Source organism: Flavobacterium collinsii, assembly GCF_902804485.1.
Classification (GTDB): Bacteria; Bacteroidota; Bacteroidia; order Flavobacteriales; family Flavobacteriaceae; genus Flavobacterium; species Flavobacterium collinsii.
In genome coordinates this window covers 1-115,343 of record NZ_CADCST010000077.1, presented here as the reverse complement: position 1 = coordinate 115,343, position 115,343 = coordinate 1, and the positions used below count along the sequence as shown (strand labels likewise).

Annotated in this window: 99 protein-coding genes and 2 pseudogenes (1 of these 101 running past the window's edge); 43 read left to right on the top strand and 58 right to left on the bottom strand. The window is 36.3% G+C overall.

Translation table 11 applies throughout. From position 1 onward, the window contains the following. The 7 genes and pseudogenes from FLA105534_RS09265 to FLA105534_RS23795 all read left to right on the top strand — a co-directional run. A protein-coding gene (locus FLA105534_RS09265) for a DUF6428 family protein (RefSeq protein ID WP_173965839.1) crosses the window boundary here: on the top strand, positions 1 to 49 show its 3' end. It extends 425 nt beyond the left edge of the window; only the last 49 of its 474 coding nucleotides appear in the window; its start codon lies beyond the left edge, outside the window; the stop codon is at positions 47 to 49. 46 nt (positions 50 to 95) lie between these two features. Continuing rightward, on the top strand, positions 96 to 710 hold the full coding sequence (locus FLA105534_RS09260) for an arsenate-mycothiol transferase ArsC (RefSeq protein ID WP_173965838.1): 615 nt from the start codon (positions 96 to 98) through the stop codon (positions 708 to 710). Between the two features lie 2 nt (positions 711 to 712). Next, positions 713 to 1,789 (top strand): ACR3 family arsenite efflux transporter, encoded by a 1,077-nt coding sequence (gene arsB / locus FLA105534_RS09255; protein WP_173965837.1) that lies wholly within the window; start codon positions 713 to 715, stop codon positions 1,787 to 1,789. 12 nt (positions 1,790 to 1,801) lie between these two features. Continuing rightward, the gene (locus tag FLA105534_RS09250; protein WP_173965905.1) at positions 1,802 to 2,545 is read left to right on the top strand and encodes a metallophosphoesterase family protein; all 744 of its coding nucleotides are present in this window, start codon (positions 1,802 to 1,804) and stop codon (positions 2,543 to 2,545) included. Between the two features lie 102 nt (positions 2,546 to 2,647). Further along, positions 2,648 to 3,115, top strand: a pseudogene (locus FLA105534_RS09245) (arsenic resistance protein); the annotation flags it as partial. Between the two features lie 80 nt (positions 3,116 to 3,195). Further along, positions 3,196 to 3,438: pseudogene (locus FLA105534_RS23800) on the top strand (MerC domain-containing protein); the annotation flags it as partial. Between the two features lie 96 nt (positions 3,439 to 3,534). After that, on the top strand, positions 3,535 to 3,756 hold the full coding sequence (locus tag FLA105534_RS23795) for a GDCCVxC domain-containing (seleno)protein (protein ID WP_246253207.1): 222 nt from the start codon (positions 3,535 to 3,537) through the stop codon (positions 3,754 to 3,756). Positions 3,757 to 4,463: 707 nt separating this feature from the next. Here the strand turns inward: FLA105534_RS23795 and FLA105534_RS09235 are convergent. From FLA105534_RS09235 to FLA105534_RS09225, 3 genes are read right to left on the bottom strand one after another with little or no spacing between them, the layout of a single operon-like run. After that, on the bottom strand, positions 4,464 to 5,696 hold the full coding sequence (locus FLA105534_RS09235) for a hypothetical protein (protein WP_173965835.1): 1,233 nt from the start codon (positions 5,694 to 5,696) through the stop codon (positions 4,464 to 4,466). Continuing rightward, positions 5,693 to 6,133, bottom strand: coding sequence for a Rieske (2Fe-2S) protein (locus FLA105534_RS09230; protein WP_173965834.1), 441 nt, complete (start codon positions 6,131 to 6,133; stop codon positions 5,693 to 5,695). The genes FLA105534_RS09235 and FLA105534_RS09230 overlap by 4 nt, the downstream gene beginning before the upstream one ends. A gap of 2 nt (positions 6,134 to 6,135) precedes the next feature. Continuing rightward, positions 6,136 to 7,341 carry a di-heme oxidoredictase family protein gene (locus FLA105534_RS09225; protein WP_173965833.1) on the bottom strand — a complete coding sequence of 402 codons (1,206 nt, stop codon included), beginning with the start codon at positions 7,339 to 7,341 and terminating at the stop codon, positions 6,136 to 6,138. 534 nt (positions 7,342 to 7,875) lie between these two features. Here FLA105534_RS09225 and FLA105534_RS09220 point away from each other — a divergent pair. The 3 genes from FLA105534_RS09220 (at position 7,876) to FLA105534_RS09210 (ending at position 10,336) form a co-directional block, all read left to right on the top strand. Beyond that, positions 7,876 to 8,055, top strand: a complete 180-nt coding sequence (locus FLA105534_RS09220; protein ID WP_173965832.1) for a hypothetical protein — start codon at positions 7,876 to 7,878, stop codon at positions 8,053 to 8,055. A gap of 765 nt (positions 8,056 to 8,820) precedes the next feature. Continuing rightward, positions 8,821 to 9,486, top strand: coding sequence for a response regulator transcription factor (locus tag FLA105534_RS09215; RefSeq protein WP_217427696.1), 666 nt, complete (start codon positions 8,821 to 8,823; stop codon positions 9,484 to 9,486). Between the two features lie 169 nt (positions 9,487 to 9,655). Beyond that, on the top strand, positions 9,656 to 10,336 hold the full coding sequence (locus tag FLA105534_RS09210) for a DUF1345 domain-containing protein (protein WP_173965830.1): 681 nt from the start codon (positions 9,656 to 9,658) through the stop codon (positions 10,334 to 10,336). Positions 10,337 to 10,638: 302 nt separating this feature from the next. Here the strand turns inward: FLA105534_RS09210 and FLA105534_RS09205 are convergent, their stop codons facing one another. The 10 genes from FLA105534_RS09205 to FLA105534_RS24020 form a co-directional block, all read right to left on the bottom strand. Next, positions 10,639 to 11,457 (bottom strand): methyltransferase family protein, encoded by an 819-nt coding sequence (locus FLA105534_RS09205; protein WP_173965829.1) that lies wholly within the window; start codon positions 11,455 to 11,457, stop codon positions 10,639 to 10,641. Between the two features lie 380 nt (positions 11,458 to 11,837). Next, on the bottom strand, positions 11,838 to 13,796 hold the full coding sequence (locus FLA105534_RS09200) for an LTA synthase family protein (protein WP_173965828.1): 1,959 nt from the start codon (positions 13,794 to 13,796) through the stop codon (positions 11,838 to 11,840). A 458-nt stretch (positions 13,797 to 14,254) separates the two neighbouring features. After that, positions 14,255 to 14,989: a ZIP family metal transporter gene (locus FLA105534_RS09195; RefSeq protein ID WP_173965827.1), complete on the bottom strand. Its 735-nt coding sequence runs from the start codon at positions 14,987 to 14,989 to the stop codon at positions 14,255 to 14,257. A gap of 451 nt (positions 14,990 to 15,440) precedes the next feature. Beyond that, the gene (locus FLA105534_RS09190) at positions 15,441 to 16,622 is read right to left on the bottom strand and encodes an efflux RND transporter periplasmic adaptor subunit (RefSeq protein ID WP_246253204.1); all 1,182 of its coding nucleotides are present in this window, start codon (positions 16,620 to 16,622) and stop codon (positions 15,441 to 15,443) included. Between the two features lie 23 nt (positions 16,623 to 16,645). Continuing rightward, entirely contained in the window at positions 16,646 to 21,007 is a 4,362-nt protein-coding gene (locus FLA105534_RS09185; protein ID WP_173965826.1) for a CusA/CzcA family heavy metal efflux RND transporter, read from the bottom strand. Between the two features lie 87 nt (positions 21,008 to 21,094). Continuing rightward, the gene (locus FLA105534_RS24025; protein WP_394368048.1) at positions 21,095 to 21,415 is read right to left on the bottom strand and encodes a DUF6660 family protein; all 321 of its coding nucleotides are present in this window, start codon (positions 21,413 to 21,415) and stop codon (positions 21,095 to 21,097) included. Between the two features lie 383 nt (positions 21,416 to 21,798). After that, on the bottom strand, positions 21,799 to 23,799 hold the full coding sequence (locus FLA105534_RS09180; protein ID WP_173965825.1) for a heavy metal translocating P-type ATPase: 2,001 nt from the start codon (positions 23,797 to 23,799) through the stop codon (positions 21,799 to 21,801). Between the two features lie 50 nt (positions 23,800 to 23,849). Next, on the bottom strand, positions 23,850 to 24,737 hold the full coding sequence (locus tag FLA105534_RS09175; protein ID WP_173965824.1) for a bestrophin family protein: 888 nt from the start codon (positions 24,735 to 24,737) through the stop codon (positions 23,850 to 23,852). A 106-nt stretch (positions 24,738 to 24,843) separates the two neighbouring features. Further along, on the bottom strand, positions 24,844 to 25,302 hold the full coding sequence (locus tag FLA105534_RS09170) for an MgtC/SapB family protein (RefSeq protein ID WP_173965823.1): 459 nt from the start codon (positions 25,300 to 25,302) through the stop codon (positions 24,844 to 24,846). Between the two features lie 805 nt (positions 25,303 to 26,107). Continuing rightward, complete coding sequence (locus tag FLA105534_RS24020) at positions 26,108 to 26,449, bottom strand: DUF6660 family protein (RefSeq protein WP_394368047.1); 342 nt, start codon at positions 26,447 to 26,449, stop codon at positions 26,108 to 26,110. Between the two features lie 563 nt (positions 26,450 to 27,012). Between FLA105534_RS24020 and FLA105534_RS09165 the strand changes: the two genes are divergently transcribed. The 6 genes from FLA105534_RS09165 (at position 27,013) to FLA105534_RS09145 (ending at position 31,702) form a co-directional block, all read left to right on the top strand. After that, positions 27,013 to 27,333 carry a hypothetical protein gene (locus FLA105534_RS09165; RefSeq protein WP_173965822.1) on the top strand — a complete coding sequence of 107 codons (321 nt, stop codon included), beginning with the start codon at positions 27,013 to 27,015 and terminating at the stop codon, positions 27,331 to 27,333. A 153-nt stretch (positions 27,334 to 27,486) separates the two neighbouring features. Continuing rightward, complete coding sequence (locus FLA105534_RS09160) at positions 27,487 to 27,828, top strand: DUF3347 domain-containing protein (RefSeq protein WP_246253203.1); 342 nt, start codon at positions 27,487 to 27,489, stop codon at positions 27,826 to 27,828. Then, positions 27,816 to 27,977, top strand: a complete 162-nt coding sequence (locus FLA105534_RS23790; protein ID WP_246253209.1) for a hypothetical protein — start codon at positions 27,816 to 27,818, stop codon at positions 27,975 to 27,977. Before FLA105534_RS09160 ends, FLA105534_RS23790 begins: the two co-directional genes overlap by 13 nt. An 11-nt stretch (positions 27,978 to 27,988) precedes the next feature. After that, positions 27,989 to 28,606: a heavy metal-binding domain-containing protein gene (locus FLA105534_RS09155; protein WP_173965821.1), complete on the top strand. Its 618-nt coding sequence runs from the start codon at positions 27,989 to 27,991 to the stop codon at positions 28,604 to 28,606. Between the two features lie 1,201 nt (positions 28,607 to 29,807). Next, positions 29,808 to 31,325 carry a DoxX family protein gene (locus FLA105534_RS09150; protein WP_173965820.1) on the top strand — a complete coding sequence of 506 codons (1,518 nt, stop codon included), beginning with the start codon at positions 29,808 to 29,810 and terminating at the stop codon, positions 31,323 to 31,325. Between the two features lie 89 nt (positions 31,326 to 31,414). Further along, positions 31,415 to 31,702 carry a DUF6520 family protein gene (locus FLA105534_RS09145; RefSeq protein ID WP_173965819.1) on the top strand — a complete coding sequence of 96 codons (288 nt, stop codon included), beginning with the start codon at positions 31,415 to 31,417 and terminating at the stop codon, positions 31,700 to 31,702. A gap of 70 nt (positions 31,703 to 31,772) precedes the next feature. Here FLA105534_RS09145 and FLA105534_RS09140 read toward each other — a convergent pair whose 3' ends face one another. Genes FLA105534_RS09140 through FLA105534_RS09130 form a run of 3 tightly spaced genes read right to left on the bottom strand, consistent with a single transcriptional unit; the run spans position 31,773 to position 38,887 of the window. Then, a complete protein-coding gene (locus FLA105534_RS09140) occupies positions 31,773 to 34,415 on the bottom strand; it encodes a S9 family peptidase (protein ID WP_173965818.1) in 2,643 nt (880 codons plus the stop codon). 11 nt (positions 34,416 to 34,426) lie between these two features. Then, positions 34,427 to 35,848 (bottom strand): RagB/SusD family nutrient uptake outer membrane protein, encoded by a 1,422-nt coding sequence (locus FLA105534_RS09135; RefSeq protein ID WP_173965816.1) that lies wholly within the window; start codon positions 35,846 to 35,848, stop codon positions 34,427 to 34,429. A gap of 15 nt (positions 35,849 to 35,863) precedes the next feature. Continuing rightward, the gene (locus FLA105534_RS09130; RefSeq protein WP_173965814.1) at positions 35,864 to 38,887 is read right to left on the bottom strand and encodes a SusC/RagA family TonB-linked outer membrane protein; all 3,024 of its coding nucleotides are present in this window, start codon (positions 38,885 to 38,887) and stop codon (positions 35,864 to 35,866) included. A 600-nt stretch (positions 38,888 to 39,487) separates the two neighbouring features. On the opposite strand from FLA105534_RS09130, the gene FLA105534_RS09125 reads away from it, so the two are divergent. Further along, entirely contained in the window at positions 39,488 to 39,742 is a 255-nt protein-coding gene (locus tag FLA105534_RS09125) for a helix-turn-helix domain-containing protein (protein ID WP_173965812.1), read from the top strand. Positions 39,743 to 39,800: 58 nt separating this feature from the next. Then, positions 39,801 to 40,082, top strand: a complete 282-nt coding sequence (locus FLA105534_RS09120; RefSeq protein ID WP_217427695.1) for a hypothetical protein — start codon at positions 39,801 to 39,803, stop codon at positions 40,080 to 40,082. A gap of 289 nt (positions 40,083 to 40,371) precedes the next feature. Here the strand turns inward: FLA105534_RS09120 and FLA105534_RS09115 are convergent, their stop codons facing one another. Next, on the bottom strand, positions 40,372 to 40,548 hold the full coding sequence (locus FLA105534_RS09115; RefSeq protein WP_173965808.1) for a histone H1: 177 nt from the start codon (positions 40,546 to 40,548) through the stop codon (positions 40,372 to 40,374). 134 nt (positions 40,549 to 40,682) lie between these two features. Continuing rightward, positions 40,683 to 42,350 carry a tetratricopeptide repeat protein gene (locus FLA105534_RS09110; RefSeq protein WP_173965806.1) on the bottom strand — a complete coding sequence of 556 codons (1,668 nt, stop codon included), beginning with the start codon at positions 42,348 to 42,350 and terminating at the stop codon, positions 40,683 to 40,685. Between the two features lie 378 nt (positions 42,351 to 42,728). On the opposite strand from FLA105534_RS09110, the gene FLA105534_RS09105 reads away from it, so the two are divergent. The 8 genes from FLA105534_RS09105 to FLA105534_RS09070 all read left to right on the top strand — a co-directional run bounded on the left by FLA105534_RS09105 (position 42,729) and on the right by FLA105534_RS09070 (position 55,595). Then, positions 42,729 to 43,409: a hypothetical protein gene (locus tag FLA105534_RS09105; protein WP_173965804.1), complete on the top strand. Its 681-nt coding sequence runs from the start codon at positions 42,729 to 42,731 to the stop codon at positions 43,407 to 43,409. A gap of 316 nt (positions 43,410 to 43,725) precedes the next feature. Then, on the top strand, positions 43,726 to 44,571 hold the full coding sequence (locus FLA105534_RS09100; protein ID WP_173965803.1) for a helix-turn-helix domain-containing protein: 846 nt from the start codon (positions 43,726 to 43,728) through the stop codon (positions 44,569 to 44,571). Between the two features lie 167 nt (positions 44,572 to 44,738). Beyond that, positions 44,739 to 45,581, top strand: a complete 843-nt coding sequence (locus tag FLA105534_RS09095) for an RteC domain-containing protein (protein WP_173965801.1) — start codon at positions 44,739 to 44,741, stop codon at positions 45,579 to 45,581. A gap of 236 nt (positions 45,582 to 45,817) precedes the next feature. Continuing rightward, a complete protein-coding gene (locus tag FLA105534_RS09090; protein WP_173965799.1) occupies positions 45,818 to 46,126 on the top strand; it encodes a helix-turn-helix domain-containing protein in 309 nt (102 codons plus the stop codon). Between the two features lie 84 nt (positions 46,127 to 46,210). Further along, positions 46,211 to 47,659 carry a DUF3945 domain-containing protein gene (locus FLA105534_RS09085; RefSeq protein WP_173965798.1) on the top strand — a complete coding sequence of 483 codons (1,449 nt, stop codon included), beginning with the start codon at positions 46,211 to 46,213 and terminating at the stop codon, positions 47,657 to 47,659. Positions 47,660 to 47,665: 6 nt separating this feature from the next. Further along, positions 47,666 to 49,753, top strand: a complete 2,088-nt coding sequence (locus FLA105534_RS09080; RefSeq protein WP_173965796.1) for a type IA DNA topoisomerase — start codon at positions 47,666 to 47,668, stop codon at positions 49,751 to 49,753. Between the two features lie 30 nt (positions 49,754 to 49,783). Next, entirely contained in the window at positions 49,784 to 50,221 is a 438-nt protein-coding gene (locus tag FLA105534_RS09075; RefSeq protein ID WP_173965794.1) for a DUF1896 domain-containing protein, read from the top strand. After that, entirely contained in the window at positions 50,208 to 55,595 is a 5,388-nt protein-coding gene (locus FLA105534_RS09070; RefSeq protein WP_173965793.1) for an N-6 DNA methylase, read from the top strand. Before FLA105534_RS09075 ends, FLA105534_RS09070 begins: the two co-directional genes overlap by 14 nt. A 61-nt stretch (positions 55,596 to 55,656) precedes the next feature. On the opposite strand, the gene FLA105534_RS09065 is transcribed toward FLA105534_RS09070, so the two are convergent. The 6 genes from FLA105534_RS09065 to mobA form a co-directional block, all read right to left on the bottom strand. Beyond that, a complete protein-coding gene (locus tag FLA105534_RS09065; RefSeq protein WP_173965791.1) occupies positions 55,657 to 57,336 on the bottom strand; it encodes an ATP-binding protein in 1,680 nt (559 codons plus the stop codon). Positions 57,337 to 57,338: 2 nt separating this feature from the next. After that, on the bottom strand, positions 57,339 to 58,550 hold the full coding sequence (locus FLA105534_RS09060; protein WP_173965790.1) for a DUF4297 family anti-phage-associated protein: 1,212 nt from the start codon (positions 58,548 to 58,550) through the stop codon (positions 57,339 to 57,341). A 635-nt stretch (positions 58,551 to 59,185) separates the two neighbouring features. Next, complete coding sequence (mobC, locus tag FLA105534_RS09055) at positions 59,186 to 61,204, bottom strand: conjugal transfer protein MobC (protein ID WP_173965789.1); 2,019 nt, start codon at positions 61,202 to 61,204, stop codon at positions 59,186 to 59,188. 113 nt (positions 61,205 to 61,317) lie between these two features. Then, positions 61,318 to 61,875, bottom strand: a complete 558-nt coding sequence (locus tag FLA105534_RS09050) for a hypothetical protein (protein WP_173965787.1) — start codon at positions 61,873 to 61,875, stop codon at positions 61,318 to 61,320. A gap of 121 nt (positions 61,876 to 61,996) precedes the next feature. Continuing rightward, positions 61,997 to 63,283, bottom strand: a complete 1,287-nt coding sequence (gene mobB / locus FLA105534_RS09045; RefSeq protein WP_173965786.1) for a conjugal transfer protein MobB — start codon at positions 63,281 to 63,283, stop codon at positions 61,997 to 61,999. A 7-nt stretch (positions 63,284 to 63,290) separates the two neighbouring features. Beyond that, on the bottom strand, positions 63,291 to 63,722 hold the full coding sequence (mobA, locus tag FLA105534_RS09040; protein WP_173965903.1) for a conjugal transfer protein MobA: 432 nt from the start codon (positions 63,720 to 63,722) through the stop codon (positions 63,291 to 63,293). A gap of 674 nt (positions 63,723 to 64,396) precedes the next feature. Between mobA and FLA105534_RS09035 the strand changes: the two genes are divergently transcribed. Genes FLA105534_RS09035 through FLA105534_RS09025 form a run of 3 tightly spaced genes read left to right on the top strand, consistent with a single transcriptional unit; the run spans position 64,397 to position 66,217 of the window. Then, positions 64,397 to 65,164, top strand: coding sequence for a ParA family protein (locus FLA105534_RS09035; RefSeq protein ID WP_173965784.1), 768 nt, complete (start codon positions 64,397 to 64,399; stop codon positions 65,162 to 65,164). Between the two features lie 10 nt (positions 65,165 to 65,174). Beyond that, positions 65,175 to 65,579: a DUF3408 domain-containing protein gene (locus FLA105534_RS09030; RefSeq protein WP_173965782.1), complete on the top strand. Its 405-nt coding sequence runs from the start codon at positions 65,175 to 65,177 to the stop codon at positions 65,577 to 65,579. Positions 65,580 to 65,581: 2 nt separating this feature from the next. Beyond that, a complete protein-coding gene (locus FLA105534_RS09025) occupies positions 65,582 to 66,217 on the top strand; it encodes a conjugal transfer protein TraD (RefSeq protein ID WP_173965781.1) in 636 nt (211 codons plus the stop codon). A gap of 1 nt (position 66,218) precedes the next feature. Here FLA105534_RS09025 and FLA105534_RS09020 read toward each other — a convergent pair whose 3' ends face one another. From FLA105534_RS09020 to FLA105534_RS09005, 4 genes are read right to left on the bottom strand one after another with little or no spacing between them, the layout of a single operon-like run. Next, a complete protein-coding gene (locus tag FLA105534_RS09020) occupies positions 66,219 to 67,295 on the bottom strand; it encodes an AlbA family DNA-binding domain-containing protein (RefSeq protein WP_173965779.1) in 1,077 nt (358 codons plus the stop codon). A 2-nt stretch (positions 67,296 to 67,297) separates the two neighbouring features. Next, complete coding sequence (locus tag FLA105534_RS09015; protein WP_173965777.1) at positions 67,298 to 69,850, bottom strand: sacsin N-terminal ATP-binding-like domain-containing protein; 2,553 nt, start codon at positions 69,848 to 69,850, stop codon at positions 67,298 to 67,300. A 9-nt stretch (positions 69,851 to 69,859) separates the two neighbouring features. Further along, a complete protein-coding gene (locus FLA105534_RS09010) occupies positions 69,860 to 70,900 on the bottom strand; it encodes a nucleoid-associated protein (RefSeq protein WP_173965776.1) in 1,041 nt (346 codons plus the stop codon). After that, positions 70,897 to 73,584: a hypothetical protein gene (locus FLA105534_RS09005; RefSeq protein ID WP_173965774.1), complete on the bottom strand. Its 2,688-nt coding sequence runs from the start codon at positions 73,582 to 73,584 to the stop codon at positions 70,897 to 70,899. Before FLA105534_RS09005 ends, FLA105534_RS09010 begins: the two co-directional genes overlap by 4 nt. Before the next feature lie 230 nt (positions 73,585 to 73,814). On the opposite strand from FLA105534_RS09005, the gene FLA105534_RS09000 reads away from it, so the two are divergent. Genes FLA105534_RS09000 through FLA105534_RS08945 form a run of 12 tightly spaced genes read left to right on the top strand, consistent with a single transcriptional unit; the run spans position 73,815 to position 83,287 of the window. After that, positions 73,815 to 74,120, top strand: a complete 306-nt coding sequence (locus tag FLA105534_RS09000; protein ID WP_173965772.1) for a DUF4134 domain-containing protein — start codon at positions 73,815 to 73,817, stop codon at positions 74,118 to 74,120. After that, positions 74,120 to 74,461 (top strand): DUF4133 domain-containing protein, encoded by a 342-nt coding sequence (locus FLA105534_RS08995; protein ID WP_427401551.1) that lies wholly within the window; start codon positions 74,120 to 74,122, stop codon positions 74,459 to 74,461. The genes FLA105534_RS09000 and FLA105534_RS08995 overlap by 1 nt, the downstream gene beginning before the upstream one ends. Continuing rightward, the gene (locus tag FLA105534_RS08990) at positions 74,458 to 76,962 is read left to right on the top strand and encodes a TraG family conjugative transposon ATPase (RefSeq protein WP_173965768.1); all 2,505 of its coding nucleotides are present in this window, start codon (positions 74,458 to 74,460) and stop codon (positions 76,960 to 76,962) included. The genes FLA105534_RS08995 and FLA105534_RS08990 overlap by 4 nt, the downstream gene beginning before the upstream one ends. Before the next feature lie 26 nt (positions 76,963 to 76,988). Further along, positions 76,989 to 77,621 carry a DUF4141 domain-containing protein gene (locus FLA105534_RS08985; protein WP_173965767.1) on the top strand — a complete coding sequence of 211 codons (633 nt, stop codon included), beginning with the start codon at positions 76,989 to 76,991 and terminating at the stop codon, positions 77,619 to 77,621. Between the two features lie 3 nt (positions 77,622 to 77,624). Continuing rightward, entirely contained in the window at positions 77,625 to 78,620 is a 996-nt protein-coding gene (gene traJ / locus FLA105534_RS08980; protein WP_173965765.1) for a conjugative transposon protein TraJ, read from the top strand. Positions 78,621 to 78,638: 18 nt separating this feature from the next. Then, positions 78,639 to 79,262 carry a conjugative transposon protein TraK gene (gene traK, locus FLA105534_RS08975; RefSeq protein WP_173965763.1) on the top strand — a complete coding sequence of 208 codons (624 nt, stop codon included), beginning with the start codon at positions 78,639 to 78,641 and terminating at the stop codon, positions 79,260 to 79,262. A gap of 12 nt (positions 79,263 to 79,274) precedes the next feature. Beyond that, entirely contained in the window at positions 79,275 to 79,703 is a 429-nt protein-coding gene (locus FLA105534_RS08970; RefSeq protein WP_173965759.1) for a hypothetical protein, read from the top strand. An 18-nt stretch (positions 79,704 to 79,721) separates the two neighbouring features. Then, positions 79,722 to 80,009 (top strand): nitrogen regulatory IIA protein, encoded by a 288-nt coding sequence (locus tag FLA105534_RS08965; protein ID WP_173965757.1) that lies wholly within the window; start codon positions 79,722 to 79,724, stop codon positions 80,007 to 80,009. Then, positions 79,996 to 81,330, top strand: coding sequence for a conjugative transposon protein TraM (gene traM / locus FLA105534_RS08960; RefSeq protein WP_173965756.1), 1,335 nt, complete (start codon positions 79,996 to 79,998; stop codon positions 81,328 to 81,330). Before FLA105534_RS08965 ends, traM begins: the two co-directional genes overlap by 14 nt. Before the next feature lie 23 nt (positions 81,331 to 81,353). Continuing rightward, a complete protein-coding gene (gene traN, locus FLA105534_RS08955; RefSeq protein WP_173965754.1) occupies positions 81,354 to 82,247 on the top strand; it encodes a conjugative transposon protein TraN in 894 nt (297 codons plus the stop codon). 27 nt (positions 82,248 to 82,274) lie between these two features. Then, on the top strand, positions 82,275 to 82,835 hold the full coding sequence (locus tag FLA105534_RS08950; protein ID WP_173965752.1) for a conjugal transfer protein TraO: 561 nt from the start codon (positions 82,275 to 82,277) through the stop codon (positions 82,833 to 82,835). Positions 82,836 to 82,846: 11 nt separating this feature from the next. Beyond that, a complete protein-coding gene (locus FLA105534_RS08945) occupies positions 82,847 to 83,287 on the top strand; it encodes a DUF3872 domain-containing protein (RefSeq protein WP_173965751.1) in 441 nt (146 codons plus the stop codon). A gap of 208 nt (positions 83,288 to 83,495) precedes the next feature. Here FLA105534_RS08945 and FLA105534_RS23785 read toward each other — a convergent pair whose 3' ends face one another. The 29 genes from FLA105534_RS23785 to FLA105534_RS08805 form a co-directional block, all read right to left on the bottom strand. Further along, a complete protein-coding gene (locus FLA105534_RS23785) occupies positions 83,496 to 83,702 on the bottom strand; it encodes a GDCCVxC domain-containing (seleno)protein (protein WP_246253202.1) in 207 nt (68 codons plus the stop codon). A 1-nt stretch (position 83,703) separates the two neighbouring features. After that, positions 83,704 to 84,303: a mercuric transport protein MerTP gene (gene merTP, locus FLA105534_RS08940; protein WP_173965749.1), complete on the bottom strand. Its 600-nt coding sequence runs from the start codon at positions 84,301 to 84,303 to the stop codon at positions 83,704 to 83,706. Continuing rightward, positions 84,300 to 84,674, bottom strand: coding sequence for an ArsR/SmtB family transcription factor (locus tag FLA105534_RS08935; protein ID WP_173965747.1), 375 nt, complete (start codon positions 84,672 to 84,674; stop codon positions 84,300 to 84,302). Before FLA105534_RS08935 ends, merTP begins: the two co-directional genes overlap by 4 nt. Before the next feature lie 296 nt (positions 84,675 to 84,970). Then, a complete protein-coding gene (locus FLA105534_RS08930) occupies positions 84,971 to 85,777 on the bottom strand; it encodes a PRTRC system ThiF family protein (protein WP_173965746.1) in 807 nt (268 codons plus the stop codon). Continuing rightward, complete coding sequence (locus FLA105534_RS08925) at positions 85,777 to 86,502, bottom strand: PRTRC system protein B (protein ID WP_173965744.1); 726 nt, start codon at positions 86,500 to 86,502, stop codon at positions 85,777 to 85,779. The genes FLA105534_RS08930 and FLA105534_RS08925 overlap by 1 nt, the downstream gene beginning before the upstream one ends. Beyond that, complete coding sequence (locus FLA105534_RS08920; RefSeq protein ID WP_173965742.1) at positions 86,499 to 87,674, bottom strand: hypothetical protein; 1,176 nt, start codon at positions 87,672 to 87,674, stop codon at positions 86,499 to 86,501. The genes FLA105534_RS08925 and FLA105534_RS08920 overlap by 4 nt, the downstream gene beginning before the upstream one ends. Positions 87,675 to 87,690: 16 nt before the next feature. After that, positions 87,691 to 87,909, bottom strand: coding sequence for a PRTRC system protein C (locus FLA105534_RS08915; protein WP_089478534.1), 219 nt, complete (start codon positions 87,907 to 87,909; stop codon positions 87,691 to 87,693). Between the two features lie 25 nt (positions 87,910 to 87,934). After that, positions 87,935 to 88,534 (bottom strand): PRTRC system protein E, encoded by a 600-nt coding sequence (locus FLA105534_RS08910; RefSeq protein WP_173965740.1) that lies wholly within the window; start codon positions 88,532 to 88,534, stop codon positions 87,935 to 87,937. A gap of 12 nt (positions 88,535 to 88,546) precedes the next feature. Beyond that, entirely contained in the window at positions 88,547 to 88,741 is a 195-nt protein-coding gene (locus tag FLA105534_RS08905) for a hypothetical protein (protein WP_173965739.1), read from the bottom strand. Positions 88,742 to 88,753: 12 nt separating this feature from the next. Continuing rightward, complete coding sequence (locus FLA105534_RS08900) at positions 88,754 to 88,951, bottom strand: DNA-binding protein (protein WP_173965737.1); 198 nt, start codon at positions 88,949 to 88,951, stop codon at positions 88,754 to 88,756. Between the two features lie 54 nt (positions 88,952 to 89,005). Next, positions 89,006 to 90,079, bottom strand: a complete 1,074-nt coding sequence (locus tag FLA105534_RS08895) for a DUF932 domain-containing protein (protein ID WP_173965735.1) — start codon at positions 90,077 to 90,079, stop codon at positions 89,006 to 89,008. Positions 90,080 to 90,114: 35 nt separating this feature from the next. Next, entirely contained in the window at positions 90,115 to 90,492 is a 378-nt protein-coding gene (locus FLA105534_RS08890; RefSeq protein WP_173965733.1) for a single-stranded DNA-binding protein, read from the bottom strand. A 1,269-nt stretch (positions 90,493 to 91,761) separates the two neighbouring features. After that, a complete protein-coding gene (locus FLA105534_RS08885) occupies positions 91,762 to 94,272 on the bottom strand; it encodes a multicopper oxidase domain-containing protein (protein WP_246253201.1) in 2,511 nt (836 codons plus the stop codon). Between the two features lie 27 nt (positions 94,273 to 94,299). Continuing rightward, a complete protein-coding gene (locus FLA105534_RS08880; protein WP_246253200.1) occupies positions 94,300 to 94,788 on the bottom strand; it encodes a DUF305 domain-containing protein in 489 nt (162 codons plus the stop codon). Between the two features lie 150 nt (positions 94,789 to 94,938). Then, the gene (locus FLA105534_RS08875) at positions 94,939 to 95,811 is read right to left on the bottom strand and encodes a DUF2911 domain-containing protein (RefSeq protein ID WP_173965730.1); all 873 of its coding nucleotides are present in this window, start codon (positions 95,809 to 95,811) and stop codon (positions 94,939 to 94,941) included. A gap of 12 nt (positions 95,812 to 95,823) precedes the next feature. Further along, positions 95,824 to 97,068 carry a hypothetical protein gene (locus FLA105534_RS08870; protein WP_173965728.1) on the bottom strand — a complete coding sequence of 415 codons (1,245 nt, stop codon included), beginning with the start codon at positions 97,066 to 97,068 and terminating at the stop codon, positions 95,824 to 95,826. 26 nt (positions 97,069 to 97,094) lie between these two features. Next, entirely contained in the window at positions 97,095 to 99,620 is a 2,526-nt protein-coding gene (locus tag FLA105534_RS08865) for a heavy metal translocating P-type ATPase (RefSeq protein ID WP_173965726.1), read from the bottom strand. A 176-nt stretch (positions 99,621 to 99,796) separates the two neighbouring features. Further along, positions 99,797 to 100,336: a DUF3347 domain-containing protein gene (locus tag FLA105534_RS08860; RefSeq protein WP_173965724.1), complete on the bottom strand. Its 540-nt coding sequence runs from the start codon at positions 100,334 to 100,336 to the stop codon at positions 99,797 to 99,799. Between the two features lie 21 nt (positions 100,337 to 100,357). Further along, positions 100,358 to 101,572, bottom strand: coding sequence for an efflux RND transporter periplasmic adaptor subunit (locus FLA105534_RS08855; protein ID WP_173965722.1), 1,215 nt, complete (start codon positions 101,570 to 101,572; stop codon positions 100,358 to 100,360). Positions 101,573 to 101,575: 3 nt separating this feature from the next. Next, positions 101,576 to 102,916 carry an efflux RND transporter periplasmic adaptor subunit gene (locus FLA105534_RS08850; protein WP_173965721.1) on the bottom strand — a complete coding sequence of 447 codons (1,341 nt, stop codon included), beginning with the start codon at positions 102,914 to 102,916 and terminating at the stop codon, positions 101,576 to 101,578. Continuing rightward, a complete protein-coding gene (locus FLA105534_RS08845) occupies positions 102,894 to 104,144 on the bottom strand; it encodes a TolC family protein (protein ID WP_246253199.1) in 1,251 nt (416 codons plus the stop codon). Before FLA105534_RS08845 ends, FLA105534_RS08850 begins: the two co-directional genes overlap by 23 nt. Beyond that, positions 104,128 to 106,062, bottom strand: a complete 1,935-nt coding sequence (locus tag FLA105534_RS23930) for an efflux RND transporter permease subunit (RefSeq protein WP_173965720.1) — start codon at positions 106,060 to 106,062, stop codon at positions 104,128 to 104,130. Before FLA105534_RS23930 ends, FLA105534_RS08845 begins: the two co-directional genes overlap by 17 nt. Next, complete coding sequence (locus tag FLA105534_RS23925) at positions 106,049 to 107,359, bottom strand: efflux RND transporter permease subunit (RefSeq protein WP_173965718.1); 1,311 nt, start codon at positions 107,357 to 107,359, stop codon at positions 106,049 to 106,051. The genes FLA105534_RS23930 and FLA105534_RS23925 overlap by 14 nt, the downstream gene beginning before the upstream one ends. A gap of 4 nt (positions 107,360 to 107,363) precedes the next feature. Then, the gene (locus tag FLA105534_RS08830) at positions 107,364 to 107,834 is read right to left on the bottom strand and encodes a heme-binding domain-containing protein (protein WP_173965717.1); all 471 of its coding nucleotides are present in this window, start codon (positions 107,832 to 107,834) and stop codon (positions 107,364 to 107,366) included. A gap of 1 nt (position 107,835) precedes the next feature. Continuing rightward, on the bottom strand, positions 107,836 to 108,348 hold the full coding sequence (locus FLA105534_RS08825) for a DUF3347 domain-containing protein (protein ID WP_173965715.1): 513 nt from the start codon (positions 108,346 to 108,348) through the stop codon (positions 107,836 to 107,838). Positions 108,349 to 108,593: 245 nt separating this feature from the next. Continuing rightward, positions 108,594 to 109,286: a DUF3347 domain-containing protein gene (locus tag FLA105534_RS08820; protein ID WP_173965713.1), complete on the bottom strand. Its 693-nt coding sequence runs from the start codon at positions 109,284 to 109,286 to the stop codon at positions 108,594 to 108,596. Positions 109,287 to 109,421: 135 nt separating this feature from the next. Continuing rightward, positions 109,422 to 110,384 (bottom strand): YncE family protein, encoded by a 963-nt coding sequence (locus tag FLA105534_RS08815; protein ID WP_246253198.1) that lies wholly within the window; start codon positions 110,382 to 110,384, stop codon positions 109,422 to 109,424. Positions 110,385 to 110,505: 121 nt separating this feature from the next. Further along, a complete protein-coding gene (locus tag FLA105534_RS08810) occupies positions 110,506 to 111,360 on the bottom strand; it encodes a DUF3347 domain-containing protein (protein WP_173965711.1) in 855 nt (284 codons plus the stop codon). Positions 111,361 to 111,512: 152 nt separating this feature from the next. Next, complete coding sequence (locus tag FLA105534_RS08805) at positions 111,513 to 111,884, bottom strand: hypothetical protein (RefSeq protein ID WP_173965709.1); 372 nt, start codon at positions 111,882 to 111,884, stop codon at positions 111,513 to 111,515. A 1,205-nt stretch (positions 111,885 to 113,089) separates the two neighbouring features. Between FLA105534_RS08805 and FLA105534_RS08800 the strand changes: the two genes are divergently transcribed. Both FLA105534_RS08800 and FLA105534_RS08795 read left to right on the top strand, forming a co-directional pair. Further along, positions 113,090 to 113,254: a hypothetical protein gene (locus FLA105534_RS08800; protein WP_217427694.1), complete on the top strand. Its 165-nt coding sequence runs from the start codon at positions 113,090 to 113,092 to the stop codon at positions 113,252 to 113,254. A 62-nt stretch (positions 113,255 to 113,316) separates the two neighbouring features. After that, entirely contained in the window at positions 113,317 to 114,915 is a 1,599-nt protein-coding gene (locus FLA105534_RS08795) for a recombinase family protein (RefSeq protein ID WP_173965707.1), read from the top strand. On the opposite strand, the gene FLA105534_RS08790 is transcribed toward FLA105534_RS08795, so the two are convergent. Continuing rightward, complete coding sequence (locus FLA105534_RS08790) at positions 114,899 to 115,153, bottom strand: GIY-YIG nuclease family protein (RefSeq protein ID WP_173965706.1); 255 nt, start codon at positions 115,151 to 115,153, stop codon at positions 114,899 to 114,901. The two genes, FLA105534_RS08795 and FLA105534_RS08790, sit on opposite strands and share 17 nt — an antisense overlap. Positions 115,154 to 115,343: the final 190 nt, after the last annotated feature.

The following is a 115,343-nucleotide window of genomic DNA, read 5'->3' as shown; positions in this document are numbered from 1 at the left end:
AAGTGCTGACAGTACAAATTCATGCACACCTGGTGCAGGCTGCTGTTAATTTTTAAACTATAACCTAAATATTTATTTTCAATATCAAAAAAACTATGTTATTTACTGAAATAAAAAACACGATTAATTCATTTGATTTTAATCAAATCTCCACAGAACGCAAAACTATCCTGCAGCCATTAGTGGATTACATCCAAAACAAAGCAGATAATAAACAACAGATCAGACTTAATTTAATCTGTACACACAATTCCAGAAGAAGTCATTTATCTCAAGTCTGGGCACAAACTGCTTCTGCAAACTATGATATAAAAAATGTTTCATGCTATTCCGGAGGGACAGAAGCGACGGCTCTTTTTTCAATGGTTGCCGAAACTTTAGCACATTCAGGATTTAAAGTTAAAGCTATTTCAGAGGGTGAAAATCCTGTTTATTCCATAAAATATTCATCGAATGAACTTCCTGTTATCGGATTTTCTAAAACCTATGATGACGATTTTAATCCGGAGAGCGAATTTGTTGCTATTATGACCTGTTCACAAGCCGATGGAGGCTGTCCCTTTATTGCAGGTGCAGAAAAACGTATCCCGATTACTTTTGAAGATCCAAAAGTTTCAGACGGCACAGCACAGCAAAAAGAAGTATATCTGGAGCGAAGCCTTCAGATTGGGAATGAAATGTTTTATGTATTCTCACAAATCAAACAATAAAAATGTCAGCAAATAACTGCGCCCCTGTCGCGGAGCGAAAGAAATTAGGCTTCCTTGATAGATTTTTAACCCTGTGGATTTTCCTTGCTATGGCTCTTGGCGTAGCAATAGGTTATTTTATTCCTTCCAGTGCAAATTTCATCAATTCATTTTCAAGTGGAACAACAAACATTCCCTTGGCTATTGGACTTATCCTCATGATGTATCCACCCTTGGCAAAAGTAAAATACGAGCAAATGGGACAGGTTTTTAGAAACACTAAAATTTTAGGAGCTTCATTGTTTCTAAATTGGATTGTTGGACCTGTCCTAATGTTTTCCTTAGCCTTGCTTTTTTTAAATGGTTATCCGGAATATATGATCGGCGTCATTCTAATTGGACTGGCCCGCTGTATTGCCATGGTAGTAGTTTGGAATGATTTGGCTGATGGAAACAGGGAATATGCAGCAGGTCTTATTGCACTTAATAGCATTTTTCAGGTTCTACTCTACAGTGTTTACGCTTATGTATTCATTACCATTCTGCCTCCGTATTTTGGTTATTATGGCTTTGAAGTTAATATAAGTATTGCTCAGATTGCCGAGAGTGTCGGGATATATTTAGGAATTCCATTCGCACTTGGAATCATAAGTCGCTATGGTTTAATTGCAATAAAAGGAGCCGAATGGTTTGAAACTAAATATGTCCCTTTTATTTCACCAATCACGCTACTATCATTGCTTTTTACAATCATTATTATGTTCAGCCTTAAAGGAGAACTGATTATTCAAATCCCCTTAGATGTTATACGCATCGCAGTTCCGTTAGTGATTTATTTTACCATCATGTTTATTATCAGCTTTTTCGTTGGAAAATATTTTGGTGCAGATTATTCAAAAGCGACAGCTATTGCTTTTACGGCTACCGGTAATAATTTTGAGCTTGCTATTGCAGTAGCAATTGGTGTCTTTGGCATAAACAGTGGTCAGGCATTTGCAGGAGTTATAGGTCCTCTGGTAGAAGTGCCAGCACTTATTGCACTGGTTAATGTTGCTTTCTGGTTCAGAAAAAAATATTACACAAAACCAGTTACCAACTAATAATTGTTATAACTGTTTAATAGGAGAATTGCAATAATATCAGATATACATGCCAATTTTCCGGCACTGGAACAAACCTTAAAAAGCATTGAAGAACAAAATATTGATGCTATTTACTGCCTGGGAGATTTAGTAGGTTACAATGTATGTCCCAACGCGGTAATCAATGAAATTCGCAAAAGACATATTCCTACACTGGCAGGAAACCATGATGTAAAAGCTGTAGACATACACAATGAAGGATACAATGATTCAGAAAGTTATGCTTATCAGATTGTGGGCAAAGAGCAGATCAAATACCTTTCTGCTCTGCCTGCCCATATTAAATTGGAATATCAGGCAGTTGATAAGCTAATCAATATTTTAATGGTACATGGCAGCCCATACAGTAATAAGGAATATCTACTTGAGGATAAAAAAGAGAATGATTATACTAATATCTTCCTTGACTGTGGTGTTGACATAATTATCTGCGGACATTCGCACAAGCCGTATCATCGTATTATGGAAAATCCCAATAAGAAAGGGAGTTATTTCCATGCTATAAATGCGGGATCAGTTGGCAAGCCTAAAGATGGGAATGCAAAATGCTGTTATGCAGTATTAACTATCGATAAAAGCAGTAATTTTTCAAAAAAAGATGGTGTACAGGTCGAATTCATCAGAGTCGACTATGATATCGAAAAAACAGCACAAGCTATTGAAGAAAGTCCACTGCCAAATGTTTACGCACTTATGCTGAGGAAAGCATATTAAGAGCTGTCACAATAAAATCATTTATGGAAAGTTTTAAATTATTTTTAAATAGCATTATCCCTATAAGCAATCAGGAATTTGAAAATTACAGTCAATATTTTATATGCTCTAATTGCACTAAAAGGTTCAGAATGGTTTGAAACTAAATATGTGCCTTTTATTTCTCCAATCACTCTAATATCATTGCTTTTTACCATCATCGTGATGTTTAGTCTTAAAGGAGAGCTGATTGTTCAAATTCCTATGGATGTTGTACGCATAGCAATACCGCTTGTAATTTATTTTACCGTCATGTTTATCCTAAGCTTTTTCGTTGGAAAATACTTCGGAGCTGATTATTCAAAAGCAACAGCAATAGCTTTTACGGCTACCGGTAATAATTTCGAACTTAGCCATTGGTGTCTTTGGCATAAACAGTGGTCAGGCATTGCTGGAGTTATAGGCCCTTTGGTAGAAGTCCCGGCACTTATTGCGCTAATTAATGTTGCTTTCTGGTTCAGAAAAAAACACTATAAAACTAAGTTAAACATTAAATCACATATACTATCAGATATCAGACCCAATCTTTAAATTTGGTGCAAAAAAAAAATATTCTTAACAAAATTAATTTAAAATGAAATTATTAAACAATATTGATAAATTAGTTACAATTGGGATTTTCTTTACAGCACTATTCTCCCTGCTGTTTTCCGTTATTTGCATTCGGAGCTTCAGCTCTGGGATTGGGCAGTTTTGAATTATTTGGAGGATGGACAATGTGGATATTTCTGTTAATGGTGCTAATCTCTATTACAGGTCTAATAATTTCTTATCGTAAACATCGTTTCATATATCCCGTATTGATTGCCGTTCCAAATGCACTAATAATTTTATACAGCTATTTTTACAGCAACAATCTCTATTTTATTTACATTGGTATGTTTGGGGTATTAATTGCAACAGGATTAAATTATTATAGAAATAAATTGCACGGTAGCTGTGATACTTGCATTACTTATAATGGAAAAGAGATAGAATTAAAATCAACGATTACTTGTCCAAATTGTGGGCATAAAAAAACAGAAATGATGCCAACAGACGCATGTGCATTTTTCTATGTCTGTGAAAACTGTAAAATAAAATTGCGCCCGCTGGAAGGAGATTGTTGTGTTTATTGCAGTTATTCAACTGTTAAATGTCCTCCAATACAGGCAGGGGATGAATGTTGTTAAAAAAATCAAATCTACTTATTATAAACACTCTTTATTACAAAAGCCATAAATATACTAACAAATAGATGGCCAATAAAGGCCGCCATAATGGATCGAGCTTGTAATATTATGCCACTCAGTTGGGAGATTGACTCCAAAAAAGAAAATGGGTCATAATTGACGTACTAGTGCAAAAATTGAATATGAAAGTAAGTCTAATTAGTGTTTTAGTCGTAATTAATTTGCACTAACGTCATGCTTAATTTTATTTTTTCCTCATCCGAAAGAAATACTATAAAAATTAGTTTATTATCTATTACTTGATAAAGCAACAGACATAATCATAAAAGTTGATGCGTTGAAAGAAGACATAATAAAAGCCCGCTTGGTGAGACGGGCTTTTATGATTGAATTTTTAGAAACGCTGTTCTAAAATTCTTTTTTCTCCAAAATTTGAAGAAGTTTGTATGATTTTAGTATTTTAATATTGTGAAAAAAATGAAACAAAACCCATTACGCCAGTAATCATTAATACACATTTCCAACAATTTAGTCTATTATTCATCTGAAGTGTTTTTTAAAATTAATATTATGTAGAGTAATGCAATTTTTATGCCATGGGCTCAATTTTTTAGGAATTTTTGATGAGATCCTATTTTAAATAGAAAATGATCTTATAAAATAGGGTTGATTATCAACTCTGCCTTATGGAATATCTTTTAAATATTTTAAAAGTAAGTTGAAATTCCCATATTAAATCCATCAGTAACAGACGGAGGATTAGAAAAAATGTCCTTTTGTTTTAAATAGCGATAGTTTAGACGAATTACGGTCTGAGAGGTTGGTCTAAAACTAATGGCAGGCATTATACTCCATACATCTTCACCAATATTGCCTGCTGTCTCTTTAAATTTTCCCACATTCCAATCCACATATTCTAATCTGCAGGCAATGTTTATCGTTGCTTTTTCCCATCCCAGAATTGTTTTTGTCAAGATGGGCTGTACAATATCTATAAAGCCCCCCTTTTGTTTATTTCCGAATTGTTGTGAATAAGTTTCGGGAACATCAACATAAATCCAGGCAAATTCTGTAGTGATAAAGGTTTTGATTTTTGGCAGAGTAGTGTTAAAATCCAACGCAAAAACAGCTACACGTCTCTTCTTGTCAATAACAATTCCATCATCCCTGAATTTGTTATATATTCCACCCATATATGAAATTCCCAGTTCACCTATTTTATTATTTCTAAGGGCTATTTTTCCAGTGAATAAGGGTTCACCACTATTTATTTCTTCAAATCTTTCAGGGTTGTTTTTTGCTGCCGGCAGGAAAGTTTTATTCTCGGTGTTCTCAATTATAGAATTATCAAAACTTCCGGATAAATAGGCTTCATATCCAAACATCCAGTTTTTTGTATATTTTTTCCCAAAAAGTCCCACACCGGCATTACTAAATGTATCGGGTAACATTTGAGTTGATGAAATTGGGCGATCGGTAAATTCCCATTTGGGACCGTCATGATTTTGATTGAAAGAACCAATAGGGTTTAAAATTATTCCAGCCCTTAAATTTACCAAAGGGTCAAATTCAACATCTACAGATGCAAATTCAATTGCAATTTCTTTTCCTCCATCTTCAAATTCAATTTCACTTAAAAACTTCACTCTTTTACTAATGGCTGATGACATGAAAATAGATAATCTTCTGGCTTGAAATTGATGACCTTCTGATACTCCGTCTGTGGTTAGTTTTTGCCAGTTCATTTCAACGTACCCGCCAATAGAAATTGGTGTTTTGTTTATATTCAATGCCGGTCTATTGTAAAGGGCATCCATGTTTAAGATGTTTTTTACAGTATCTTTTGGTACCCTTTTTAGTAAACTGGGATCAATTTGTGCGAAACAATTTGCGTAAAAAAAGAAAATGATTGCCAGAAATAAAGTTAGTTTTAATCTCATTTTAAAGATATTTTTAGAATATTATTTTCTATTGCTACCGGAAATTTTCTAAGATCTGTATTTGCAGGACCGTTCTCTAAAATACCCCTGTTGCTGAATTCACTTCCGTGTGCTGGGCATTGCAATTTATCTCCAAAAACCTGTAATTCCGCACCCTGATGTGTACATAACATAAACATGGCGCAATAATCGTTTACATCAAATCGATACACACAAATTGGTGCTTTTAATATTTCATTTTGAATGATGATGTATTTTTTAAATTCTGTTTTTGTCCCTTTTTGTATTATAAAATCAGAAATAGGGACTAAAAGATCAGAGCCTTTAATCTCTCTTGAAAGAATCTGGGAAGAAGCACAGCTTTGTAATAAAGTTACTCCGGCTATTGTTGACAAACATCCAAAGCCACAAGTTTTTAAAAATTGTTTTCTATCCATTATTATAATGATTTTATAAATTTCAGTAAAGCTTCTTTATCTTCTTTAGAAAGCTTTTCAAATGCGTTTTTGCTTTGCCCAGCCTCGCCACCATGTAATGTTATGGCTTGTTCAATAGTTTTTGCACGACCGTCATGCATCAGGAATAAGTTTCCTCCCTGTGAATTTTCTGAAAGGCCTATCCCCCAAAGTGGAGGAGTTCTCCATTCATAGGTTTTGGCACTTCCTTCTGTGTAGCCATCATCTAATGCGCCTCCCATATCATGTAAAAGCAAATCAGTGTATGGGGCAAAAGTTTTATAAGAAAGGGCGTTTATAGGAGAGTAACTTGTCTTAAGTTTACTTTTATGACAAGCCACACAATTAATTTGAGTAAATATATTTTTACCGCGAATAACATCGGCATCATTTTGATTTCGTTGAATTGGAGCTTTTAAGGTGCTTAAGTAAAAAATAACATCATTGACTTTAGAGGTTGAGATTTCTGGGTCAATTTCTAAATTAGAATAATGATCAATAGGATTAAATACAGATGCAATTCCCATATCCTGATTATAGGCATTCACTGTTTGATGCAAAAGATCAAAAGCAGATGCTTTTTTGCCATATCGTCCGATATATTTGCTGTTTTGGGTTATTGCATTGGAAGCTGGAATTGAATAACTAGGAATAGTAATCCAGTTTACAGTACCTGAAATACCATCGCCATTACTATCGTCCGGATCCGTCATTTGGATTAGATCAGCATCAGAAACATATTGTAAAAAGCCCAAGCCTGTAAAGGCCGGGGGTGTAAATTTAGAGAATGTGGCCCCAGTTGGGATTTGCTCCGGTAAGTAACCTGGTAAAGCCCTGTTTTGAAGTTGCGGGCCTCCTTGATTTAAAAATTGATTACCTGTCTCATCAATTTGTCCAAAACGTGTCAGCGTGGTAAACAAATGCCCCTTTCCGTCTCCCGCATGGCAATTGATACAGCTCGTTCCTACAAATGTTGATCCCAGACCTGTTTCCCGGGTAAAAACTTCATTAACTGCTGCATCACCTCTTAAGAATTGTGCAGATTCAGAATTCGACAAACTATCAACCGGACCGTCTAGTATTTCATCATTGGCAGGTATTTCAACATAACTTGCATCGCAAGATAATAGTGCGAAACAAAAGATTAGCAATAAGAAAGGTTTTCTTAAAAAAATATTTAAATAATACATGAATTAATTTTTAGACAAATCTAAATATTTTTTTAAACAAATATCTGTACTAGATGCGAAAATATTTATTTTTATAAATTGTTCATACTATTTTTACAATTTTTAAAGAAAAATAATAATATGAAAGCCGTTTTTTAATGTAAAGGCACTCACATAAAGTTATTAAGTAGGAAAATAAAATGCTTGCACGTAATTTTGGTAAGTTAAGATAAGTAGACAGAAACTTTAATGCTTGATATTCTGCATGTAATATTATGAGCTATTGGAGATAGTTACGTTCTCAAAATTTCGTTTTCTTAATTTGTTGATCTCCATAAAAGATTGATTTATTTAAAGGCTGATAAAAAAGTTAAAATAACGTTGCTCCAACTTAGTATAATTCATAATTTTTTGTTATTTATTTAATTTTAATTCAATCTTAAGGAAGTGGTTGGTATTATGATGTAAATTAGTATAAGCAATACAATTCCAGATGATTAAGCTAAAATGAGGCTTAGCAGATGGAATGAATTTATTAATTAAAAATATATTATTATGAACACAGAGAAAAAAGAGGAACATGACCACTCGGAACATCACAAGCATAAAGAGCATCATAAGCATCCGGAACATCATGAAGGTGAAGAAGGTAAAAATCAAGTAGAGCATCATGATGAGGATGAGCACCATGATGAGAAAGAGCATCACGATGAAAGTGAGCATCATAAAAAATAATACTGTGTGAGAAGCGCACATATAGCCCCTGTATTAAATAACTACAGGGGCTATTTTTTTAAACTCTAATGGGATTGTATTTTTCCATACATTGTTTCTTATCAATGTGTTCAAATTTATTTACCGGTGTATTTACAAAGTAATTACTTGTCAATTTTGGTTTTTTTTTGTAAATTTATATCAATGAATTTAAAGCGTTCCCTTTTTGTAATTTTTCTTTCAATACGTCTGCTGATGTTACTGCTTGTGCCGTGTGCTCAATTTAATCTTCCTATCGAGCGACCTACATTATCAGTTCCAGAGAATGTAAATAAGGACGGACATAATAAAAAAACCAGCTATTGTACTTTTTGCCAGTGTCCAAGCTGTACAGGAACTATAGCCCTGAGTAATCTTCATAAATTCTTTTTTTTAAATACCATTCTCTTGCAGAAGTTAAGCTCAATCCTTAATGAATTCATAAGATACCACTATCTCAACTCAATATGGCAGCCTCCCCAGTTATTGCCTGTTGAGGGATAGACCTTATTTGATTTATTTACGATATTATGCCCATCATTCTATTGACAGATCGAGTATGCATTTTTTACGCTCAGTTTTTCTCTGAAGCACTGAAATTGTTTTTTTTTTTCTGACAAAACATTTTTTCTGACATATTTTAATGACTAATTTGTCATTTGAAGTTGTATTTAAAACTAAGGAGTGTTTTTTTTAACGAATCATGCTCAGTAGGTTGATATCAAACCATTAATTACATATTTGATAATGAATATTTTGATAATTGATAACCAAAAAAAAAATTTAGACTTCCTGCGCATAGGTCTGGAGGCAGAAGGGCATTTTATCCATACAGCCGAAGATGGTAAGGAGGGAGTGCTTCGCGCGGTAACAAGGACTTATGATCTAATATTGCTCAACTGGATATTGCCTTCAATATCAGGTATGGAATCATGTAGGGAAATCCGTATGCAGCATATTCTCACGCCCGTTATTTTCATGACATCGAAAGAAACCCTTGATCAAACTATTAACGGACTTAATTGCGGTGCAAATGATTACATCAAAAAGCCATTTAGTCTTGAGGATTTGCTATCGAGGATCACAGTGTATGAAAAAAATGCACAAAATTATGAACATGAATATTTGTTGTCTGATATTAGTGTTAAAATGAACAGCTATAAAGTATTTAAGGCTGAACGAGAGGTTCTGTTGACCCGTAAGGAGTTCCTTTTATTGGCTTATTTGGTAAAACGCAAGGGACAAATATGCACGCGTTCAGAAATTATAAAAGAAATCTGGGGCGTGCATTACGAGTATGATACAAGCATTCTCGATGTATTTATGAGCAGCATCCGTAAAAAGCTGCGCATCACTGCAGCAGATAAAAGGCTGCGGACCGTCAGGGGAATCGGTTTTATAGCGGACGAATAGTTCTCAATGGGATTCAATATAATATTATAATTGATTTATTTTAATCATTAAATGATTGAATATTAAATATATTTTTATTTGGTTGTCCCTCTAAAGTTCCCATAATTATTAAAATGTAATACCTTTTAATACATAAATTTACAGTAAATTAGATAATAAATTAGATATTTTGAAATCAAAAATAAATTGGATCAGCCAGGTTGACAGTCATCTTCGATTATATATTTCAGTAGTCATTGGTATAGCTGTATTTTTTATTTTGGGAGATATGGAAAAAGCATCTATTCATTGGATGTCTTCCTGGCTCGCTTTCTCAGGCACTTATCTCTTCTTATGCTGGATGACCATTTTAAGTTGTCACCCCAGGGAATTGCATAAAATTGCAGAAAAGCAAGATTCCGGCCGATCGTTAGTTATGATATTGATTTTAATAGCTTCCCTAATTAGTTTGATTGGTATTATTCTCTTTTACAGAACCTCAGGCGAAATGAAAGATAACGAATTGCTTATTCATATTTTACTGACTATCTTGTCAGCCATTTTTGCCTGGTGGCTGGTACATACCACTTTTACCTTTAAATATGCTCATTTGTATTATGCTGTGGGAGAGCAAAAAGAGGGAAGACATGTTTATGGCGGACTGGACTTTCCCGATGAAAATACGCCGGATTATTTAGATTTTTGCTATTTTTCCTTTGTACTTGGAACTACCTTTCAGGTATCTGATGTTAATATTACAGCCAGACATATACGTAGGATAGCATTGCTTCATGGTTTACTTTCCTTCTTTTTTAACACAATTATTTTGGCGTTAAGTATTAATATTATAGCTGGATTGATCGAAAAATAAGCTATTTTATCTTATTAGAATTCTAAATGTATGAATGAAACAAAAGGGGGACATGGTGTATTGTAAAGTAATCATTCTCTGTTTGGAATTAATAAACTTTTTCTTTTATTCTGAAAAAAGCTATTTAATATTGATAAAAGAAAAATACGGCTTTAGCAGCGCTAACTGCTTCCCCCAGCACAATAGTATTTGTGCATCAGGGAAAGCGTTAGTACCTCAACCTCCGTGGCAAGGTTGTATTCTATATCAAAATTTTCTTTGACAATTTTATGATATTGCAATTTTAGAAGACTGATAATTTTTTATCTCATTTTAACAATGAGCCTTCGGATAAAGGAAATAATGAATTTCATGTTTTTTCCAATATAAATAATTCCGAAAATTGCACTGATGACCAGTAATACAAAGCTGTAATTGTTCTTTCCTTCCATTACCTGACATGAGATTTCAAACACAAAGAATATAAAAAAAGTACTGCAAAGGCGACCGGTTTCCCGCTGGCTTATTTTTTCCCAGTTAAAAGCTGAGTGTGGTTTTTTATAGAGCCAGACATTGGGCAAAATTGCGGGTACATTCTCAGCCCATCGGGAATATTTAAAACCAAATTTGCTTTTCAACTGCTTTTCTTTTGCCATCATAATTCTTTCAAGGTAAATAAAATATAGCAGTCCAAATGCTATAATAAACCAAAAATCTCCGGTTATGATAATCATTCCCAGCCATATTATAAAATTTGCCAAATACAAAGGATGACGAACAATTGAGTACGCGCCAAAGACATAATGATGAGATGTACTGATACCTTTATGATCAGGTAATTTTGCCGAGGGAGTATAACCCATGGTTATTATTCGAAGTATACAGCCTGAAAGGCTTAGCCCCAGGCACAAAGCTTCGTATAAATTTTCATAAGATGATTGTCGCAAGACTAAGCCGTCAGGATATTTTTCAGACTTGAGCAGCAACAAATAGCCTACAATAAGCATAATGTAAGGAAACGTCTTTCCGTACTTGAGCAGCCATAAACTTTGTTTTTCGAATTCTTCCTGAAGTGCCATAATTATAAGTGTTACGAATATTAATATGGGAATGTAAGCAAGTGATGATATGGTAATTTGCATCGGGGAAAATTAACTATAGAGTAACTGATCATTTTTGTGGCTAATTCTTAAGATAGTAATGATATAAATACATAAGTGATATAACAATTCCCGATATGATTGTGAGAACGGCTAAAAATATCAAAAAATCTCTCAGTTTTTTCATTGACTTAGAGAGCTTTTTCCTGCTGTAGCGAGAATGGCTTTTATAAACCGGTTTTTTTCCTTTTTTCATATGTACAGTTTTTAATTCTTAATTACTCAGACATAAGGGATTATTATCAATATAAATTTCCTTGTTCTTTATTGGTTGGCATCGATATCTTTTATGACCATCCTGCTAATGGCTGTACTGTGATTTCCGTTGGGACTCTTCAGTTTCTATAAATTGTTCAGTATGGTTATTTTAGTAATTTATTGGTGAAAAAATAATCTGCTGTCTGATACCACGAAATTGTTTCTTGAAGGAAAGTCTTGTCAATTGGGATTTCCAGAAGGCTATTATCAGTTTTGTCCCATTTATAAAACGACTGTTTTTTTTGATCAGAAAGAATCATTACTTTGTTTTCTTTCATTAATGCCAGTTTTCGATATGTCCCCAAAAAAGCACGTTCTTCAAAAGAGTTTTGTAAAATGTCCTGACCAAAAAAATTAGTTTCGTAGTTCCAGTTCATAAGGCCAAAAAGAGTCGGAAAGATATCTATCTGTGAGCATAGCTTAGAATTCTTATGGTTTTGAGATTGTGGAAGATTTACAATCATAGCCGGAATATGATAGTTAGCCACATCTATGGCATCTTTGCCTGCACTGCTGGCACAATGATCACCAATAATGACAAATATTGTGTTTTTATACCATGCTTTTTTTGCAGCTTTGTTAAACAATTCCCGAAGTGCAAAATCAGTATATTTCACAGCTCCTTCACGGCTGGTGCCCGAGGGTATATCAATTTCTCCCGATGGATATGTATAGGGCCTGTGGTTGGAGGTTGTCATTATAAAATTAAAGAACGGCAGACCTTTGGCATATTGCTTGTCGGCAACCCGAATCATTTTGTTGTAAATGTCCTCATCGCAAATGCCCCAAGCATTTTCAAATGTAACTTCGTTGTTCTCAATGTTATTTCGCACGGTTTTAATCTCATCGCTTAATACACTTCCGCGACCACGATCGTAAATGGTAAAGCCATTACCGCCGAAGTAAGAATTCATATTATCAAAATATCCATCCCCGCCGTAGAAGAAATTGCAATCATATTTCTTGTTCTTAAAAATACTCGCAACTGTAAAGAGATTTTGATTTTCAGGTCTTTTAACAATACTTTGTCCGGGAGTTGGAGGAATAGAAAGTGTTACCGCTTCCATTCCACGGACAGTTCTGGTACCGGTGGCGAAAATATTTTCGAAAAGGATACTTTTTTGGGCCAAACTATCCATAAAGGGTGTGATGTTCTGCTTATTGCCGAATTCCTTAAGAAAACTGGCGCTAAGGCTTTCCACCAGAATAAAAACAACGTTCTTTCTTGCCCCTAATTGTATTGTGTCGCCGACTTTTCGATGTACTGAAGGATATTTTTCCGTAAAGTTTGATTTTGGACCGGAAAGTTTCTTTCTAACGAATCGGAAAGCCTGATCATTATCAATGGCAGTATAAAATTCACTGTATTTCATCTGGTTGTTGCGAAAGGCCGCGAAGAAGGAATAAATTCCCGCCTTTGATATTTCAGAATTATAACGGTTCTCTGACCATTCTGCCTTAACATTGGAAACAAAAGCCACAAAAAAAGCCATAATGATTGCCGTCATTACTAAAAAGGTTATTCGAACAGCAGGTTTGGCAGTAAATTGAAAAGTTTTTTGAAATGATTTTCTCCATTTAAAGACCAAAATAATTATTGAGGTAATTATTACTGCGCCACCAATTAGCAGAGGTAGAGGATACGACTCTTCAATATTGGCCACCACCTCATGGGTATAAATCAAGTAGTCAACGGCAATAAAGTTGAATCTAGTCCTGAATTCATCCCAAAACGTAATTTCTGCAAAAAAAACTAACACAAGTACAAATATGATTACAAAGGTAAAGAACCCAATCAGGACTTTGTCACCAAGGGTTCCAATCCATTTGTCAGGCAGAAGTGCAAAATAAAGGGCTGCAGGGAATATAATAAACGAGGCAGTTCCTACATCGTAAAATAAACCTGTAATAAGCGTTCTGAGTAAATCCAATATCTTCCAGGATACATCCTGATATTGCCAGATAAAAAATACCAGCCGCAAAACTAGCGACACGGATAAAAAACATAAGATTATGTCCTTAAAAAGTGCATATCTTGGAGATGAAAAAAGTTTATTAAACATAAGTTATCTTTTTAACTAATAATTAGAATTTATGTGATGATATATAGCGCTAGCTCCTGGTATATTTTTACTGAAATTTTCATCACTGGAAAAGTAATACTCAAGATCGCTGCTGGTAGGGAGTGATATCAGATTAACTGTGGGCGACATTACTAAAAGTTCATTTCGAATATTTAAAAGGATAGCAGAAATTCCAATGAACTTGCATGATGTGTTGATCTAAAAAAAGGCTAACCCGAAAATCTATTGATAAAATCAAACTAGAGCAAATAAAAAAAACGGAAACACATTGTTTTATTTAAAAGCCCAATCTAATTCTTTCATATGGGTTGTATTTTTCTACTGTTATTCCAATAATATGGGATTTGTAATTTACAAATAGCCAATTTAGCAAAGCTTAAGGTTAACTAATCGATATCGCTAAAACCAGGAAATAATGCTCGATTTCTTTTTATAGTTTAGGAGATCATTCCCAATATTAAAAACAGTAAGAAGCCTATAAAAAAACAGGCAGTCTGAATAGGTGATTCTTTTTCTTCATGTGCCTCGGTTAATAGTTCTTCAGTTACGAGAAATAATAATGCTGCTAATCCGAAGGAAAGCAATAATTCCAATACCTCCTGAGACAAGTGAGAAAGTAAAGAAATACCTAATAATGCTCCAATAAAAAAAGTTAGGCCGAGTCCTGCCAATATCAAAAAGTTTTCTGACTTTGATAGTTGGCTTTTTCGACACGCAATTACTACTGCCAGCCCTAATGAAAATGTTTCCAAGCCAAGAGCAATGGAAAGTAGCATTCCTTCTTTCTTGCCAGCAGAAAACCCAATTCCAAGAATAAGGCCATCAATGATCAAATCAATAATTAATGCACTTAGCAAACCATAGGGTAGTCTAAAACTATTGTCACTTTCGGCATTTTCTCTTTTTTGGTTTCTTTCAGTAAAATATTTGACAAAAAGCATTAATATTATACCCATGCTAAAACCAATCCCGACCTCAATTGGCAGATGATTTTTAATAATATCAGGCAAAAGCTCCACAGAAACTACTGAAAAAACAACTCCTGCTGCAAAGTGCAGTACAGAACTGCGAAATGCACTTCCAGGATTTTTGTAGATCCCCGTAGCACCGCCTGCGATTATGGTTATCACAGGTAAAAAAGCATATACTAAAACTTCTGAAAGTAATTCCACTTCGTTATGTTTTTATTAGTGTTGGAAAACAGCCTCCATGTTTGATATATAGTGTTCTTAGAATCTTATTAATCTTTATTTTATGATCCTTTTTATCTCAGTCGTATTCGCCCGCCTTCAATCTTGTGAGTAATTGTTTGACGTATTAAATCAGTATCGATAATGTTCTTTTCTACTTTGCTTTTTGAGTTTTTTGAATAACTTTAAAAGCATGTGCCTGTTTTTATCCTTTTACTGCTTCGTCGTTTTATTACTGCCTTGGTGGCTTTGTTGTTTTTAATATTTTCTGATATTTCGGTTCTTTTTTGCTTTTCATTTTTTAAAGGAGTAATTTATAGTACGAAAAACGCTGTCAGCGCCGCCAACAGTAGAACTATTGGCGGTTGATGACAGTTTTAACCTCCTTGGACTTAATGAGTCCTTGCAAATCGAAATGATCTATCGGGAGAAATTATTCTTCCTCGCCGCTGTTTTTCATTTTTGACAACAGGTCATAAGCCCCATTAGTAACAACTTTAAGGCTTTTATAATCACTCTGTTCGTCAAAAAGGACTTCGGTGTAGTTCAATTCTGAGATTCCTGTTTTAACATTCATTAATTTAAAACGGTTAACATTGCCATGTTTATCTTTTATCAGTCCATCGGCCACAAAAATATATTTATTCCCTTCGAATTCCACAATAGCTTTTGAAACTACCGCAGGAACCTGCGAGGTTCCGCTCTCTACAAGAGCTTTAAGGTACATTCCCGGCAGAAGCGTTCTATCATTCTGGTCTAATTTACAATGAATCTGTACTGTTCTTTCAGTACTGATCTCTCTGCCGATTAAAGCTACCGTAGCAGTTCTTTCTTTTGTTTCATTTGCAAGGGTAAACCTTACTTTTTGACCTATCTGAAGTTTTGGTATGTCTTTTTCAAATACTGTAAGTTCAGCGTGAAGATTTCCCGTATCGGCTATTTTAAACAGAACGTCTTCTGCATTAACAAAAGCACCAATGTTTGTATTTACCTGTGTAACATATCCGTTTATAGGCGAATATAGAGGAATGGAGCTCTGAATAGTTCCCTTTTCAAGGCTTGAAATATTGACGTTCATCAACTGCAGTTTTGATTTAAGACCGGCAACACGGGCACGTACGCTCTCGTATTCTGATTTGGATTTTTGTAATGTTTTTAATGCATTGACATTTTCTTTCGACAATTGTAACTGACGATCGTAGTCCTGTTTCAAATAGTTCAGCTGGCTTTTCAAATCAATATAATCCTGTTGTGGCTGAATATAATCAGGATTTTGCATCATAGCCACAAGTTGGCCTTTGCTTACTTTCATACCTTGTAGCAATGTTGTGCTTTTTACAAAGCCACCAAAGGGAGTAGAAATAGAGACGAGATTTTGTGGAGGCACATCAAGTACACCATTTACCTTAGTAGTGCCGCTTAGGGCTTTTGATTCAATTGAACCAAGCTCTATGCCGGCTGAGCTGTATTGCTCTGGAGTAATCTCTACAATGTCTGCTTTTGGCTCAGTTGCTGCTGCAATTGCAGCTGGCTCTGATTCCTTGGCCTTATCGCCACATGCTGTAAAAAGTATTACAGCTAAAAATAACATAGATGTTTTATATAAAATATTCATATTTTCTGATTTTATCTGGATGATTAGTTTGTTCCTGAAAGATATTCCAACAGTGAAATACTCAGGTTATACTGTAAAATTGCTGACAAATAGTTCTCTTGGATTCCTGTAGCAGTCCTTAAATTAAAAAGGTTTTCGGCATAACTAATATCGCCGTTTTTGTAGGCACTTTCACTTTTGCTTAGGAGAAGTTCAGCATTTGGCAAGCCAGATGTTATATAGTAATCAATACTGGTTTTATTTTTCATGTATTCTTGCGAAGCTTGTTCAAATTGCCCTTTTATAGTTATCTGCTGACTTTCAAGTGTTTTAGAAGCTACCTGAGTGTTAATTTCGGCTGCCTTTATCTTTGAAGAGTAAGAACCAAAGAAAATTGGCAAAGAGATTCCAGCCTGAAATCCCTGAAATCTGTCTCGTGAACCGGCAAGCTCAGTGCCGGAAGCATTAAGAGGTGATCCAATAAGGGATTGATTAAAATAGCCAAAGGTAAGGTCAGGCAGGGCTTTGGTTTTCTGTACTCTTTTTTGAAGTTTTGCAACCTCAATTTGTTGCTGGATAAAGGCTATTACAGGACTTGAAGAAGCAACCGCAGCAATATCCATAGTATTATACTCAGACAGTACTAAGCTTTTATCAGCAATCGTAACTCGCTCGCTGCTTCCCATTAAGGCCTGAAGCTGTGAAAGATAAATTTCAATATTTGCCCCGTCCTGTCTTAATACATTTCGTGTCTCATTTAATTGCGTCTCGGCAGTACTTTGTTCCAGAAGTGTGCTTTCACCTGTTTCGAAACGTAGTTTAGCTGATTTGAGGAAGCCAGAAAATATGCTGTCCTGTTTTTGCAAAAGTGCCTGTCTTGCATACAAATACTGTAAATTGGTATACGTGTTTCGGATGCGGTAAATCAGCTCATTTTTAGTGATATTAGTTCTTAACTCACTACTTTTTACCAGAGCATTTCCTAAAGCTGCATTCGCTCCAAAGACCGTTGGAAAAGGGATAGTTTGGGAAACAGCAAAGTTTTTATCGTTTTTTATATAACTGTTGTATTGCCCAAATTGTCCAGAAATTTCAGTTTTTGGGATTTCTACGGCAGACTTTTTTAGCTGCCGTTGGTAATTGATGTCCAATTGTGAGATAATTACTTCGCGATTGTTTCGCAATCCCTCTTCAATGGCCTGGTTTAATGTTAAGTTCTTGTTTTGTGCTGTAGCAAAATTTGCTGTAAGCATTAAAAAAACAACAGCTATTGTAGGATTTATTTTCATAGTTTTTTTATTAAATCTTTCAAACCATATGTACAATATGGGCAGTACTAATAAAGTAAGCAGTGTTGCACTGAATAAGCCGCCAATTACCACCGTTGCCAGTGGTTTTTGAACTTCTCCACCACTTCCGTGAGATAATGCCATTGGCAAAAATCCAAGCGAGGCCACAAGTGCGGTCATTACTACTGGCCTTAGCCTAACGGAAGTTCCTTTTATAACGATTTGTTTCAGGTCATCCATACCTTCTTTCTTCAGGAGATTAAATTCTGCAATCAATACGATACCATTCAGTACTGCAACTCCGAAAAGAGCAATAAAACCGACTCCAGCAGAAATACTAAATGGCATTCCTCGCATCCATAAAGCAAATATGCCTCCAATAGCTGATAAAGGGATAGCGGTAAAAATAAGTAGTGCCTGCTTAACGGAACCAAAAGCAAAAAACAATAACAAAAATATCAGCATAAGAGATGCAGGGACAGCAATGGTCAAACGTTCTTTTGCCGCCTGAAGATTTTCAAAAGTACCTCCATATGTAGGGTAATAACCCGACTCGAACTTAATCTGCGTATCTATTTTCTTTTGAATTTCTGCAACAACACTTTCCACATCTCTTCCACGTACATTAAAGCCTACAATAATTCTTCTTTTGGCATCTTCCCTCTGTATCTGGTTTGGGCCTTCTTTAAAACTGATATTTGCTAGCTGATCTAAAGGAATCTGATTTCCATTCGGGGCGGTAATAAACAGATTTTTTATATCGTCGATGGATTGGCGGTTTTCTTTTCCAAGACGCACTACCAGACTGAATCTTTTCTCACCTTCAAAAACCAATCCTGCAACCTCACCTGCAAAAGCGGAGCGGATCGCTGTATTTACATCTTCGACATTTAAGCCAAACTGAGCGATTTTATCTCTTTGAAAGCCAATTACAATTTGTGGCAGCCCAGAAACCTGCTCGACGTAAATATCCTCTGCACCATTTATTTTTCCAGCAATTGATCCTATTTGTTTTGCGTATTTGGATAGTTTATTTAAATCTTCACCAAATATTTTAATGGCGACATCCTGTTTGACACCTGAAATTAGCTCATTGGAGCGCATCTGGATCGGCTGTTGGAAACCAAAGGTAGCTCCAGCAATATTCTCTTCAAGTTTCTTCTGCATTAATTCGGCAAGGTCGGCGGAATTGTCGGCACTGGTCCACTCACTTTTGTCTTTTAAGATAACCATCAAATCACAGGCTTCCACTGGCATTGGGTCAGTAGGAATTTCAGATGAACCAATTTTACCTATTACTTCTTTTACTTCGGGAAAATTATCTTTAAGGACTTTTGCTGTCTTTTGAGTCGTTTCAATAGTCTGGGAAAGACTACTGCCGGTTAAGACCCTAAGCTCTACGGCAAAATCACCTTCTTCAAGGGTTGGGATAAATTCAGCACCAAGATAACTAAATACAACCATGCTTAAAACAAGTAGTCCAACAGCTATGCCTACTACGACTGCTTTGGAACGTAGTGCAAAAGCCAGAATTGGAGTGTAGAACCTTTGTATGGCATTAACAATACGATCTGAAATGTTTTCTTTTACCGCTATCTTTTTATTCAAAAACAATGCACTCATAACAGGAACATAAGTCAACGAAAGGATAAAAGCTCCTAAAATTGCAAAAGATACCGTTTGAGCCATCGGTCTGAACATTTTACCTTCTACTCCTACTAATACCAGAATTGGCAAATACACAATAAGAATAACGATTTGGCCAAAAGCTGCCGAGCTCATCATCTTACGGGCATTACTCATAACGCTATGATCCATCTGGTCCTGGGTTAAGACCTGTCCCTTGTGTTTGACATGGAGATAGTGCATCGTGGCCTCTATAATAATGACAGCCCCGTCTACAATTAATCCAAAGTCAATTGCCCCAAGGCTCATCAGGTTACCATCTACACCAAAAAGATTCATTAGGCATATGGCAAATAGCATAGCAAGAGGTATTACCGATGCTACGATAAGTCCTGCTCTCAGATTTCCTAAAAGCAATACAAGGACAAATATTACAATAAGAGCTCCCTCTGCAAGATTCTTGGTAACAGTACCGATAGCATTGTCAACTAATTTAGTCCTGTCTAAGAATGGCTCTATAGTAACACCATCTGGTAAAGTTTTTTTAATTTGCTCCATACGGGTCTTTACATTCCCGATTACTTTGGAGGCATTGGCGCCTTTTAGCATTAAAACAATGCCGCCTACTACTTCACCTTCATCATTCCTGGTCATTGCGCCATAGCGTGTAGCTGCTCCAATATTAACCTCGGCGACATTACGAATCAATACAGGAGTACTGTTAGCATTGGTTTTAACGACAATGTTCTCAATATCATCTACACTGTTAATTAATCCTTCACTTCGAATGAAATAGGCATTTGGCTTTTTGTCAATATAGGCGCCGCCAGTATTTTGATTGTTTTTTTCAAGGGCCTGAAAGACATCATTTATGCTGATGTTCATACTGCGCAATTTGTCCGGATTTAGCGTAATTTCATATTGTTTCAGAAATCCGCCAAAGCTGCTGACATCTGCAATACCTTCAACCCCTAAGAGCTGTCTTCGTACGATCCAGTCCTGAATGGTACGCAGTTCTGTGGCATTGTACTTTTTTTCCTGACCCTTTTTAGGATGCAGTACATATTGGTAAATTTCTCCTAAACCGGTTGAAACAGGGGCCATTTGCGGCAAACCCATACCAGGGGGGATTTGTTCACTTGCTTCGCTAAGACGCTCTGCAACTTGTTGTCTTGCCCAGTAAATGTCGATGTTTTCCTTAAAAACAACAGTAACAACAGATAATCCAAAACGACTGAAAGAGCGGACTTCCTCAATGTTTTTAATAGTTGCCATGGTCTGCTCCACGGGAAAAGTTACAAAGCGTTCAATATCTTCTGCTCCATTGCTTGGAGAACTGGTTAATATTTGTACTTGATTGTTTGTAATATCGGGGACTGCATCAATAGGCAGCTGTTTAACGGAATATATTCCCCAGATTATTAAGGCCAAGATCATAAGCCCAATAATCAATTTGTTCTTTATAGAGAACTGAATGATTTTGTTTAACATGAATAAAAATTTAGTTAAATGACGATAAATAGTATGGCAGGATGCCATAATGGATCACTTCGATAAAATCGAAAACAGAAATATCATTTAACTAATTTTGGGCGGTTGCCAAATGGAACCATGAAAACGGGAATAAACTACCGAAACATAGCTTGGCTGCTTTTTTTTGATGGGTAAGCTTACTACAGCTTCTTGCGGGACTTGTGTATCAAATACTAGGTAAGGAATAGTTCTGCAGCAATTACAGATGCAGAATGGCGAGCACTCGTCTTTAACCTGTTTTTTATGTGAAGTTGAATCCGAGAAGGAAACACTGGAATTTTTAGAAATAGTAGCATGACTATCGGAGCAAGGAATGCCTGAAAGTATAATAATAATCAGAGTCAATATGGTGCAAATGTATTTCACGGCAACAAAAATACATAATTATGTAATATCATTTACATAATTATATTAAATTTTAGAGTATACCATCTTAGAGGTATTTTAAATACTGGGTGTTAATTGTCACTTGTAGTACCGTTTTTTGCCATTATTGAAGCATTAATTAAGATAATTTTAGCCCAAAACAAAAAGATAAATCATGGAAAGGTAACTTGTAATTGTTTACAGTAAGCTGCCTTACAATTCCTATATAAAAATATAGATCCATATAATTAGTATGGATCTATATGATTTTTAAGAATTTCAAAAGTAATTCTGTATGTTGATTTATAAGCGGCTATCTCAATAATAGCGATATCTATATTACCAGATTAGGACCTACTGATGAAGTTTTGTTGAAATCATTGTTACATTTTTAATCTCTGGATTCTGACGGCATTTAATATGGCCAAAAGAGACACTCCCACATCGGCTATAACTGCTTCCCAAAGTGTGGCAACACCGCCTGCACCCAACGCTAATACAATCACTTTTACTACCATTGCCAGGATAATATTCTGCCATACAATTTTCTTGGTTAGTTTTCCAATTTTTATGGCAGTGACAATTTTAGAGGGCTGGTCATTCTGTATAACGATATCAGCAGTTTCAATTGTGGCATCGCTGCCGAGTCCACCCATTGCTATGCCTGCATCTGCCAAGGCTACAACAGGGGCGTCATTGACACCATCACCGACAAAGGCAATTTTTTTTCCTTCGTTTTTCAGCATCGTAACTTTTTCTACTTTTCCTTCTGGCAGCAAATCTCCGTAAGCATTGTCAATTCCTAAGTTTTTAGAAACTTCATCCACTACTGTTTGCTTATCTCCTGAAAGCATGACCGTCTGTATTTTTAGTTCATGTAAATCTTTGATTGTTTTTTGCGCATCTTCCTTTATTTTATCTGCTATGGTGATATGTCCTGCGTACTTTTTGTCAACGGCCAGTACCACGATGGTATATACAATAGCATCAATTTCAGCAGGATATTCAATGTCAAATTTTTTCATCAGCTTGGTATTTCCGGCAAGAACTTCTTTATCATCTATAATTCCTTTTAGTCCATGGCCTGAAATTTCTTCAACATTAGTAATTTTTACACTTTTAATAGAATCTTTTCCAGCATGTTCCACAACGGCAAGTCCAATAGGATGAGTAGACTGGCTTTCGATGGCGGCTGCATATTTAAGCAATTCTTCGGGCTTTATGTCTTTTGATTTGATTTCCTGTACTTTAAAAATACCCTCAGTAAGTGTTCCGGTTTTATCCATGACCACTACATTTATTTCTGTCATTACATCAAGAAAATTGGAACCTTTAAAAAGGATGCCATTTCTTGAAGCAAGGCCTATCCCTCCAAAATATCCCAAAGGTATTGAAACCACAAGGGCACACGGACAACTAATAACAAGAAAAACTAAAGCCCTGTAAAACCATACATTGAAATCATACGGATTTACAAAGAAATAAGGAGCGAAACATACTACAAGGGCAAGGGCAAAGACAATAGGGGTGTAAATTTTTGCAAACCTGCTTATAAACAATTGTGTCTGTGATTTACGTGATGTGGCATCCTGAACCATTTCCAGAATTTTACTAAGCTTGCTGTCTTGAAAAAGGGAAGTTACCTTAATTTGGGCAACTGTATTTAAATTGATCATACCGGCATAAATTTGCTCGCCCTTATTCTTGGTGTCGGGCTTGCTTTCTCCTGTGAGTGCGGCTGTGTTAAAAGCAGCTTTTTCCGAAAGCAGTTCACCATCTAATGCCACTTTCTCACCAGGTTTTATCTGTATGATCTCCCCCGGCTTCACTTCTTTGGGATCTACCACTACAAAGCCACCATCTCTTTGAACGGCAACCTGATCTGGCCTGATGTCGAGTAGTGCTTTAATGCTTCTTTTTGCACGATTAACTGCAGCGTCCTGAAACCATTCGCCTACGGAGTAAAAAGCCATTACGGCAACACCCTCACTATAGGATCCAATAGCAAATGCCCCAATTGTAGCAACGCTCATCAGAAAAAATTCATTGAAAAAATCGAATCGTTTAGCCTTTATGTAAGCCATATACAATACATTATATCCTGAAAGGAGATAAGCAGCAGAAAAAATAATTAGGTCGGCGGGAAAGGTCGGGACAAACTTAAAACCAAATTCAAGTATTAACATGATTACCAGTATCATTACGGCAAGTAGCAGCTGCCAGTGGCTTTTCCAGCCCGAATCGGTATCATTTTCATTATGGTCGTGGCCATCATCATCGGAATGCACTTCTTTCTGCTGTACAGTAGTTGTTTTTTCCTTGTAATTTGGATCTGTATTTTGGATCCCGGCTTGAGTATCTGTATTATTGTTGCTTTCAATCATAATATTTTTTTTAAATAGTGAAATTCATTTTACAATGTTGATATATTGGATTAGTTGATGTAATAATAATGGTCTGCTACCAACGGTGGTATGGCTTTATCACTGCATATTTCTTTGATGTTATTCTCAATAACAGCACTAAGTGCACTCATGGGGACATCTGTTGGACTATTTTCAAAAGGATCCTGCATAATGATCGCTGTTTTTTCAACCCCTATTAGCATAGATGCCACAATTATTGTTAGAACAATTTCAAGAACAGGATAGTTATCTTCCAGACCAAAAGGTAGTATAGAGACTAAAACGTAAATCAGAAAATGAATCAGTAAACTGTAAGCTTTTGGAAATACGGTATTTTTAATTCTCTCACATTTACCCATGGAATCGTTAAGACGTGCTATGGTCGTGTCAATCTGAACCTGTTTGTTGTCGTTAAGATGGTGTATTCTGCAGACCAATGCAAGCTGGTCAGTATGCCTGTTTAGAAGTTCGGCAGGAACATTATTAGCTGTAATTCCATTTTGCTCTAAATAAGTATACACCTTTACAGAAAACGAAACCTTTCTCAGTGTCTCTGACAGGGCGTAACACCAAACAGTTTGCCTTTGTGCAAATTCTTTAAGATCGTTTTCACATCCCTTCTCAGGTAAAAATTGCTTAACCTGCCTGAGCAGCGTTCTGGAATCATTCACAATTTCTCCCCACACTTTTCGTGCCTCCCACCATCGATCATAGGATTGGGCAGTCCGAAAAGCTAGAAGCAATGCTACTATGGTCCCCATTATTCCAGTTATCGGCAAAGGTATGATAATCTGTCTAAGTGTGGTATTATGATCTAGTGTGCCAATTACAAGTGCATAGGTTGCAATAGCAGCAATATCCACCCAGATGGACTTAATAAAATAGAGTATGGAATCTTTATTGTTTTTAACTAGCATAGTGTGTACTTTCTTTAAGGATTAATTCGTGAAGTTGTTTCAGACGAGGGGCCTGTCCAAAGTTTTTCCGAATACTTTATTATTATTATCGTATTTTAAGGATGACCTATAGTTTCTCATCATGGTTGTATTTTATCCTTTTTTTCCATCTTATATACCATTTTTGATGATGCAGTGAGAGCAGATAATATAAAGCAGCGGAACTTGCCACAGCAATGATATACATGTTCAGACCCACAGCTACGCCTACAGCAGAAGTACACCAAACTGTAGCAGCTGTTGTTAAGCCATGTGATGAGTTAGCATGATTATTCCTGTATATAATTCCTGCACCAAGAAAACCAACGCCAGTAACGATATTGGCTATGACCCTTGAGGCCGCAGCAGGATCATTGGCTAGGTGAACTGTAATGGAGGTAAACATAGTAGCTCCAATGCAGACTGCTGCGTAAGTTCTTACTCCCGCATCATGGTCATGTCGCTCTCTGTCCAGCCCAATTAAGAATCCTAAAATAAACGAAACGATTATTTTGACAAGTATTGCAAGTTCTGTGTTGATATCCATATCTATCTAAATTAGGAATTAATTTCCAGCTATAAAAATTTCTTTCAATCCTTTCGAAACCAAATACTAACATAGTTTTATTCGGCTATGTATTCAATTTTCCCGATCTGAGAATTTATGATTAAAAATACCACTTTTCAGTGCTTATTTTAACGAGTGATTTTCTTCTCTAGCTATTAATGTAACAAACATTGAGCTTTCCTTTGTTGTATACTTTTATACAATTTTTCTTTTTCACAACCCATTGATCATAGGCCAGTGCTTTTATGTCTTCATCACGATGCCGATACCTTTGTTCATACAGTATAGAAAACTTATCCTCGTTATTGCTGCCGAAAATTGTTGGGAGTATAGTTATACCAAAACAAAGTAATACGAGTTTTATTTTCATGTCTCAAGGTTTAGTAGTCTTACTGACATTGTCAGTTACAAATGATTGAATAAGTTATTCTTTTACTGGGTTGTGCGTATTGCAAATAACTATACCTGTATTGTATAGACTTCAAAAAATACTGCCTTTGCATCAGCCGCTCCGTAAAATAACAGTCTACTAAAATTTACACTCTTCAATTACCGTTGTGTGGCAAAGAAATGCTATATTGTTTTTGTGAGTACTCAGAAAAAAACAAAGTACAACTTACGACGATAAAATAATTTGGAAAATAGAATGGATAAGCTTTTTTCTTTTTTTAAATGAAGTACGTTTTTAAGATTTGGTGTTTTTCCGTTATACAACATTTTTTTACTGCTCTCACTAGTATAATTAAGTAGTATTAAATAATTATAAGTGCCACAATAAATAGCTTTATGAATTAATCTGTGGAGGCTGCCAAATGCTTCCAAAGAAGCTTGATGGTAAAAGGGATTGGTAATGTGAAACCTGAGGTGAAATTTCATGAGAGATAATAGGAAAATCGATAGGCTCATTTTCTACCTTGGTAACAACATGAATACCACAACAGGCACAACAGCATAACGGTGAGCATAAATCAATTTTTCCATTGTGGGAAGTAGTATCCTTGGTAAAATTAAGCTGTTGTACTATCTCAATGGGTGATGAAACAACAACTTGCGTCTGCGTATCGGCACATGTAAAACATGGCAGGCTTAGCAGATAAATTGTTAATATGAAGTTTAGAAATTTCACAGTATAAAAGTATAAAATTAATTGTATGGAACCAATAGAAAATTATAAAAAAATAAGTTGCCTTTTTTGTTGCGAATTGGATCATATGTGATTTTACGGGTCTTTTTTGGTTAGACAAAATCTTCGATATTTTTGATTGATTAACAAATCCTTATGTTTATTGAGTTTACCTGTTAGAATCCTGTAAAGTTTTTCAACTTATATTTTCAACTTTTAAAAACACTTGACTTTTATCTTATCGTTGTTAAAAGAAAAAATAGAGTAAATTCAGTTTCGATTTTTCTCAACTCGTTATCCATTTTTTGTTAGCATTCCTACAAAACATTTGTTTGATAGAGTAAGGTAGATACTTGCAGACATCAAATTATTTGATCGTACCGAAGGTGTGGGTGGAAAAAAGTGGGTTACAAAACTCGTACCAGTGGTTAGAGAAATTGAAAGCAGTTAATTTTTAACATATATTTAGTTGAAATTCAAAATGATATAAGTAATTTTGAACTTATTATTTCTTTCAAATGAACCGATTTCGCATCTTATTAATTGTTATACTTGGCTTATTCCTAATGCCAACGATAACTTTTGCCTGTGAAAAAATTGTAGTAAATCATTCTTGTACAAAAGAAACTTCTAAACCTGAGCAAGATAATTGCTGTTATAATATGAATCATCCAGGTAATAAAAATCACGATGGTTGTGGCGGAAAATGCGGGCATTCAATGTGTGATTGTGCTTCTTTATGTAATGGAAGTATCACCTTTTTAAATGAACTGGAATTCAAAAGCAATTTATTCAATTTTTATTTAGAAAAACAAGAATTTTATTGTTCAGAAACCTTTATTTCTTCTGGTTTCCATTCTCTTTGGCTTATACCTAAAATAAGCTAAATTCAACTTTTGACAGCCATTAGTGTGTCAAATCTAAAGCATATTCTGCTTATAATTATTTTATTTTCAGGTTAAATCAATTACAAAAACAGGACTTTGTTATGCTGTCTTTTTTGTCATTATTTAGCAAATTTTATCTAAAAAAAACACAAAATGAAATCATTTAAAAAAATAATGATAGCAATAATGCTATTGTTATCAGTTGTGGTATCTAATGCCCAAACTAAAGATCAGCTGAAACCGGTTTTCGACAATTATTTCTTATTGAAAGAAGCCTTAGTAAAAACAGATGGTAAAGCAGCAGCTTTAGCATCAAAAGATTTATGGACTGCTATAACTGCTGTTAAAATGGAAACTTTAAAAACAGAAGAACATATGGTTTGGATGAAAGTTTCTAAAGATTTGAGTGCAGAAGCTAAAAGTATTTCTGAAACTCAGGATATTAAAAGCAACGAGAACTTTTTGATCCATTATCTAAAAATATGTATGCACTAATAAAAACTTCAAAACCCGCAGAAGTTGTTTATTATCAATACTGTCCTATGCAAAACGCAAATTGGTTAAGCAAAGAAAATACAATTAAAAATCCATACTATGGTTCACAAATGTTGAGCTGTGGTAAAACGGTAGAAACAATCAAATAAACTTAAAAAAGATGAAAACAATAATTATCGTGTTAAGTGCATTTTTTGCATTTAATTCAACCATAATAGCACAAACAGCTGCAAAAAAAGAGGAACAAAAAACAATTTATAGCTGTCCAACACATCCTGACCAGATGAATTTAAAATTTGGAAAATGTCCAAAATGTGGAATGGAATTGATAAAAACCACAGAAAAAATCGATACCCACGCTCAAAAAGGAAGCCAGCCTATGAGTCTAACTGTGACCAAATATGTTTGCCCTATGGACAGTTCAACTTCTGATAAACCAGGAAAATGTTCTAAATGTTCAATGGAGATGGTAAAGATCACAGAAAAAATGGATACTCACGCTCAAAAAGGGAGTCAGCCTATGAGTCAAACTGTGACTAAATATGTTTGTCCTATCGATGGCTCGACTTCTGATACTGAAGGAATATGTTCTCAATGCGGAACTGCAATGGTAAAAGTCACAGAAAAAATGGACACTCACGCTCAAAAAGGGAGTCAGCCTAAAAGTAAAATTGTGACTAAATATGTTTGCCCAATGGACGGCTCAACTTCTGACATTAGTGGAGCGTGCCCTAAATGTGGAATGAAAATGATTGAAAAGCAGAATCCTAAAAACTAAATCTCATTTGACTCTCTTTTATTTTAATAAACATCGCATCATAATAATTATTTATGATGCGTTTGTTATGCAATCAATGAAAGATGCAGCAGCGGAGTGGGATTACCTTAGCGAGAGCTTCATGAAGCATCTAAAAAAAATAGATCATTGAATGTATTTCCTTATCGATTGTTCATTGAGAATTAATCTTTATTAAAAATTTCTCCTATTTAAATATGTCTTATTCTGTTATAAATTATTCAGAAATCAGTCATATTTTATACCGCTAAATCATAAGTTTGAAAAAACTAAATGAATGAGAGCTGTTGAGATTGATTTTATAATGTAGAGAGATCGGTTTAGGCAGAATCAAAAAGAAAAGAAGCTCTTTTAAAGAAAAAAGTTCAAAACTATTATGGTTTGTAGTCGTTGGTTTAGCAATGGCTTTTATATTCTTGTAAGAAAGTTAAAGATGTAAAACTATATAGAAAAGGGATAAAATAATAACTCGGAAAAATTTGTCTTTTCTCACATTTTATATAATAAAGACTAATTGAGGTATTTTCAAAGGCAGTAAAGTTTCTTAATTTTGGTAGAAGAACAGGAACAATAATTACATGAAGGAGTCTTAAAAATATTTTCATCTTAAAGATGCTCAGAAATGAGCATCTTTTTTTTGCAGTTGTTTCAAATATTTTATAAGACTGATTCAATGAATGAACTTGCCGGATCGATTTTTATTAGTGTTTATTTATAACTCCGGATGAAATTCCATTTTACAGTCTTAACTTTTGAAAAGAAATAAAATGATCGTTTTTTATAAATTTTGGATCGTTTTTAATAACAATCCTTCTACAATATTGTTCTAATTTGGCTCTTTTAAATTGCTTATAGGGAGATGATTAGTTAGTAGTGCTGTCTTTGTAACAGGTGTTTTCGATATGCGTGCATGTCATTAGTAATTATCCCACTATAAGGTTAAAAGACAACATATAAAACAGCTGTATATTTTTAAAACACTACAGTCGATATAATCTGCTGCTGGTTCTGCTATTTGTATATGCTGATATAAGCAAAATATTAAATTTCGAAAGTTTTGTTATTCGACAAAAACTATAGATAGCCTTTTCTGTCCGTTTTTGGCATACGATTATCCTGAATTGACAAGAGTTGCTTACTTATTTTATAGAATTTTACATTACTAATAATCAATCACATTACAATGAAATTTAGCCAACGTTATAAGTATATTTTTGCAGAAGTAGTCTCATTTCTATATATTCTACTATTTGTATACGCGGCAGTGAGTAAATTGCTTGACTTTGAGAACTTCCGCGTGCAATTGGGGCAGTCACCACTACTGAGTGCTTTTGCAGGATCAATTGCGTGGATAGTACCGGTACTGGAATTACTCATAGCTCTACTTATTGGTTTTAAAAAATGGAGATTAATTGGTCTTTTTGCATCCTTTAGTTTGATGGTTATGTTTACCACATATATCTATATAATTTTAAATTACAGTTCCTTTATTCCCTGTTCTTGTGGAGGGATTCTTGAAAAGTTAGGATGGACGGAACATCTTTTTTTTAATATCGTTTTCATAATGCTGGCAGCAGCGGGTATCCTGATACTGCGCGATGGGATGCCAAATACATCCCTGATTTCAAAACCCGCTGTTCTTGTCAGTTCATTTTCGGCAACTATTTTTTTCAGTATTGGCATTGTTGGACTGCTTTTTATGTTATCTGAAGATATTATGGCCAAAGAAAATCCATTTATCAGAAGATTTGATCAGTATGCAATAAAAAAAATAGATGAAACCCGCTTACAAAACTCCTCGTTTTATCTGGCTGGTGTAGAGAACGGCAAAATATATTTAGGAAATCACGATGCGCCATTACAAATCATTGTTGTCGATAATAGTTTCAAAGACAAACAGCATTATACAATACAATTAGACCGTGATGACTTTCCTTTTCGTTCTGTAGAAGTAAGTATTCAAACGCCTTATTTTTATGTTTACGATGGTATGGTCCCTGTGATTTACAAAGGAAAAATAGTTGACTGGAAAGCGAAAACAATTTACAATGGGAATCACTTTTTTACCAAGGCAATTGTGATGGACTCCACTCGAATTGCATTTCGTGGTCAGAAAAAAAATACAGGAGAACATTTAATGGGGACACTCCATTTCGGTAAAAGCATTGACACACAGTTTTCTCCCGCTTTTTTGGAAAAGCAAATCGACGGGATATTCGATACTGATGGTACACTACAATATAGTAAAGGACTCCGGAATTTAGTTTATACCTATTATTACAGGAACCAATATATTGTTGCTAATGATACGTTATCAGTACTATACAGAGGAAATACAATTGACACCACAACACAAGCAAAATTAAACGTAGTCAAAGTAAAACTCTCAGGAGACACCAAACTTGCCGCACCACCGTATATGGTCAATAAAACCAGTGCGATTTCTAACAATTTGCTTTTTGTTAATTCCGCGCTGAAAGGGAGATTTGAAAATGAAGAAGTTTGGACTCAGGCATCCGTAATCGATGTCTATGATATTGCTAAAAACGAATATTTATCGAGTTTTTATATTTATGATTCCGGAAAAATAAAGATAAAATATTTCCTTGTCACAGAATCAAATCTGTATGTGATTTCCGGTCAACTGTTGCAAAAATATTCGCTGGGAAATTCCATAAAAAAAGCTTTTAAAAAGAAATAAAAAATCACGTGATTCATACCAGTTGGTAGCAGGAGTAAGATCGAAAACCTGTAAAAAAGAGTAGATCATTAATTTAAATTTTTAATATTATGAGACCTATTGTAAAAACTTTAGTATTGCCAATTGCAGCATTTGTATTGGCAAGCGCAGGCGCTATAAGCACCAATGCGTCAAAAGAAAGTAAGGCTGATACCCTTTTGATTGAAGGGTATATCCATGATCCGCTAGCTACAAGTTGTGAAGAGGTAAATGTAGATTGTAAGGCCACACCCGGACCTGTCTGCATGTACAATGATGGCGCAAGTAGTTTCCAAGTATTTAGAAAAGCGACGGACAATAGCCCGTGTAATCTTCAGCTTTACAGAAATACGCCGTAATTTTTAAATTGATTAAAAGGTAATGCAGTTCCTGTTATCAGGAACTGCATTATTTATTGTTATTCTAATCCTATTTTGTACCCGCAGTGATCCACTGAGCTGGTGGCTCTTTTTTTAAGTAATAATCAAACCACTGCTGTGTCCGTAATGTTAGATCCTTTTGATTGTTTCTATTAAAAACTACGTGAGGTTCATCGGGATATACTAACAGCATATGCTTTTTTTGTAATCTTCGCAGAGCAATATAAAAAGCAACGCTTTGATCCCAGGAAACAGTCGGATCTTCTTTACCTGTCCATTGCAATAAAGGTGTTGTAATATTGGCTGCATGTAGTATTGGCGAGTTACGAAAATAGCTTTCCTTATCCTCATAGAATGTCTTGCCCATTCTGAATAGCTGGCTTTCGAACCTCCAAGCCTCCGGGGCTTGAATATCTTTACCGATACTAAAATACCACCTTGTAATATCACTTATCCCGGCTCCTGATACTGCTGCTGAAAAAATATCTGTCTGCGTGATAATAAAAACAGATTCGTACCCTCCGAAAGAATGTCCCGTTAAACCGATTTTTTCAGGATCCACAAATCCCATATCGGTTACTTTTTTGACTGCCTCCAAAACACACGCTGTCGCTGAAACACCCGGATCTCCAGATTCATAAACGATATCTGGCAATAAAACAAAATAACCATTCAAGGTATAATTCGTAACATTAAAACCTTCATCATTATATAGGGAAGGATTTGTATATTGGTGAAGACCTGCTGATCTTATTTCGTAAATATGTACTATCATCGGGTATTTTTTTTCCTTGTCAAAATCCCCCGGATACAATAATATACCTTTGAGTGCCTGACCGGTTTTATTTGTATAATGAATGAGTTCAGATCTGCCCCAATTGTAGCACTTCTGCTGGGGATTGCTGGCGAATAGTACTGTGCTTTTTGAACTTTTATCTGCTTTAAATAACAAAACCGGAGAGGTATCAAACTTTTGTTCTATAAAGACGTACGAGTTATTTTTAGATTTATGTATTTGATCAATTGCACTGTCATTATGTAATAGTAATTTTTCCCCTTCTTTAGCATTCCAAATATAATATCCAGTAGAACAATCATCTTTATCGGAAGCTTCTAAAATTAGCTCTTTTGACAAATCAAACACCGCTGTACTTCTTGCGCCATATTTTGCCGAAAATTTATTTGAAAATTCATACGGACTGATTCTGAAAACGATGTTCTTCTCACGTCCATGCGTAAGTCTTTTACAACCGCTGCCATCCAAAGCTGCTATCCAAAGGTCATAGGTATCATAAAGTAATATGTATTTTCCATCCGAACTCCAACCGGGACAATTATAAGGAGAAATTGGAGGTGCAAAATCATCATTTTTTGAATCCCAGACAGTTGCAATACCACTGGTTAGATTTATCTGTTTGTTTTCTTCAGGATCATAAAGCCACCAGTTAGCATCACGATAATAGGCTACTTGATTTCCATAAGGAAAAATAATGAGGTTGTTTTCATCAGTGGACTGTTGTTTTAAAAAAAGCGAGCGCGTGTTCTTTTTCAAATCGGTAATATAATAATCAACATCCCCATCTAATTTATAGTTTGGGGCGTAGGATTTAGGATTTGAAAGAATGGCATAGTCTTGCTTTCCTGTTAATTGAACATTGGGTAATTCAGTGAAAGATACTGGCATAGAAATACTATTCTCTGGAAACCAAACGGAAAGTTTGGCTGCATCTTCCCAATTGCCCACACTTTTTTCCATAGGATATACCCAAGGTGCATTACCATTCCAAATTTCTACCTCATTATTTTTTGTATCTGACGATACAGAATTATTCTTTTTAACACCGAAAAACACTTTAGTACCATCATCCGAGATAGTCAGTTTCAAATCGGCTGCGATATGCATCCCTGACATTTCTTTGAGGTCTTGCAGTTCAAGCGCAGTCAGTTTTTTCTGTGGTACTCGATATAACAATAGCGTATTACTTTTGGTCAGGCTACCTGTCTCTTTTAAAAAAGCAATACTATTTCCATTTCTTTGCCATGTAAGGGTGTGAAATGGATGCCCATTCTCTGAAATAATTAGATCTCTCCTGTATTTTTTTAAATCAATATGCCCGACAGTATGGTTATCTGATAAATCACTACTATAAATCAGTGCGTCTCTTTTATCATTTAGTACATATTCTGTAACGCCTTCGATAACATCTATAGCTTCTCCATCTTCATCCCTGATGGACATGGTACTTTTGGAACCGTATTTATTGGCTAACGTAATAATGTATTTCCCGTTGTTTACGATCTCTAAACGAGCTACATCAGACAGTTCTATCTTTCTTTGCGTGTCCAGATTAATAAGTATTAATCGCTTTTCAGGTTCCTGATAAGTAAAAATAGAGCCTTTTAAAAATTTACCATTTGCTCCTTTTGGAAATGAATATATCTTATTTTCGCGAGTACTTTTAACAAAGAGAGTATCTTCTTTGTTTTCATAGTTTAGTTTATAACTCACCCAATTCCCCGTTTCAGACAGTGCCACATTACTAAAAGTGCTCCACTGGGAATAGTCGTCCTGGGTCAAATGCTTTTTCAGCTGGGCAATTGAAGTACAGCATACTAGTAAAAATACACTCACCATAATTTTTGTTGTCCTAAAATGAGCGATTTTATGATTTATTCTATTAATTTTTTCCATTTTAGATCAAGTTAATACCCGGGGTTTTGTGGATTTAAATTGGGATTAGCATTTAATTCTTGTGCTGGAATTGGCCAAAGCGCATCATTATCGGACCATTTCGGTTTTGAAATGGAAAGGGCTGAATCAAGATTGCCCACTCGTTTTAAATCAAAAAAACGATGCCCGAATTCGGTGAAAAACTCCAGGCGGCGTTCCTTAATAATGGCTTCCCGAATCTCGATTGAAGAAACCGCATCTGTATTGGGCAGTCCCGCTGTATGACGGATGACATTCAAATCTTCTTTTGCTCCAATCAGGTCCCCTTGCAGGGCGCGTGCCTCTGCCCGGATTAGGTATTGTTCCGCAAGACGAAACACAATTGAATACTCATTAGAATCTGCTGCTTTAGCATTACGTTTGTATTTAAACGAGTGATACCACGTAGTCGTTCCCTTTGTAATGGCTCTAATCCAATGTATTTTTCTTTGGTCTATTGGATCAAAGGCATTGACCAAATTAATAGTGAGTGCTACTGTAGGAGGGGGGGCGGAATTAAAAACAAATAAATTGCCTTCCTTAGTATTGCCACTATCACTATCGGGTTTAAACTGCCATATGGTTGTAGTACTTTCTTTTAGAAATATCTTGTCTAAATCTGGTTCCCAAGAATAAAGGGGATTGTTTAAAACAGCTGATGCGCTATTAGCAGCTTCTGCCCATGATCCCATGTAGAGATAAACTCTGGCTAATAGTGCCTGTGCAGTGGCCCTGTTTGGTCGAACTCGTTCCGGTGAACTGTACTTCTCAGGTAGTACTAAGGTCGCTTCCTCTAAATCGGTAATTATTTTGCCATAAATTTCGGGGGTTGGTGCTTTATGAATAGTACTGTTATAGGTGTAATCAGTTGTAGTTACATAGGGAATATCTCCATAAAGATTAAGCAAATAAAAATGAATTAAGGTCCGCACAAAAAGTGCTTCTCCCCGTAATCTGTCCCTATCTTTCTGTGCCAATGAATGGGATGCTGAAATACCTTCTACTACGGCATTTGCCGCGTATATTATATTATAGCTTTGATTCCATAAGTCCTGTATGCCAGCCTCAGCCGAGTAAAGAGAATTTGTATAGAAATAATTGGGATCGTTAGATTTGTAATAATCGAGTTCATCTGTATACAGTCCCAGTCTGCAAGTTAAACCGGTAGAATTACCGGTGAGTAATCCTGTATCGCGAAGTTTTGCGTAAACTCCGGTCATAGCTGCATTTGCAGTAGTCACGTCTTCAAATACAGTTTTAGAAGTAAGCTGTGAAGTGGGCAGGTCAACTTCTACAAAGTTGTCACATGAAGTTGTGAGGATAACTATACCAATTAAAATTGAAATAGCAATCACTCTGATACTTGTCCGTTTTTCAAAAATGAAAAGCAGAAATGCATTGTATATAGTTGTCATAATAAAAGTATTGTGTTAGAAAATCAGTTGAACACCGATGGTATATATCTTTAATGGCGGAAGATATCCGGTGTATTTAAACTCTGGATCTCCTCCCTTGTATGGAGTAATTGTTAATAGGTTTTGTCCTTGAAAAAAAAGTTTGCACTTTATCTTTTTTTCCATTTTAAATGGTAAATCGTAACTCAGCGAGATGTTTTTTAGTCGAATATAGGATCCGTCTACAATAATCGCATCGCTGGATTTGTAATTGTAAAAGGCTGTTACAGCTTCACTATTTAGCCCTGTGGTATTCTGTTGATAGGTTGTATTATCACCTGTCGTTTGCCATGCACTGGTCATTTCAGCTCTTTGGTTATAAAAAGCTCCTCCGGGAACATTAGCGATATAATCGTAGGTTTTTTGCTTGACAAACTGGAATAGAAAGTCTAATTGCACATTCTTAAATTGAAACTGATTTTGTATCCCTCCAAAATAATTTGGAGTCAAATCTGCAATCGTCTTTCTGTCCTTATCGGCGGTAATAATGCCATCTCCATTTACATCTTCAAATTCATAAAGTCCCGTTTGCGTATTGAGTCCTGTATAATGAAAAACTTTTGTAATATTTAAAGATCTTCCTATTACATAATTATCTACATACGTTGAAGCCTCTAGTCCAGGGAACGAAATAAGCCTGTTTCTTGATACGGCTATATTGAAATTTGTTGTCCAACTAAAATTCTTATGATCGATATTTAGCGTTCGAAATGTAAATTCGAATCCGCTGTTTTCAACGGTAGCGTCCAGGTTCGCGTTTACGGATGAAAATCCTGTAGTACCGGGAAGCGGTATACCCACAAGTTGGTTTGAAGATCTATTGAGATACCAGGCTGTAGTTAGAAAAATGCGGTCATGGAAAAAACCGGTTTCCAGTGCAACTTCAAATTTTTTATTGATCTCCCATCCAAAATTAGGATTGAACAGCCTTATTGGATCTAATCCGTTTCCCTGATATGATTTTCCTGACGAATCATAAGTATTCAGAAATTGATAGTCTCCAATTTGATCATTTCCTGTAGTCCCATAACTGGCTCGCAGCTTTCCAAAGCTTATTATACGAGTGTTGTTTTTTAAAAAAAAATCATTTGAAAACAACCACGCTGCCCCAACTGCCCCAAAAATTGCAAACTGCTTGCCAGGACCAAAACGACTTGAACCATCTCTTCGTCCTGTTAAGTTGAGTATAAAGCGTTTTTGCCAATTGTAATTAATCCTTCCAAAAAATGCCTGATAACGATACACCGTCTCATCACTCATGAACGTAAAGACAGAAGTTGCCGAAGCCAGATCATATAACAAGCTATTGTTTGCAAATCCATATCCCATTTGATACAGTCGGTTGGTCTTTTGCTGCTGTGCCGTAGCACCTAGCAATACATCAAATTCTCCCTTCCAGACTGTATGGTTCCAACGTATTTGTGGTTCAAATATCCACGATTGTCTTCCTGTTACATTGGTTAGTAATACAGATTCGCTACTACCGATTTCATACGCTGGATTATACATTGTAGAGGGCATGGTGCGCATCTCATTATTATTAAGATCAGTAAATCCTAAATTTGCTTTAATTTCCAAATTAGGAACGGGCTCATAGCTGAGTACTGCATTTGCAAGCAAGTCATTGGTTTTGATTTCCCCTGTACTAAGCAGGCTTGCGAGCGGATTGTCAAAGGTGTTGTTCTCCCAATTTAAATTCCCATCACTATCGTAGAGAGCTGGGGCATTTGGTGCCAATGATCTTGATATGCCTGTTAGGTCTGTGGAGGGTTGATTGTTTTTCTGTGAAGTATACCCTGCTGAAACGATCAATTTAAACTTTTTGTCGTCTGAGACATGGTTCATGTTAAAGTGGACTGCTCCCTTATTATATCCAAAGTCGCCCGGAAATACAGTTGTTTCTGTTCGGTAGTTGCCACTTAAAAGATATTGGGTAGATTCTGAACCTCCTGCTATAGCAAGCTGAGTATTGGTTATCTGAGCGGTTCCACCAATAAACGCTGCCTGCCAATCGGTATATCGATTTTGATCCCATGTGCCATTAATATCATATGCTGAATCGGGATAAACAGTTATACCGTCATTAAAAAAAGCTTGTCGTCGCATTTCTAAATATTGACTGGTGTTCATAAGATCGATCATCTTGGTTACTTTTCCTATACCGGATGATGCGTTAATAGTAACGGTTGTTTTACCTGCTTTTCCCTTTTTGGTAGTAATCAGTACCACACCATTTGCGCCACGTGAACCATAGATTGCGGTGGCATCTGCATCTTTAAGTACTTCTATGCTTTCAACATCAGACGGATTAATACTGTTAAGCGGGCTTGTTTGGCTGGCTGTTGTTGTAGAAGTTTCATTTGAACCTATTGATTCGGATGAATAAGGCACACCGTCAATAATATAAAGAGGGCTGTTACCATCTGCTCGTAAGCTATTTTGTCCTCGTATTTTTATTTGGAACGATCCGCCCGCAGTACCTCCATCTTGTATAACATCTACTCCTGCCATTCGCCCTTGCATTGTTGCCAATACATTGGTAACAGGTTGCTTTTCGATATCTTTTGAATTGATTTTTGAAATACTTCCTGTACGTTCGCTTTCTTTTACGGAATAATAACCGGCATTTACTTTTACTTCTTGAAGTGCCGTTGCATCTTCATGTAGCTGGACATTGATTACCAACCGTCGGGCAACGGGAATTTCTATTGTTTTAAAACCAATGTAGGTAAAAATTAAAATATCATCAGGCGATACTGCTATCATAAATTTACCGTCGAAGTCTGTGACGACGGTATTTTTCTGGTTTTTCACCGAGATACTGACCCCGGCAAGAGGCCCTATACCATCGGTCACGATACCTGTGATCTGTGTTTGTTGTTGTGAAACAGGAAACCGCAAGGTATTCCGTGCTAAGGCTGGTGTGCAAAAGAGGTAGAACCCGAAAATAAACGGATACCAAAGTGCTGCCAACCCTTTGTTCAATGAAAAAGTTTTCATAATTTTGGGTTAGTTAATTTGAAACGAAAGTTTTTGTTAATTCAGCTCTCTACACGTGTCGCAAACAGTGGGTAGAGGGCTTTTTGTTTGTATAGTTTCAGTACTAAAATATGCTGAAACTAAGATTGATTTTGCCTTTTTTAAAGCCTGCAAACTGTGCAGTTGACTAATTCAAAAAAAATAAGACAGCGCAGGCCTTTAAATAATTTAGGACTTTAAAAGTTTTTAATTCATAGGGATAAAGGTTTGGTTAGGAAATAGATAGGTACGAGACTATGAATAATGAAAAAGCAGTGCTAAGAATATAAGTTAAGGAGTTTGCTTAAAATAAAAAGGGCAGGTACTCAGCTTATTGCTCCTAAGGTACTGGTATACCCGTACGCGAATAAGTGAGCCCACGCCCTTTAAGGCGTGAGCATTATACTTATCGTCCTGCGCGTACGAAAATTACCAGTTTTAAGGAGCAGGATTCAAAGCGAATGCTTCAAATATTTTCAGATGAAGTATCGCAAAATTAATAATTCTATTCAAAAGTATAGAAAAAAATTATGTAATGCAAATGCATTACATATAAAATGTAAAAAAAAATGAAATTGCTATATGGGAAATTTAAGAGCGGAGGATATAATTTTAAGAGATCAGATCAAATTAAGGCTTAAAGAGTTAAGAGAAAAAGCAAGCCAAAATAAGTCTAATCTTTCAAAGGATGTTGAAATAGACAGACAGAACTTTCAAGCATGGGAAAAGCTCGATATAAAAAGAGGAATGAGTATTTATTCTATCGGTAGGGTTTGTATAGCATTAGGAATTACTCTTAAGGAATTTTTCGATAGCGATATATTCAGAAGTAAATAAAAAATTTCTTAGCAATATAATTTAACAAATATCTTGTAGCGAATTCAATAAAAAAAATATGAAAATGAACCTTGTTAAAGAGACAGATGTTTTGAAAATATTTGACATTAGTAGTTTTAAAAAAGTATTAAAACCGATAAAAGTAACAAACACAGAGAAATTTCTTGATAGTTTAATAGAAAGAGCAGACTTAATACTTGGTTGCTTAGGTAGAAATTTTAGTTTGGAAGACCATAAGCACATAGATTTACATTGCGAAATTACTTGTAATACCCCTTTTGTATTCTCTGCACATGTAGGAAATGGTGCCAATTGTTGGATAACTGCCGAAAAAGAATGAGGTGAATCATTACAAGATCATAGAGATAAAAAGGAATTGCTGGGCTACTTAGAAAGCATAATTTTACCGAATACAATAGTTTTTAAAACTTTGAAACTAAATCAAAGAATTCAGAATTATAAAAGTGTTTTTACTTTAACATTAGAAGAATAGTTAATAGTTGAAAAATAACTACTATAAAATTACTAATTTGCAACTACTAAATATATCTCAAAATTAAAACGAAAGAATACTTATAAAAAATAACCTCACTAAAATTATTGAAGTGACGTTATTAGTTTGAATAAAATTATTTTTTAGATTCTTCGATAGAAACTTTTCTAAATTCTTTGAACATTTTTTCTAGTTCCAAAGAAGATTTACGAGCTCTGGCTCCTGCAGCTTTTACTCCTTTTTCTGATAATGATTCAGATTCTGTTTTGAACGTTTCGATTTCGGCATTAATTCTTGCAACTAAATCTTTCATGATAATACTTTATTAAATTAGAGCGTAAAAATAAAAGTTTGCCTTTTAGATGTAGAAAAAAAACTGTTAAAACTATTTATATTTTTTAAGCTATATTTATATATTATCTCCAAAAATATCCGGATAAACATACCTCAACTCTGTTCATCTTCCATTTTTAATTCTTCAATAAAATATTTTGGGGTTATCCCGGTACTGTTAAGAAAAGCTTTTACAAACCTTCGGGTAGTACTAAAACCAGCTTCCTCGGCTAGTGCCTCATGTGTATAATTTTGAAGCACTTTATTATTTCGAATCTTTTGGGCAATATAATCTATTTTAAGACTATTGATATATTCATTAAATTTTTTATTTCTGTGACGTATAATAATCACTGATAAATACTTGGTATTAGTATTAAAATAACCTGCCAGTTTAGTGAGATCCAAATCTTTTTCAAGGAACTTTTTACTATTTTCAAATTTTTGCAAACTTTTTAAAACCGAAGCCTCGGCACCTTTACTCATTGAGAAATCGGATTCATCAACCTTCTCAGGTTTAACTCTGTCGGCATCTTCAATTTTTTGAAGTAATTCTTCGTATTTTTTTCTCGCTTCCTTTTTATTTTTAAAATTTCGAACTATACTGTAAATTATAAATAACGACATAGCACTAAAGACAAAAATGGAGATTTGGTCATTATATTTTCGCATATTGAGCGAACTCTTAAGTTTTTGCTGTTCATCCACCAACTCCTTAGTATCATATTCCTTTCGGATTTTTCCTTGAAGATAGGTGTAAGTATTGTGCAGTTTCTTATCTACCTCAAGCAATTTTTCAACATAGTACAACTGAGTTTTGACCCTATTTTTGTCTTTATAATAAGAGATCATAAGCTCATAAGCTTCCCTCAAATCAGGACGTATATAATCCCTTTCAATATAGCTTTTATCTACTTTTTCAAAATAAGCCATCGCTTTTTCCTTATCATTTAAACCCCAATAACTTTTCCCAATATAAAAGTATCCGATCATCTCGTTGGAGAAATCTTTATTTGCGCGAATACCAGGCAATGATGAATGTATTTTTTCTATAGCTGTTGCGTAGTTGTGAAGCATGCATTGGTTAACACCTTCAGAATGTATGAAGTAGGATTCCATATCAAGATTCCCTGTTTTTTTCCCCTCTGCAATTCCTGTTTCATTTATAGAGGTACATTGTCCGTAATTGCCAATCTTGTTATAGCATAATCCCAATGAATGTAAAGAGTTTAAATATGCCCTAACGTGAGAATGCTTAAAGAAGTTGATACATTCCTGAAAAATTAAGATTGCTTCATCATAGTAACCCAGATATAATTTTATCTGCCCAATATGGTATTTCGTTTTGTAGATTAAGTATTTATTGTTTGTCTTTTTAATGTAGAAGTCTGCGATTAAATAAATATCCATAGCCTCGACGAGGTGTTTTTGCCCATAGTACGCAATGCCTTTCGAGAGATATGCTGACCCAATAATTTCATTGCTGTTTGATCTTTTAGCCGCTACAACCATACTATCTGCATATACAAGCTTTAGCCTATCAGGCGCATAGTGGACATAATTCTTATATCCATTTGAAAGTTCCTCCCAATTTTCTTCCGCTTTTGCTTTCATTAAGAATGACAGGAGGTATAAAGACCTCTTTTCCTTACTATTATTATCGTCTTCTATGCGATCAAAAAGATAGTCAAAATCTCTTTTTTTTAAAGAATCAGGAATCTGTTGTGCGTTTATAAAATGAATAGAGAATACTGATATTATAAGTAAATATTTTGCAATCATAGGTTAGGTTTAAGTTGGTTTGTGGGGAGAAATTTTTTAATAGAATTAGTATGCATGTTATTGATAATAAATGCTTTATGCGACGTGTAAATACTCCAAATATAATATAAAAACAGGAAAAAGCTACAAAAGGTAATGGTGAAAACACTATGGCAATTTTCGGAAAATGGCTAGCCTCATGCTGAAAATGTCCAGACAACCATTTGTGGGGGATGCTTTTAACTAATAGTTTTGGTTTTGAATTCAAGCAAAAAATCTGGATTTGATCCAGATTCCGTTCAGCTTTCCCCGGGTGAAAAATGAACTGACGAAAAAAAAGTAATCAGTCACATTTAACACATTGTACACATGAAAAATTTAAAAGTATGGGCAGTAATCTTGCCATTTTTAACTATTGCTTGTTCAGATGACTATACAAGCGAAACAACAAAAACTGAGCACATATCAAACAGTGCAAAGAAATTAAGCATCCAACCAGATAATGCTGCAAATCCGTTTGATATGGCAGGAAGTGTTCATAACGAAATTATGGAAACTCTGGAACAGACCAATTTTAATTCACAGTCCATTGAGCAGATCGCTATTTTGATCGATTCAGTTGCAACTATATGCCCTGGGATAATTTCATTATCAAATGATACTCCGTTGTCCAGCAGACTATCTGAAATCACATGGATAGTCAATAGCAATAATGCAGTTGATGATGTGTTGGCAGTATCCACACTGAGCACAATTGCCAAGACCAATCTGGTAACATTTGTAAATTCTCTTCTCTTAGCTGCTCCTGCTCCCTATGAGGATATTCACTCAATGATAGTGTCCTATGAGGCAGCTGTTCTCAACAACAGCACATTCAGTACCAATGATAAACGAATAATTCTCATTACAACTTCGGTTGCCCGATATGCAATCTACAGTGATGAGAGAAAAGATAAAGATTGGGAAACAGGTGTTTCGAGAATTGCTGCAGCAGTTTCAGGAGCAGAGCATGGAATTGTTTTAGGACTTAAAATGGCCTTGACCATTGGATTATGCCAAAACAATAATGTCACACAATGAACTGGATTGATCACATATTGATATACTATGAGAGGGAAATTGGCATTATTCTGAGTGTTCTTCTCATAGTATTAAATTTAGCTAGCCTTTATTTCATCATAGATTCTATGAACTATGATGAAATTACGGGTTATCTCACTCAAATGGAAATCAGATGCTTCGATCTATACGATTTCATGCGTGTATTGCTCATCAATACATTGTTGAATCTGCTATTTGTGTTTGCCGCACTATTTGCCAGAATTACTAAGGATCACTAAGAGAAGTTTTTTTAAAACTTCAATGACTTCAACGGTTAAATCTAAAAGACAATATATTGAATATTATAACAGATAAACTCTGGCTGACAGAGTTAAAAGTACTGTATCTTGTTGATTTTACATCTATCAAGGCATGTAGTAAACTTTTGAACCCGGATTGGTTTTCGTTGATATTAGTAGTGTCGGGCACTGTAAGTTTTTCAGGAGACTCATTTAATATTCGCCTTTCGTCAGGAGATATATCAACTTTACCCAACGTAACCCAGGTTAAAACTATGAGGTTGCCTCTTCGAATTTGTTTTGTATCCTGTACAAGGGATTTTGAAATTACGAACAGGGTCGCAAGATTTGGAACCGGCTATATCGAAGTGCTGACCAATCAATCGCCTTTTGTACTCTCACTTACTAAAACCGAAACAGCCGATATGGTAGAGCTGTTTGGACTGCTAAAGAAAAACATTCAAGGCAGGTATCCAATTTTTCAAAACAAAATGATTCTGCTAAGTTTTGAGCTGATACTCTATAAGTTCAGCGGGCTATGTTATAAATATGGCGAAAATATAGCAGTTCATTCACGCAATGAAATAATTGTAATGAGTTTCATTGCACTGGTCCAACAGAATTGTAAAGCGAACCATGATGTAAAGTTTTATGCAGATTCTTTATTTGTTAGTAAAGGACATCTGCGCAAAGTTGTTAGTGGGGTAATAGGAATGTCTGCCAAACGTATTATAGAAATGGCAGTTATATCGGAGGCATACGAACTGCTGGCAAATGATACCCTATCAATAACTGAGATAGGAGAACAGCTAAACTTTAGCAGCTGTGCATCATTTAGCGGATTTTTTAAAAGGCAGACAAAATTAACACCAACCCAATATCGCATAAACCTCAAATTTTAATTAGAACATAACTGTAAATTTATTAAACCGTAATATCTTTTACTAATTGGTTTTGCTTGTGAAATAGTCCTACTTTAAATCCTGGTGCCACGTATAGGTGCTATAGACATTGTAATGTTTATAGCCTGGAAGTTTCTGTAAAAGATATGGCATTAAACCCACGTACTATGAAATCACTGAATTCAATTATTTCCGAAATCCATATTAAGGAAGATAAAGTTTCTCGCGAAACTTCCCATTTAATCGATGAGGCTTCCCAAATGACACTCTATCTGAAAGAACTGTTACATTCCACCAGAGAATATATTTTAAAAGAGGGATTTAAAAATCAGGCAGAGGAAATTGAATTCTTTAGAGATATTAAACCTCAGATTTTAGGACGGCTGATTTATTATAACAAGGTATTTCGAATCGAGACTGTCTGCCCTGTAAAGGACGGAAAGATGTACCAGAAGTTTTTTATGGGTCAGTTTCAGGAACTCAAGCAAGAATTTAAGGAATATATATGCGGATCACATTTTTATCGGTATTACAGATCAGGAAGAACTGATAGGGATGAGGAATATTTTATAAGAGGAAAAATTAATTATAGAGATGGTCTGAGTAGTTATGTTTTTGAAATAGACCATCAGTTTTCCACTTATTATGATTCTAAAATAGCACGAATTATAGCCAATGAGCTTATTTATAACTATTTGATAACAAAAATAAATCCCGATGAGTCTGCCGGTTCTTTACTACAAAGCCCGGATGCGACTAAAGATATTTTCTGGACAGATTCTAAAAATGCACTTATTGAATTAATTTATGCACTTTATGCTTCAGGAGTGATATCACATGGTAAGATTGGAATTCGCAAAATTACCCTGGTCTTTCAAATACTTTTTCACATACCACTGGGCGATATACATCACTCTTTCCATCGAATGAAAGACAGGGCAGGTACCAGAACATCTTTTCTGGACCATCTCAAATTATCCTTAGAGCAATATATGGATAAAGGATTATAGTAAATTAAAAAAGGTAAAATACAGCGCAATGCGCTGTATTTTTTTTGCCCATACTTACCAATTGACAAAGTTCTAACTCTTGATAATAGTAATACCTATTTCTATTGCAAGCCCAATAATACAGGCTTTTATAGTATCAATCTATAAAAAAAAAGTGCTTGCCAATGGGCACAACTTGGCAGAAAATACTTTTTTCATGAATCAATTTTGTGGTGTTGAACCTAAAAAGATTGATTATGAATGTGGACAGAATAGAGTTTATGGCGTGGATGGAACGAATCATGGAGAGGTTCGACATCCTTATGGAAATGACAAGCGGGGCGAAAAATCAACATACTGCTATTGATGGAGAAGAACTGCTGGACAATCAGGATATTTTGCAAATGTTGAAAATAAGTGCCCGGTCGCTGCAGCGTTACCGTTCCTCAGGCAAACTGCCTTATTATACAATCAGTGGTAAAATTTATTACAAACTCTCAGATGTACACCAGTTCGTCAGGGAAAGTTTTAGCGCTCCCATGCCTAAAAATAAAACCAATGAGTGACAAATAGTTCCAAGAGGTACCAGTACGTGTAAAATAATAAAGGCCTCTTTTACTTTCGGTATTAAACTTTAAAAATGGAAAATTATGAGCGAACAAACCTTAGATAAAATGCAATCTCCTGAACAATTATCGGAAATATTACTGGTACTGGATAAAGAGAAAATGAAAATTATGGCTGTAAAAGGTATCGATGAAAAAGGGAATCTGGAAACTGTTGAACCTACAAAGAAGAACCAGAATCAATTTATGAAAATTGATAAACAGGGTGATCTTTTTTCCAACTTCTTCTCCAATTTTTTCAGTCAGTTAAAAAATCCAACCAATTTTTCATTTTTCAAAACGCCGGAATTATTGGCTATTGATACTGCAAAAGAAATACAGAAACAGATCGATCAACCAACGGCTGAAGGCGAACAATTAATGAAGCAACACGAAGTGAAAGCTGAAGGGAAACACGATCATAAACAAGAAAATAAAAACAATATGGAAACACCACAAACACCACCGGAAACAAACGAATATAAATACAAACCCGAACAGATCGATTGGGAAACCATGAACAATCTGGGATTGAGTAAAGAGAAACTTGAAAAAATGAACCTGCTTGACCCATTGCTCAAGGGCTACAAGACCAATGAACTTGTACCTGTAAGTCTTAACCTTGGAACCGCAGTTACCCGTATGGATGCACGCTTATCACTACAGCACAATGATGACGGGCAGGTTGTGGTTGCCATTCATGGCATCCGAAAAGAGCCGAATCTAAACTATGCTTTTTTCGGCCATCAGTTCACTAAAGAAGATAAAGACAACCTGCTCCAAACTGGTAATATGGGTCGTGTGGTCAATCTCACCAACCCAAAAACGAATGAAACTATTTCTTCCATTGTCAGTGTGGACAGGCTTACCAATGAACTGGTGGCATTGCGCACCGATTTTATTAAAATCCCTGAAGAAATCAAAGGGGTAAAGCTAAATGAAGAGCAGAAGCAAACCTTACAGGACGGCAAGCCACTTTATATAGAAGGAATGGTCTCCAAGAAAGGAGCTGCTTTTGATGCCACTATACAATACAATGCCGATAAACGTTTTGTAGAGTTTCTCTTTGACAGAGGCACCAATAAACAAACGCAGGGCAATGAGCAAAACCAATTTCAGGAAGCTCCGAAAATCTTTAGAGATAAGGAATTGGATAAAGACCAATATCAAAAGTTCAAAGATGGCCAAACCATTTATGTCAGCGGACTTGTAGACAAAAAAGGAAAGGAATATAATGGTTATATCACTTTTAATAAGGAAATCCATAAGACAGATTTTTCTTTTCAAAACCCAGACAAAATCAAAGAGCAGGCAAAACCAACTGAAGCGTATAAAACGCAGACAGCGGTTAATTCTGAAGGCAAAACCAATGAAGCAACCAAGAACAGCAAAGAGCCATTGAAATCAGGACAGGAAAATCCCGACAGCAAGAAACAACAGCAGGAGCAGGAAGCATACCAGGAGCCTGCCAAATCGAAAGGACGTAAAATGTAAGATGTTATGAAAGTAGTTATTGCAGAAAAACCAAGTGTGGCTAGGGAAATAGCCAGCTTGTTAGGAGCGAACGTAAAAAAGGACGGCTACATAGAAGGTAACGGTTATTTTGTTACATGGGCTTTTGGGCATTTAATAGGATTGGGTATGCCTGAGGATTACGGTATTTCCGGATTTCAGAAATCCTCCCTGCCAATACTGCCCAATCCCTTTTTATTAACGGTACGCAAAGTTAAAAAAGACAAAAGCTATATTGCCGATAAGAGTGCGTTAAAACAGCTCAAAATAATTGAAGAGCTTATTGACCGCAGCGAAAAGATTATTGCAGCTACCGATGCCGGACGTGAGGGAGAATTGATATTCCGCTATATCTACCAGTATTTGAAATGCAACAAACCTTTTGAACGTCTTTGGATCAGTTCACTTACTGAAAAAGCAATCCAGAAAGGATTTGAGAACCTAAAACCCGGAAGTGATTTTGACGGATTATATCTGGCAGCACAGGGCAGGAGCAGAGCCGACTGGCTGGTTGGGATCAATGCTTCGCAGGCACTTTCAATTGCAGCAGGGGATGGTGTTTATTCACTCGGAAGAGTGCAGACACCTACACTGGCTTTAATTTGCAGGCGATATCTGGAAAACAGAAATTTTTCAGTACAGCAATACTGGCAAATACAATTGTCACATATAAAGGATTTCGCAGACTTCAAAAGCCTTTCCAAAAACAAATGGGATGATAAAAAACAGGCAGAAGATGCGATGAAGTCCATTGAAAGAAACAATAATACCGCTATAGTTACATCCATAGAAACTAGAAATGTGACCGAACAACCGCCTTTACTGTTTGATCTTACCGGCCTGCAAAAAGAAGCCAATAAAAAACTGAACCTATCAGCTGAGGAAACCCTGAATATTGCCCAAAGCCTTTATGAAAAGAAATTTATTACCTATCCACGTACCGGAAGCAAGTACATTCCTGAAGATATGTGGGCTGAAATACCCAATTTAGTCAGGGCTTTGCAGGATATGACAACTTTCAGGGAAACGGTAAACAAATTGAAATTAGGTCATTTTAATAAACGTATAGTGAATGATTTGCGTGTTACCGATCATCATGGTCTGCTGATTACAGATAAAATTCCTTTGACATTACCGGCAAAGGAAAATGCGGTTTACAATATGATTGTCCTTCGAATATTGGAAGCAATTTCAGAGGCCTGTACAAAAGAAATAACCGATATTTCTTTAGAAGTTTTACATTATGATTTTACACTTAAGGGCTGTAAAATAATAAATCCGGGCTGGCGTCTGATCAAAGGAAGTTTCTCTGAAGATGACAACGAACCGATGCAGGAACTTCCTCAACTTAAAAAAGCGGATGAACTCAAAATCAAAGACGTCTCAATTCTGGAAAAGAAAACCAAACCGCCTGTGCTTTATACAGAAGCCGGACTTTTATCTGCTATGGAAAATGCAGGAAAGGAAATTGAGAACAAAGAGGAACGCAAGGCATTACAAAGCATCGGTATCGGTACACCCGCCACAAGGGCCGCTATTATTGAAACCTTATTTACCCGTAATTATATTATAAGGGAAAATAAATCCCTGCTGCCAACTACAAAAGGATTGCAGGTATATGAACTAATCAAAGAAAAGAAAATTGCGGATGCAGCCATGACTGCCGAGTGGGAACTGATTTTACAAAAAATTGAAAATAACCAGGCGGATGCCGGAGATTTTCAAAAAGAAATAGAAGATTATGCTACAGCGATTACCAATGAACTACTGCAAACACCAATTGCACAAAACAATCTGCCAGAGCTAGTTTGCCCAAAGTGTAAAAAACAACAATTGGTAATCAGGGACAAAATTATCAAATGTCCTGATGAATCCTGTAACTGGTTACAATTCCGAACCGTGTGCGGTGTACATTTAAGTATAACGGACATTGAAAGTCTTGTGATTAAAGGCAAAACCTCCCTTATTAAAGGATTGAAAAGCAAATCAGGAAAGAAATTCGATGCTTATATCGTACTCAATGATGAAGCAGAAAGTTCCTTTGAATTTGAAATATCTAAAGCAATAAAGAAATAATAACCAAAGCAACTCTAAACAAAATATAGTATGAATCCACGACAAAAAGACCTTTCGTATTTCAGATTGAAACTACAAGAACTATTGAACACCAGCTTTCCTGAAAAAGCACATGATGTGAAATTCATTGACCAGCGTTCAGGCTGGGCAGCCAATGCCTATGAAAGTGCTTTTAAAGCAGGAAATTCCATTATCCAATGTGAAAAGATTGCGGAACACATTCTTTTCGAAGGATTACACTTCTCCAGGTTTGACACCATTTTTCAAGTAGTCTGCAATGAGTTTGATACTAGAATGGCAGACGAAGAACTAAGACCCTTCACTCTGAGGATGATAACTGTTTGCGAAGCTGTTTTTGCCAACTATAAATTGACAGATGACTTTGCATATTCTATGGACTTTGATCTGCTCTACACAGAACTGACAGGAACCATAGCCATTTGGATAGAAGAAAATGGGCTTCAATAAACGGCAGCATCTCCAAAAAAATATTGATGCCCTGCGAGTTGCTTTTAGACTTGAACAGGAGAACCGAAAAGCCTCCACAGATGAAAGACTGCTAATGATGCAATACAGCGGATTTGGCGGTCTTAAATTTATATTGAATCCGGCACAAAACCAAATTGACATCAATCATTGGAAAAAAACCGAACACGAACTCTTTCCACTCACGCAAGAACTTCATTATCTTTTAAAAGAGAACGATGTTGATGAAAAACAATACCACAGGTATGTGGACAGTATGCGAAGTTCCGTACTGACGGCATTTTATACCCCGCCATTAGTCATTGATGCCATTTTCAATTCCTTACATGAAAATGGTGTAAACATCCGGAACTTTCTGGAACCCTCCGCCGGCATTGGCTCATTTATCCAATCCTTAACAGCTAAAGAACAAGTACAGGTAACTGCTTATGAAAAGGATGTGCTTACGGGCAAGATCTTAAAGCAGCTCTATCCTGACGATACCATTCGAATAAACGGTTTTGAAGAAATATCTCAAAGAGAAAAACAAAGCTATGATATATTAGCCAGTAATATTCCTTTCGGTGATACTTCCGTATTTGACCTTTCATATTCCAGAGGTGGAGATCCGGCAAAGGTGCAGGCAGCGCGAAGTATACACAATTATTTTTTTCTGAAGGGAACCGATATGCTCCGTGATGGAGGCATACTCGCTTTTATCACTTCACAAGGCGTGCTGAACAGACCAAATAATGAAATCATTCGCAAGGCATTAATGCAGGACAACAACCTCATCTCTGCTGTCAGGCTGCCTAACAACCTGTTTACGGACTATGCAGGTACGGAAGTCGGAAGCGATCTTATAATTCTACAAAAAAATACAGCTAAGCAAAATTTGACACAAGCCGAAGAATTATTTTGTCAAAGTCAAATAACCCAATACAATATTCCAAATAATGCACTGTTTCAAGACAGCACAAGAATTGTACATACAAATAGCAAGTTAAGTACTGATCCTTATGGACAACCAGCAATTATCTATCAGCATAAAGATGGGGTGGAAGGCATTGCAAGAGATCTGAAAAACATGCTTTTGGAAGATTTCTCCAACCGGCTGGATATGGGATTGTATGATGGCGAACGCACTAATAATTCGGTCATACCAATTCCGGTAACACCAACATCTCTCACCAAAGAACCGGCAATCATTCAACAGGAAACAGAGGCATTCTTTACGCCAGTAACAAATATTAGTATTGCAGAAAAAGAAGAAAAACAATTGAGCATTTTTGACCTGTTTGAAGATATGGGAGTTGTTGCTGCTCCTGTTAAAACTAAAAAACAACAACCTAAAAGAAATAGAAGTAATCGGGCAAACCAACTCGACCTGTTTACTGGTGTGATGCAGCAAGCTTATACGTCTTCTGATTCTATCGTACCCAAAAAAGGAGATAAATCAAGCAACAAGCAGGAAGTCATTGGGGATCTGTTTTCCAGTGTAAATGGAAATGTTCAGGCTGAAACGGCAGCTGTCATCAATACTATTCCTGAACCGGCATTTTATACTCAAGAAATTCAATCTTTTCATCGCAGTGATTGCCTTGTGATGGATAAAGGCTGGGTGGGTTATCTCAAAGATTTAGATAGTAATATGGAGCAGGTAATGTTCCATCCGTTGCAATTGCCATCAGTACAGAAAGCAAGAGCCGAAGCCTACATTTCGGTGCGGGATTGCTACTTAGACCTTTATCATAAAGAAGCACAACTGCAAACTGATCATAGAGAAGAAAGAGAAAACCTCAACAAATTATACGATACGTTTGTAAAAAAGTACGGTAATCTGAATAATGCGGAAAACATAAAGCTTATTAAAACCGACAGTTCCGGTAAAGAAATCCCTTTTCTGGAGCGTGTTGTTGGAGGTGTGGTTCACAAGGCTGATATATTCCAACATCCCGTTAGTTTTTCCATAACCAAATTGGCAACGGACAATCCTGATGAAGCACTGGCTTCATCATTGAACAAATACGGCAATGTGGATCTGGATTATATGTCGGGCATTAGTGGTATGAATATCGATGATTTAAAAGAAGCTTTGCATGGACAAATTTTCTACAATCCATTCCAAAAGCAATACGAAATATCCCAGCAGTGGATAGCAGGAAACGTGGTAGAAAAAGCAAAGGAAATGAATGCCTACCTTGAAGGTAATCCCGATGATACTCAGGCAAAGGAAAGTCTTACCGCTTTAGAAGAAGCCAGGCCAAGACGCATAGCATTTGAAGAACTTGATTTTAATCTGGGTGAGCGTTGGATACCTTCAGGTATATATGTCCGTTTCGCGTCGCATCTTTTTGATACAGATGTGCGAATTCAATATTCGGAAAGTAGCGACGATTTTAACATAAAATGCGATCAGAAGAATGTGCATATATGGGATAAATATGCGGTAAAATCACAGAGCCGTACCTATGATGGTATTGCACTACTAAAACATGCCTTAGTAAATACAACACCGGATATAACAAAGAGTATTACAATTGATGATAAGGAAGTCAAAGTAAGGGATATGGAAGCCATACAAATGGCCAATACCAAGATTGATGAAATCCGTACCGCTTTTACAGAGTGGCTTCACGCCCAAAACGATGAGTTCAAAGATAGGCTGACCACTCAGTACAACGATACCTTTAATTGCTTTTTGCGCCCGCAGTACAACGGAAGCCATCAGGAATTTCCGGGACTTGATAGAAAAGCACTTGGAATTGAAGATCTGTATTCAAGTCAAAAAGATGCAGTCTGGATGATAAAACTAAGTGGAGGAGCAATCTGCGATCATGAGGTAGGTGCAGGGAAAACCCTCATTATGTGCATAGCTGCCCAGGAAATGAAACGTTTGGGAATGGTGCACAAACCTATGATAATGGGATTAAAAGCAAACGTTCATGAGATTGCCGAAACCTATCGTAAGGCTTACCCTCATGCTAAAATTCTGTATCCAGGAAAAGAAGACTTTACCCCGGCGAAAAGACAAAGGATTTTTGGTGACATCAAGAACAATGACTGGGATTGTGTAATACTAACTCATGACCAGTTTGGTATGATACCACAATCCCCTGAAATGCAAAAGGAAATTCTACAAAGGGAACTGGACAGTGTTCAGGATAATCTTGCCGCTCTGGAAGCACAGGGTAAAGAAATTTCAAGGGGAATGCTTAAAGGAGTTATCGTCCGGAAACAAAATCTTGAAGTTAAACTTAAAACATTGGAACACGACATCGAAAACCGAAAAGACGATATGGTCGATTTCAAAATGATGGGTATTGACCATTTACTGGTAGATGAAAGCCATCGTTTTAAAAACCTGATGTTCAATACCCGTCATGACAGGGTTGCCGGGCTGGGAAATATGCAGGGAAGCCAAAAGGCTATGAACCTGCTTTTTGCCATTCGTACAATTCAGGAGCGTACCGCAAAGGATTTGGGCGCAACCTTTCTTTCAGGGACAACTATCAGTAACTCGCTGACGGAACTGTATCTTTTATTCAAATACCTTCGTCCGCAAGCTCTGGAAAAACAGGAAATCAATTGTTTTGATGCTTGGGCAGCGATCTATGCAAGGAAAACCACCGATTATGAATTTTCAGTAGCCAATAATATCGTACAGAAAGAACGTTTCCGTTACTTTATCAAAGTACCGGAACTGGCACAATTCTACTCAGAAATTACGGATTACAGAACTGCTAAAGATATAGGTATCGACCGCCCCGAAAAAAACGAATTGCTTTATAACATTCCGCCAACACCACAGCAAGAGGTTTTTATTAAAAACCTTATGGAGTTTGCCAAATCAGGAAACGGAATATTGTTGGGAAGAGCTCCGCTTTCTCCAAATGAAGAGAAAGCCAAGATGTTGATTGCAACGGATTATGCCCGTAAAATGTCATTGGATATGCGGATGATCAGTAGTAAATATGAAGATCATCCCGATAACAAAGCTTCACATTGCGCGGCAAAATTGGCTGAATATTACAAACGTTTCAACCAGCAGAAAGGAACACAGTTCGTTTTTTCTGATTTAGGGACTTATAAACCGGGAGAATGGAATGTGTATTCAGAAATAAAACGCAAGCTCGTGGAAGACCATGGCATTCAGGCAAATGAAATCCGTTTTATTCAGGAAGCCAAAAATGATAAGCAGCGTAAGGAGCTGATCGATGGTATGAATGAAGGAAAAATTCGAATACTATTTGGTTCGACTGATATGCTTGGAACCGGTGTAAATGCACAGAAAAGAGCTGTTGCTGTTCATCATTTAGACACACCTTGGCGGCCAAGTGATCTTGCACAACGTGACGGGAGGGCTGTTCGTAAAGGTAACGAAATTGCCAAATTCTTTGCTGATAATAAGGTCGATGTGATTATCTATGCTGTAGAAAAATCACTGGACAGTTATAAATTCAACCTGTTGTACAATAAACAGCTTTTCATAGACCAATTGAAAAACAACAGTCTCGGTAAGCGTACCATAGATGAAGGCAGTATGGATGAAAAATCGGGTATGAATTTCTCTGAATATGTAGCCATACTATCTGGAAATACAGACCTGTTGGACAAAGCAAAACTTGAGAAACAAGTTGCCGGGCTAGAAAGCGAAAAGCAATCGTTCAACCGTTCCAAATTCAGTTCCAAATACAAGCTTGAAGATATAACTGCTACACTGGAATCAACTCAATTACGTCTGGAACGGATGAACCTAGATTGGGAAAACCTGCAGCAGCGTTTACAAAAGCATTCAGACGGTACCATTGCCAACCCTGTAAAAATGGATGGTTTACCATCGAATACCGATATGAAACAGATCGGAACTAAACTCAACGAGATTGCGGAAAAAGCGCGTACGGGAGGTCAATATGAAGATATTGGCAGTCTATACGGTTTTACATTATTGGTCAAAACTGAAATGTCGGAAAAAGAGGGTGTGGATATAAAAGTCAATCGTTTTTTGGTTCAGGGAGAAGGCAATATTAAGTATACTTACAATAATGGTATCATAGCTAAAGATCCGCAAACAGCAGCTTTGAATTTCCTCAGTGCACTAGAAAAACTACCAGGCTATATTGAGCAGGAACAAAAGAAAATTAGTGAACTGCAAAAAGATCTGCCTATACTTCAGGAAGTGGTCACCAGTATATGGTCGAAGGAAAGCAGGTTAAGTGAACTCAAAACGGAATTGGCTGCGGTTGAGAGGAAAATACAATTATCAATTACTCCTGATAATAAAGAGCAGATAGTTGAAGAGGAGAATGAAAAAATTAATAGTAAAGGAGTTCAGATGAGGGAAAGACCTACCATACATTTAAAGTCAAATTTATAACTTACAATTCACATCAAGTGAATTGTAAGTTAACTACTGTTATGTCTTGATGCCTATCTGTCTAAGAATACCATTCATTTTTTATTTCTTCAATACTCATGTTTTTCCATTCTTCTTTCCAAAGTTCCCAATATGGTATATCATTAGATGATGGTTCGTTCGCACATCTGTCAATTTGAACAATAGAGGGTAAAATAATTGATTCACCAACAAGCAACGCTTCACCCTGTTTTAACGATGGCATTGTGTCAATTAGAGATCCTAATGAGTCTGGAAGAAGTTTTTTTACATAACTTTGGTCAACAGGATTTGTCAAACGCATAGCTATGAAATTGTTGCATTGGGAAAAAATTGTTTCTGAAATTTCAGATGGTCTTTGACTTGCAAGAAGTAAAGTTATACCATATTTTCTACCTTCTTTTGCAATTCTTTCAATTGATTTTTTAGATGACCGATACTTTACTAAGTCACTATTTGGAACATACTTATGGGCTTCTTCATAAACAAGTAAAATTGGAATGTCATTATTTATTTTTTCATTTGGGTCTTTGGTATTTCTTAGTCTTTTGTAAAAATAGCCATACTCAAAAACCATTCGTGAAATCAATGAGACAGTGATACTAAGGACTTCAAAGGGAACGCCGCTCAAGTCAATAACCGTCACATTGGATTGTTTATCAGATTGATAACCTATTAATTGGTTTAATGTTTCTTCAAAAGTTATGTCTTTAGATTTTTGTGAAAGTAAAAAGTCAAGTCGATTGTCATTTATTTTATTTTCTAATCTATTTACAAAGTTGGTAAGTTTTCCGTTTAAACTTCCATTCGTAAGCTTTGGCTGACCAGCTTTTTCTTTATTGCTGGCTGCATAAACTTCACCTGAATCAACTAACTCACTGTTCTTTGCTATTGCGAATTCTAAAACATAATCAATATCAAAATATAATGGAGAATCGTAATGGATTTTCTTTTTGTTTGGTTCTGTTCCTTTGAAGTGTTTTTTTCTATCTGAAACAATAGCTTCTTTAAATATAAATTTTTGGTTATGATCATTTGCTTCTGTGTCTAAAAAGAACTCTTCAAGTTCTTCGCTATTTAAAAGCCAATACGGCAATACAAGATTTTTTATGTCGATAAAATTAGCTGCGGGAAATGCCGACTTATATTCAGAATGAATATCAAATATGATAACGTGAGAATTGTTAATTGAAAAGTCTCCATTTTTTTCTGAAACAGCTTTTTGTATAATTGTAGATAACGTATGCGATTTCCCGGAACCGGTTGAGCCAACTATTGCAACATGCTTATTAAAGAATTTATTTCCATTTACAGGTATACGAATTTTGGAATTTGACGATAGCGAAGCAAAAGTAAATTTTTCTTTTGCTTCGATAGATTGCTCGTATATTTTTTTTATTTCATCTTCCGTTGCTGGTTCAACTTTCTTTGGTGGAATTGCTAATGAATCACCACCTCTAATAAATTTTCCATCCTTAATCATTCCTAATGGAAATGCTTCTATTGCATAATCCCGTTTACCTTTTTCATTTACAATAATAGAAAAGTTTTCAATTATTGCCATCAAAATAGCGTTTTCATTGTCCGAAATTTTAAGGTAGGAACCAACCTGAAGAGTTTCTCCCGCTAATCGGAAATCTTCAAGATTATCAACAACAACTTTTATTTTATCAGGATAAACTGCAACTACCTCTGCATTTATTTTTTCAACTTCTTCTGCCATCTTTATATAATTTTTTTAATGTCCGTTAATTGTGAAAATTGAATTTCTACTTGTTTAACATTTGGGTATATGTTACTAAAAAAAGGTCTGCTATTATAAAATTGATAAATCTCTTTCGTTTTACTTATTTCATTAACTGTTAAATCAATATGCTCAAGTTTGTTAAGAATTTTAAGCTTAATAGAATTGACGCTATTAGCTACCTTAGATATTGATTTTGGATTAAATTCTGAACCGTCAAAATCAAATCCATCGATAAATAAAAAACCTTCTGAAAAAAGTTCTTTTTTTAGTTCCAGTAATTCTTGTGGAGGTATATTATGCAAGTAAATATAAGGACAGAATGGATTTGGCTCTCGGGCAGAAAGTTTGGACCACTTTCTTGAAATGGATAAGATTAAATCTTTTAGTTCTGATCTTAAATATTTTGCAATAGGGACCTCTATTATGAAAAGACGTTCGTAGGAGGAGGTATTTAAACCTGTGAAATAGTGAGACCTTAATTCTGCAAATAATTTTGATTCTCCCTTGTAGGCAATGAACCATTGATTAAACAATACTCTTTTGAAATTAATTTTAGTCAGAAACTCAGATTTACTAATTTTTCTATTTCCAATGTTTCCTTCGACAGCTATGTCTTTTATCACTTTGAGAGCAGTGTTATAAAAAAAATGTTCAGCTTCAAAAGCCTGACAACTAAACTGTGTCATTAACATGGCCGAAATTTTGGAAACTTGGGATTGGTATTCTAAAGCTAAAATATCAATATTAAGGAGAGAAAGAAAATCTTTTAATTGTGAATCAGTGAGACCAAGCTTTGTATGATGATAGTATTTTACTTTTTTTTCTGAGTACGTTAGGAAATTTTCTTTGAGAAAAGTTACGTCTATAGGCAAAATTAATTTTGTCTGTCCTGATTGAAAATATCCATAGAGTTTGTAGTTTATTCTTTTTTTAGTTCCGTTTAGTACTTCTTTGAAGTGGTCAAGCATTAAGCGGATAGGTTTTGCAATAACGGAATGATTGTATTCTGTCTTGGCATAATATTTACACTGAATAGCTATTTCTTCTGTTGCGGAATTTATTTCGACGTCTTCAATTCCTTCAACAATAATCGCATCAGTATCTTTATCTAATTCTAATAATTTTACAATAGTAAAATCAAATTGGTAAAAGTAGCCTTTTATTGTATCAATAGCGGTCCTATCTGTCATCCTTATTGGTTTGTTGTGGTTAATGATTTCTCGTCATAGATGAGACATAACTTGTGTATATTATTCATAATGTTGTCTTCTTCTGTTTTGTCTTCAAATAATTGATTCTGTATCATCTTTTGAAGAGTTTCGGTTTCTGCTATAATTTTTTCATTATCCACAACAATTTCGGTATGGAAACACTTTTGCAGTTGATTTTTTTGGATGTTTCTTCAAATTGTATTTTATTAAAAAGATTATGGTTAGTAATTACGATACAATCAATTTCCAATTTTTGAACATATTCTTTAAGTAAATTTAAGCTAAAAAAACGGGTAATAGCTTATCGAAGCTATTGTGTGAATGTGTAAATCAATTTTTTTCATTGTCTCCTTTCTTATTGATTGTGAAGATAATATTTAATAAAAAGTAAATTTTACGGTTTTCCGTAATTGTTTTTATTAGTTAAATTTTTGTCATTCGAAAACTTGCGTCTATTGTTTACAAAATGTTTCCAATAGAACTAATTTGGGTTGAATTTGTTCTGTAAGTATGTAGTTCGATTTAATGTTAGACAGGTTTTTTTATAAATCATCTAAAAAGTTTTTATTAGGAAAAGATTACTTCGCGGGATTGCAAACGGCGGATGTTTTACTTTATGTATCCTTTTTACGATTATCCTTTGGTACCAAATGCTGTAAGTCAGGATCATTTTTGATGCGTTCCAGTTCGGTGTCGATAATATGAACTATATCCAGTTTTATCTGACGGTAATTGGCTTCTATATCGTGTTTCATATTGTCTTTTCCATTATTATCTATGAATGACAGAATATCCGGTATCTTTTGATGGTATTTGCTTTCGGCGGCAACTTTTTCATTATCAACAACAATTTCAGCGTGGAAAATCTTCTGTTCAATACGTTCATCGAAATTGTCTGATACTGCACCTACAAACAAACCTTGTGTCAAAGTTGAAATTTTAGATGCGGGAATGAGACTGTCCAATTGTGTAGAAATTGAAGTAGATGTATCATTACGGTTGATGCTCATACTTTGCCTTTTTTGTAACACCTTTCCAAAGCGCTCCGAAAGGCTTTTGGCAGTTTCACCAACAACCTGACCACTAAAAATATTGCCAACGGTGTTCTGAATTACCTTGCTCTCCTTGTCCCCATAATCCCTTGTTAACTGTGAATAGTCCTGAAACCCCAAACATACTGCCACTTTATTACTCCTTGCAGTTGCTATCAGGTTATCCAAGCCTCTAAAGTATATGGTAGGTAATTCGTCTATAATGACTGAACTTTTTAATTGCCCTTTTTTATTGATGAGTTTTACAATACGTGAATTGTATAAACCTAATGCAGCAGAATAGATATTTTGGCGATCAGGATTATTTCCTACGCATAGAATCTTTGGTTCTTTGGGATTATTGATATCCAATGAAAAATCATCACCAGTCATCACCCAATAAAGACTTGGGGAGATCATACGGGACAATGGTATTTTGGCTGATGCAATCTGACCTTGCAGTTGGTCTTGTGCGCCTCCCTGCCAGGCATCCATAAAAGGCGATAAATAATTTTCCAGTTCGGGATAGGAGGTAAGAATAGTAAATACATCCGAATACTTTTTATTTAATAACTCAATAGCATGTGGAAAAGTACAATGCTTACCATTATCATATATTTTAAGAAACCATATAATTGCCGCTAAAAGAATTATGGGGCTTTCCACAAAAAAGTCTCCCTGCTTCTGGATCCAGCTTCTGTTTAAGTTCAGCATAATAGTATAAGCCGCTTCGTAAGCGTCAGAAATATCGGTCATGAAATCAGGATTGAGAGGATTGCAGCGATGGCTTTTTCTGGGGTCGTCAAAATTGATGACATAAAATTTTGGCTTTACACTATATTTGTCAGCATGCTTTATTAAATGATTGTAGGCAATCGTGGAAAGGTCATCAAATTTAAAATCATATATATACATCGAAAACCCCTTTTCTATGTGTTGCCTGATATAATTGTTTATAATAGCATAACTCTTACCTGATCCAGGAGTACCAAGCACAATGGTAGCCCTAAAGGGATTGACTATATTAATCCAGCCATTGTTCCATTTTCCTTTGTAATAAAATTTTGTTGGCAGATTAACCGAGTATTCATTTTGCATGAGCCGTGTTTCCTGCTGGAAGCTTTCGTTTTCCATATTGAAAACATCATCCATTAAGTTGTTTCGCAGTAAGCGGCTAATCCATAAACCTGCCATCATCAGGGTTATATATCCCAGACCCAATGTAAAAGCATAAAAGAATGCAGCGGTTTTTAAAGGAAGACTTAAAAGAGGTGTATTGAAAAAGAAGAGTATAAAACCAAGACCAAGAGCGGTATAGATTCGTGGCCAGGTAATTTTCTCATTTTTGACACCTTTGGTTCCCAGACAGCTCAAAGCTAATAACACAACTGCAAAAACTTTCGTGTACAGGGTATGTGAGAACAAACCTGCAGTTCGTTGAAAATTGCCTAAAATTTTATTGATAACCTTCAATGTCCAACCATGTTCCAAAAAGAAACCATAGCAGTACCAATAAAGGTGCATTAGCACTAAGAGAATGCTTACCGCTCTCATAAATGCCATAATCTTAGCAAGTCCTCTTAAATCGTCTTCACCCTGCATTTTAAATTCTTAAATGTTTGGGTGTTAATCTAAAGACTATAAGGAATAGCTATAAGAATGTGGCAGTCTTTGGCAGTAGGTGGTAGTGGTTGACTATAAACTCAAAGTTTTTCTCATAGGGATATTCTAAATCCTAAAGCATAACTCCAATATAAAATACCAGGAGCTGTTGGCGTTTTGAATTGATAAATATTATAGATGTAAAAGAAAGAAATTACAAATGCTCCCCAACTAAGTCCCAGACATAATATATCCTTCTGTTCCGTTGATTTAAACATACTGGCAACCATCGCTTTTACTACAAATGCTGGGAAAACGCAGCACAATACTATACAGATTACCCATGGCAATATCCATAACTTTCTGTTCTTTGAATGCAATCCGATGATAAACCCTTTTAGGAAATAGATGATACAGAATATCAAATAAGTAAACAATACGGTGAAACTCCAAATTTTGAATTTATTAATATCTTCTCCCAATATATTTTGGGTCAGGGAATATCCGGCATAAATGAACATACCAAAAGCAACAGCCATTTTTAAGATGAAAACGAAAAGCCCAACAAGCATAAATAGGAGCCCAGTGGATGATTGTACCTCCTCGTTTGTTCGATCTGTATATTCTTCTTCGCTTTTTCCAGGATAAGCATCAGGATTATTCCAATTCATACTATATCTATTTTTGGATTAATAACTTATACATTAATGAAATAGTCATAAAAGTATGATTTTCAGGGATATAAAGTTAATAAAATATACCGTCAGTGAAAGTGTCTTACCTAAATTAACATTATTGACCCTTTTTACGTTTTCTTTTCTTCTTGATTTTGTTGGCAAAATCCTGTTGTTCGTAATCTTCATCCTGTGCTTCGGGTAATAAACCGCCTAATGCTTCAATTAAACCGTCTTCGTGTTTTTCTGTAGTATTTAAGAAGTCAAATAAGTGATGAGGTTCCTCTGCAGGAAAATCTGGTTCATGCGACCTTGAAAATTTTGATTGTAATCCAACCGACTCTTTAATGTAGGGTTTGATGTTATTGTTCCAATAATCATTAAATGTATTGGCAGAAAGATCCTTTCCTAATCGTGAACCGTTCCAAACCGTTTTAGAATTGTGGTCTATAAAAGTTATTCCGTAAATACGTCCTGTATCATTTCTACGTAACACTACATTAATGCCTAGTTCTGCTAACTGCTTTTTAAAACTCAATTCATCACTTGTTGATTTCAGTACAATGTCAATGGCTGACTTTAATGTATGTTTGGCGGGATGAGTTTTTAAAGTCTCTTTGCATTTTGTAAAATACAATTCTAAAGTTGGTAACCCCGCATTCTTTCCGAATAAGGAAGCTTTGAACGGATGACCGGCTCTTTCGCCTTTTTCATTTAAAGGAATGTACAATAAACCCTGCCGCAGCCGTCCCTGCAATTCGCCCTCTACTTTTTCGGCTGTAATATTGAAAAGGGAAAGTAAAGCATTGTATTCTCCCAGGGTTTGGTATTGATAATAATTCGGCAGATGTCGCACTACCGAAGCTATCTGACTTTTTATATCAGTTGCTCTGGAATCTACCGGACGGAAAATCTGGTCTTTTTGTTTGTGTTCTTTCTCCGTAGCCGATACCAGCTTGTATTTGTTCTCCAGCTCACGGCATACGCTCATAGACCGTCTTTTTTCAAACTTATCTGAAATTTTTTTACCTTCTTCATCCACGCAAACCGATACAATATGGATATGAGTACGGTCAATATCTGTGTGTTTGAATACAACAAAAGGCTGTTCTGCATAACCCATCTCGCGCATATATTCCTGGGCAATCTGTCTGAACTTTTCATCATTTACATTATCCTTTGGATCGGGATTGAGTGAAATATGTAAAGTTGGTTTTTCGGTATTACGGTTTGCCAGCAGATATGGTTCAAAAGATTGGACTAATTGTGCAACGGAATAATGTCCGCTAGGTGTTTCAATTATTCTATTTGCAAAAATAATTTGCCCATTTTCCTTCTCTATTTTAAGGTGGTTATATGACAAAGCTCCATATAAATTGCTGCCTCTTCCGATTTTTGCTATCATTTCTACATTAATTTTTCAAGTACTTTTCTTTAAATTCATTACTTAACTGGACAATTTTTTGGCATAATGCCGCCATTTCAGCTGTCTGTTTTTCCAGTTTATAGAGATAAGCAGCAGCTTTTTTCTCCGAAAAATTGCGATATAATAGCTTTACAATCTGGTTGTAATTCACCCCAATGGAGCGGAATTGGCTATGGTAGGAGGTGAGCCGCATATAAAAATCCAACGTAGCTTTATCAATTTTGACCGTTTTAATCTCTCTTTCAAACAGAACGGCAATGATAAATTTCGCTTTATTAGTCATTCCTGATGCTTCAAAAACCGATAATAGTTTAGCATTTTCTTGCTCTGTCAGGCGAAAAACGTGTCGATGGGTACTTGGGTTGTCTTTTGGTTTGCGACCGCCCTTATTCTGTTTTTTGTTACTATTCTCGTTCATCATACATCCATTTTAATTTTTTGCAAAAGGCCTGACTTCGGAAGGCGTTTCCAGCTCCCGGCAGGGCAAGTTGTTTTGAGGCACGAACTCCGTTTCGAGGGCCTCAAAACACAACTTGCCGTGTTCTGGTGAACACTAAAATCCACCCTTCGGGATGGATTAAATGTAGTAGGGAAATACAGCTTCAGGCTGTTTGCTTTTTTACCAGTTGTGTCATATTGCTTTTGCATAAGTCCGTTAATAAAAATCACTTTGCAAAGTAAAATCTTGTTTACGAAAGGATTGTACCAGATCAAAGTGCCAAACACTGCCTTTGAGTACCAATGTGTCCCACGCAGCAGTTAGCAGGAAAATCAATCGCTTTATTTGGCGTAAAGTTTTAGTGCAGGTAATACAACTTCTATTTAAACAAGGAAGAAAATAAGGTTTGTATACAAACAATTTGAAGTAAAAGCATAAGGTTTTAAAAGCATAAAAATGTAAAAGCATTTTGCTTTTTTTAAAGTTTACCCATTGCGAAAAAATATTTCATACAAAACTATAAGGAAAGCAAAAAACTGTATAACAAAATGCCCAAAAGAAAAAGCAGGAATATAAGTATGAGGTAATATTCAGATGCAGGAATATTTGAGCCTGCAAAACAAGTAAAGTGTTTAACAATAAATTTTCAAATAATGGAAACAATAAAGAAAACTTTAAAAATCAGTTTTTCAACACCTAAGGGAGGTGTTGGAAAATCTACTATGACCGCACTACTTTCGAGTGTGCTTCACTATCGTTTAGGTTTTAATGTACTTGTAGTGGATTGCGATTTTCCGCAACACAGTTTGGCTAATATGAGAGAAAGGGATCTGAAAACCATAATGCAGAATGATTACCATAAAAAGGCAGCAATGAAGTTGTATCAAAGCATCAATAAAAAGGCATATCCGATCATCAGCTGTAAGGCTGAGGAAGCGTTGGAAAAGACTTTGGAATATGTAAACAAGTCGGCAATAGAACCTGATGTAACTTTTTTTGACCTGCCAGGTACAGCCAATACAAAAGGTGTATTGACTACACTCAGAGCAATGGATTTTATTTTTTCTCCAATTACTGCTGATAGGTTGGTTATGGAGAGCACACTTAGTTTTACTAAAGCATTTCTTGGATTACCACAAACAGATGAAAGCAATAAAGATCAAAAAATGTTGCTGTTCTGGAATCAGGTGGACGGTAGGGAAAAAACAGGAGTATATGAAACTTACCAAAGTGTCATTAGCGAACTTAATTTATCTGTAATGAATTCACGAATTATGGACAGCAAGCGTTTTCGAAAAGAAACAGATGATACACCAAACAGCGTATTCCGTTCAAGTCTGTTACCCGCAGAACTTAATCTAATGAAAACTACCCGATTGGATGAATTTATTGAAGAGTTTTTAAAAATTGTCAATCTCTAAATTGTTAAAGATGCCTATAGATAATAAAAGAAAAGATTTTGATAAGCCTGATATTGATGAAGAATTAATTCTCAATATTATGAGTGGAAATAATTCTTCTGTTGTATCTGGGACCAATCCACAGCCTGAAACGCCAAAGGAATCCAAACAAAAGGAGAGAGCCCGCAGCGGTCAGTCAAAGAAATTAAATTACGAGGAGGTTTTTTTGGTTAACCGTTTTCCATCAGGGCGCAGCGGCAAAGTAGTTTATATACGTCCGGAATACCACGAAAGACTATTACGTATCGTCCAATTAACGAGCGAAGAGAAGACTACGCTCTATTCTTACATTGACAATATTCTTGAACACCATTTCAGCGAGTTCGGGGATGATATTATCCATTATTTCAACGAACGTTTTAAACCCATTTTATAGCTATGGAAATACTAATTATAATCTGCCTCTTCATTGTTATTGCCTTGTTATTAGAAGATAAAATTGTTTTCTATAAAAGGAATGAGCAAAAACCGGCACAAGAAAAACTAAATAAAAGCCTGCCTGATATCATGGGGCAATCTAAATCGGTAAAAAGTCTTTCAGCGTCAAAGACTTCAAATGAAAGCAAAATTCAGGAACCAGAAATAAATCCTAATAATTTAGACATAGAATACGACAAAAATGAAAATGTTGCTATTCAAATTCCACAGCAAGATCTTGACGATGTTTTCAGAAACATGCCTGATTTTGAAGAAGAGGAAGAAGAATGGAACAGATATGGAATATCCGGTGGGGATAACGGTTTTGCCCAAGGGGTTACCTTTGAAGAACTAAGCTCCGTGGGGATGATGCTGCAAAAAGAAAAGTTGGAGCCATCTCAAAGGGAAACTATGGCTGACATAGTTCAGAAAATACAAGGAACCGAATTATTCAGCCTGCTGGAGAATTCCATAGAAGGTTCCTCCCGTAAAATAGCTGAGCTGTTAGACGGGAGTCATTCTTATGCAAGTGAAGAAGGTTCTTCCACTTTACAGAAAAATGATTTGGAAGGTTTTGATATTGGGGAGTTTTTGTGAATTAGAGGGTAGCTAACTGATATTTTAAGATTGCGGCCTTATCTATTCTGTCAACAATATCAATTAAATAAGAGAAATGGTTCAACATATCCTCAACTGATAATTGGTGTTCTTCGTTTATATTATATTGCCTAGGATAAAATTGCAAAAACTTTTCATCTACTATGCCATTCCGATGAGCATATAGGTGTCGAATTTGAAGTATTTTTTCAATATTGTCTTGCTCAATAGAATCTAGCACATCTAATTCTTTTATTTGTGAATTATCAGCAATAAATCCCTTTACACTTCCTCTTTGTAATTTACTAAGTTTCTTTTTAGCCCAAAATAGTACAAATTCCTGCATATCTGCGCAATCTAGAACTTCTTTTATAGTAACCTGTTGACTGGATTTCAACGTTGCTGGGTTAGCTAAATATATTTCATATAAAAGGTCTGTAAGGTAAATCTCGAAATTATCTGCACATGATGAAAGCAAAATTCTCATTAGAATTTTACCTTCTTGATTAGTTGTTGGTACTGCTGCGGAAATTGGATATAATATATTACCGACATCATCAATTATATTTAAAACACCCGAATAATGATCTAAAAATTTTGATTTGCCGCCTGTGCTGGATGAGCGAAAAGAAATTAAATCATTAATTAATTTTGAAATTAATGGAAGCCTATTGATCTTGTTATGTTTTATCTCAGGATTATTAAGGATAATTCTGGTACCCTCCCGAATGTAGATTTTATTCTCAATTGCAACACTATCTAAAGATTTTTCGACTTCAATAATATATAGTCTTTTACCAAGATGAGAGATATATTCATACTTAATATTAGGCTTAGGAGTTAATAAATCAATAGCTTTATGAGTTACTCCATTAGCATGAAAGTCCTCACTTAATCCTGTTATTTTTATCTCTCCATTAACCTCATTTATGCCTAAGATTATTATTCCGCCTTTTGAATTTGCGAAAGCAGCTATCATTTGCGCAAGACTTCTTGCAGGAGGTAGAACAGCTTTGTATTCAAGGCTCTCATTTTCCGGTTGACCTATTATGCTGGATAAATCTGTACTGATATTCATAACTAAACAGGGAATTTAACTATTTGAGCTTTCTTTAATAAATGTCCTAATGAAATCATTCTAGGTTTAATCCCATCATCTATCCATAATTCAGCAGGTTCATAATCTAAAATATCACGTTCCGAACCGTAATAAATTATTACCTCTCCGTTGTAAGCAGGTCTTGCAACTATGCTAATTGACTTTCCGTCTTTTATAATCCCAGCAAGAATAGTAGGCGCTGTAGTGTCGTCCAAATCAGTCAGATCATAGTCATTTAAGGTTTGTAGATATTCAATAATACTTTCTTTAGCTTTTTGTATTAAACTCTGTACATATACAAACATATCAGTGTTAGGTGTAGACTTATGAGAAAATAGTGAAGCTAAATCCTTATCCTTTATAGCATCTTCCCATTCTTCTAAGGAAGAAATTCCCATGTTCGCTAGTATTTCTTGTGTTATAGGTAATAATGAATCCCGAGAAGGTTGTGTAGTGCCATTATTATCTAAAAGCTCCCTTAGTTGCTGCAAATCATTTACATTATATTGTTTTAAGAGGGAATAAACCTCTTTTGCTTGTTCTATATTTTCAAATAAGCGTGGATTTTCCTCAATTGCCTCTGCTACTTTTGAAAGATGCGCTAAGTCTGTTTTGCTTCTCATTACTTTATACAGGCTATCCTTATCTTTAATAGTATTCATAAATAACTCCGCTCTTTTTCGGTATGTTTCTGAAAACAACTCTTTACCTTCATCTTGGTTATTATCAAACCATTCTGACAAGAGACTAATTGCTTTTATAAAATTTTGATTTTCAGGACTTATGTTCTTAAGTTTCTCATTAATCTTAGCTGCAATCTCACTTTTCTTTTTCACGTTATATCTTCCAAACTGCACATTGTGATGAAGTAAAATATCATTCCAGTCTTCCCCGAGAAGTTGTAAAATTTCTATTAATTGAGGATCATTTATCTTGTTGATAAAGAGTTGGCTGTTAATCAAAAAATCTCCATTCTCGTTTGGTATAATAGCGTTCTTTTCAAGCAAAGTGATATTGACTTCATCATTGATAATAAAACTTCCAACTTCATTTAGCCATTTAAAAGTTTGATCCTCATTATTTTCAAAAGACTCTGATAATTTACTTATTGATTTAAATTTTGCAATGTCTCCAACTAATTCAGCAAATGTAATTTTACTTATATCGTCCCAAATTATTTCAATCCAGTCATGCAAATTGTCTTTTTTGCAAACTACTTGAGGAAAAAGATCTGAGGTATATTGCCAAAGTTTTTCCTTAGTTTCTTTTTTATATGATTTTGAAGGAAACCAAAGTTCGTTCAGTTTACCATTAATTCCTCCTTCTAATTCAACAATTGACTTAGCAAGTAAAAATTTTCTCAAAGACGTTTGAATAACATTAGTATACCAATCAGAGTCGAAGTACTTTTCGTCAGTTGATGGCAGTTTTGTTTTTGCAATATTAAATACGTTTTTAAATGATTTGAGCTCAATGTTATTAATTAACTCTTTATATAGCACCAAAGCTTGTTTCAATAAGTCCTTATTTTCAATAACTTCGGGATCATTTTCTCCCATTAGCCAAATTCCATCTCTCTCTGTTTGAGGATTGAAGTCGAAACTATTAACTACTATGGGAAAATGAAAATTTTCCGTGCCAATTAATGGAAAATCGCAAAATAATTTTGGTACATCATTTAAACTTAAAATCTCAAAAACGTCTCCTTTTTTTCTTACGCGTACAGCAATAGATATCGTTCCATTTGTTGCATATAATAATCTTACTATTGTTACTTTGCCATTTTGAATTTTAGTTATTTTTTTGAAGCCATCGTCGATTTCTATTTCATTTTTGAATACAATTGACTCATCTCTTACATTGTCAATAATTTCTACTGAATATATTTCTGGAATAAATGATAAAACATATGGTATCAATGTAATAAATTCATCAACTCCAATCTGTGCTATGTCTTTTTGCTCGTCTGATTCTAAAGTATAAATAAATGAAGTATTGAATTCTTCTTCATAATATTCTTCAATTTCATTTTCTTCAGTAGAAGCATGAAATCCTTTCCAGGCATCTTCAATTTTAGGTATTAATACTGTGGTAGTTCTTCCGTTTCGATTTAGTGGGAAGCCAAACTTGAATAGGTCACCTCCACCGGTTTCAACTATACCTTTGATATAGACTTCTTTTGAAAGTAAGTGTGTAGTAAGGAATCCGGTACCAAATCTACCAGTTCGAGCACTAACTTCACCTTCATCAACTTCCTTTGAGGATATTTGGTTTATCAGTCCTCTAATATCTTTTTCGGTGAAATGATTGCCATTGTGCAAAAATTCAATTCGATCATGATCGTAAACAACCTGCACGGAAACTTTTCTACCAGTTTCTGCTACGCTGTCTTTTGCATTTTGCAATAGCTCCCATGCCCACCGTCCATGATTATTTTGTACAGTTTTTTCTAAATCATGAAGCCTTTTAATTATTTTGTCCGCAATAGATCTATTTCCATCTTCTTTACGCCCTTCCTCAATTGATTTAATCATAAATTTTAACTAATTTTCTTCTTCAAAATAAATTTTATAATATTTCCGTCCATCATTTTCAACCCCTTTTTCGATTAAATTTTTATTTCCGTGAATATAAACATGAAAGTTTTTATCGAGCTTTAAAACACTTTTAAAGACTCGCGACTGTTTTTTAACGGCTTGAGAAGATATTTCAAAATTGTCTGAAATATCAACATTTTTGTTCTCTCGATATTGTTCATCAAAATTCTTAAACGATTTTATCATTTCAGGATCATCAAAAACCTCTTCTACAAAGTTTTCTTTTTCAAATCTGTCATGAGATTTGAAATATTCAACTGAACGATTTAGTAAATCTATTTTATCTGCTTTACTTACTTCAAATTCTTCTGAAAGTTGTTTTGTTACAAAATCTTTTGTAATAGAAAGGAAATTTTTAGTAAAATGATATTCGTCTGCACTTGGTCGGATACTTAAAAAATCATCTTTCCAATAATGTGTATCATTTGACTTATTTGAATCAACAATACAAACTTTAAATCCATCTTCAGCTTGTTGGTTAAATATGATGCAACCTTTATCAAGTTTGCCAACATTTACTCCATTATCGTATTTGATTATATAATTATCTTTGATTGAATCAAATTTTAGAAATACGTCTTTAATTTCAGTTTTAAACAAACCTATTGCATTTGTTTCAATTCCATCTAAATAAATATTTTCAAACAAGCAAATTGTAAATTCTCCTCCATTTACTTTTGGATGTGTAGAACTTTCATACAAATGTTTTGATAGTTCTACAGAATTTTCATAGAAGGAATCAGTATTTGAAAATACTCTGCCTATTAATGTATAGACACCATTCAGTGCTAACTCGGTTGGATTAGAAAAATTGAATTTTTCATTATCAGTGAATGAAGAGAGAAAATACTTTAACAAATATTTTTTGGTATCTCCTTCACTTAAATTTACTTCTCCTGATGAAATCCTTATTCCTTCATCTCTCAATTTGTTTCCAACAAAATGAGTCGCGATGTTTTGTAATTTAACTCCTGTAAAATCAATCATTTTATTATATTAAATAATTTTAGTTTTTCAAGTTTAAGATTCTCAATTTCTTTTCCTAATTCCTTTTCAAGGTTTTCAATACTTGATAGGGATTTTACGGAATTTGTTTTTATGAGATAGGGAGCAGACTTAAATACTCCATCAAATTCTGGTTTGTTTTTTAGTGCATTTGAAAAATTGAAAGTAACCTTATACAGTCCATTTTTTATGTTTAAAAAATTGAATTTGTAAAGAACTTTCATTTCCTCTAAAAAAATAGAGCCTTTTGCATTCTGCTCACTTAATTCTGTTAGGGTTTGCAATCCTTTTCCCTCAAAATTTATAACCAAATCTTTATCCACTTTATCACGATAGAGTTCAGGGATTTCTGTATTTTCATCGAACTTGAATTTTATCGATTGAATATCGGCTTCGTGAAACATCATAGAAGAAGATATATTACTAAAGCTAAGTAAGAAATTTACCCTTTCTGTATTTGAGCTAAAATTCTTGAACATTACTTTGATTTTTTCTTCTTCAATAAAATCTATTCTTTTAAATTCTTCTTCAACAAGTTTTACTAGGCGGTTTACAATATACTTGTCTGCTCTACTGATAGTGTTTTCAGTTACCACAACCAATTGGTTGCCATTTTTCTTAATTACAACTTCTGCTTTTCCTGGCTTAGTATTAACTAACAAACTGCTTGTTGGATCCTTTGTTTCCGTTATCAATGTTAATTTATATTCATCTTTAGCAGGACTAGCTTCAAATATAATATTGTCTGAATTAATGATTTTTACATCTAGACCATCAGTCAGATTATCGGTATTTATTTTTATTTTTCTAAATACAGATTCTAATGTTTCATCTTGTTTAATATTGAAAAAGGTAGGGGAACTATTTACAACTTTTCCTTTAACATCAATGTACGATTTAAAATCCTCAAGTTCTTTTGGGCTAAAAAGCAAAGTACACATTAATTCTGTTAGCTTTTTGATTTCTGCATTTTTTGTAAAAATACCCTTTTTTGCAAGAAAGAATTTAATATCGTTTGCTGTTATTGCATCTGTTTTTAGAAAAGGTTTTATAATATCTCCATAAGGAAGTATATTGACAAAAGCTTCGTTTAAGTGTTGAGAGTTAACTAAAGATGGCTGATTATCTTCCTCGTATGTTTCATTTTTAGGGGTAATTACCTTTGTGCTTGATAATGAATCCAATGCTTCTGCATCAATGCTATGGTATTTTTGGATTGTAACCTTCTCATCCAACAACTCTTCATTAAAAGAACGAATAATTTCAAGAGCCTCGTTTTTATCTTCTGCTTCATTATAATCTGGAAAATAAAGAAGATATTCATTCCCATACCCACTAGTAAGACTTATAGTTAGCCAAATAAGTTTTTTTAATGCTTCTGGAGAATATGGGTCGGAGCAAAAAAGAAGAAAACTTATTTTTGATTTACTTTCCTTAGTGATAGGAATTACAGAAGAATTTATAAATTGAGGAGGAAGTTTTAAGCCTCTTTCTCCAATATACTTTGGACTCTGATTGGCCTCAGTAATAGGATATGCAAACTTAACCGGAACATCCGCTCTGTAATTTTTTGCAGTTGTTATACTGCTAATCAAAAAGTTTGCTTTGTTGTTATCAATTAATAAATAGGTTATATTTTCATTTAGTAAGTTTCGTTTGTAGTTTCCTTTGGTATAATGAATAAAATCAGTAGAAACTTCGCTATTGTCTGTTGAGAGCCAAAATAAAAGACTATAAACGTCAGTAGATTCATATCGCTTTAACGGAATTTTCTTTTTTTCTTCCAAATCTGAATATATAATATCTGTATCATTAATATATTGAGCTATTTCAGTCTTAGATGAATCAGGATATTTAAGTGAGTGAAGAGACGAAATCATTACCAAATCTCCTGATTCTTCTTTTAGTTTACTTTCAAAATCTCCTATAAAATTTACAGAATGTATTTCATTTTCTTCCGTTTTTTCATTGAAACGTTCTACTATGTGATTCTCTCCAAACTGATGCCAACCAATAAGTTCTAATATTTTCTTCACGATTCTGTGATTAATAGGAATATTTTGATTTTCAAATGGTGGTGCTAATGAAGCAAATGGGTTTGTGTCAAGTTGATTTTCGACCGCACTAATCCATTCTAAAAGTTTTGTATCAAAATTCGCTCTTGATATTTCTTTTCCAATGATAGAACTTGTGCCAAATTCTAAGGTTAACGCTTTCACGATAAGCTCTCTAACTTGTGATGAAATCTTAGGTTTGTTTTTGTCTTCGTAGTATTTATCTATCTTAGTTGATGCTTGGTCAATTAAAACTTGTGTGTTTAAAGGTTTAATTTCTCCGACTTTTACTTTACCGATATCTTCTGCTTCTGAGAGTTTTACGTCAACATTTCCAATAACAATTAATTCATAATTTGAAGCATCTGGTGAATGAGTTTCAAGTTCTTCACACCATTTTTTTGCAGCAGAATGTCGAATTATGTTCTGAGAAGATTTTACTTGACATAGTTTTTCGGTATTATTGGAATATTTCCACCTAATATCTACCTTTTCTGATTCGTCTAATGGCTCAAGAGTTACTGATGTCCATAAATTATCCTTTTCAAGTGCGTCTAATACACAAATAATTGTCTGTATTAAATAACCTCTTATTCCTGCATTACCTCCCATATTTTACTTGTGTATTACTACTTTATAAGGTTCATTTTTGTTTTAATTACTCAATTTGAAATCAAATCTCATAAGATAGCTAATATAAAAAAATTCTTGTTATAACAGCTATTTACTGCCAAATAATTCCGTTGACAACCAGTTCACTATAGCGTCTTCATTTCCAAGACACCTTTGTTTCTAAAGCCCGCAACCTGAGGGAAATAACAAAAATTTAAAGTGTTTTAATCATGGAAAAACAAAGAAAAAAAATCCTGTTGGCAACAGTGGCAATGCTGACAGGTTTAAGTGCGCTCGCACAAGGCAACGGCACAGCCGGTATCAACGAAGCCACCCAAATGGTAACCTCTTATTTCGATCCCGCCACACAGCTGATCTACGCCATTGGAGCGGTGGTAGGTCTTATCGGAGGGGTTAAGGTGTACAACAAATTTAGCAGTGGAGATCCCGATACCAGCAAAACTGCGGCAAGCTGGTTTGGTGCGTGTATCTTCCTGATTGTGGCCGCTACCATTTTGCGATCTTTCTTCCTTTAATGCCTTGCCTTATGAATTACAACATCAACAAAGGCATTGGGAGAACTGTAGAGTTTAAGGGGCTGAAAGCACAATACCTATTCATCTTCGCTGGTGGACTACTCGGAACACTTATCCTGGTTATGATATTTTATATGGCTGGAGTGAATTCCTACATCTGCCTTTTTCTAGGAATTGGCGGCGCCTCACTGATCGTATGGCAGACTTTCTCTCTGAACAAAAAGTATGGAGAGCACGGACTAATGAAAATTGGGGCAAATAAAAGACATCCCCGTTACATTATCTGTCGCAAGTCTATACACCGCTATTTAAGGTTCACTCCTAAAGGGAACACTGTATGAGAAATTCAGCAAAGATCACAACACTAGAGAGCAGGTTTCCATTGCTGGCAGTAGAGAACAATTGTATCCTGTCAAAGGATGCAGATATTACTGCCTGTTTTAAAGTACAGCTTCCGGAACTATTCACAGTAGCATCCGCCGAATATGAAGCTATCCATTCTGCCTGGCATAAAGCGATCAAGACTCTGCCAGATTTTACCATTGTTCACAAGCAGGATTGGTACATCAAAGAAAGCTACGAGCCGGATATGGGAAAAGACGACCACAGTTTTCTGGCAAAGTCTTATGAACGCCATTTTAACGAACGTCCCTTCCTGAACCATTATTGTTACCTGTTCCTGACCAAGACGACTAAAGAGCGTATGCGTATGCAGAGCAACTTCTCTTCATTATGCAAAGGTGCACTGATACCAAAAGAAATCAGGGACAAGGAAGCAATCCATCGTTTTATGGAAGCGGTTGCACAATTTGAACGAATCGTTAACGACAGCGGATTTATAAGCCTGCAGCGCCTCACGGAAGAAGATATAATCGGAGCCGAAGGAAAACAAGGATTACTGGAACAGTATCTGACATTGTCAAGAGAGGTCGGAACTCCGATGCAGGACATCGCACTTGGGGGAGAAGAGGTTCGTATAGGCAATAAAAGGCTTTGCCTGCACACGCTTTCCGATACGGAAGATCTGCCTGCAGCGGTATCGACCCATACCCGTTATGAAAAACTATCCACCGACCGTAGCGACTGCCGGCTTTCATTTGCTGCACCTGTTGGACTGTTGCTAAGCTGTAATCATATCTACAATCAGTATTTGTTTTTGGATAACAGCGAAGACAACCTGCAAAAGTTTGAGAAAGCCGCAAGAAACATGCACTCACTGGCCCGTTACAGCCGTGCCAATCAGATTAACAAAGAATGGATAGAACGTTATTTGAACGAAGCCCATTCTTTCGGGTTGTCTTCAATTAGGGCACACTTCAACATCATGGCGTGGTCAGATGATCCCGGTGAACTTAAGCAGATAAAGAATGACAGCGGAAGTGCTCTGGCACTAATGGAATGCAAACCACGCCATAACACGACAGATGTTGCTACACTATATTGGGCGGGAATGCCGGGCAATGCTGGGGATTTTCCAAGTGAAGAAAGTTTTTACACATTCATTGAACCGGCTTTGTGTTTTTTCACCGAAGAAACCAATTATCATAATTCACCATCGCCTTTCGGTATTAAGATGGCAGACAGGCTTACCGGAAAACCCATCCATCTGGATATTTCCGACCTGCCTATGAAACGTGGGATTATCACCAACAGGAACAAGTTCATATTGGGCCCGTCAGGTTCAGGAAAATCATTTTTTACCAACCACATGGTGCGTCAATATTATGAGCAGGGCGCACATGTCCTGCTGGTTGACACCGGTAACTCTTATCAGGGTTTGTGCGAACTTATCAAGGGGAAGACCAAAGGAGAAGACGGGGTTTATTTCACTTATACCGAAGACAATCCCATTGCCTTTAATCCTTTCTATACCGATGATGGCGTATTCGACATTGAAAAGAGAGAAAGCGTAAAGACATTAATACTAACGCTGTGGAAACGTGATGACGAGCCGCCGAGCCGTTCTGAAGAAGTGGCATTATCCAATGCAGTGAGCGGATATATTGAGCGTATCAAACACAATGAGATCTATCCGTCTTTTAATGGCTTCTATGAATATGTTCAGAGCGATTACCGTAAGATATTGGAAGAAAAACAGGTCAGGGAAAAGGACTTTGATATTGCCAATTTCCTGAATGTACTGGAACCTTATTACAAAGGAGGAGAGTACGATTACCTGCTGAACTCCGATAAACAGTTAGACCTGCTTTCCAAACGATTTATTGTCTTTGAGATTGATGCGATCAAAGATCACAAAATCCTCTTTCCCATTGTGACCATTATCATTATGGAAGTCTTCATAAATAAGATGAGGAGACTCAAAGGCATCCGTAAACTGATCCTGATTGAAGAGGCGTGGAAAGCCATTGCCAAAGAAGGAATGGCAGAATATCTGAAGTACCTTTTTAAAACTGTTAGGAAATTTTTTGGCGAAGCAATCGTAGTAACACAAGAGGTTGATGACATCATCCAATCACCAATCGTCAAAGAAAGTATCATCAACAACTCCGATTGTAAAATCCTGCTTGACCAGCGGAAGTACATGAACAAATTTGATGAAATACAAGCAATGCTTGGTCTCACTGACAAAGAAAAAGCACAGGTACTTTCCATTAACATGAACAACGATCCGGCGCGGCTTTACAAAGAAGTATGGATAGGCTTGGGTGGTACACACTCTGCGGTATATGCGACAGAAGTCTCTGTTGAAGAATATTTGGCCTACACCACCGAAGAAACTGAAAAACTGGAAGTAATGCAGCTTGCCGGAGAATTGGACGGTAATGTAGAGCTTGCCATCAAGCACATCGCCATGAGGCGACGCGCGAAAGAAAATCAATAATCACTAACAATTTAAAAATCTAAAAAATGAAAAAATTACTATTTGTAGTGAGTATGGCACTCTTGCTTGCCACTGCACCCTGTGCAAAAGCACAATTTGTGGTCACTGATCCTGCAAATCTGGCTTCAGGTATTCTTAACAGTGCCAATGAAATTGTACAGACTTCAAACACAGTATCCAATGTCGTTAAAAATTTCAAGGAAGTAGAAAAGGTCTATAAGCAGGGCAAAGAATATTACGACAAACTGCAGGCGGTAAACAATCTGGTGAAAGATGCACGCAAGGTACAGCAGACTGTACTATTGGTTGGCGATGTTTCTCAGATGTATGTAAAGAATTTTGGTAAGATGATAAATGATCCCAATTTTTCTGCTCAGGAATTGGCAGCTATTGCCAATGGCTATTCGACGCTGCTTGGTGAAAGCACAGAATTACTGAAAGAACTCAAGCAGATTGTAAGCTCATCAAGCCTGTCGCTGAATGACAAAGACCGAATGGATATTATTGACCGCGTGTACAAAGAAGTGAAAGAATACCACAGTTTAGTACGCTACTACACCAACAAAAATATCTCGGTAAGCATACTAAGGGCAAAGAAGCAGAACAATACAAAAAGAGTACTTGACCTCTATGGAACCCCAAATCAAAAATACTGGTAAGCGATGGAATTTAATAATCTTCACGAAGTCCTGCGTTCCCTGTATGATGAGATGCTGCCATTGTCCGCCGATATGGCGGCAGTGGCTAAAGGACTGGCTGGCTTGGGAGCCTTGTTTTATGTAGCCACCAAGGTATGGCAGGCTCTCAGCCGGGCAGAACCGATTGATATGTATCCTTTGCTGCGTCCTTTTGCACTTGGACTCTGCATCATGTTTTTCCCCACAATAGTCCTGGGAACTTTAAATGCGGTATTAAGTCCCGTTGTACAAGGTACTCACGCTATCCTCGAAAATCAGGTTCTTGACCTGAACGATCTACAGGCAAAGAAAGACATGTTGGAGCGTGAGGCAATGCTCCGCGATCCTGAAACTGCCTATATGGTATCAAACGAAGAGTTTGATAAGAAATTGGACGAATTGGGATGGTCGCCTTCTGACATAGGAACAATGGCAGGAATGTATATGGATAGACAAACCTACGAGATAGAGAAAGCAATAAAGGAATGGTTCCGCAATTTGCTGGAAATACTTTTTCAGGCAGCAGCTTTGGTCATTGATACCATACGGACTTTCTTTCTGATTGTACTGTCAATTTTAGGCCCGATAGCTTTTGCCATATCGGTATGGGATGGCTTTCAGTCTACGCTCACACAGTGGCTCACCCGATATGTCAGCGTGTATTTATGGCTTCCTGTAGCTGATTTGTTCAGTTCTATGCTTGCCAAGATACAGTCGCTGATTGTTGAACGGGATATTGAGATGCTTGCCGATCCTACTTTCATCCCCGACACCTCCAACACCGTGTACATCATCTTTATGATTATAGGCATCGTGGGGTACTTCACTATTCCGACAGTCACAGGCTGGATCATTCAGGCTGGTGGAGCAGGGAACTTTACCCGAAATGTTAACCAGACAGCCATGAAATCCGGAAATATTGCCGGCGCAGGAGCAGGTTCAACAGTAGGGAATATAGGCGGCAGGCTGATAAACAAGTAATCATTAATCATTAATAAAATGGAATTTAAAACACTAAGAAATATCGAAAACAGTTTCAGGCAGATAAGATTATATGCCATTGTGTTTGCTTTACTCTGCACCGGAGTTGCAGGATATGCCGTCTGGCAGTCCTACCGTTTTGCAGAGCAGCAACGTCAGAAAATCTATGTTCTGGACAATGGGAAATCACTGATGCTCGCGCTCGCACAGGATGCGTCGATCAACCGTCCGGTAGAAGCAAGGGAACATGTAAAGCGTTTTCACGAACTTTTTTTTACACTTGCACCAGACAAGAATGCCATTGAAAGTAATATGAAAAGGGCGTTTAATCTCGCAGATAAAAGTGCCTTTGATTATTACAAAGACCTCTCTGAAAAAGGATATTATAACCGTATCATATCAGGTAATGTACAGCAGCGTATTGAAGTGGACAGCGTAATGGTCAATTTCGAAACTTATCCCTATGCAGTGCGCAGTTATGCCAAACAATTTATCATCCGTTCCAGTAATGTGACAAAACGCAATCTGGTTACGTCCTGTTTCCTTGTCAACTCTGTCCGCTCGGACAATAACCCTCAAGGCTTTAATATTGAAAAGTTTGCAGTACTAGAGAATAGGGATATAGAAGTCATCGAGCGTTAAAAAAATAATCTTATGGAAACATTATTAGAATTAAACAGCTTCGCAAAAATCCTGACTGACAAAGGATATAACGAGTATTTCCATACGCAGGGTGCTTATGCAGGAAAGCTGAAAGAAAGCTTAAGCGAATTCTTTGAAAGCTGCCAAAAAGGTACAGATAGTCTGCCTAAGCATGATTTACTGCTGACAAGCTACCTGCAATGGTCAGGTGATGAGAGGCCTCGTATAGAATGTGCAATGTGGGTGAAACACCTTAATGGAGAACTCTCGCTAAGCCGAATGGAAATAATAAAAAAAGACCAATTCGGGCAGATACTAAAAAAAATCGAACTGAAAGACCTTTCTGTAATATCCGCACCAAAGTTAACCGAAGCAATTGCAATGGTCAATGATAAGCCAAAGCAACAGACAGGTCAAAGTCCGAAGCGCTTCAAGCTATAACACAGAAATAACAAGGCTATGAAAAAAATAAGAACCAATATAAACAAGTGGTTTGACAGGCTTGAGGAAAGCTGGCAGGCATTGCCTTTATATAAACAGCAGAGGTATACACTTTATTTTTTTGGAGCATATCTGCTGCTTACCGCAGGGGTAATTTTTAAAGTATGTTATGATACAGCAAGCTCAGAGCATAGCATGAACATTGAGCATATTAAAAATCCAGTGCTCAAAAAGAAAGAAAGTCCCGCACGCTTGCAGGACACATTAGTAACAATTTTAAAAGACAAGATTTATGAAAGAAGATGAAAAAAGAGCCGTCGTCCTGTTAGAAGGAGACGGACAAAGCAAAGTGTCCAAGGAGACCGATGATAAAAGAAGTACCATTGAAAGATTTAAAAAACCACTGATATTCGTTTTAATGGGGATCGTGTTTTTAGGTTCTATGTACCTCATATTTAAACCGTCTTCGGATAAAAAGGGAATCGAAAATATAGGAATGAACGATACTGTTCCACAGGCGACGGAAGAAGGAATGCAGGCTGACAAGCAAAAGGCTTACGAGAAGCAAATGATGGAAGAAAAAGTGCAGCAAAAGCGTGATGCCCTTACTACTCTGGCTGATTATTGGAACGAAGGAAGCACAACTGGCGAAGGGGAAGAGCGACTAAATAATGACGAGGAACAAAATCAAAACAATAGCGATGGCAACAGGTCAGAAAAACCCGCTAATCCGGCATTAAACAGTTATCGAAATGCACAAAGTACACTGGGTTCTTTCTATCAGGATGATAATGGTGAATCACAGGAACTCCGTAAGCAATTGGAAGAACTAAAAGGAAAACTGGCAGAAAAGGAAATACCTGCCGCAGTAACGGTAAATGACCAGTTGGCACTCATGGAGAAATCCTATCAGATGGCTGCAAAGTATCTTCCTTCAGGTACAAATACTGCTGAAACTGCAAGCAATAAGGTTAATGCACCTGTGGTTTTGGATGCTTCGCCGAAAAAACATTTTGCAGCATTCACCAGTGCAAGAAAAAATACGGTATCATCTTTATACCGTGAGCCTGCTGATAGTGCTTTTATAGCCGACTGGAGCGAAATCAGAAACCGTAGTTTTAACACAGAAGGTTCGGCGGAGAAGGTGATACAGCCAAAGAACAGCATTAAAGCCTGTGTACAGGAAACACAGACTATTATTTGGGAAAGCAGTGTACGACTTCGTTTATTGGAGCCTGCCCAAACGGGTAATATTACCATTGAAAAGGGAACAATCCTAACCGCTAATGCAAAGCTTCAGGGCGGACGTCTGGAGTTAAAGATTACTTCCATAGAACAGCAAGGAAACATCATCCCAGTAGACATCACCATTTATGACCTTGATGGACAGCAGGGATTATACGTACCGTATTCTCCGGAAATGAATGCCCTTAGCGAAATGGCAGGGAACATGAGCCAGACATCCGGAACAAGCCTGATGCTTACCCAATCTGCAGGACAACAGGCAGCGGCTGATTTAAGCCGTGGCGTAGTTCAGGGAATTTCAGGTTATTTCTCCAAAAAAGTAAGGACACCAAAAGTTACCCTAAAAGCAGGACATCAAGTATTCCTTGTTTCTAAAAAATAATAATAACTCAAATAAACTAAACAATGAAAAATCATTTTAAAACCTTTTGGGCAATTGCCCTAATGATTGGCTTTGCGGTATCTTCTTTTGCACAGCAAAGCGCAAAAACTTCCCTTGCTTTGGGCAGGATAGAACCATACCAAATGGAAGTTACTTATGATAAAACCTCCCATTTGATTTTCCCAACAGCTATACGCTATGTGGATTTGGGCAGTGAATACCTGATCGCAGGGAAGGCAGAAGATGCGGAGAACGTACTTCGTGTAAAGGCTTCAGCAAGGGATTTTGAACAGGAAACCAATTTTTCGGTCATTACCGATGACGGACACTTTTACAGTTTTGATGTGTACTACAATTCCAACCCTCAGACGCTCAGCTATAACCTGCTGACGATGCAAAAGACAGTGGATAAAGATACAGGAAACGATGTGCTTTTTGAAGAACTGGGCAATACTGCACCTTCGCTGGCAGGGTTACTGCTGGAAACCATCTACAAAAAAGATAAACGCATTATAAAACACATTGGCGCTAAAAGTTTTGGCATCCAGTTTATACTCAAAGGAATTTATATCCATAATGGCAATTACTATTTCCATACCCAGCTAACAAACAGTACTAATGTTCCTTTCCAGATTGATTTTATCAATTTCAAGGTAGTGGACAAAAAGATTGCAAAACGTACCGTGATACAGGAAAGGTCAATAGTACCACTTCGCAGCTACAAATCACTTGGTGAGATTGGAGGAAAAACTGCCGAACAGAACGTGTTTTTGTTAGATCAGTTTACCATTGCCGATGACAAGGTGCTTCTGATTGAGATTTTTGAAAAGAACGGTGGCAGGCATCAAACCATGCAGGTAGAAAATTCTGATTTGATAAAAGCCCGATTGGTTGGCGAAATGCATCTGAAATTTTAGTAACGTAATAAAAACAACAGTAGAAAAATGAAAAAGTATATCTATATAACGATGCTCGTTTTGATGAGCACTACAATCGCGCAGGCACAACGCATGCTGTCGAAACAAAAGGGACTGGAATTGAGTGCGGGAAGCTTTTCGGGTGATTATCCCGGCAGGAACTATTACCTCAATATTGGCATGACAGTAAATGGCAAGAATGGTAATTACCAGCTTTGGGCTTTGGAATATTCCCATCAGTATTATAAATACAAAGACCTGCGAATCCCACAGGAAACCTATACTGCCGAAGGCGGTTACAGTTTCTTCCTTTTAGGTGATGCTGGTAAAAATATTACCCTGAATGCAGCTATAACTGGTGTCATTGGTTATGAGAGCATTAACAGGGGAGAGGATTTATTATTTGACGGAGCTAAAATACTCAGCCAGGACCACTTCATTTATGGTGCTGGTGGGAGGCTGTCTATTGAAACATATTTGTCCGACCGATTTGTTCTGTTATTGCAGATACGTACAAAAGTTCTGTGGGGCACAGATCTGGAACAGTTCCGACCATCGGCAGGAGCAGGAATAAGATTTAATTTTTAAAATATAAAATCATGATAATATTTTTAAATAAATTTACACTAGGATTACTTCCCGTATTTGTGGCAGTCCTGCTAAGTTGCATTACTTTGGTATCTTGCAATACAGACGAACTGGAATTACAGAATGATTTTCCTTTTGAAGTGAAAATAATGCCGGTTCCCTCAGCTATTGCAAAGGGGAATGCAGTAGAGATGAGGATTTCAATAGAGCGAAGCGGTAATTATTCAGGCACGCAATATTTTATCCGTTATTTTCAGTTTGAAGGTCAGGGAACTTTATGTTATTATGGTGAAATGCCATACCTTCCAAACGATTTGTATTCTTTGCCGAAGGAACAATTCAGGTTGTATTATACTTCGAATTCGACCGTTTCCCAATCCTTTGAAGTATGGATTTCGGATAATTTCGGGAACGAAAAGCAATTGAGTTTTGAGTTTAACAGCACCGATTAGTTGTCAGATGTAGGTATAAGTTTGCATTATAAAAATTCACATTTAATTACACCCCGAAGTTCATCTTCGGGGTGTTTTGTTTTGCTATTATATTACAAATTGCTAACGGAATAATTGTGTAACTTCACAAACGGTCGTATCTTAGTTATGATTTGCCCCTTATTGCAATATGATAAATTAGATAATAATTAGAAATAGATTTCTTTATTTAACAGCATTTTACATCTTGTTGAATTGGCGGACACTTGACACTTCCGAAACTGCAAAACACACAACAGTCACCTTGTAGGGGGGTTAATACAGTCTTGCACTTTTCACACTCGTAAAAATATTGACAAGCATTTGTCGGCATCGTTTCTTCTTTTTTGCTCCCGCAATTAGGACAGGTAATTATTGATTGTAATATGAGTTCCATTTTATTTTTCTTTTTTTTCAGTTATGGTATATCCTGTTGCATTAATCGCCTTTTCAATTTCGGTAATGTTCGTTTTTGAATTGTCAAATTCTACGATTGCATTTTTTTTCTCGTATGAAGTAGTTGCTTTGATTATTCCAGATAGTTTACTCACTTCATGGTTTACGTGTTCTTCACAACTTGTGCAAGTCATTCCGCTAATACCAAACTCAATGATTTTGGTATTAGAGTTATTAATTGCAACTGTTTGTTTCTGTGCTTCAGGATAAAAAATATGTGCATAGGAAGGAAAAGCAAGCATCAGTCCGGCAAAAACAGTAACAATAGCCAGAAAGGTTTTGCTTTGAATAAATGTCTGTTTTTTCTCTACATCACAATTGCAATCTATTTGTTTTTTTGGTTTTATTTTTTGATACCAGGCAAAACCGAGAACCAAAATAGTCAAACCTATAAAGTAGGGTCTTGCAGGCTCTAGCCAGGAAAAAGACGAGGCAACTCCACTTGTACCTGCAATTAGAGCTAGTATAGGAGTAATGCAACAAATCGAGGCTGCGATTGCCGTCATAATCCCAGTACCCAAAAGTTTATTTTCTATTTTCATATCGTTTCTGTGATTTTATCTTTATTAAGCATATTGAAAATTAATTTGAGCATTTCTTCATGCTCTTTTGTCAGGGAATAAAAGATTGTTTGAGCTTGTCTCTCAGTTTCTATTAAGTTCCTATCTTTAAGCTTTCTCAAATGTTGTGAAATTGCCGAGATTGTCATTCCCAGTATGTCACTAAGGTCACAAACACAAAGTTTTTTCTCCGTGTATATCAGAAATAGTATTTTCAACCTTACATTGTTACCAACCAATTCTAGTCCATTTGATAGATAATCAAATGAGTCATCCATTTTCAATATTTTGGTTTTACAACGACCAATCTGTTTGCTATCTGCTTGTTGGCGGATACAAGAAATATTTTCCATTATGCAAATTTATTGATATTTTCTTATTTAAGCAAATGCTTAAATAAGATTATGTGTTTTTGCAACAAAAAATTTGGAATGTAATATAGAATCTTTTCCTTGGTCCCTTGTAAGGAAAGAAAAGAAGTCCTCTAAAATAACACAAGGGATACTGCATATCCCTTATAAAATTTTCGCAGTCTGTTTGATAAAATGGCGCATTGTGCATTTTTATTAAAATGACTGCACCGCTTAAACGCAAAAAGACTGTCCCGACCATTTTGGGAGGGAGTGTCTTTTTGCCGCCCGATTTTGGATCAGGCGACTTTTAGGGGTTGTGACTGAAAATTTCCAAGATTAAGGAAAAATCCCCTGTACTCGGTCATGCCATAACGGAACAAACTCCACAACAGCGAACATCCCATTTGTGCCAAGGCAGAATTGATAAATAATTCCTGTTTTTCCAAGGCTTCTGCTAAGGAACAGCTTGGTGTGTCGTCCTGTTCTTCGGATTGTAGTAGCAATTCCCCAAATTCTTCGGTAACAAATGGCAGGCTTGCCACCGTTTCATACTTTTCAGAATTGGGTTGCTTAATTTCTCCAATAGTGGATAATATGACCTGTCCTGTATGTTGGCTGTTTCCAAAGTCTAACCAATATTTAGGTGTATCTCTATGATTTCTGCGGTTGCATAATTCTTTAAGTATTTCAGCAACGCCAAACCTCGCCTGTACATTGTCCACACAAGTAATATAGATAGTTGCAAGTGCATTTTGGGGCAGTCTTCCTAAACTATCTTTCTCAAATTTCACCGTTTCCGCTTTCCAATAAGTTCCCATAAAACGATTTGCCCGATTAATAAGGGCAACGGATTTAAATAAGCTAACCTCGCACTCGGCAAAACGCTGTCTGCCCAAATTGGCAGTCGTGATAACATCGTCATCCCAAAGGCGAACGGATAATCCTGCGTGTCCAAGTTCAATCAGGCTGTGGTTCATTTCCATTAAGGCGGTCAGTACTTTTGAACCCGTGCCTCCTGCACCGATTACATTTACAGTGATAGGGTTAGTCGGATTTATGAGGTAGTTATCCGTAAAATGTATTTTTGTTTTCTCGGTATTCATCACAATAGATTTTTAAGGGTTTTGTTATTTTTTTTCAGTACCTCTTTAGGAAAGGACTTATCTGAATTGATTAGGTCTTTCCAAAGGTTTACACAATTGCCATTTATTGGGCTGTTTCTTCCCAATAAATGGCTGAAATAGGAATTAAAAAAGTAGTCTTCCCAACCGTTGGTAAATTCCTCAACCGAAGCCGAGTTTTTAATATTGATATTGACCGAACCCATACATACTTTCCCATCTTCATAGATGTTGAAAAATGGTGCGCAATACAAAGGCGTTTTTTCTGTCGGTCGTCGGTCGCTTGCCAATGCAAATACCGTAAGACTATTTTTGTTGGCATACCAAATCATTGGCGGTGCATAAGCCATTCCGTTGGGTATTTCCAAACTGTTCACAAAATACATTTGTCGTCTTTGTGCTTTGGTGTACCACAATACCGAACTTTTATCTGCATTATGATTTATCTGCAATATGTTTGTCGGCAGTATTCCATTGGATTTTAAAAAGGCTTTGTCCTTATCCTTTTCTGTTACCAATGCCCTTGCCAATACTTTTGCTTCCCATTCTGTGAGTGGGTGGGCATTAATAGGATTACCGTTCTTGTCCATATCGAAATGCTCCACATATACATCGCTGTTCGCTCCTCTGGTTTCATAGAAAACAAGTGCGGATTTAGGATGGTACAGGGTACCAAAGCTTTTTGTTATATCGGTTGTATTTTTCATTTTCTTGTGGTTTTGTAGTTATAAAGCAAACTGCACATATCGTCCAAAAGCGCAAATAATCCGTTCTCAAAATCAAGGCTTTTTTTCGTTACCTCTTTTTTGTCAAAACGTTTGCAGATGGTCGGTTCCTGCATTTCTGCGTACTCGTTAAACTCATTGTTGATGCTCTCGGCAAGGTTCTCGTACAGCCATCCTTTTGTGTGCGATATAAAGGAAATATACTTTTCCATACCAATGGTTTCATTGTCGTCGTCGTCATTATCAGGGTCTTGTTCCCGCATTGGTGCATTTCGGAAAATGCTTGCGTTCGGATATTCCGTAAACAGCGCAAAGGCATTAGAAGCTGTCAGCCAACATTCATGGTCGAATGCATCACGTCTTTTAAAAGTGTTTAAACGCTGTCCGAATACCTGCAAGCTCATAGGGTTAAAAATCTTTTGCTCGATACAATCTCCAATAAATTCCGATTTTTCAAACTCAAGTTTACACGCTTCGTTTTCTTCAGTTTCATCGTCCTGCTCCACCCATTCTTTGTGCATTTCATACATCCAATACAGGTAACTGTTTTCCTGTCTGAAATAAGGAACATCTGCAATGTGATATAGGTAAGAGCAAACAGAAATAAGCAGTTGGGCATTTCTTTTGCGCTTGGGATCGTGTAACATTTGATACAGCGGTTCAATCGGTATATAATACAGGGTTGTACTTGTGTTGTATTTTTCCTCACTGATGAAATACGTTTTATTACTGTCCTGTACCAAACGTATTTCCTGCCAATTCAGAACACTTTGCTTTAGCTTTTTTTCCATATCCCATATAGTTAATGCCATATTGTAAGGATATTCAAATTGGTTGGTCTGCATTGGTTCTATCTTGTAATGCCCTGCAAGTTTGGAAAGGGACTTATAAAAATCCTTTTCTGTTTTTACTGTTTCTGTGCAAGCCTGTACAGTTTGCGTTTCTTTCAGTCTCGGCAGGAATGAAGTCTTTAGAAAACCATTGGCAACATTTCCACAGGCACTGACCTGCGTTTGTCTTTTTGAATCTCGCTCGCATCTTTGGATTTTTGCATCCATTGGGCGAACTCGCTGAGCTGTTTGTACAACTGCCTTTGTTGTTTTTGTTCGGGCGGTTTTATTGTTCCCGATATGATATGTTTGTGCATAGTCCATTGCTTTAAATTTTGATTTAACCTTTTGTGCCCATTACGCTCTCAAATCGGTATTCTACTGCATCATCCTTGATGGCGGGTGCAGATATTTTGGCGGTTGTCAAAATGGGATACCTGTTGGCGTAAAAATTTAGTACTGCTTCCACGCTCCAACGTGGTTCGGGATCGGTCAATATAATATCGTGTCCTTTATCTTTGAGTATAAACACTCTTTCCAATTGCGTTGCTAATAACATGATGATGAATTTTAAGTTATTACATTTAGTTTTCCTGTGCAGTTTCTGTTTGGTAGTCGGCAGTAACTTCTTCCGCTTTTGCGGGTTCGGGTTTTTCTTCCTCGATAGCTCCGAAAAGACTTGGCGCAGAAAACTTGTCGGATAGTTCTCTTTTGCGTTTGCGTATCTCGTCAGCCTTTTCAGGGAACTCTGTTATTTCGGGTACTTTTACCCACGCTTCACGGAATTTGCCCTCTTTCTCCAATTCATCTGCCTTTGCCATTGCGTCTTTGAACTTCTTGTCTTTGGCTTCCAGTTCTTTCTTCTGCCTGTCAACTTTGTCCTTTTCCATTGCAGACTGTTTTTTGGTTTCTTCCAACTGCTTCATAAAGCTTTCCATATTGACCATTAAGCCTGAAGCTGTTTCTATGGGTGTGGTTATGTTCTCGAAAAAACCGTTGTCGAGTTCCTCTGCTGTTCCCCGAAGATTAAGCGGTGGTATGATGTTCTTTGCGTTATCTCCGCACTGTTCGTTTTGGAGCATAACCGATACGATTAGGTTGTTTTCTGCTCCTTTTGCTATGGTGAGTTGCAAATCACCTATAATCTGCAACTGTGCTATCTGATTGAAAAAATTTGCGTTCATCGTTCTAAAATTTTATTTGTCGTCTAATTGTTTTTTAATTGCTCTAAGTTTCTCGTACATATCTGTCCAATACGCTTTTTGCCTTTTATCAAACTCGGAGAAACGTTTGTCCTCGTGGCGGTATTTCTTGTACTGTCCTGCCATTTTAATGGCTTCTTTAAGGTTGGTCACCTCAATAGGGCAACCGTTTAAATCTGTTATCTTCATCACTTTATCAGTTCAGTTTTCAGCGGTATAAACTCCGTTTTCGTAATAGCCTGTAAGCTGTTCCCAAGTCCTTAAAAGGCTATTGGTATCTATATAGAAATACTCGGTTCTATTGCAGTAAATGATATATACAGCTTCGTCTTTGTATTTCGTTTCAAGGCTTTGTGATTTAGCCATACTTTTAGCTTCGTCTATTGATTTTGCTTTCATATCAGTTATTGTTATAGTAGGCTACCACCGATTAAGGCGGTAGCCTATGGTTATCTAATTAAGGTTTAGGATTTCTGCACCGTCTAAGGCAAAGCCTGTACACAAGTCAAATGCTTTTTGTGATTTGAGTTGAGCAGTACCGCCCAAAACAATGCTCTGTAACTTGGCTTCATCATCTTTGTATTTGCGTACATTCTGATAGTAGCCTGTAACAGCGTTATATGCTCCGAACAATGTGCCTTTGGTAGTGTCCATCTGCTGTGTGTCGCTTGTCATAGCATACGCAAAGGCATCCTCAACGGTATTTTTGAATATGGTGGAAATTTCATCTTCTGCACCTTTTTTTAGTAAATCGAAAGTTTCTTTATTTGGACAAAGTGCCAATTGGATTAGCTTTCTCACTTCCTTGTCTGTTACCTTTACTTTTGCCCATTCATTGAAAATATTCTCTAACTGGATGCTCAAGGAGTTCGCTAAACCCATAATCTTGTGAGCGTTCTCAATACGCTGTTTTGCTCCCGATGTGTGTTTGATACGCACTACATTTGTCATATTTCGCAATGAAGCATTAAGGGTGTTTTGGCATACGATACGGATAGGCGTAAAAGCGGCTGTGATACTTCCGCTACCATCGTGCGAAGTGGTCAGGAAAATGTATTTTTCGGTTACATCATCGCCATTTCCAACTCGGATATAGTCAGGTAGTTTGGCTGTAATAAATATGCGTTCCCCGTTGCCCAACGCTCCTGCAGTTTCATAGAGTATTCCCTCTCCACCGCCTACAATGGCATCAAAGAAACTGAATGCTTCACGGTTCTGCACGATATGATAGTCTTTACCGACCACACCCAATACTGCATTGTTATCGGTGCGTATATTGGCAAAATAGTTAGGGACTTCCAATTCGTTACTGCCTATCTCGATACTGTCAGCCGTTTGAATAATGCTCGAACCTTTGGTAAATAGCGGACTTTTAACGACTTCGTAATCTAACCCTGCAAATTTGATAGCTTCCTCGCTTGTTGGGTATTGCTCTACAATTTGCCCAAGTCCGTGCCACGCTTTTTCCTTTACACTAAAGAATGAATAGCGTCCTGTTTCGCTGTTAAAATTGATATTATGTGCCATGATTTTAAAATTTTAAATTATTTAGATGCTCGTTGTTAAAATGGTAGGTCGTCCTTTGTATCGTCATTATTGTTTCCTGTAGGAGCCTGTACCGCTTCGGCTTTTTTACCGCTCCCGTGCAGTTTGATTTGCGAGGTGTTGAAGTTCAGTCCTGCGTGCGGTTGACCGTCACTTCCTGTCCACGCTCTTGCGCTCACTTTGCCTGTCAGTTCTACCACCGTACCTTTTGTGAGTATCTGCGCTACTTTTGGACTAAGCCAGTAGGCGCAATCGAAATACGTTGTCTGCTCTATGCGTTCGCCCACTTTGTTTTTGTAGCTGTCGTTGATGGCTACCGAAAAATTTACTACTGTTTTGCTGTTCGACACGTTGCGTACCTGCGCATCCGCTGTCACTCTTCCTGTGATGTTCATAATTTCTACGATTTTTAGTGATTAATTTTTTTTGAAATTTTATTCGGCAATGAGAGGAGGTGCTGTTTTGTTTCATCAAATCCATTTTTAATATTTTACTTTTCATTGCTGACATTTTTTTTATTCGTCTAAAGAGCCGGAGTATGCTATGTTTCGTTTCGGGAGCATAAAAAGGTTAGTGTCTAGCAATAGCAAGGCTTTGACAAAAAATACAACCCGGATGGGTGGAGATTTTTTGTCAAACCTGAAGGGCCTGACCTTGCTATTGCGTTAAGGACACGGAATTACCTTTGCTGCTGAAATGAGACAAAGGCATACTGGTTATTGAATTTAAAAATGAAGGGGAAGCAATGAATAATGCAATCTGGCAAAAGAATTCAATATGATCAGAACAATTGCTCCTACTTAGGACTTGAAAAAGGAATGTTATTTTTTGCGAGAATTGAAGATATTAACTTGAATACTACATAAAAAAAGCCCATGAAAATCATTGATTTTCATGGGCTTTTTGGATAAGGACAGTTAGTTATGACATCTGATTTGCAATATATTATAATTAATTTTATCTTTAACAATGCGTTATATCTACCTCATAATCTGCTATTTCACAATACGAAGCATTAACACAACGCTAATAAAGATAGTCGTTGATGCTGGTGGTGATGTGCAGATTCTCAAATCTCACACAGCAACCGAGCTTTACATGAAGATGAAGGATATTTATGCTCCTAGCATATGGAATGTAAGTACTGTAACGGAAATGAGAGAACATTATAAAGCACTATCAGATTTTGATAAAATACTGAAGAAATTTAGCTTAAATAAAAAATAAAATTTTACGCTTTTCTATATTTTTCGCAAGGTCTGCGATCCATTAAATGTTTCATCGTCATCAGTAGAATCATTGTTATAGTTTTCCATCAATTCCTTTTAATGAGATAAAACTGCTCCTCTGAATTTTAAAGAAGTTTTTCCGATGCACTAAACCAAGTATGAATCCATTTCTCTATCATCCTAATATCTAGTTTAAAAAGACCCTATAAGAAAGTCTTGCTATTGATTGACACTTAAGAGCATTTCATGATGACTTGGCTGCAATACAAAAAGAAAGTGGTAATAGATGTAAAAAAAACCAGCCTATAAAGGCTGGTGGATTAAATGTGCTATTTAGAAAAATATATAGAGTGATCAAATATATTGTATCCTTTATGAATTGTTTTCTTCCCTGTTTGGTTTTAACTGCGCTATGCTACTGTTTAAGGTAAAAATTTAGTAATTTAAAATAAAACCAGCACCAAAGCCCATATCGCTATCATAGTGAGAAGATAGAGAACCCCATCTGGTAACTATATAGCGCAACCCTGCCATATATTCCTTGTCTGTATTCAACATTAAATTCATTCGCAGTCTTTTAGAAACCGGGATGTCCTTACGTTCAAACTGTAGTCTGACTTTACCATCTGTGAAAACCTCAGCCTGTGCTACTATTAACATAGGAAGGGTATAGTTGACCCCCAGACTTACTACTGCACGTTTATCTTTAGTGTTTTTTTGTCCAAAGAGATTTTTCTCTTGTTCATCTTCTCCCATTTTTCGATATCTCCAGTCAAATCCTATAAATGGCATTAGCCATTGCATTTTTCCAATATATCGACCAATATGTGTTTCAGTTTCATAACCATGCATGTCATTGTACCCTAATCTCCATTCGGTTCCAATACTCCAGCGTGTACTTTGATACATTGCTTCACCATCATTTCCATTGGTTGCAAAATCATTCTCTGCCATAAAATGAAATTTCCTGTCGTCTGCAAAGAGTTTTCGTTGTGCTAATTTTGGGTCTGGAATTTCAGGATTGGCAGGTTGGTTTTCGTAGGTAAAAACCCTTCCCATTCCGCTCATCATATGGTATAAAATATGGCAGTGAAAAAACCAGTCCCCGTCTACGTTGGCATTAAATTCCAGCGTATCTGTTTCCATCGGCATTATATCAATCACATTTTTTAATGGTGCATACTCTCCTTGTCCATTAAGGACTCTGAAGTCGTGACCATGCAAGTGCATTGGATGGCGCATCATTGAATTATTATGTAAAACGATGCGTACATTTTCGCCTTTTTTAATTAATATTTTATCGGCTTCAGAAACCACCTTATTGTCCAAACTCCAGACATATCGATTCATGTTACCGGTAAGTTCAAATTTTAGTTCTTTAATAGGAGCATTTTCAGGAAGTGTTGTTTTGGTAGGCGATTTAAGCATTGCATAATTTAGAGTTGTAATATCTGAAAGCGCATTGGCATTGTATTGCTCAGCATCCATTTTCATACCATCCATCTTTGTATTGGTTTTAGGCTTGGTTTCACCCGTGATTTCGGGATACATTACTACATTCATATCCATTTTATTAAGGCTCATGCTCATGCCCATATCATCCAGATCTCCATTCATTTTCATCATACCGTTCATCATCTTCATCCCTTCGAAATATTTAAGCTTTGGCAAGGGTGCCGCTAATTGCTTAACCCCGCTGCCAATGTAGAGAGAGGTAGATTTTGTTCGGTCTTCCGGTGTTGCCAAAAACTCATAAGCTGTTTTGTCAGCTGGAATGGTTACAATTATGTCATAGGTTTCAGAAACTGCAATAATTAATCGATCGACCTCAACTGGTTCTACGTCATTTCCATCATTGGCCACAACCGTAATTTTCCCACCGGCATAAGTAAGCCAAAAGTAGGTTGATGCACCACCATTGGCAATCCGTAGTCGGACTTTATCACCCGCTTTAAATTGAGAAAGCTGATTTTCATTTTTTCCGTTGATTAAAAATTTGTCGTAATAAACATCACTGACATCCATCGCATTCATTCGCTTCCATTCATTTTTTATTTTGTCCTTAAAATACCCTTGCTTTATAGCTTCAGCATAACTTTGTGTGGTCCCCTTTTTAATAGCAAACCAGTCCGATGCATTGTGCAGCAGTCGGTGTACATTTTCAGGTTTCATATCTGTCCATTCACTCAATACTATGGGAACAGAAGGCAGATCATCGATTCCTTTACGGAAAGTTGGATCATCTGTTCTTTTATTCATTATAAAAGAGCCGTACATGCCTATCTGTTCTTGTAGTTCCGTATGGCTGTGGTACCAATGTGTGCCATGCTGAATAATGGGAAAAGTATATAGATGCGTGGTATGGGGTTTAATTGGCATTTGGGTTAGGTTTGGCACACCATCATATTGATTAGGTAAGAATAAGCCATGCCAATGCAGGGAAGTATCTTCATCCAGCTCATTGTGAACATAGATTTCGGCGATATCTCCTTCTGTAAAGGTCAGGGTAGGCATGGGTATTTGTCCATTCACTGCTATAGCCCTTTTTGTTTTTCCTGTAAAATTTACAATTGTATCTCTTATATACAGGTCATATCGAACAACACGTGGCTGTGCGTTATTTTCTCCAGGTGTTTTTTGAGCAATCGTACTATTATTGTTCTCCTGTATTGCTGTATTTCCTTGGTCAGTTTGTTTCTTGGGAATGTCTTTATGCTGCGATATTTTTGTTTGCTTTTTTATTTTTTCCGGCACTAGTTTCATACCGCACTTTGGGCAATTTCCCGGTTTGGGTTCATGAATATCGGGATGCATTGGACAGGTATAGGTAGTGGGATTTGACTCTTCTTTCGCTGGCTTTTTATCCATTTCCATTGTTTTCATATCCTGGGCATGAATCAGGACAGGAAGCATGATAGATACGAGTATTATCAGTATATTTTTCATATTGCTTTTTTAAAGAATATTATTCTGTTATTTTTTTTTCATTTCATCCAATTTGGCCTTCATTTGTGCAATTTCCGCTTCTTGCGCTTTTATGATATCTTGGGCAAGTTGGCTTATTTCTGGATCTTGAAGAGAAGCCTCTTGAGCCATGAGGATTGCTGCTGCATGGTGTGGTATCATTGATTTTAAGAATTGTTTATCGTCAACAGTTGCTTGCTGTCTGATACAGGAAAAAAAAATGATTGCGGCAAGACACCCTGTGATAAGTAACACTATGTTCCATTTTTTATTCATATACATACTGCCCATTACAATAATCTCAATTATGAGCATTGGCATAGTCATTAGTCCTGCCATGTAAAATTGGTTTACATTGGGAATGACATTAGCAAAAATATCGACCATCGAATACATTAGTATGTACATAGAAATAAATGACAATACGATCATAATGGCTAATTTTTTGTACATTTTGGACTCTACCTCTTTAGAATGCTGCTGTGTTGTGTGTTCCATTTTCATATTTTTAGCTTTAAAAGTTATTTAGATTTATCTATTTCCCTGAACAAAACAAGTCTAATGTTACTATAACACTATATCGGCTTAAATGCCAAGGATTTTTTTATGCTCCTGTAGTTTTCAATGTGATATTGTAATACTTATTATTTATTTACTTTTAAGTAATAATTGTAACTCTTCAATCTGATTTTTTAATTTTTCAGTACCCTTCATTTTTTTCTGTTCTGCAATTGTTAAGGCTTTTTTTGCTGCTTCAATAGCATTGGGATAATCCTTCAGTTCTAAAGATACTTTCTGTCTTAAAGTGGGATAATAAAAATTTTCGGGATCCAATTTTTCAGCCTCAGTTAACCAGGATACTGTTTGGTTATTTGCTCTTCCCGTGGTTGAATAATAATTTGCTGCCTGAAACAATAAAGTAGCATTTTGACTTTTCTCTTTAATAATATATTTGTCAATTAGGGCTAAAATTTCTTTGTCAGCTTTGCTTTTCATTGGTATTTTAACCATAGTATTTTCCCATTCTATTTTAAGGAAACCTTCCCCTTTACTATTGATGTCATTTAATTCGATGGTAAAAGTTTCGTAGAAATTAGTTGTTTTTTCTGTGGGGACGGTAAAACGCATAACGTCTTTTTTCTCATCATAACCAGTTTCGCCATGTAAAGTAATATCACTATTTATAATGATAGTCCACTCATTTTCTGATGGAATTGAAAATATAGAGTAGGTTCCTGTTTTTAAAATATTATTTCCTACGGTGATATCCTCATTAGTACTGATGGTCGTACAGTCACTTGCACCTGTCCGCCAGAGTTTGCCAAATGGCACCAGTTCCCCAAATATTTTTCGTCCTCTTACTAAGGGTCTGCTATAGGCCATTTTTATTGTTGAGCTTCCAATTTCTTGTTGAAATGATGCTGAAGGGCTTGCAGAAGTAAGCTTAATTTGAACTTTTTCCTGTGCATAAATTGATAACGATTGTATAATAATGAAGCTTAATAGAAATATTTTTTTCATAGTTTTTTAATTTTAAATTGATTTTGATATTTTTTCCATTACCGAATGGTCGGTTCCAAATTTACAGATAGCATCACAATTAGCTCTTAATTCAGAAAATAGGATATATTTTATATTCATTTTCGAGTTTTTTATAACGGGCCTATTTAGCTGAAGCACTACATCCTTTTCTCTGTTATTGGGAATAATAATATAAAAAACTTCCTGTCCGCTTGAAATACTAAAGTACAGGTCAGACAAGCGCAGTATGCCGGAGTAGATACTAGTGCTCTTTTCTACTTCAAAGGCACCTATAATTTTGTTTGTGCCTTTTTCGAACCAGAGCACATCAATAAGCTTGATGGTGTTTTTAGTGTCCTTGTCGGTAGGCAACTCAGGGAATTTTACCAGTGAAATAAATGAGAAATTTTGTCCATTAAATGATTTGTTTTTATCATTGCTTGCCGGGATAACATCGAAACCGAGAGAAATACCTATTTTTAGCAGATGGTATTGCATCTCATTATGCAGATTTTCCTCCAGTTTTTCTTCGAGTATTTCTTTTTGACGCTTGTGTACGTTTTTTTCGAATCTTGAACGTTCTGCCTCGCTTAAGTATTCATCGTTACCGATTAGCATTTTCTGAGTTCCAATTTCAAAACACAATCCTGCAATGGCACCCAAATCATTTGACAGCTGAGATTTATGCAAAGTGTTAGTTTCCATCAAAGTTTCTCTTATTTTAAGATATTCTGTCCAGCTTCCCAATTTTTTTTTGTCTTTAAAAAGAAAATTAAAACCATTGAGAATAGCAGTGTTGAATGGAGGGAACCAGGTTGGGTGTATGAAATATAAAATACTGGCAACCGCAGGTCCTAATCCTTTAATTTTTAATTCATCGAGTTTTATGATTTCTTTTACAACCTGTTCTTCAGACTTGGCATTGATACAATTTTCAAGGAATTGACCGAAAGCCAATTTATTGTTTTGATTTTCATAGATATCAGGAATGCGCAATTTGGGTTTCCAATAAAACGGATGGGAAACCCCTGCAAAGATTTGTTTTTGTTCAGCAATGCAACTCAGAACAAATTCTAAACTGCTTTCTTTAAAATCATTAGGAAAGGTTTTCTTTTTAATATCCTCAATGACTTGTAAAACACCACGTCTTATAGTCCGAAATGCCTTTAACCGTTGGTTGTTATCTATAAACCAGGTATTGTAGACACTTTCGTTATCGTTTTTATACTGAAGAATAATTTGTCCTAGATTGGTCATTTGTTTTTATAATAAATTATTATTCTTTAGAGTTTTAAGCTTCTCAATCGCAATGCATTGACAATGACAGATACCGAGCTAAAACTCATTGCCAGGGCAGCAATCATAGGAGAAAGTAATATTCCGAAAAACGGATATAAAACTCCCGCAGCAACTGGTACACCTAAGACATTATATATAAAAGCAAAGAATAGGTTTTGCTTGATGTTGCTCATTACAGCGTGGCTCAGATTTTTTGCTTTAACAATTCCTTGCAAATCTCCTTTTACCAAAGTAATCTTGGCACTTTCGATCGCGACATCTGTTCCTGTTCCCATCGCAATGCCAATGTCCGATTGTGCCAAAGCTGGCGCATCGTTTATACCATCTCCTGCCATAGCAACAACTTTTCCTTCAGCTTGTAATTTCTCTATTACTTTTAATTTGTCTTCCGGTAAACAACCTGCTTGGAAAGAGGTTAAATGCAACTCGTCGGCAACAGCTTTGGCAGTATTTACATTATCTCCCGTAAGCATAATTACTTCAACTCCTTGACGCATTAATTCTTTTATAGCAGCAGCACTGGTTTCTTTTATAGCATCGGTTATCGTTACAAACCCCACTACGTTCTTATCTACAGCGATATAAGAAACTGTTTTTCCTAATTTTTGTTCGGCAATAATTTTCTCTTCAATTGTGGCAGAAATAGCTGCGCCTACTTGCTCCATTAATTTTTTATTCCCCAATGCGATCTTTTTATCAATAGCAGTTCCAATAACTCCTTTTCCTGCAATATTTTCAAAATCATCGACTTTCGTTAAAGAGACATTTTTAGCTTTTGCAAATTTCACTACTGCTTGTGCCAAAGGATGTTCGCTATACTGATTTAAAGACGCAATGTATTGCAGCAGTTCATCTTCTGAATATTGTAATGCAATAATTTTTTCTACCGAAGGTTTCCCTTCTGTAATTGTTCCTGTTTTATCAGTAATCAGAACATTTACCTTATCCATTTTTTCTAAAGCCTCAGCATTTTTTATCAGAATTCCCGATTGAGCGCCTTTACCAACTCCTACCATTACAGACATGGGCGTTGCCAATCCTAAAGCACAGGGACAGGCAATAATTAATACCGCAATGGCATTTATAAACCCATAGACCAATGCCGGTTCGGGACCAAATTTTGCCCAAATGAAAAAGGTAAGAATGGAAATTACAACAACAATTGGTACAAAATATTTAGCAATACTATCGGCTAGTTTTTGAATTGGTGCTCTGGAACGGCTTGCATTATTAACCATCTGTATAATTTGCGAAAGCAAGGTTTCCGAACCAACTTTTTCGGCAATCATTATAAATGATTTGTTTCCGTTTATCGTTCCTGAAGACACCATATCGCCTATTTTTTTATCTACAGGAATTGGTTCACCTGTAATCATCGATTCGTCTATTGTACTTTCACCATCGGTTATTTTCCCATCCACAGGAATTTTATCTCCGGGTTTTACCCGTAATAAATCACCTTTTTTTATATCATGGATTGAGATTACTTTATCACCGCCATCAATTACCAAAGTAGCTTCGGTAGGAGCCAATTTTAATAATTCTTTTATAGCGCCACTGGTTTGACTGTGCGCTCTGGCTTCAAGCAATTGTCCTAACAAAACTAAAGTTAGAATAACTGTTGTGGCCTCGAAGTATAATAGTACTGTTCCGTGCTGGGTCTTAAATTCACTTGGAAAAATGTCTGGAAAAAACATTCCAACTAAACTAAATAAAAATGCCACTCCTGTACCAATTCCGATAAGGGTAAACATATTTAAATTCCATGTGATTATTGATTTCCACGCTCGTAAAAAAAACACCCAGCAGGCATAAAAGACAACAGGAAGTGATAAAATAAGCTGTACCCAATTCCATTTAGCCGCATCCATTAGTTGAAGTAGAGGATTGTTGTGTGCCATTTCTATCATGGCAATGGCGAAAATAGGAACTGTAAATACAACCGCTATTTTCATTTTCTTAACCAAACCCTTATAAATCCTTTGTTCTTCGCTTTCGCTTGGTTCCATTGGTACTAGATCCATCCCGCAAATAGGACATGATCCTGGCGCATTGGTTATAATTTCCGGATGCATAGAGCATGTGTATTGCTGAACCTGAACAGCGGCTGGTTCTTGTACCAAATGCATTCCGCATACAGGGCAATCTCCCGGTTTATCATACATTTTATCGCCTTCACAATGCATCGGGCAATAGTATTTTCCACCCGCATCATTATGAGGCACAGCTAATTTTTTATGATCATGATCGTTAGCAGTACTACAGCATAATTTCTCTGCTGTTTTTTCTTGCGAATGAGTCGTGTGGGTCATTTCAATGGTGTACTTTCCAACCGCAGTCAATGCTTCCTGCAGTTGCTCGGTCGCAATATGTTTTTCCATTATAATGGTTGCCAATGGGGGATCTAGAGTGACATTTGCCTTTACTCCCTCAACAGCATTTAATGTTTTTTCTACTTTCGTGCGACATCCATCGCAAGTCATTCCCGATATTGTATAGGTGTGTGTCATAAGGTTATTTTTTTACAGCTTAGCAGTGTTATTTACTTAATATATAGAAAGTTAGTGTTTTTTTTAGTAAACCTGTAATTTTAATCTACTTAAAATGACTTGTTGTTCATCAGCTGTTACAGCATATTGTTAAACACTGAAAAATAATTATAAATAGTTATGTATTTAGATTCTAATTATTTAATTATTTCTTTCACCTCACCACACTTGAGCATTTTTTCTCCAAAGTAAGGATTACGCACTTCTTTGGTAGAACTAATCCATACGGCTCCTTTATTGTCGAAAGCCATTGGACAATATTCCACGTATAGTTCAGCCTCGGCCATTCCTGCTTTTTTTAGCAAGGCAACCATTTCATTACTTAGTTTAGAATAAGCAGCCCTCTGCTTTTCAATATCAGGAGCTGAAACGATTGATGCAGCGCTTGCTGCAAGATTACTGTTGTTGCTAATTTCCCGTGCTCCCGCTTCAATCGCATTGGCTGCCAGTTTTGCTTCCCCGAGATTATCTTGGGTAAGGGCTACTGTTAAATGGGCATACTGGCTGTATACCGCATTTAAGACATCATCATTTATCCTGATTTCGGCTTCCTTTGAAATTGGAACAGAAGTTTCACTATTCTTAGGATTCTCTTGCTTTTTGTTTTCATTATTACCGCAGGCAATAAGTAAGAAGATTGATAATATTGGGATTCCTATTTTGATTATTTTTTTCATCGTCTGTTGTGAGATTGGTTATTACATTTTCATTCCTGACATTGGGTTTTTGCCTTTCTTTAATATAAATTCACTGTACAGGAGATAGGCGCCAGATGCAACAACGACATCACCTTTTTTTAAGCCGCTAGTAATTTCGACTTCATCGAAGGTTTCCGAACCAATCGCCACCATTCTAGGCTGATATTTGCCTTTTCCAATTTCAATCCAAACATGTGTGCCGCTTCCGTCTCTTATAACAGCATCCACAGGTATGGTCAATTTCATTTTCTGTTCTGAGGAAGGCAGTAAAACAATTGCCTGCTGACCTGCCTGCCATTGATTGTTTGGATTGGCAATAGTACCGCGCAGCTGTATTATCTGCTTGCTTGTTTGCAGGGCAGGATTTATAAAATCTACGGTCATTGTTTGGGGCTGATCTTCATAACCCGAGACTATAACTTTAACCTTTTGGCCGGTTTTAATTTTACCTGCATCGGCTGGATAAACATCAGCTTCGACCCATAAACGATTGTAATCTTCTAATTTCATAATAGAGGCTCCTTCTGCTACATATTGGCCTTCTGTAATGGAAAGTTCTGCGACTATTCCTGAGTTTGGAGAATAATAATCAACATAAGGGGATGCTTTTTGTTTTTTGAATAATTCATTAAGCTGGGCTTCGGACTGACCGTACAATAATAGTTTTTGTTTTGCAGCATTTTTTATTTGGGCAAAGCGTTTATCCTCGGCAAAGCTTGTGGCCTGTGCTGTGGCGATGAGGAACTCCTGTCGCAGGGCTGATAGCTGCTCTGAATATATTCTGTATAAAGGCTGGCCTTTTCGAACGGGAACACCAGTTTCTTTTACATACAACTCTTCAATCCTTCCTGCCACTCGGCTTGAGATGTAAATAGTTTGCTCAGGGTCAGTAACCAAACGTCCATTGAGACGGGAAGAATTTAAAAATTCATTTTCTCCGGCAGTTATTGTAGTCAAATTGGCTAGAGCTTGCTGGCTTGGCCCCAAGGTTAGAAAGTCCTGTGAGTTGTTTTTTTCGAAGGGCACTAAATCCATTCCACAGATTGGGCATGAGCCAGGACCATCTTTTACAATTTGCGGATGCATGGGACAGGTATAGGTTTGAACTTTTTCCTGACTGACTTTTTTTTCTTCTTTTTGGGCACATGCTGTAAATAGAAGTGGAAAAACCATTGCAATGAGCAAAATAATACGAATTATTGATTTACTGTTCATGACTTAATTTTTTAATTTATTTTCTGAAGCTATCTTGATAAAACTCTCACTGTCTATCATATAGGCCGCATTGCCAGCAATACCCCAATCACTGATGTCTTGATCTATTAGGACCATTCCATCAGCATTGTTTTTCGTTTTAACTTCTCTGGGAACAAACACGTCTTTTTCTTTTTTGAAAACGATGGATTTATTTCCTAGATTGAGAACGGCACTTTGCGGGAGCCACCAGCCTTTGCTGACAATAGGAATGGTTGCAGTTACTAATTTTCCAGTTTGAAATTTATTATCCTGCAAATAAATCCTTGCTATAGTAAAGTTGCTTCCCTCTTTAAAGACGGGCTGAATAAGTCCAATAATACCAGTACATACGGTTTGCTTATCTGATGGTTCATAAAACACTAATTTTTGTCCTTTTTTAATCTGGGGTGATACCGATGGATCAAAAGCAAACTCAGCGATAAGGTTTTTGTTGGTATAGATTGTAAAGAGTGATTGTCCAGCACCGATATATTGCCCTTCTCTTAACATAATAGCAGAGGCAGCAGGGGTAGATGCGCTATTATTTGATGCTGCATTGCCACTTGAGCCCATAGCGCCCATGCCATCATCTGACACCGAGCTTTGAGGTGAAGCCGAAGGAGCTGCTGCAGAAGCGTTTGCTGTCGCAGTATTGTCTAAGATGTACCCGGTGGCATTACTGTAAACAGGAATGCGATAGGAAATTTTACCTGTCTTTAATACCTGTTGTATTTGTTTCTGCTGCATACCTAGCAGAGACAGTCTCTCTTTTGCTTTTTGAAGCATCGGATTGTTTGCATCAGATTGATAAATAAACAACAATTCTCTTTGCGCGGCAGCGAGGTCAGGTGAATAGATTTCCATGATTAGCTGTCCTTTTTTTACGGGCTGGTAATTGTACTTAATCAGCAGGCGCTCAATTCTTCCGCTTACCCTGCTGGAAATGCTGGTCTGCTCACGGGTATCGTAGGTAATAATTCCCTGTACCTGCAGAGAGAATATTTTAGTCCCTCCCTGCGGTTTTATGACAGATATATTAGAAACGACCTGTTCGTTGACGGGTTTTAAAAGGTGTTTTAGGCTGCTGTCTATAGCTGTTTCCGTACCAGGGGTATGTCTTGGAACCAATTCCATACCGCAAATTGGGCAGCTGCCGGGCTTATCCTGAATAACTTCAGGATGCATCGGACAGGTATATTCTTGATTTGCACTATGCTGATGGGCTGGCTTATTGTTATGCTCGGTTTTCTTGTTACAGGCTGTCAATAATAATATCGAAACGAATAACAATGCGACTAACTTAGCGATAGAGTTCTTTTTCATAATCGACAATCATTTGATATAGTTTTAATTTTTCATCTAATAAGTTATTCTGCAGCATATTTAAAGCTTCCCAGGAATCAATTACTACAGGAATCTGCAGTTTGTTTTCCTGATAGTTCAAAAAGTTTACATCCAGGGACTTTTGCATAGAAGGGATTATTTTTGTTTCGAGTCCCAAAATCCTTTTTTGCATGGTCAGTATTTCATATTGCATACCATATAACATACCTTGGGTTTCCTGCAGCATGGCAGATTTCTCTTTCTCCATTGCCTGCACATTATACTGCATTGCTTTGGTATCTGATTTATACATTTTTGATGACCAGGGAGCAATAGGAATAGACATCATTGCCATTACCGAATAGGCTTTGGGCATCATTTTATCAAAAGAATTCATATGGTCAAACTGGATTTTAAAAGAGGGATTTTTCTCTGCTTTCATGGCCTCAATACTGAGCTGCATCGATTCAATCCCTGCATCCATCTTCTTAATATCACCACGCACTCCTGCAAGACTTGTGGTGTCGTGCAAAGCAGGGTTAAAGACGGGGATAATACTCGTGTCTATGGCAAAATCAGCATTGCCGGGCTGGTTCATCAAGCTGTTGAGCCATGCTCTTGCTTTTGCGATTTCACCTTCCTGCATGCGGACCATATTTTTATTTTCTTCAATCCTTGCATCGATCTTGTATACATTACCCAATTGCGATTGGTTGTAGGGATAGCGCACTTCCTCAATCTTTTTCATGGTGAGCATTATCTTTTCGTTTTGATCCAAAACTTTCATTCGCTGCTCGGCTACCATCCAACCGTAATATAGTTGTTTGGCCTGTGCTTTATAGTCGTTAAGGGTAACGGCACGGGTAGCATTCTCAATGTTTCCTTGGGACTGGATGAATTTTTTCTTCTTGTTTAGCTTTCCTACATTGGGGATGTCCTGTTCAATTCTGAACATTAAAGATCCTTTGTCGCGATCATCCATAACTTCCTGAAAAGGATAGGGGGTCATAAAGGTTCCCACACCCACCATTGGTGCCATCCATGCTGTTGCGGCATCGGCACTGTATTTATATCCTTCTGCCTTTAAACTATAGCTTTGCAGAAGAACATTTTTTTTATCAATCCTTTGAAGGATTGTATCGAGAGACAAGACCTGTTTGGTCTGGCTCAATAGCTGTAATGGCAGTAAAAGCAATAGTACTGCCAGTATTTTAATGTTTGACATCATGTACTTCGAGTTTGCCATATTTTCTTAGTTCATATTCTTTAGACATTAGGAAAATAAGCGGGGTTACTAATAAGATATGTACGGCAGAGGTAAATACGCCGCCAATCATAGGCAATACAATTGGTTTCATTACATCCATTCCAACACCATTGGACCACAGGACAGGTACCAATCCAAATAATGAGACGCAAACGGTCATTAGTTTTGGGCGCAATCGTTTTGCGGCGCCGTGTACCACATATTCCCTTAGATCCTCTTTAGTAATGGTTTCTCTTGAGTTTCCTTTGGCCTTGATAAGCTGCTCCATAGCATCATTGAGATAAATAACCATTACAATTCCGGTTTCCACGGCAATACCAAACAAGGCAATAAAACCTACAGCTACCGCCACTGATAGATTGACATCCCAGAAAAAAATTATATAGGCACCTCCAATTAAAGCAAAAGGAACTGTTATAAGACTTAAAAAGGCTTCTCTAAGGGAATTAAAGGCAAAATAGAGGGCGAAGAAAATAATAAGCAATACTAGCGGCGCAATGACTTTAAGGGTCTTTTCTCCGCTGATCAGGTTCTCATATTGTCCGCTCCATTCTATAAAGTACCCTTCAGGAAGTATGTTTTTGGCACTTTCTAATTTTTTCATCGCTTCCTGTACGGTTCCTCCCATATCACGATCACGTATATTGAACATGACTGCTCCGCGAAGGAGTGCATTTTCAGAACTGATCATTGGAGGACCGTCTACGAATTTAATATCAGCAACGGCAGATAAAGGCACTTCTCCAAAGGTAGGAGACTGTAAGGGAATGCGTTTAATGCGTTCCACGCTATTTCTATAATCCTGTGCCATACGCACACTTATTGAAAAACGTCTTCGTCCTTCAACAGTATTACCAATGGATGCACCACCTAAAGCAAATTCCACGGTTTGGTTTACATCATCTACTGTTAATCCATATCGGGCCAATTCCTGACGATTAACATCCACATCAAGGTATTTACCTCCGGTAATAGGATCTACAAATAAATCAGACACTCCTGGAGTTCCTTCTAAAGCCATTTTCACCCTTTCAGATACACGAGCAATGGTGTCGAGATTTTGTCCGTAGACTTTAATTCCTACGTCGGTACGAATTCCTGTTGCCAGCATATTGATTCGGTTGATAATGGGCTGTGTCCAACCGTTTACTACACCAGGTATCTGGAGTTTGGTATCGAGTTCCTTAATAATATCTTTTTTATCTATTCCTTCACGCCACTGTGATTTTGGTTTTAGCATGATAATGGTCTCAATCATGCTCATTGGGGAATTATCCGTAGCTGTGTTAGCTCGCCCTGCCTTTCCCAAAACACTTTCTACTTCAGGAACCGATTTGATTATTTTATCCTGTACCTGCAAAATGCGTTTGATTTCTCCATTAGATACATCAGGGAGGGTAACAGGCATGAATAAAATACTCTGCTCATCCAATGGAGGCATAAACTCCGTTCCCAGCCGCATCAATAATGGTATAGAAATCAATAATGCCAGAATATTGACTGCAAGAGTTGTTTTTCTCCATTTCAGAACCCAGCGTATAATTGGCTCATAACCTCTTTCCAAAAATCGATTTACCGGATGTGAATCGGTTGGACGGAATTTCCCTTTCATAAAAAAAGAAATCAGTACCGGAGCTAATGTAAGTACCAATAGGGCGTCCACAATCAGTATGAATGTTTTTGTATAGGCCAAAGGATGGAATAGTTTTCCTTCCTGTCCGGTAAGCATAAACACAGGCAAGAAAGAAGTAATTATAATTACAGTGGCAAAGAATACGCCACGAGAAACCTGCTTGCTGCTTTTCTCAATTATTTTGAGTCTTTCCTCTTCGGATATCCACTGTGGTTTTTTGCGAAATATATTTTTAATTCTTTTCATCAGAGTTTGTTTCATTTTTTTGTTCAGATTCCCATTGTGCATACCGTTGTGAGAGATGCTGGTAGGCATTTTCACTCATAATAATACCGTTGTCAACTATTACTCCAATGGCAAGTGCTATACCGGTAAGGGACATAATATTGGAGGATATGTCAAAGGCATTGAGCAGTATGAAACTTGCTGCAATTGTAATTGGTATCTGGATGATAATACTTAATGCACTACGCCAGTGAAAAAGAAAAATAATAACGATAAGGGACACTACAAGCATTTCTTCAATTAAGGTACGCTTCACCGAATCAATAGATTCTTTAATCAGATGTCCCCGGTCATATACAATATTGAATTTTACCCCTTTTGGAAGCCCTTTAGCAACTTCCTTCATTTTTTCTTTCACATTATCAATTACAGCATCTGCGTTTTCACCATAACGCATCACTACTATACCGCCAACGACTTCGCCAGTGCCATTATGATCAAAGATTCCCAAGCGGGTTTCCCCGCTCATCTGAACAGTTCCTATATCGCTGACTTTTATAGGAATGCCATTTTGGTTTTTCAGTGGAATATCCTCAATCTCTTTGATGGATTTCAGATAACCGGATGTCTTAATGATATAGCCAATATCACTCATGTCGAATTTTCTTCCGCCGCTTTCATTATTATTGTCACGTACAGCACTTATAACCTCTGGGACAGACAGCTTATAATATAGCAGTTTGTTTGGATCAATGGTAACCTGGTATTCTTTTTGAAATCCTCCAAAAGAAGCAATTTCACTCACTCCGGGAACATTTTGCAAAGCAAACTTGACGTACCAGTCCTGTAGCGCTCTTTGTTCGCCAAGGTCAATACCGGGTGCCTCCAAAGTATACCAGAGTATATGCCCAACCCCAGTTCCATCGGGTCCTAATTGCGGGGCAACTCCTTTGGGCAAGGTGCTGCTAATAGTACTGAGCCTCTCCAGTACTCTTGATCTTGCCCAGTATACATCAACATCATCTTCAAAAATGACATAGATAAAACTCATACCAAACATGGAAGCAGCTCTTACATATTTAATTTTGGGCAATCCCTGAAGGTTGGTAACCAAGGGATAGGTGATCTGGTCTTCAACGAGCTGTGGAGCACGTCCCATCCATTCTGTAAATACGATTACCTGATTTTCAGATAAATCGGGAATAGCATCAATAGGATTTTTTTGAATAGAGATGATACCCCATACAAATATTCCTGCCGATAATAGTAAAACGATATAACGGTTTCGCAGCGACCATTCTATTAATTTGTGTACCATAGATTTAATTTATTTGTGCAAGACTATCGCTTACTTTTTCAATCCAATTGAGCAGCTGTTCTTTCTGAAAAGTATTCAGCACTGCATTTTTATGGATCAGCGTATAGGAAGCCAAAGGCATTTCGTTGGCTTTTATCTGCTTGGCAATTCGGTCTAATTTATTTTCCTGTTTTCGTTTGGAATAACTTCCCCATTGGCTAAAATTCAAATTTTCTTTACCCTTAGTAATGTGTCCCTCCATGAAAGTACGTGCCGGCTGTATGTAGGAGTACCATGGATATTGCGTGTTGTTGCTGTGACAATCATAACAGGAAGTCTGAAGAATCGTTTGTACATTTTTGGGAATGGGATAGACTCTCGAAATGTGAATTGGTAAAACCTGCCCGTAATCGGAATTTCGGGCAGGCTGATACAATTGCATTAGTAGAAAAATAATTAACCCAATAAAAAGAATCTTTCTGATGAATCGTTTCATTTTACAATTGTTTTTTCATTGAACCGCAGGTAAGCATTTTGGAACCATAGTAAGGGTTTTTTATCTCTTTTGTTTCACTAATCCAGATAGCTCCTTTTCCACCATCATACATAGGACAAGAATCCTGGTATAGTGTTTTTGCAGCTCCAAAAGTTTTGATCAAATCATTTACGTCTTTACTCAGTAGGGCAAAATGCTCTCTTTGATGCTCGATATTACCACCATTAGCCCCAATATGTTCTGCGTGCTCTTTGGCATCGTCGGATATATCAAGATATACTGCTTTGGATTTTGGATCTATCGATTTTATATTTACGCTTTTGAAAGTCGCATACAATGCTTTTCCAGCTTTAGCAGCTCCGTTGGTGTCATCTTTTGCAAGTGCATTTTTTAATGCTAAATAATTTGCTACAATTTGTTCAGTTGAAAATTTAGTTTCTGTTTTTTTGCTTTGTGCATTACCAGAAACCATTACAAATACCATAACTATGGCTGAAAGAATTACATTTTTCATTTTTATTTAATTTTAATTGTTAAAAAACAGGTTACTATTGATGTTTCTGAAAAGATTTCTATCAACTTACTTACATGAAAAACACATATCATAAGTGAATATTTGGTTAAAGAGTGGATCAAAGGGCAGTCTAAAAAATTAGATGCATTTTTTCCATTTCAATAAATTCGGAACATCAATAGTCACCGTAACATTGAGTGGTCATTATGTAAATAACCCGATATATTTAGAAGTAGTTAACTGCTTTACAGTTCTTTTTTCATAGAACCACAGGTTAACATTTTTTTACCTTGATATGGATTTTTGATTTCCTTGGTTTCGCTTATCCAAATAGCTCCTTTCCCACCATCATACATAGGGCAAAAATCTTGATACAATTTTTGCTCTGATTTGAAAGATTTTATCAAATCATTCATGTCTTTACTTAACATGGCAAAATGCTCTCTTTGGTGTTCGATATTTCCACCGTTAGCTCCAATATGTTCTGCGTGTTCTTTAGCATCATCAGCAATATCAAGATATTCTGTCTTTAATTTCGAATCTATTGAATTGGGATTTACATTATTAAAAATTGCATACAATGCTTGTCCGGCATTTGCAGCTCCTTTTGTATCATCTTTGGTTAATGCATTTTTTAAAGTCAGATAATTGCTCACAATTTCGTTTATAGAAAATGTTGCTTGAGCAGCTTGAGTTGTTTTTACCTCTGCACTTTTTTCAGTAGTTTCCTTTACTGGCTCGGTTAATTCCATTCCGCATTTGGAACATTTGTCTCCTTTTTTTCCTGTAACTTCAGGATGCATGGAACAGGCATACAATTGTGAATCACTCTGAGTGGTCCCGGAAGCAGCTTCAGGAGCTGTAGTTTCCTTGTTTTTTGAATTACAGGCTGTAAGTACAATTGCCATTATAAGGGTCGAGAAAATTATTTTTTTCATTTTTTTTAGTTTTTATCTCTTATAAATGTTGTTTTGTCCAACATTGTTTTATTTGAGTGTTATACGAATTATTCTTTTTTTGATTGTGCAAATTCAATTTCCAGTTGGCATTTTGAATACCTTTTAGGATAGGATTTACATTTTTAGCACCAACCCATTGGGTTTTCGGCCTACATTAATAGTTTTAGAGACAGTGTGATTTGATACGTTAACTACAGAGACTGTATTGGCTGTCTGATTGGTCACATATGCTGTATTGCCATCTGCTGTAAATGTTATCGCATGTGCACCCGTGCCAGTAGTAAATACACCTCCATGCATCCACATCATCATAGTCTGGTCCCAAGTCCAATAATGTACTTTTGCATTAACAGGATCGCTTACCCAAAGTTCCTTCTTATTGCCATTGTGAGACGCTATTCCAGGCATAAATCCTAAATCAATGGTTTGATCTACAGCATCCGTTGCCACATTGATTACCGAGATAGATTGCCCGTCTTCATTATCAACATACATTCTGGCGTCACTTCCTGTCCAAGCACCCACAGGGTTGTTCCCTACAGCAACAGTGGCTGTAACTTGTTTGGTTGTCGTATTTATAACTGACACAGTATTATCATCTCCATTAGCGACATAAGCCTTAGTGCCGTCAGAAGAAAAGGTAAGCTCAGCAGGCATCATGCCCACTGCAATGGTATTTTTCAATGTGTATGTTAATGCATCATAAACCAGAACTTTTCCATTCATGTCCATTTGAGGTACCCAAATTTCTAAACCATTTGGACTGTAGATCGTGTTATGGTTCATCATTGGCAGGTTAATGTTTTTTACTGTTGTTCCATTGACGGCATCAATTACTAGGAGTTTACCTGTCATTCCTTCCATGCCGGCAGTATGACCGGCAGAGAAGTCCATTCCGGGCACGCCAATGGCCAGGTGATTAGAATGTAAAGAAATGTGGTGCGGCCACATGATCATATCAGTTCCGGTCCCCATAAGGTTGACGGTCTCTGTAACTTCATTGGTTGCCAATTTGATTACTGAAATTGTGCCGTCCTGACCATTGACCACATATGCGGCAGGATAGTTTATGTTCAATTTTGGATCGGACATATTCATATCATCTGATTTACTGCAAGAAGACAGCCATAGGGTTCCTAAGATTAATGCTCCAAGGATTGAAGTACCTGTAATTATATTTTTCATTTTTGATTTGGGATTATTTGATTGTTTCTATAGTTGATCCACAGCTTAGCATCTGGGAACCGTAATACGGATTCTTGATACCACTTTCTTTGCTCAGCCAATTCGCATCAACCATTGGGCAATGATTATAATAAACTGGTTGTGGCTGATTGGTAGTTTTTATAAGATCATAAGTGTCTTTAGATAAGCTTTTAAAGGATTCTCTTTGTTTCTTAATATCCTGGGTTTCAGAAATGTTTTGTGCATCTGTAGCTAAACTTTTCATTACATTCATCCATGCAGTATGTTCTTTAGGTTTTAGGTTGTCCATTTTAACAGCATTGATTGCAGTAAGAAGTTCTTTAGATTTGATTGCAGTAGTCTTGGCATCTGTTTTCACTAAAGCATCTTTTAGCTCAAAGTAGTTGTCGAAAATTGTTTTAAATGGACTCTCTTGTTGTGCATCTGGAAGAACTGCGGTTGTATGCTGGGAATGATCCATTTTCTCCATATCCATTTTTGATTCTTTCATTGGGACAGCCATCTTATTTGTTCTTTCATATTGGCAGCATTGTGGAAGTTTTGCATATGCTTCGGCAGGAGATAAGAATTGCTCACTGTCATATCCCGCTAAGGCAATTCGTTTTAGGATCTCCTCCTGATTTGTTTTCTTCTGGTCGTAGGTAATGGCCGCAATTTTGGTGTTCTCATCCCAGTTTACCAAAGCAATATTTTTGATGTTTCCTGCTTTTTCAATAGCAGTTTTGCACATTAGACAATTACCATAAATTTTTGTGTTTACGGTTTTGGCATTTTTTATAGGTGCGCCATACACTATGACTGATAGCAATATTGTAATTGCCATCAATCCTTTTTGAATTGATTTCATTTTAAAATGTATTTAGAAGTGAATGTAGCCTTATGAGAAATAATTGTATATACGAGGTGTATAGACTATTATTCTATATAAGCGAAAAATTAAAATAATGAAAAGCAAATGGCTTCCTTCTTTGGCACACGTATGGCTATCAAAAAAGGTTTTTAGCTTATTTTAGGTATAAGCCAGATAGAATAGAAACCTGTTAAAATTGAGGTTTCTGAATTGTAGAATTTTTGTTTTTGAGAAAAAAGACTCAAAGTATTGTTTTTGAATTCTAGTTCGTTTAAAAAGGAGATACCTCCATTACAAACTGAAGCACACCCGCATGAAGCATGTCCACATTTATGACCGCAGCCATCATGGTTTTCCTTTTTGGAATGACCGCCTTCTTCTGAGCAGCAATCATCGTTATGGGTTTTAGAAGTTTCCTTAGTACAGGAAGCTTTCTTTGAAAGATTTCCACATGCAAAAGTTGCCGTTGGCACTAAGAAGAGGCCAAGGGTAACAATTAATATGACGTAAAATCTTTTCATGAGAAGTAAATATATACAACAAAGGTACTTATATAAATATAAGTTAAAATAAATTAAATGTTAAAGTTGTTAATTTTAGATATCATTTGTCATCTCCAAAAATAATTCCTGCCATAATTAAATGGCAGGATCATCAATGTTATATTTTTACAATGTAATTAAAGATGCTTTGCTCATTATAATGTGAATTCTATATTAGAAATATCAAATGGAATAGCATCGAGTTCTTTTGCCTTATCAAGAACGTGATCAAAAAGGCACATAAATAAATTCAGCTTCCTTGTCTAGGAAAGTCTTTATCTGTCATGGACAGCCTATTCTATCGATTTTTGGTCTTTCCCTGTTAATGCATTTCATCTAAAATCCTTTTTGACATCTTGTTTCAATTAAATTTAAGGTCATATATAAAACATTAATAATCAACAATTGGAAATCAAATATTTAAACACACTGTTTTTTAAGCTGGCGTGATTAATAAACAAATTAAGCAGTAAAAATATGATAATTTCTACTGCTTAATTTTAAATTTTTCTAAACTCATAAAATACAAAGTTTTGCACTCAAATGATTTGAAGGGAGCAGAAGAATCCGAAAATTATTTTATTTACATGGTTTACCACGTAACATCGTCTGACCTATTAGAAACCCATTTAAGCCGGAAAATGAAAGTTTAAAGAATACTCCTATTAGTTATTATGTAATACGACAATAAAATATTTATAAATGGGATTGTATTACATTAGGGTAAAAAGAGACAAGCGAAAATTACTTAAAAAACCCGCCAGATACATTGCTGTATATGACGGGCTGTCCATAAACATAATCTTCCATTTTATGTTTACTTGTAATTTTAAAAATATCATTAGGTCATAATGAAATTCGATTTTACTCTTAAAAGATGTTTGCAATAACAAAATTTGATGAGAATCTAATGTAAGGCATTAATATTAAGGGTTTAAAGATACTTTTTTTGAATCAAAGAAAAAAGATCTACTGACCTGATTCAATTTAGAAGAATGGGCTGATCTTCAATCTTTATGATCTATGCGGAACCAGACTGTAGTTTTGATATGGAGTGATGATCTTTCATCTGCTAGCTTTGACAATCATAGCCAATAGATTCCATCAACTGTCATTTTAGATTACGACCTAAATCGCTGTGATAAATTAGATAGCTAGTGCAATTCTGCACAGCTTAAATGATCATGGCAATGAATGATTTTGAGATAAAAAAAATACCATATAAAGAAGCTTTTGAGAAAATGAAAAAGGCAGGAATGGATGTAACGTATGAAGAAGTAGTTTTAATAATCGACTTCTTACATAGTTTAACATCTCTTGTGCTGAAAAAGCATTTTAAATTGCCCTAAAATATTATCTTTGACAATGCTAATAATCAGTATTGTAATATGTTAACTAAAGTTTTGAAGTTATGAAAAGTGCAGTTATATATATCAGGGTTTCTACAGAAGAGCAAGCCGATAAAGGATATTCCCAGCGCGATCAAGATGAACGCCTGCGCAGGTATTGTGATAATCAGCAGATTCATGTTAGCACGGTTATTTTTGAAGACCATTCTGCTAAAACGTTTAAACGACCAGAATGGCAAAGGCTTCTTGTGGAACTAAAAAAGCGTAAAACAAGACCTGACTATGTACTCTTCACAAAGTGGGATAGATTCAGCAGGAATGCTGGTGATGCCTATCAAATGATAAATATGCTTAATGGACTAGGAGTTGAACCCCAAGCCGTTGAACAGCCTCTTGATCTCTCTGTCCCTGAAAATAAAATGATGCTAGCCATATATCTCGCAGCACCAGAGGTTGAAAATGACAGACGTGCACTCAATACATTTCATGGTATGCGTCGGGCAAAAAAAGAAGGTCGGGTATTAGGGATGGCTCCTTTTGGTTATATCAACCGCAGCAAAGAAGACGGTAAAAAATATATTGGGCAAAAGGAACCTGAAGCTAGTAATATTAGATGGGCATTTAATGAAATTTCAAAAGGTATATTAGCTGCGGATCAAGTCAGACAAGCCATGAACAAGCGTGGAAAAACGATTAGTAAAAGTGCCTTTCACGTGGCAATGCGTAATCCTGTTTATTGTGGTAAAGTTTTTATCCAAAAATATAAGGATGAGGAAGCACATTTGGTGCAAGGCCAGCATGAGCCTATAATTTCAGAAATATTATTTTATAAAGTCCAGGAAGTTATGGATGGAAATAAATCTGAGGTGCGTCCTAATGCTAAAATAATGTCAGATGATAATCTTCCACTACGAGGATTTTTAATTTGTCCTGATTGTGGAAGAAATTTAACAGGAAGTGCTTCGAAAGGTTCAAAAGGAGGTTATTTCTATTATTATCATTGTATTTCAAAATGTGGATTTAGAAAAAGCGCAGTTAAGGCAAATACAATATTCGAGGATGATTTGGCAAATTATGAATTTCCAATTGCTATAAAAGATATTTTGCATGATATTATAATGATCAATTATAAAAATATTACCTCTATTTTCGATGAAAGACGAAAAGCTATAGCAGGTGATATTGAACGATATAATGTAAAACTTGGAAAAGCAAGGGATTTACTTTTTACTGAAAAACTTGATGCAGATGATTACAAAGAAGTAAAAGAAGAATGCAGAAAGAGGATTGAAGAGCTGGAGGGAGAACTTACGGTATATCTGTCAGAAAGAAAAAATCTTAATATTAAACGAAGTCTCGATCAGGTACTAGAAGCTCTTTCTAAGTTATCATCTGCATATAAAGAAGGTGATATAGAAACCAAACGATGTGTAGTGGGTTCGATATTTCCGGATAAATTGATTTTTGATGGGAGTACATATCGAACCCCAAGAGTAAACGTAATCGCGAAGTATATTTTCTTGATTAACAATACTTTGAAGCGTAAAAAAAACCGAACAAATGAGTCTTTTTCTCATTTGTCCGGTCTAGTAGCGGGAACAGGACTCGAACCTTTGTCCGCGGCGGCGGATATGAGCCTGACAGCTATATTTTTTGAATAAGAGCTTTGATAAATTCTCTTCCAATTCCGGTTTTTAGATATTTCTCTCTTTTCATTGCCTCTGATTTAGAATTAAAAAATTCTACGTGAATTACTTTCCATGGTCTGAATTTTAGGGTATAACCTTTTGTTTCAAGAAGATTGTGAGATTTGAATCTTTCAATTAAATTAGAAGTAAAACCGGTATAGGTTTTATTGAACTTTTCTGAATACAAAATGTAAACAACGAATTCTTCCATAATATGAAATGGTTATAAACAAAAAAAACACCAGCTTTTTCAAGTGGTGTTTTACTTAGTAGCGGGAACAGGACTCGAACCTTTGTCCGCCGCGGCGGATATGAGCCTGACAGCTATATTTTTTGAATAAGAGCTTTGATAAATTCTCTTCCAATTCCGGTTTTTAGATATTTCTCTCTTTTCATTGCCT

Bases quoted from the DNA above. Each gene is read 5' to 3' on its own strand.
- FLA105534_RS09260 (WP_173965838.1), top strand. From the start codon at position 96: ATGTTATTTACTGAAATAAAAAACACGATTAATTCATTTGATTTTAAT.
- arsB (WP_173965837.1), top strand. From the start codon at position 713: ATGTCAGCAAATAACTGCGCCCCTGTCGCGGAGCGAAAGAAATTAGGC.
- FLA105534_RS09235 (WP_173965835.1), bottom strand. From the start codon at position 5,696: ATGAGATTAAAACTAACTTTATTTCTGGCAATCATTTTCTTTTTTTAC.
- FLA105534_RS09230 (WP_173965834.1), bottom strand. From the start codon at position 6,133: ATGGATAGAAAACAATTTTTAAAAACTTGTGGCTTTGGATGTTTGTCA.
- FLA105534_RS09225 (WP_173965833.1), bottom strand. From the start codon at position 7,341: ATGTATTATTTAAATATTTTTTTAAGAAAACCTTTCTTATTGCTAATC.
- FLA105534_RS09220 (WP_173965832.1), top strand. From the start codon at position 7,876: ATGAACACAGAGAAAAAAGAGGAACATGACCACTCGGAACATCACAAG.
- FLA105534_RS09215 (WP_217427696.1), top strand. From the start codon at position 8,821: ATGAATATTTTGATAATTGATAACCAAAAAAAAAATTTAGACTTCCTG.
- FLA105534_RS09205 (WP_173965829.1), bottom strand. From the start codon at position 11,457: ATGCAAATTACCATATCATCACTTGCTTACATTCCCATATTAATATTC.
- FLA105534_RS09200 (WP_173965828.1), bottom strand. From the start codon at position 13,796: ATGTTTAATAAACTTTTTTCATCTCCAAGATATGCACTTTTTAAGGAC.
- FLA105534_RS09190 (WP_246253204.1), bottom strand. From the start codon at position 16,622: ATGAATATTTTATATAAAACATCTATGTTATTTTTAGCTGTAATACTT.
- FLA105534_RS09185 (WP_173965826.1), bottom strand. From the start codon at position 21,007: ATGTTAAACAAAATCATTCAGTTCTCTATAAAGAACAAATTGATTATT.
- FLA105534_RS09180 (WP_173965825.1), bottom strand. From the start codon at position 23,799: ATGATTGAAAGCAACAATAATACAGATACTCAAGCCGGGATCCAAAAT.
- FLA105534_RS09175 (WP_173965824.1), bottom strand. From the start codon at position 24,737: ATGCTAGTTAAAAACAATAAAGATTCCATACTCTATTTTATTAAGTCC.
- FLA105534_RS09170 (WP_173965823.1), bottom strand. From the start codon at position 25,302: ATGGATATCAACACAGAACTTGCAATACTTGTCAAAATAATCGTTTCG.
- FLA105534_RS09165 (WP_173965822.1), top strand. From the start codon at position 27,013: ATGCCAACGATAACTTTTGCCTGTGAAAAAATTGTAGTAAATCATTCT.
- FLA105534_RS09160 (WP_246253203.1), top strand. From the start codon at position 27,487: ATGAAATCATTTAAAAAAATAATGATAGCAATAATGCTATTGTTATCA.
- FLA105534_RS23790 (WP_246253209.1), top strand. From the start codon at position 27,816: ATGTATGCACTAATAAAAACTTCAAAACCCGCAGAAGTTGTTTATTAT.
- FLA105534_RS09155 (WP_173965821.1), top strand. From the start codon at position 27,989: ATGAAAACAATAATTATCGTGTTAAGTGCATTTTTTGCATTTAATTCA.
- FLA105534_RS09150 (WP_173965820.1), top strand. From the start codon at position 29,808: ATGAAATTTAGCCAACGTTATAAGTATATTTTTGCAGAAGTAGTCTCA.
- FLA105534_RS09145 (WP_173965819.1), top strand. From the start codon at position 31,415: ATGAGACCTATTGTAAAAACTTTAGTATTGCCAATTGCAGCATTTGTA.
- FLA105534_RS09140 (WP_173965818.1), bottom strand. From the start codon at position 34,415: ATGGAAAAAATTAATAGAATAAATCATAAAATCGCTCATTTTAGGACA.
- FLA105534_RS09135 (WP_173965816.1), bottom strand. From the start codon at position 35,848: ATGACAACTATATACAATGCATTTCTGCTTTTCATTTTTGAAAAACGG.
- FLA105534_RS09130 (WP_173965814.1), bottom strand. From the start codon at position 38,887: ATGAAAACTTTTTCATTGAACAAAGGGTTGGCAGCACTTTGGTATCCG.
- FLA105534_RS09125 (WP_173965812.1), top strand. From the start codon at position 39,488: ATGGGAAATTTAAGAGCGGAGGATATAATTTTAAGAGATCAGATCAAA.
- FLA105534_RS09120 (WP_217427695.1), top strand. From the start codon at position 39,801: ATGAAAATGAACCTTGTTAAAGAGACAGATGTTTTGAAAATATTTGAC.
- FLA105534_RS09115 (WP_173965808.1), bottom strand. From the start codon at position 40,548: ATGAAAGATTTAGTTGCAAGAATTAATGCCGAAATCGAAACGTTCAAA.
- FLA105534_RS09110 (WP_173965806.1), bottom strand. From the start codon at position 42,350: ATGATTGCAAAATATTTACTTATAATATCAGTATTCTCTATTCATTTT.
- FLA105534_RS09095 (WP_173965801.1), top strand. From the start codon at position 44,739: ATGAAATCACTGAATTCAATTATTTCCGAAATCCATATTAAGGAAGAT.
- FLA105534_RS09090 (WP_173965799.1), top strand. From the start codon at position 45,818: ATGAATGTGGACAGAATAGAGTTTATGGCGTGGATGGAACGAATCATG.
- FLA105534_RS09085 (WP_173965798.1), top strand. From the start codon at position 46,211: ATGAGCGAACAAACCTTAGATAAAATGCAATCTCCTGAACAATTATCG.
- FLA105534_RS09080 (WP_173965796.1), top strand. From the start codon at position 47,666: ATGAAAGTAGTTATTGCAGAAAAACCAAGTGTGGCTAGGGAAATAGCC.
- FLA105534_RS09075 (WP_173965794.1), top strand. From the start codon at position 49,784: ATGAATCCACGACAAAAAGACCTTTCGTATTTCAGATTGAAACTACAA.
- FLA105534_RS09070 (WP_173965793.1), top strand. From the start codon at position 50,208: ATGGGCTTCAATAAACGGCAGCATCTCCAAAAAAATATTGATGCCCTG.
- FLA105534_RS09065 (WP_173965791.1), bottom strand. From the start codon at position 57,336: ATGGCAGAAGAAGTTGAAAAAATAAATGCAGAGGTAGTTGCAGTTTAT.
- FLA105534_RS09060 (WP_173965790.1), bottom strand. From the start codon at position 58,550: ATGACAGATAGGACCGCTATTGATACAATAAAAGGCTACTTTTACCAA.
- mobC (WP_173965789.1), bottom strand. From the start codon at position 61,204: ATGCAGGGTGAAGACGATTTAAGAGGACTTGCTAAGATTATGGCATTT.
- FLA105534_RS09050 (WP_173965787.1), bottom strand. From the start codon at position 61,875: ATGAATTGGAATAATCCTGATGCTTATCCTGGAAAAAGCGAAGAAGAA.
- mobB (WP_173965786.1), bottom strand. From the start codon at position 63,283: ATGATAGCAAAAATCGGAAGAGGCAGCAATTTATATGGAGCTTTGTCA.
- mobA (WP_173965903.1), bottom strand. From the start codon at position 63,722: ATGAACGAGAATAGTAACAAAAAACAGAATAAGGGCGGTCGCAAACCA.
- FLA105534_RS09035 (WP_173965784.1), top strand. From the start codon at position 64,397: ATGGAAACAATAAAGAAAACTTTAAAAATCAGTTTTTCAACACCTAAG.
- FLA105534_RS09030 (WP_173965782.1), top strand. From the start codon at position 65,175: ATGCCTATAGATAATAAAAGAAAAGATTTTGATAAGCCTGATATTGAT.
- FLA105534_RS09025 (WP_173965781.1), top strand. From the start codon at position 65,582: ATGGAAATACTAATTATAATCTGCCTCTTCATTGTTATTGCCTTGTTA.
- FLA105534_RS09020 (WP_173965779.1), bottom strand. From the start codon at position 67,295: ATGAATATCAGTACAGATTTATCCAGCATAATAGGTCAACCGGAAAAT.
- FLA105534_RS09015 (WP_173965777.1), bottom strand. From the start codon at position 69,850: ATGATTAAATCAATTGAGGAAGGGCGTAAAGAAGATGGAAATAGATCT.
- FLA105534_RS09010 (WP_173965776.1), bottom strand. From the start codon at position 70,900: ATGATTGATTTTACAGGAGTTAAATTACAAAACATCGCGACTCATTTT.
- FLA105534_RS09005 (WP_173965774.1), bottom strand. From the start codon at position 73,584: ATGGGAGGTAATGCAGGAATAAGAGGTTATTTAATACAGACAATTATT.
- FLA105534_RS09000 (WP_173965772.1), top strand. From the start codon at position 73,815: ATGGAAAAACAAAGAAAAAAAATCCTGTTGGCAACAGTGGCAATGCTG.
- FLA105534_RS08995 (WP_427401551.1), top strand. From the start codon at position 74,120: ATGCCTTGCCTTATGAATTACAACATCAACAAAGGCATTGGGAGAACT.
- FLA105534_RS08990 (WP_173965768.1), top strand. From the start codon at position 74,458: ATGAGAAATTCAGCAAAGATCACAACACTAGAGAGCAGGTTTCCATTG.
- FLA105534_RS08985 (WP_173965767.1), top strand. From the start codon at position 76,989: ATGAAAAAATTACTATTTGTAGTGAGTATGGCACTCTTGCTTGCCACT.
- traJ (WP_173965765.1), top strand. From the start codon at position 77,625: ATGGAATTTAATAATCTTCACGAAGTCCTGCGTTCCCTGTATGATGAG.
- traK (WP_173965763.1), top strand. From the start codon at position 78,639: ATGGAATTTAAAACACTAAGAAATATCGAAAACAGTTTCAGGCAGATA.
- FLA105534_RS08970 (WP_173965759.1), top strand. From the start codon at position 79,275: ATGGAAACATTATTAGAATTAAACAGCTTCGCAAAAATCCTGACTGAC.
- FLA105534_RS08965 (WP_173965757.1), top strand. From the start codon at position 79,722: ATGAAAAAAATAAGAACCAATATAAACAAGTGGTTTGACAGGCTTGAG.
- traM (WP_173965756.1), top strand. From the start codon at position 79,996: ATGAAAGAAGATGAAAAAAGAGCCGTCGTCCTGTTAGAAGGAGACGGA.
- traN (WP_173965754.1), top strand. From the start codon at position 81,354: ATGAAAAATCATTTTAAAACCTTTTGGGCAATTGCCCTAATGATTGGC.
- FLA105534_RS08950 (WP_173965752.1), top strand. From the start codon at position 82,275: ATGAAAAAGTATATCTATATAACGATGCTCGTTTTGATGAGCACTACA.
- FLA105534_RS08945 (WP_173965751.1), top strand. From the start codon at position 82,847: ATGATAATATTTTTAAATAAATTTACACTAGGATTACTTCCCGTATTT.
- FLA105534_RS23785 (WP_246253202.1), bottom strand. From the start codon at position 83,702: ATGGAACTCATATTACAATCAATAATTACCTGTCCTAATTGCGGGAGC.
- merTP (WP_173965749.1), bottom strand. From the start codon at position 84,303: ATGAAAATAGAAAATAAACTTTTGGGTACTGGGATTATGACGGCAATC.
- FLA105534_RS08935 (WP_173965747.1), bottom strand. From the start codon at position 84,674: ATGGAAAATATTTCTTGTATCCGCCAACAAGCAGATAGCAAACAGATT.
- FLA105534_RS08930 (WP_173965746.1), bottom strand. From the start codon at position 85,777: ATGAATACCGAGAAAACAAAAATACATTTTACGGATAACTACCTCATA.
- FLA105534_RS08925 (WP_173965744.1), bottom strand. From the start codon at position 86,502: ATGAAAAATACAACCGATATAACAAAAAGCTTTGGTACCCTGTACCAT.
- FLA105534_RS08920 (WP_173965742.1), bottom strand. From the start codon at position 87,674: ATGGACTATGCACAAACATATCATATCGGGAACAATAAAACCGCCCGA.
- FLA105534_RS08915 (WP_089478534.1), bottom strand. From the start codon at position 87,909: ATGTTATTAGCAACGCAATTGGAAAGAGTGTTTATACTCAAAGATAAA.
- FLA105534_RS08910 (WP_173965740.1), bottom strand. From the start codon at position 88,534: ATGAACGCAAATTTTTTCAATCAGATAGCACAGTTGCAGATTATAGGT.
- FLA105534_RS08905 (WP_173965739.1), bottom strand. From the start codon at position 88,741: ATGAAGATAACAGATTTAAACGGTTGCCCTATTGAGGTGACCAACCTT.
- FLA105534_RS08900 (WP_173965737.1), bottom strand. From the start codon at position 88,951: ATGAAAGCAAAATCAATAGACGAAGCTAAAAGTATGGCTAAATCACAA.
- FLA105534_RS08895 (WP_173965735.1), bottom strand. From the start codon at position 90,079: ATGGCACATAATATCAATTTTAACAGCGAAACAGGACGCTATTCATTC.
- FLA105534_RS08890 (WP_173965733.1), bottom strand. From the start codon at position 90,492: ATGAACATCACAGGAAGAGTGACAGCGGATGCGCAGGTACGCAACGTG.
- FLA105534_RS08885 (WP_246253201.1), bottom strand. From the start codon at position 94,272: ATGAAAAATATACTGATAATACTCGTATCTATCATGCTTCCTGTCCTG.
- FLA105534_RS08880 (WP_246253200.1), bottom strand. From the start codon at position 94,788: ATGGAACACACAACACAGCAGCATTCTAAAGAGGTAGAGTCCAAAATG.
- FLA105534_RS08875 (WP_173965730.1), bottom strand. From the start codon at position 95,811: ATGAAAAAAATATTTCTATTAAGCTTCATTATTATACAATCGTTATCA.
- FLA105534_RS08870 (WP_173965728.1), bottom strand. From the start codon at position 97,068: ATGACCAATCTAGGACAAATTATTCTTCAGTATAAAAACGATAACGAA.
- FLA105534_RS08865 (WP_173965726.1), bottom strand. From the start codon at position 99,620: ATGACACACACCTATACAATATCGGGAATGACTTGCGATGGATGTCGC.
- FLA105534_RS08860 (WP_173965724.1), bottom strand. From the start codon at position 100,336: ATGAAAAAAATAATCAAAATAGGAATCCCAATATTATCAATCTTCTTA.
- FLA105534_RS08855 (WP_173965722.1), bottom strand. From the start codon at position 101,572: ATGAACAGTAAATCAATAATTCGTATTATTTTGCTCATTGCAATGGTT.
- FLA105534_RS08850 (WP_173965721.1), bottom strand. From the start codon at position 102,916: ATGAAAAAGAACTCTATCGCTAAGTTAGTCGCATTGTTATTCGTTTCG.
- FLA105534_RS08845 (WP_246253199.1), bottom strand. From the start codon at position 104,144: ATGATGTCAAACATTAAAATACTGGCAGTACTATTGCTTTTACTGCCA.
- FLA105534_RS23930 (WP_173965720.1), bottom strand. From the start codon at position 106,062: ATGAAAAGAATTAAAAATATATTTCGCAAAAAACCACAGTGGATATCC.
- FLA105534_RS23925 (WP_173965718.1), bottom strand. From the start codon at position 107,359: ATGGTACACAAATTAATAGAATGGTCGCTGCGAAACCGTTATATCGTT.
- FLA105534_RS08830 (WP_173965717.1), bottom strand. From the start codon at position 107,834: ATGAAACGATTCATCAGAAAGATTCTTTTTATTGGGTTAATTATTTTT.
- FLA105534_RS08825 (WP_173965715.1), bottom strand. From the start codon at position 108,348: ATGAAAAATGTAATTCTTTCAGCCATAGTTATGGTATTTGTAATGGTT.
- FLA105534_RS08820 (WP_173965713.1), bottom strand. From the start codon at position 109,286: ATGAAAAAAATAATTTTCTCGACCCTTATAATGGCAATTGTACTTACA.
- FLA105534_RS08810 (WP_173965711.1), bottom strand. From the start codon at position 111,360: ATGAAATCAATTCAAAAAGGATTGATGGCAATTACAATATTGCTATCA.
- FLA105534_RS08805 (WP_173965709.1), bottom strand. From the start codon at position 111,884: ATGAAAAGATTTTACGTCATATTAATTGTTACCCTTGGCCTCTTCTTA.
- FLA105534_RS08800 (WP_217427694.1), top strand. From the start codon at position 113,090: ATGGCAATGAATGATTTTGAGATAAAAAAAATACCATATAAAGAAGCT.
- FLA105534_RS08795 (WP_173965707.1), top strand. From the start codon at position 113,317: ATGAAAAGTGCAGTTATATATATCAGGGTTTCTACAGAAGAGCAAGCC.
- FLA105534_RS08790 (WP_173965706.1), bottom strand. From the start codon at position 115,153: ATGGAAGAATTCGTTGTTTACATTTTGTATTCAGAAAAGTTCAATAAA.